This is a genomic window from Sphingobacterium sp. 1.A.4 (assembly GCF_002734245.1).
GTDB lineage: Bacteria > Bacteroidota > Bacteroidia > Sphingobacteriales > Sphingobacteriaceae > Sphingobacterium > Sphingobacterium tenebrionis.
This window is the reverse complement of sequence record NZ_PEAZ01000012.1, coordinates 1-108,867: the sequence shown is the minus strand read 5'-3', so window position 1 is coordinate 108,867 and position 108,867 is coordinate 1. Positions and strand designations below refer to the sequence as shown.

122 protein-coding genes and 2 pseudogenes are annotated in these 108,867 nt (G+C 38.4%); 50 read left to right on the top strand and 74 right to left on the bottom strand.

Annotated features, from left to right (window positions below; genetic code table 11):
• Nucleotides 1-202 precede the first annotated feature (202 nt).
• Complete coding sequence (locus tag CRJ00_RS02075; protein WP_099365255.1) at nt 203-1,033, bottom strand: copper homeostasis protein CutC; 831 nt, start codon at nt 1,031-1,033, stop codon at nt 203-205.
• Between the two features lie 132 nt (nt 1,034-1,165).
• Here CRJ00_RS02075 and CRJ00_RS02070 point away from each other — a divergent pair, with 132 nt between their 5' ends.
• The gene (locus tag CRJ00_RS02070; protein ID WP_099365254.1) at nt 1,166-1,570 is read left to right on the top strand and encodes a hypothetical protein; all 405 of its coding nucleotides are present in this window, start codon (nt 1,166-1,168) and stop codon (nt 1,568-1,570) included.
• A 16-nt stretch (nt 1,571-1,586) separates the two neighbouring features.
• Here CRJ00_RS02070 and CRJ00_RS02065 read toward each other — a convergent pair whose 3' ends face one another.
• Nucleotides 1,587-2,441, bottom strand: a complete 855-nt coding sequence (locus tag CRJ00_RS02065) for a glycerophosphodiester phosphodiesterase (protein ID WP_099365253.1) — start codon at nt 2,439-2,441, stop codon at nt 1,587-1,589.
• Between the two features lie 229 nt (nt 2,442-2,670).
• The gene (locus CRJ00_RS02060; RefSeq protein WP_099365252.1) at nt 2,671-3,741 is read right to left on the bottom strand and encodes a PLP-dependent cysteine synthase family protein; all 1,071 of its coding nucleotides are present in this window, start codon (nt 3,739-3,741) and stop codon (nt 2,671-2,673) included.
• A gap of 145 nt (nt 3,742-3,886) precedes the next feature.
• On the opposite strand from CRJ00_RS02060, the gene CRJ00_RS02055 reads away from it, so the two are divergent.
• Complete coding sequence (locus CRJ00_RS02055; RefSeq protein WP_099365251.1) at nt 3,887-4,381, top strand: Lrp/AsnC family transcriptional regulator; 495 nt, start codon at nt 3,887-3,889, stop codon at nt 4,379-4,381.
• A 7-nt stretch (nt 4,382-4,388) separates the two neighbouring features.
• Here the strand turns inward: CRJ00_RS02055 and CRJ00_RS02050 are convergent, their stop codons facing one another.
• Nucleotides 4,389-5,009 carry a S24 family peptidase gene (locus CRJ00_RS02050; RefSeq protein ID WP_099365250.1) on the bottom strand — a complete coding sequence of 207 codons (621 nt, stop codon included), beginning with the start codon at nt 5,007-5,009 and terminating at the stop codon, nt 4,389-4,391.
• A 578-nt stretch (nt 5,010-5,587) separates the two neighbouring features.
• Here CRJ00_RS02050 and CRJ00_RS02040 point away from each other — a divergent pair.
• The 3 genes from CRJ00_RS02040 to CRJ00_RS18720 all read left to right on the top strand — a co-directional run bounded on the left by CRJ00_RS02040 (nt 5,588) and on the right by CRJ00_RS18720 (nt 9,993).
• On the top strand, nt 5,588-8,401 hold the full coding sequence (locus CRJ00_RS02040; protein WP_144038060.1) for a hypothetical protein: 2,814 nt from the start codon (nt 5,588-5,590) through the stop codon (nt 8,399-8,401).
• Between the two features lie 205 nt (nt 8,402-8,606).
• The gene (locus CRJ00_RS02035) at nt 8,607-9,725 is read left to right on the top strand and encodes a clostripain-related cysteine peptidase (protein ID WP_099365247.1); all 1,119 of its coding nucleotides are present in this window, start codon (nt 8,607-8,609) and stop codon (nt 9,723-9,725) included.
• 97 nt (nt 9,726-9,822) lie between these two features.
• A complete protein-coding gene (locus CRJ00_RS18720; protein ID WP_167554278.1) occupies nt 9,823-9,993 on the top strand; it encodes a hypothetical protein in 171 nt (56 codons plus the stop codon).
• A 50-nt stretch (nt 9,994-10,043) separates the two neighbouring features.
• Here the strand turns inward: CRJ00_RS18720 and CRJ00_RS02030 are convergent, their stop codons facing one another.
• The gene (locus CRJ00_RS02030) at nt 10,044-11,882 is read right to left on the bottom strand and encodes a RagB/SusD family nutrient uptake outer membrane protein (RefSeq protein ID WP_099365246.1); all 1,839 of its coding nucleotides are present in this window, start codon (nt 11,880-11,882) and stop codon (nt 10,044-10,046) included.
• A gap of 9 nt (nt 11,883-11,891) precedes the next feature.
• Nucleotides 11,892-15,053: a SusC/RagA family TonB-linked outer membrane protein gene (locus tag CRJ00_RS02025; RefSeq protein ID WP_099365245.1), complete on the bottom strand. Its 3,162-nt coding sequence runs from the start codon at nt 15,051-15,053 to the stop codon at nt 11,892-11,894.
• Between the two features lie 340 nt (nt 15,054-15,393).
• Here CRJ00_RS02025 and CRJ00_RS02020 point away from each other — a divergent pair, with 340 nt between their 5' ends.
• Nucleotides 15,394-15,888 carry a GNAT family N-acetyltransferase gene (locus CRJ00_RS02020; RefSeq protein ID WP_099365244.1) on the top strand — a complete coding sequence of 165 codons (495 nt, stop codon included), beginning with the start codon at nt 15,394-15,396 and terminating at the stop codon, nt 15,886-15,888.
• Here the strand turns inward: CRJ00_RS02020 and CRJ00_RS02015 are convergent.
• The gene (locus CRJ00_RS02015; protein WP_099365243.1) at nt 15,866-16,141 is read right to left on the bottom strand and encodes an aminoglycoside 6-adenylyltransferase; all 276 of its coding nucleotides are present in this window, start codon (nt 16,139-16,141) and stop codon (nt 15,866-15,868) included. The genes CRJ00_RS02020 and CRJ00_RS02015 overlap by 23 nt on opposite strands.
• 561 nt (nt 16,142-16,702) lie before the next feature.
• Here CRJ00_RS02015 and CRJ00_RS19285 point away from each other — a divergent pair.
• Nucleotides 16,703-16,828 (top strand): tyrosine-type recombinase/integrase, encoded by a 126-nt coding sequence (locus CRJ00_RS19285; protein WP_306473093.1) that lies wholly within the window; start codon nt 16,703-16,705, stop codon nt 16,826-16,828.
• Nucleotides 16,829-17,318: 490 nt separating this feature from the next.
• On the opposite strand, the gene CRJ00_RS02000 is transcribed toward CRJ00_RS19285, so the two are convergent.
• The 24 genes from CRJ00_RS02000 to CRJ00_RS01890 form a co-directional block, all read right to left on the bottom strand.
• A complete protein-coding gene (locus CRJ00_RS02000) occupies nt 17,319-17,849 on the bottom strand; it encodes a hypothetical protein (protein WP_099365241.1) in 531 nt (176 codons plus the stop codon).
• A 6-nt stretch (nt 17,850-17,855) separates the two neighbouring features.
• Nucleotides 17,856-18,209 (bottom strand): YciI family protein, encoded by a 354-nt coding sequence (locus CRJ00_RS01995; RefSeq protein WP_099365240.1) that lies wholly within the window; start codon nt 18,207-18,209, stop codon nt 17,856-17,858.
• A gap of 1 nt (nt 18,210) precedes the next feature.
• Nucleotides 18,211-18,699, bottom strand: a complete 489-nt coding sequence (locus CRJ00_RS01990) for a DUF1761 domain-containing protein (RefSeq protein WP_099365239.1) — start codon at nt 18,697-18,699, stop codon at nt 18,211-18,213.
• Nucleotides 18,700-18,713: 14 nt separating this feature from the next.
• Complete coding sequence (locus CRJ00_RS01985) at nt 18,714-19,280, bottom strand: Crp/Fnr family transcriptional regulator (RefSeq protein ID WP_099365238.1); 567 nt, start codon at nt 19,278-19,280, stop codon at nt 18,714-18,716.
• A 35-nt stretch (nt 19,281-19,315) separates the two neighbouring features.
• Nucleotides 19,316-19,882 (bottom strand): dihydrofolate reductase family protein, encoded by a 567-nt coding sequence (locus CRJ00_RS01980; RefSeq protein WP_099365237.1) that lies wholly within the window; start codon nt 19,880-19,882, stop codon nt 19,316-19,318.
• A gap of 97 nt (nt 19,883-19,979) precedes the next feature.
• Nucleotides 19,980-20,330 carry a DUF4180 domain-containing protein gene (locus CRJ00_RS01975; RefSeq protein WP_099365236.1) on the bottom strand — a complete coding sequence of 117 codons (351 nt, stop codon included), beginning with the start codon at nt 20,328-20,330 and terminating at the stop codon, nt 19,980-19,982.
• 42 nt (nt 20,331-20,372) lie between these two features.
• Entirely contained in the window at nt 20,373-20,750 is a 378-nt protein-coding gene (locus CRJ00_RS01970) for a nuclear transport factor 2 family protein (RefSeq protein ID WP_099365235.1), read from the bottom strand.
• Nucleotides 20,751-20,782: 32 nt separating this feature from the next.
• Nucleotides 20,783-21,277, bottom strand: a complete 495-nt coding sequence (locus tag CRJ00_RS01965; protein ID WP_099365234.1) for a GNAT family N-acetyltransferase — start codon at nt 21,275-21,277, stop codon at nt 20,783-20,785.
• Nucleotides 21,278-21,289: 12 nt separating this feature from the next.
• Nucleotides 21,290-21,649 (bottom strand): MmcQ/YjbR family DNA-binding protein, encoded by a 360-nt coding sequence (locus tag CRJ00_RS01960; RefSeq protein ID WP_099365233.1) that lies wholly within the window; start codon nt 21,647-21,649, stop codon nt 21,290-21,292.
• Nucleotides 21,650-21,655: 6 nt separating this feature from the next.
• Nucleotides 21,656-22,042: a nuclear transport factor 2 family protein gene (locus CRJ00_RS01955; protein WP_218962164.1), complete on the bottom strand. Its 387-nt coding sequence runs from the start codon at nt 22,040-22,042 to the stop codon at nt 21,656-21,658.
• A 73-nt stretch (nt 22,043-22,115) separates the two neighbouring features.
• Entirely contained in the window at nt 22,116-22,547 is a 432-nt protein-coding gene (locus CRJ00_RS01950) for a hypothetical protein (protein ID WP_099365232.1), read from the bottom strand.
• 7 nt (nt 22,548-22,554) lie between these two features.
• Entirely contained in the window at nt 22,555-23,031 is a 477-nt protein-coding gene (locus CRJ00_RS01945) for a VOC family protein (protein WP_099365231.1), read from the bottom strand.
• A 15-nt stretch (nt 23,032-23,046) separates the two neighbouring features.
• Nucleotides 23,047-23,526, bottom strand: a complete 480-nt coding sequence (locus CRJ00_RS01940; protein ID WP_099365230.1) for a VOC family protein — start codon at nt 23,524-23,526, stop codon at nt 23,047-23,049.
• Nucleotides 23,527-23,577: 51 nt separating this feature from the next.
• The gene (locus tag CRJ00_RS18715) at nt 23,578-23,736 is read right to left on the bottom strand and encodes a hypothetical protein (RefSeq protein ID WP_180268396.1); all 159 of its coding nucleotides are present in this window, start codon (nt 23,734-23,736) and stop codon (nt 23,578-23,580) included.
• Nucleotides 23,737-23,787: 51 nt separating this feature from the next.
• Nucleotides 23,788-24,063 (bottom strand): hypothetical protein, encoded by a 276-nt coding sequence (locus CRJ00_RS01935; RefSeq protein ID WP_099365229.1) that lies wholly within the window; start codon nt 24,061-24,063, stop codon nt 23,788-23,790.
• Nucleotides 24,064-24,200: 137 nt separating this feature from the next.
• Nucleotides 24,201-25,043 carry an alpha/beta hydrolase gene (locus CRJ00_RS01930; RefSeq protein ID WP_099365261.1) on the bottom strand — a complete coding sequence of 281 codons (843 nt, stop codon included), beginning with the start codon at nt 25,041-25,043 and terminating at the stop codon, nt 24,201-24,203.
• A 10-nt stretch (nt 25,044-25,053) separates the two neighbouring features.
• A complete protein-coding gene (locus tag CRJ00_RS01925; protein ID WP_099365228.1) occupies nt 25,054-25,476 on the bottom strand; it encodes an SRPBCC family protein in 423 nt (140 codons plus the stop codon).
• Nucleotides 25,477-25,539: 63 nt separating this feature from the next.
• A complete protein-coding gene (locus CRJ00_RS01920; protein ID WP_218962163.1) occupies nt 25,540-25,923 on the bottom strand; it encodes a hypothetical protein in 384 nt (127 codons plus the stop codon).
• A 174-nt stretch (nt 25,924-26,097) separates the two neighbouring features.
• Complete coding sequence (locus tag CRJ00_RS01915; RefSeq protein ID WP_099365226.1) at nt 26,098-26,637, bottom strand: GNAT family N-acetyltransferase; 540 nt, start codon at nt 26,635-26,637, stop codon at nt 26,098-26,100.
• Between the two features lie 34 nt (nt 26,638-26,671).
• On the bottom strand, nt 26,672-27,643 hold the full coding sequence (locus tag CRJ00_RS01910; RefSeq protein WP_099365225.1) for a PD40 domain-containing protein: 972 nt from the start codon (nt 27,641-27,643) through the stop codon (nt 26,672-26,674).
• On the bottom strand, nt 27,644-28,543 hold the full coding sequence (locus CRJ00_RS01905) for an arginase family protein (protein ID WP_099365224.1): 900 nt from the start codon (nt 28,541-28,543) through the stop codon (nt 27,644-27,646). It abuts the gene before it with no gap.
• A gap of 60 nt (nt 28,544-28,603) precedes the next feature.
• Nucleotides 28,604-29,065 (bottom strand): SRPBCC domain-containing protein, encoded by a 462-nt coding sequence (locus CRJ00_RS01900; RefSeq protein WP_099365223.1) that lies wholly within the window; start codon nt 29,063-29,065, stop codon nt 28,604-28,606.
• Nucleotides 29,062-29,574 (bottom strand): DinB family protein, encoded by a 513-nt coding sequence (locus tag CRJ00_RS01895; protein WP_099365222.1) that lies wholly within the window; start codon nt 29,572-29,574, stop codon nt 29,062-29,064. The genes CRJ00_RS01900 and CRJ00_RS01895 overlap by 4 nt, the downstream gene beginning before the upstream one ends.
• A gap of 143 nt (nt 29,575-29,717) precedes the next feature.
• Nucleotides 29,718-30,188, bottom strand: coding sequence for a hypothetical protein (locus CRJ00_RS01890; protein WP_099365221.1), 471 nt, complete (start codon nt 30,186-30,188; stop codon nt 29,718-29,720).
• A gap of 283 nt (nt 30,189-30,471) precedes the next feature.
• On the opposite strand from CRJ00_RS01890, the gene CRJ00_RS01885 reads away from it, so the two are divergent.
• The 7 genes and pseudogenes from CRJ00_RS01885 (at nt 30,472) to CRJ00_RS01855 (ending at nt 37,977) form a co-directional block, all read left to right on the top strand.
• Nucleotides 30,472-31,107: a CGNR zinc finger domain-containing protein gene (locus tag CRJ00_RS01885; protein WP_099365220.1), complete on the top strand. Its 636-nt coding sequence runs from the start codon at nt 30,472-30,474 to the stop codon at nt 31,105-31,107.
• A 567-nt stretch (nt 31,108-31,674) separates the two neighbouring features.
• Nucleotides 31,675-32,520, top strand: a complete 846-nt coding sequence (locus tag CRJ00_RS01880; RefSeq protein WP_099365219.1) for an RteC domain-containing protein — start codon at nt 31,675-31,677, stop codon at nt 32,518-32,520.
• Nucleotides 32,521-32,783: 263 nt separating this feature from the next.
• The gene (locus CRJ00_RS01875) at nt 32,784-33,137 is read left to right on the top strand and encodes a helix-turn-helix domain-containing protein (protein ID WP_099365218.1); all 354 of its coding nucleotides are present in this window, start codon (nt 32,784-32,786) and stop codon (nt 33,135-33,137) included.
• A 16-nt stretch (nt 33,138-33,153) separates the two neighbouring features.
• Entirely contained in the window at nt 33,154-33,447 is a 294-nt protein-coding gene (locus CRJ00_RS01870) for a helix-turn-helix domain-containing protein (protein WP_099365217.1), read from the top strand.
• A gap of 97 nt (nt 33,448-33,544) precedes the next feature.
• Nucleotides 33,545-35,005, top strand: coding sequence for a DUF3945 domain-containing protein (locus CRJ00_RS01865; RefSeq protein WP_099365216.1), 1,461 nt, complete (start codon nt 33,545-33,547; stop codon nt 35,003-35,005).
• Nucleotides 35,006-35,011: 6 nt separating this feature from the next.
• A pseudogene (locus CRJ00_RS01860) lies at nt 35,012-37,096 on the top strand (DNA topoisomerase 3).
• Nucleotides 37,096-37,977 carry an ORF6N domain-containing protein gene (locus CRJ00_RS01855; RefSeq protein WP_099365215.1) on the top strand — a complete coding sequence of 294 codons (882 nt, stop codon included), beginning with the start codon at nt 37,096-37,098 and terminating at the stop codon, nt 37,975-37,977. Before CRJ00_RS01860 ends, CRJ00_RS01855 begins: the two are co-directional and overlap by 1 nt.
• A 92-nt stretch (nt 37,978-38,069) precedes the next feature.
• Here CRJ00_RS01855 and CRJ00_RS01850 read toward each other — a convergent pair whose 3' ends face one another.
• Genes CRJ00_RS01850 through CRJ00_RS01840 form a run of 3 tightly spaced genes read right to left on the bottom strand, consistent with a single transcriptional unit; the run spans nt 38,070 to nt 39,542 of the window.
• Nucleotides 38,070-38,600, bottom strand: coding sequence for a dihydrofolate reductase family protein (locus CRJ00_RS01850; RefSeq protein ID WP_099365214.1), 531 nt, complete (start codon nt 38,598-38,600; stop codon nt 38,070-38,072).
• Nucleotides 38,601-38,624: 24 nt separating this feature from the next.
• Nucleotides 38,625-39,071, bottom strand: coding sequence for an NAD(+)--rifampin ADP-ribosyltransferase (gene arr, locus CRJ00_RS01845; protein ID WP_099365213.1), 447 nt, complete (start codon nt 39,069-39,071; stop codon nt 38,625-38,627).
• A 12-nt stretch (nt 39,072-39,083) separates the two neighbouring features.
• Nucleotides 39,084-39,542 (bottom strand): MarR family winged helix-turn-helix transcriptional regulator, encoded by a 459-nt coding sequence (locus tag CRJ00_RS01840; RefSeq protein WP_099365212.1) that lies wholly within the window; start codon nt 39,540-39,542, stop codon nt 39,084-39,086.
• A gap of 327 nt (nt 39,543-39,869) precedes the next feature.
• Here CRJ00_RS01840 and CRJ00_RS01835 point away from each other — a divergent pair, with 327 nt between their 5' ends.
• From CRJ00_RS01835 to CRJ00_RS19310, 3 genes are all read left to right on the top strand, one after another.
• On the top strand, nt 39,870-40,307 hold the full coding sequence (locus CRJ00_RS01835; protein ID WP_099365211.1) for a DUF1896 domain-containing protein: 438 nt from the start codon (nt 39,870-39,872) through the stop codon (nt 40,305-40,307).
• Complete coding sequence (locus CRJ00_RS19315) at nt 40,294-41,304, top strand: SAM-dependent methyltransferase (RefSeq protein WP_257213663.1); 1,011 nt, start codon at nt 40,294-40,296, stop codon at nt 41,302-41,304. The genes CRJ00_RS01835 and CRJ00_RS19315 overlap by 14 nt, the downstream gene beginning before the upstream one ends.
• A 331-nt stretch (nt 41,305-41,635) precedes the next feature.
• Entirely contained in the window at nt 41,636-43,927 is a 2,292-nt protein-coding gene (locus tag CRJ00_RS19310; protein ID WP_257213662.1) for a helicase-related protein, read from the top strand.
• A 7-nt stretch (nt 43,928-43,934) separates the two neighbouring features.
• Here CRJ00_RS19310 and CRJ00_RS19440 read toward each other — a convergent pair whose 3' ends face one another.
• The 14 genes and pseudogenes from CRJ00_RS19440 to mobC form a co-directional block, all read right to left on the bottom strand.
• Nucleotides 43,935-44,363, bottom strand: coding sequence for an RteC domain-containing protein (locus CRJ00_RS19440; RefSeq protein WP_441347595.1), 429 nt, complete (start codon nt 44,361-44,363; stop codon nt 43,935-43,937).
• Complete coding sequence (locus CRJ00_RS19435) at nt 44,342-44,755, bottom strand: RteC domain-containing protein (protein ID WP_441347594.1); 414 nt, start codon at nt 44,753-44,755, stop codon at nt 44,342-44,344. The genes CRJ00_RS19440 and CRJ00_RS19435 overlap by 22 nt, the downstream gene beginning before the upstream one ends.
• 234 nt (nt 44,756-44,989) lie before the next feature.
• Nucleotides 44,990-47,263 carry a multicopper oxidase family protein gene (locus CRJ00_RS01820; protein ID WP_099365210.1) on the bottom strand — a complete coding sequence of 758 codons (2,274 nt, stop codon included), beginning with the start codon at nt 47,261-47,263 and terminating at the stop codon, nt 44,990-44,992.
• 11 nt (nt 47,264-47,274) lie between these two features.
• Nucleotides 47,275-47,730 (bottom strand): heme-binding domain-containing protein, encoded by a 456-nt coding sequence (locus CRJ00_RS01815; protein ID WP_099365209.1) that lies wholly within the window; start codon nt 47,728-47,730, stop codon nt 47,275-47,277.
• Nucleotides 47,731-47,764: 34 nt separating this feature from the next.
• A complete protein-coding gene (locus CRJ00_RS01810; protein ID WP_099365208.1) occupies nt 47,765-48,190 on the bottom strand; it encodes a hypothetical protein in 426 nt (141 codons plus the stop codon).
• Between the two features lie 24 nt (nt 48,191-48,214).
• Nucleotides 48,215-48,739, bottom strand: coding sequence for a DUF305 domain-containing protein (locus CRJ00_RS01805; RefSeq protein WP_257213661.1), 525 nt, complete (start codon nt 48,737-48,739; stop codon nt 48,215-48,217).
• A 19-nt stretch (nt 48,740-48,758) separates the two neighbouring features.
• Nucleotides 48,759-49,424 carry a DUF3347 domain-containing protein gene (locus CRJ00_RS01800; RefSeq protein WP_002993266.1) on the bottom strand — a complete coding sequence of 222 codons (666 nt, stop codon included), beginning with the start codon at nt 49,422-49,424 and terminating at the stop codon, nt 48,759-48,761.
• Between the two features lie 6 nt (nt 49,425-49,430).
• Nucleotides 49,431-51,551, bottom strand: coding sequence for a heavy metal translocating P-type ATPase (locus CRJ00_RS01795; protein WP_099365206.1), 2,121 nt, complete (start codon nt 51,549-51,551; stop codon nt 49,431-49,433).
• Between the two features lie 17 nt (nt 51,552-51,568).
• Complete coding sequence (locus tag CRJ00_RS01790; protein WP_099365205.1) at nt 51,569-51,874, bottom strand: phosphoribosylpyrophosphate synthetase; 306 nt, start codon at nt 51,872-51,874, stop codon at nt 51,569-51,571.
• A gap of 14 nt (nt 51,875-51,888) precedes the next feature.
• Nucleotides 51,889-52,653 carry a DUF3347 domain-containing protein gene (locus tag CRJ00_RS01785; RefSeq protein WP_257213659.1) on the bottom strand — a complete coding sequence of 255 codons (765 nt, stop codon included), beginning with the start codon at nt 52,651-52,653 and terminating at the stop codon, nt 51,889-51,891.
• Between the two features lie 824 nt (nt 52,654-53,477).
• Complete coding sequence (locus tag CRJ00_RS01775) at nt 53,478-53,699, bottom strand: heavy-metal-associated domain-containing protein (RefSeq protein WP_021188997.1); 222 nt, start codon at nt 53,697-53,699, stop codon at nt 53,478-53,480.
• 99 nt (nt 53,700-53,798) lie between these two features.
• Complete coding sequence (locus CRJ00_RS01770; RefSeq protein WP_099365203.1) at nt 53,799-56,213, bottom strand: heavy metal translocating P-type ATPase; 2,415 nt, start codon at nt 56,211-56,213, stop codon at nt 53,799-53,801.
• Nucleotides 56,214-56,298: 85 nt separating this feature from the next.
• Nucleotides 56,299-56,865 (bottom strand): helix-turn-helix domain-containing protein, encoded by a 567-nt coding sequence (locus CRJ00_RS01765; RefSeq protein ID WP_099365202.1) that lies wholly within the window; start codon nt 56,863-56,865, stop codon nt 56,299-56,301.
• 103 nt (nt 56,866-56,968) lie between these two features.
• A pseudogene (gene mobC, locus CRJ00_RS01760) lies at nt 56,969-58,968 on the bottom strand (conjugal transfer protein MobC).
• Between the two features lie 443 nt (nt 58,969-59,411).
• Here mobC and CRJ00_RS01755 point away from each other — a divergent pair.
• Nucleotides 59,412-60,197, top strand: coding sequence for a phytanoyl-CoA dioxygenase (locus CRJ00_RS01755; RefSeq protein WP_099365201.1), 786 nt, complete (start codon nt 59,412-59,414; stop codon nt 60,195-60,197).
• A 111-nt stretch (nt 60,198-60,308) separates the two neighbouring features.
• On the opposite strand, the gene mobB is transcribed toward CRJ00_RS01755, so the two are convergent.
• Together mobB and mobA are read right to left on the bottom strand one after the other, a co-directional pair.
• Nucleotides 60,309-61,589, bottom strand: a complete 1,281-nt coding sequence (gene mobB / locus CRJ00_RS01750; protein WP_099365200.1) for a conjugal transfer protein MobB — start codon at nt 61,587-61,589, stop codon at nt 60,309-60,311.
• 8 nt (nt 61,590-61,597) lie between these two features.
• Nucleotides 61,598-62,029, bottom strand: coding sequence for a conjugal transfer protein MobA (mobA, locus tag CRJ00_RS01745; protein ID WP_099365199.1), 432 nt, complete (start codon nt 62,027-62,029; stop codon nt 61,598-61,600).
• A 760-nt stretch (nt 62,030-62,789) separates the two neighbouring features.
• On the opposite strand from mobA, the gene CRJ00_RS01740 reads away from it, so the two are divergent.
• The 9 genes from CRJ00_RS01740 (at nt 62,790) to CRJ00_RS01700 (ending at nt 71,138) form a co-directional block, all read left to right on the top strand.
• Nucleotides 62,790-63,557 (top strand): ParA family protein, encoded by a 768-nt coding sequence (locus tag CRJ00_RS01740; RefSeq protein ID WP_099365198.1) that lies wholly within the window; start codon nt 62,790-62,792, stop codon nt 63,555-63,557.
• A gap of 4 nt (nt 63,558-63,561) precedes the next feature.
• A complete protein-coding gene (locus CRJ00_RS01735) occupies nt 63,562-64,011 on the top strand; it encodes a DUF3408 domain-containing protein (protein ID WP_099365197.1) in 450 nt (149 codons plus the stop codon).
• 12 nt (nt 64,012-64,023) lie between these two features.
• Nucleotides 64,024-64,659, top strand: coding sequence for a conjugal transfer protein TraD (locus CRJ00_RS01730; protein ID WP_099365196.1), 636 nt, complete (start codon nt 64,024-64,026; stop codon nt 64,657-64,659).
• Between the two features lie 201 nt (nt 64,660-64,860).
• Entirely contained in the window at nt 64,861-65,952 is a 1,092-nt protein-coding gene (locus tag CRJ00_RS01725; protein WP_026763225.1) for an AAA family ATPase, read from the top strand.
• 4 nt (nt 65,953-65,956) lie between these two features.
• Nucleotides 65,957-68,296, top strand: coding sequence for a S8 family peptidase (locus tag CRJ00_RS01720; protein ID WP_099365195.1), 2,340 nt, complete (start codon nt 65,957-65,959; stop codon nt 68,294-68,296).
• A gap of 42 nt (nt 68,297-68,338) precedes the next feature.
• Nucleotides 68,339-68,584 carry a DUF2188 domain-containing protein gene (locus CRJ00_RS01715; protein WP_037351561.1) on the top strand — a complete coding sequence of 82 codons (246 nt, stop codon included), beginning with the start codon at nt 68,339-68,341 and terminating at the stop codon, nt 68,582-68,584.
• Nucleotides 68,585-68,901: 317 nt separating this feature from the next.
• Nucleotides 68,902-69,603: a multiubiquitin domain-containing protein gene (locus tag CRJ00_RS01710; protein WP_099365194.1), complete on the top strand. Its 702-nt coding sequence runs from the start codon at nt 68,902-68,904 to the stop codon at nt 69,601-69,603.
• Nucleotides 69,578-70,735 (top strand): ThiF family adenylyltransferase, encoded by a 1,158-nt coding sequence (locus CRJ00_RS01705; RefSeq protein WP_026763229.1) that lies wholly within the window; start codon nt 69,578-69,580, stop codon nt 70,733-70,735. Before CRJ00_RS01710 ends, CRJ00_RS01705 begins: the two co-directional genes overlap by 26 nt.
• Nucleotides 70,713-71,138, top strand: a complete 426-nt coding sequence (locus CRJ00_RS01700; protein WP_099365260.1) for a DUF6527 family protein — start codon at nt 70,713-70,715, stop codon at nt 71,136-71,138. The genes CRJ00_RS01705 and CRJ00_RS01700 overlap by 23 nt, the downstream gene beginning before the upstream one ends.
• An 81-nt stretch (nt 71,139-71,219) precedes the next feature.
• On the opposite strand, the gene CRJ00_RS01695 is transcribed toward CRJ00_RS01700, so the two are convergent.
• A complete protein-coding gene (locus tag CRJ00_RS01695) occupies nt 71,220-72,362 on the bottom strand; it encodes a DUF3800 domain-containing protein (protein ID WP_099365193.1) in 1,143 nt (380 codons plus the stop codon).
• Nucleotides 72,363-72,544: 182 nt separating this feature from the next.
• Here CRJ00_RS01695 and CRJ00_RS01690 point away from each other — a divergent pair, with 182 nt between their 5' ends.
• The 19 genes from CRJ00_RS01690 to CRJ00_RS01600 all read left to right on the top strand — a co-directional run bounded on the left by CRJ00_RS01690 (nt 72,545) and on the right by CRJ00_RS01600 (nt 87,287).
• Nucleotides 72,545-72,850, top strand: a complete 306-nt coding sequence (locus CRJ00_RS01690) for a DUF4134 domain-containing protein (protein ID WP_099365192.1) — start codon at nt 72,545-72,547, stop codon at nt 72,848-72,850.
• Between the two features lie 11 nt (nt 72,851-72,861).
• The gene (locus CRJ00_RS01685; protein WP_099365191.1) at nt 72,862-73,191 is read left to right on the top strand and encodes a DUF4133 domain-containing protein; all 330 of its coding nucleotides are present in this window, start codon (nt 72,862-72,864) and stop codon (nt 73,189-73,191) included.
• Nucleotides 73,188-75,692 carry a TraG family conjugative transposon ATPase gene (locus CRJ00_RS01680; RefSeq protein ID WP_099365190.1) on the top strand — a complete coding sequence of 835 codons (2,505 nt, stop codon included), beginning with the start codon at nt 73,188-73,190 and terminating at the stop codon, nt 75,690-75,692. Before CRJ00_RS01685 ends, CRJ00_RS01680 begins: the two co-directional genes overlap by 4 nt.
• 28 nt (nt 75,693-75,720) lie before the next feature.
• Nucleotides 75,721-76,353 (top strand): DUF4141 domain-containing protein, encoded by a 633-nt coding sequence (locus tag CRJ00_RS01675; protein WP_099365189.1) that lies wholly within the window; start codon nt 75,721-75,723, stop codon nt 76,351-76,353.
• Nucleotides 76,354-76,355: 2 nt separating this feature from the next.
• Complete coding sequence (gene traJ / locus CRJ00_RS01670; RefSeq protein ID WP_099365188.1) at nt 76,356-77,351, top strand: conjugative transposon protein TraJ; 996 nt, start codon at nt 76,356-76,358, stop codon at nt 77,349-77,351.
• Between the two features lie 19 nt (nt 77,352-77,370).
• Nucleotides 77,371-77,994, top strand: a complete 624-nt coding sequence (traK, locus tag CRJ00_RS01665; protein WP_099365187.1) for a conjugative transposon protein TraK — start codon at nt 77,371-77,373, stop codon at nt 77,992-77,994.
• Between the two features lie 10 nt (nt 77,995-78,004).
• Nucleotides 78,005-78,433, top strand: a complete 429-nt coding sequence (locus CRJ00_RS01660; protein WP_099365259.1) for a hypothetical protein — start codon at nt 78,005-78,007, stop codon at nt 78,431-78,433.
• Between the two features lie 17 nt (nt 78,434-78,450).
• Nucleotides 78,451-78,735 carry a nitrogen regulatory IIA protein gene (locus CRJ00_RS01655; RefSeq protein ID WP_099365186.1) on the top strand — a complete coding sequence of 95 codons (285 nt, stop codon included), beginning with the start codon at nt 78,451-78,453 and terminating at the stop codon, nt 78,733-78,735.
• A complete protein-coding gene (gene traM, locus CRJ00_RS01650) occupies nt 78,722-80,065 on the top strand; it encodes a conjugative transposon protein TraM (protein ID WP_099365185.1) in 1,344 nt (447 codons plus the stop codon). The genes CRJ00_RS01655 and traM overlap by 14 nt, the downstream gene beginning before the upstream one ends.
• A gap of 24 nt (nt 80,066-80,089) precedes the next feature.
• Nucleotides 80,090-80,983, top strand: coding sequence for a conjugative transposon protein TraN (gene traN, locus CRJ00_RS01645; RefSeq protein ID WP_099365184.1), 894 nt, complete (start codon nt 80,090-80,092; stop codon nt 80,981-80,983).
• 20 nt (nt 80,984-81,003) lie between these two features.
• The gene (locus tag CRJ00_RS01640; RefSeq protein ID WP_099365183.1) at nt 81,004-81,564 is read left to right on the top strand and encodes a conjugal transfer protein TraO; all 561 of its coding nucleotides are present in this window, start codon (nt 81,004-81,006) and stop codon (nt 81,562-81,564) included.
• Between the two features lie 12 nt (nt 81,565-81,576).
• Entirely contained in the window at nt 81,577-82,026 is a 450-nt protein-coding gene (locus CRJ00_RS01635) for a DUF3872 domain-containing protein (RefSeq protein WP_099365182.1), read from the top strand.
• A 109-nt stretch (nt 82,027-82,135) separates the two neighbouring features.
• Nucleotides 82,136-82,423 (top strand): hypothetical protein, encoded by a 288-nt coding sequence (locus CRJ00_RS01630; RefSeq protein WP_002978515.1) that lies wholly within the window; start codon nt 82,136-82,138, stop codon nt 82,421-82,423.
• 74 nt (nt 82,424-82,497) lie between these two features.
• Nucleotides 82,498-82,809 (top strand): hypothetical protein, encoded by a 312-nt coding sequence (locus CRJ00_RS01625; RefSeq protein WP_002978517.1) that lies wholly within the window; start codon nt 82,498-82,500, stop codon nt 82,807-82,809.
• Nucleotides 82,810-82,895: 86 nt separating this feature from the next.
• A complete protein-coding gene (locus tag CRJ00_RS01620) occupies nt 82,896-85,067 on the top strand; it encodes a TonB-dependent receptor (RefSeq protein ID WP_002978519.1) in 2,172 nt (723 codons plus the stop codon).
• A 4-nt stretch (nt 85,068-85,071) separates the two neighbouring features.
• The gene (locus CRJ00_RS01615; protein ID WP_099365181.1) at nt 85,072-85,866 is read left to right on the top strand and encodes a cation transporter; all 795 of its coding nucleotides are present in this window, start codon (nt 85,072-85,074) and stop codon (nt 85,864-85,866) included.
• A gap of 159 nt (nt 85,867-86,025) precedes the next feature.
• Nucleotides 86,026-86,337: a helix-turn-helix domain-containing protein gene (locus CRJ00_RS01610; protein WP_099365180.1), complete on the top strand. Its 312-nt coding sequence runs from the start codon at nt 86,026-86,028 to the stop codon at nt 86,335-86,337.
• Nucleotides 86,318-86,617 carry a helix-turn-helix domain-containing protein gene (locus CRJ00_RS01605; RefSeq protein WP_099365179.1) on the top strand — a complete coding sequence of 100 codons (300 nt, stop codon included), beginning with the start codon at nt 86,318-86,320 and terminating at the stop codon, nt 86,615-86,617. Before CRJ00_RS01610 ends, CRJ00_RS01605 begins: the two co-directional genes overlap by 20 nt.
• Before the next feature lie 271 nt (nt 86,618-86,888).
• A complete protein-coding gene (locus CRJ00_RS01600; RefSeq protein ID WP_099365258.1) occupies nt 86,889-87,287 on the top strand; it encodes a response regulator transcription factor in 399 nt (132 codons plus the stop codon).
• A 60-nt stretch (nt 87,288-87,347) separates the two neighbouring features.
• On the opposite strand, the gene chrA is transcribed toward CRJ00_RS01600, so the two are convergent.
• The 12 genes from chrA to CRJ00_RS01540 form a co-directional block, all read right to left on the bottom strand.
• The gene (gene chrA / locus CRJ00_RS01595; protein WP_099365178.1) at nt 87,348-88,478 is read right to left on the bottom strand and encodes a chromate efflux transporter; all 1,131 of its coding nucleotides are present in this window, start codon (nt 88,476-88,478) and stop codon (nt 87,348-87,350) included.
• 5 nt (nt 88,479-88,483) lie between these two features.
• Nucleotides 88,484-90,358, bottom strand: a complete 1,875-nt coding sequence (locus tag CRJ00_RS01590) for a metallophosphoesterase family protein (protein ID WP_144038059.1) — start codon at nt 90,356-90,358, stop codon at nt 88,484-88,486.
• Nucleotides 90,359-90,409: 51 nt separating this feature from the next.
• Nucleotides 90,410-90,838: a DoxX family protein gene (locus CRJ00_RS01585; RefSeq protein ID WP_099365176.1), complete on the bottom strand. Its 429-nt coding sequence runs from the start codon at nt 90,836-90,838 to the stop codon at nt 90,410-90,412.
• Nucleotides 90,819-91,418: a phosphatase PAP2 family protein gene (locus CRJ00_RS01580; protein WP_099365175.1), complete on the bottom strand. Its 600-nt coding sequence runs from the start codon at nt 91,416-91,418 to the stop codon at nt 90,819-90,821. Before CRJ00_RS01580 ends, CRJ00_RS01585 begins: the two co-directional genes overlap by 20 nt.
• Nucleotides 91,418-91,891 carry a hypothetical protein gene (locus CRJ00_RS01575; protein ID WP_099365174.1) on the bottom strand — a complete coding sequence of 158 codons (474 nt, stop codon included), beginning with the start codon at nt 91,889-91,891 and terminating at the stop codon, nt 91,418-91,420. Before CRJ00_RS01575 ends, CRJ00_RS01580 begins: the two co-directional genes overlap by 1 nt.
• 79 nt (nt 91,892-91,970) lie before the next feature.
• On the bottom strand, nt 91,971-92,771 hold the full coding sequence (locus CRJ00_RS01570) for a helix-turn-helix domain-containing protein (protein ID WP_099365173.1): 801 nt from the start codon (nt 92,769-92,771) through the stop codon (nt 91,971-91,973).
• Between the two features lie 32 nt (nt 92,772-92,803).
• Nucleotides 92,804-93,835 (bottom strand): ACR3 family arsenite efflux transporter, encoded by a 1,032-nt coding sequence (gene arsB, locus CRJ00_RS01565; protein ID WP_049038349.1) that lies wholly within the window; start codon nt 93,833-93,835, stop codon nt 92,804-92,806.
• Between the two features lie 3 nt (nt 93,836-93,838).
• Entirely contained in the window at nt 93,839-94,450 is a 612-nt protein-coding gene (locus tag CRJ00_RS01560; RefSeq protein ID WP_099365172.1) for an arsenate-mycothiol transferase ArsC, read from the bottom strand.
• A gap of 10 nt (nt 94,451-94,460) precedes the next feature.
• Nucleotides 94,461-95,081: a class I SAM-dependent methyltransferase gene (locus CRJ00_RS01555; RefSeq protein ID WP_099365257.1), complete on the bottom strand. Its 621-nt coding sequence runs from the start codon at nt 95,079-95,081 to the stop codon at nt 94,461-94,463.
• 13 nt (nt 95,082-95,094) lie between these two features.
• Nucleotides 95,095-95,568 (bottom strand): DUF6428 family protein, encoded by a 474-nt coding sequence (locus tag CRJ00_RS01550; RefSeq protein WP_099365171.1) that lies wholly within the window; start codon nt 95,566-95,568, stop codon nt 95,095-95,097.
• A 66-nt stretch (nt 95,569-95,634) separates the two neighbouring features.
• The gene (locus CRJ00_RS01545) at nt 95,635-95,964 is read right to left on the bottom strand and encodes an ArsR/SmtB family transcription factor (RefSeq protein ID WP_099365170.1); all 330 of its coding nucleotides are present in this window, start codon (nt 95,962-95,964) and stop codon (nt 95,635-95,637) included.
• A gap of 158 nt (nt 95,965-96,122) precedes the next feature.
• A complete protein-coding gene (locus CRJ00_RS01540) occupies nt 96,123-97,112 on the bottom strand; it encodes a hypothetical protein (protein WP_099365169.1) in 990 nt (329 codons plus the stop codon).
• A 308-nt stretch (nt 97,113-97,420) separates the two neighbouring features.
• Here CRJ00_RS01540 and CRJ00_RS01535 point away from each other — a divergent pair, with 308 nt between their 5' ends.
• Nucleotides 97,421-98,461 (top strand): IS110 family transposase, encoded by a 1,041-nt coding sequence (locus CRJ00_RS01535; protein ID WP_006801252.1) that lies wholly within the window; start codon nt 97,421-97,423, stop codon nt 98,459-98,461.
• Between the two features lie 162 nt (nt 98,462-98,623).
• On the opposite strand, the gene CRJ00_RS19275 is transcribed toward CRJ00_RS01535, so the two are convergent.
• The 11 genes from CRJ00_RS19275 to CRJ00_RS01485 form a co-directional block, all read right to left on the bottom strand.
• Nucleotides 98,624-98,830, bottom strand: a complete 207-nt coding sequence (locus CRJ00_RS19275) for a GDCCVxC domain-containing (seleno)protein (protein ID WP_099365168.1) — start codon at nt 98,828-98,830, stop codon at nt 98,624-98,626.
• The gene (locus CRJ00_RS19430) at nt 98,830-99,144 is read right to left on the bottom strand and encodes a cation transporter (RefSeq protein ID WP_441347593.1); all 315 of its coding nucleotides are present in this window, start codon (nt 99,142-99,144) and stop codon (nt 98,830-98,832) included. The genes CRJ00_RS19275 and CRJ00_RS19430 overlap by 1 nt, the downstream gene beginning before the upstream one ends.
• A gap of 24 nt (nt 99,145-99,168) precedes the next feature.
• Nucleotides 99,169-99,432, bottom strand: a complete 264-nt coding sequence (locus tag CRJ00_RS19425; protein ID WP_441347592.1) for a mercuric transporter MerT family protein — start codon at nt 99,430-99,432, stop codon at nt 99,169-99,171.
• The gene (locus CRJ00_RS01520) at nt 99,429-99,803 is read right to left on the bottom strand and encodes an ArsR/SmtB family transcription factor (protein ID WP_044216709.1); all 375 of its coding nucleotides are present in this window, start codon (nt 99,801-99,803) and stop codon (nt 99,429-99,431) included. The genes CRJ00_RS19425 and CRJ00_RS01520 overlap by 4 nt, the downstream gene beginning before the upstream one ends.
• 321 nt (nt 99,804-100,124) lie before the next feature.
• Nucleotides 100,125-100,319: a 3-isopropylmalate dehydratase gene (locus CRJ00_RS01515; protein WP_099365167.1), complete on the bottom strand. Its 195-nt coding sequence runs from the start codon at nt 100,317-100,319 to the stop codon at nt 100,125-100,127.
• A complete protein-coding gene (locus CRJ00_RS01510; RefSeq protein WP_099365166.1) occupies nt 100,316-100,819 on the bottom strand; it encodes a hypothetical protein in 504 nt (167 codons plus the stop codon). Before CRJ00_RS01510 ends, CRJ00_RS01515 begins: the two co-directional genes overlap by 4 nt.
• Nucleotides 100,820-100,821: 2 nt before the next feature.
• Nucleotides 100,822-101,229, bottom strand: coding sequence for a hypothetical protein (locus CRJ00_RS01505; RefSeq protein WP_099365165.1), 408 nt, complete (start codon nt 101,227-101,229; stop codon nt 100,822-100,824).
• Nucleotides 101,230-101,280: 51 nt separating this feature from the next.
• Nucleotides 101,281-102,354 (bottom strand): DUF932 domain-containing protein, encoded by a 1,074-nt coding sequence (locus CRJ00_RS01500; RefSeq protein WP_099365164.1) that lies wholly within the window; start codon nt 102,352-102,354, stop codon nt 101,281-101,283.
• A 35-nt stretch (nt 102,355-102,389) separates the two neighbouring features.
• Complete coding sequence (locus CRJ00_RS01495; protein WP_099365163.1) at nt 102,390-102,767, bottom strand: single-stranded DNA-binding protein; 378 nt, start codon at nt 102,765-102,767, stop codon at nt 102,390-102,392.
• Between the two features lie 748 nt (nt 102,768-103,515).
• Complete coding sequence (locus tag CRJ00_RS01490; protein WP_099365162.1) at nt 103,516-103,791, bottom strand: helix-turn-helix domain-containing protein; 276 nt, start codon at nt 103,789-103,791, stop codon at nt 103,516-103,518.
• Between the two features lie 171 nt (nt 103,792-103,962).
• Nucleotides 103,963-105,198, bottom strand: a complete 1,236-nt coding sequence (locus CRJ00_RS01485) for a site-specific integrase (protein ID WP_099365256.1) — start codon at nt 105,196-105,198, stop codon at nt 103,963-103,965.
• 486 nt (nt 105,199-105,684) lie between these two features.
• Here CRJ00_RS01485 and CRJ00_RS01480 point away from each other — a divergent pair, with 486 nt between their 5' ends.
• From CRJ00_RS01480 to CRJ00_RS01470, 3 genes are all read left to right on the top strand, one after another.
• Nucleotides 105,685-107,061 carry a site-specific integrase gene (locus CRJ00_RS01480; protein ID WP_099365161.1) on the top strand — a complete coding sequence of 459 codons (1,377 nt, stop codon included), beginning with the start codon at nt 105,685-105,687 and terminating at the stop codon, nt 107,059-107,061.
• Nucleotides 107,062-107,068: 7 nt separating this feature from the next.
• Complete coding sequence (locus CRJ00_RS01475; protein WP_099365160.1) at nt 107,069-108,091, top strand: hypothetical protein; 1,023 nt, start codon at nt 107,069-107,071, stop codon at nt 108,089-108,091.
• 44 nt (nt 108,092-108,135) lie between these two features.
• Nucleotides 108,136-108,867, top strand: a 732-nt coding sequence (locus CRJ00_RS01470) for an IS982 family transposase (RefSeq protein WP_099365159.1), incomplete at its 3' end; no start/stop codon positions are given.

Sequence of the window (108,867 nt, the reverse complement as noted above, 5' to 3'; positions counted from 1 at the left end):
CAACGACCTGCTTGAGTGTTTTCATGTTAATTTTTTGATGTGAAACTGAAAAATCAATAGTGAAACTTCCCTTGGACTTGTCTCCTTATGGATATTCAAGCTGGACTGTAATTCCGCCTTACATTCTGTTCTGTCTTAGGAAGCGAAAAAGAGGAAGGCCATCTCTAAAAATCAGTATGCTAAAAAAGCTACTAAGACAGCCCTAGGCTCTCCCTCTTTTCACTAAATACAGCAAATCTATAAAACAAAAAATGTCTCCTACATTTGCTTGACACAAACATAGGAGACAGCCTCTTTTTATTTGTTCAATTATTTCAGCCACCTTCTTTTCATCACTATAAAAGATGTCTTCATCCATACCCACCAGTGCTGGATTATGGAAAGTCATGGTAGATTTCTGGGTTATTTTTGCAGATGCATGAACACTCTTGGCACCTGTTTTTTCCAGGATAGTTTTAACGTTTGAAAAAGTTACCCCAGCACCTGGCATAATTTCAATCCTTCCAGCCGCTTGCTCCACAAGTTCACGAATAAGCTCAATTCCGTCCTCTGCACTATTCTTTTGACCAGAGGTCAATATTCTATTGCATCCTAACTCAATGATATCTTCTAAGGCTTCCTTTGGATCTCTACATCGATCAAATGCTCGATGGAATACCACCTCCATTGGACGAGCTAAATCTACCAACTCTTGCATCCTTACTTTGTCAACATCTCCCGAAGGTAAAAGGATGCCCAGGACCACACCGTTACAATTTAAGGATTTACAGATCAGAATATCTTCCTTCATCTCTTCAAATTCCTCCTCATTATATACGAAATCTCCTGACCTTGGTCGTATCAACACATGTACAGCAATGTCTAATGTTTCTCTTGTCAATTTTATCAAGCCAAAAGAAGGTGTTGTACCACCATTTTCAAGGTTTTGACATAATTCTATCCGACTTGCTCCAGCGGATTGCGCTTGCTTGGCAGAATAAAAAGAGTTGGCACAAATCTCCAGTTTATAACCATTAATTTCCTTTTCCATCATAAATCAAAGATATTTAATTTGTTGGGCAGAATTAATTTTAATATTTAAGTGACAAACAATCAACCACTTATTAAAAACAAAACAGTACATTTAATTGTTGAATTATTTGCGAGCATCAAAAACCCCCTTGTTATGCCACTTATTTCAAGACAAAAGCAGGTTCAGATTCATCTTTCTACCATGTATGATTCTTTATTGAATAGTGTTGAAAAAATGAAGAAGGACCTTCAATCCCATCGGTACCAATATGAGGAAGCCTGTAGCTTACACATAGATTCTGGTTTCAAACATGAAAAACTTTGGTTATCTGCAGATGAAAAGTACCAGCAAAAATTCGTGGAATTTGAGACACATTGTTTTCTGCTGGATATTTTATCAGAATATCGGAATGAGGAAGGAAATTTCATCCACTTGGAAGAGATCAGTCTAACCTTGGAATCATTGATCCATCAATATGAAAACCAAGAGGCCTATGAAATATGCGCCATCATCAAAAAATGGCTGGATCATATTGCCAATAAATTTCGGACAACCTGAACTGTTTAAACCGACCTTATTTTAGCTCAATCCAAGGCGCATTTTTTTTCACCCAATCCGTTACTGCCAATGGCACGTCAGAGCAAAGGTAATCTGCACCTAAGGATAGCCCTAAAAGGAAATCATCAACAGATCTTCCTGGCCATAAGGTAATGGTCATCCCTTGCTTTTTAGCTGCAGTAACCATATTGCGCGTACTCATTTCCACGCGTGCCCCAATCCTTTTTACCCCCAATTCTTTTGCCTCATCAATTAACTTCTGTGATAAACCTTCTGATTTAATCAGCAGAAGATCCACATCAGGATAAGTCGTATTCAAATATTTCAAGGGTCGCTTATCAGAGGATGTCAATAAGTATTCAGAATCCTTTGGTCTATTGCTGTATACACGGTTATATAGTTCATCACAATATTGATGAAGGACCTTTTCTTCGTAAACCGGCTTATTAGTTTTCATTTCGAATTCGATATAAACCCCAGGTTTATCTGAAAAATACTGTACCACCTCCGCTAAGGTTGGCATCTCATTTCCCTTTTTTGTTCGCAATTTCTTGAATTCAGCCAAGGTAACATCTTCTACCCCACCTTTTATCCCCACAATACGTTCAAAATTATCATCATGAAAGATAACCAATTTGCCATCCTTCGTTCTTCTGATGTCCGTCTCAAAGCCCCTCATCCCCTTTTCATAGGACTCCTTAAATGCCGACATGGTATTCTCGTCCAATTCGTGGGCAGCTGCCCTATGGGCAAATAATTTGACGGCAGCTTGTTGGCCAAACGCTGCGATGGAAAACACCATACAGATACACATCAATAAAAATTGCCTGATAAACGATGGTTGAAGTAAGAAGTGCTGTTGTAATTTCATTATATACAGTTTAGGTTAAAAAGAAAAGCAAAAATAATTCTTGCCTATGGTTATTTAAGGTAATTTAAGAAAATTAATAAAAATATAACATAGCAATCTCATAAAGATTAAGACATTACCCTTAAACAATCAGCGCCTTTAGGAGGGCTCCTAAAGACGCTGAATAGATTATTTAACAGTAAACATCAGACAATATGAAACATCATTGTCCTTAAGGGGTATAAACTACTTAGTGTGAAAAAAGAGGTTTCTCTAACCTAGCGATTGGATGATAGCCTGTAAAATCAAAATCTGTGGAAATGTATCCTTCTTTAACGGGCTGTTCCTTCACCAAATCAGTGGTTAGGTATTTTTTATTATCATCAGATAAAACAGTCACCACAACTGCATTATCCCCCATTTCTTCCTTTAATTTGATAGCACCGATTACATTGGCTCCGGATGAAATACCTACGGCCAATCCTAATTGCTGTGCTAATTTTTGAGCCATGATGATAGAATCACCATCTGACGCGCAGATTACTGAATCCAGATTCTCCAATTTTACGATCGCAGGAATAAATTCATCAGAAATCCCTTGGATACGGTGTGCTCCTACCTTATAACCAGTGGTCAAGGTTGGACTTTCCTGTGGTTCCAATGGATGGATCCTTACAGCTGGATTATAATTTTTCAATTGCTTTCCTACGCCCATTACGGTACCACCCGTACCTACACCAGCTACAAATGCATCTGCTGTAAGGCCGATGGAAGCTAATTGTAGCGCGATCTCTTTTCCTGTAGTCAATTCATGTGCCTCGGCATTGAAAAGGTTCTCAAACTGTCTCGGTAAAAAGACACCACCTTGTGCAGCAAGGTCTTCACTGATTTTGATGCTACCCAAGAAACCACCTTCCTCTTTGCTCACCAATTGGATATCTGCACCCATACTTTTGATGATATCGATACGCTCTTTGGACAACCAATTTGGCATAATGATTTTTACCTGATGGCCCAATGCTTTACCAATAGCAGAAAATGCAATACCTGTATTACCGCTGGTGGCTTCTACAATCATATCTTCCGGACGGATTTGGCAATTTGCGTAAGCTTTATAAAGAATATACAATGCCATACGATCCTTGATACTTCCAGTTAGATTGTAGTTTTCACATTTAACATAGATTTTTCCAGGTTTACCTTTATAAGTATATTGCAATTCCAACATAGGGGTATTTCCTACCAAGCACCAAAGGTGATTGAAACGGCTATCCAACTCTGGAGACAAACATTTGCTAACTGTAGCTTCCTCTGCGATCATATCTGTTTTGTTTGTGATTAAAATAGGTTATAAATATTTTACTCTGCAAAATTGCTAATTAACCAAAATATATTCAATTGGATTACATCATTTCAATAAATTTTATCGAAACATACACCATTTTCCATATATTTTTCAGAATTTAATGTTTAAATTTGGTAACAACGAGAAAATCAACGTTATGGAGCTTGACCCTACAGACATCAAATTATTAAAGATCCTTCAGGAGGATGCCACCTTGAGCAACAAAGAAATTTCCCTAAAACTGCACAAATCTATTGCAGCCGTTCATGAGCGGATAAAAAAACTCAAAAATGCGGGTTATATCAAACGAACGGTTGCCATATTAGATCGGCAAAAGATTGGCATCGGTTTGATTTCCTTTTCACAGGTTTTCCTAAAGGCGCATACTTTTGAGGTGCTAAATGAATTCGAAAAAGAGGTTTCTAAATTCCCAGAGGTTATGGAATGTTATCAAATGGCGGGATCTTACGATTTTATGCTGCGCATCGCAACGAAAGATATGGATGCCTACCACCAATTCCTTAGGAATAAACTGGCGGTTCTACCGCAGGTAAATACGGTACAGACTTATTTTGTACTTTCAGAAACTAAGAGTGAGACGGCTTATTCTTTTTAAAACTGTCCTATAAAGAAACCATCGATAGGACACCCTTAACTTTATATATCGCTTTTACATGGTCAGGATCCAAGAACAATTCATCATAGCCTTCCACATTCTTGGCCAATAAGCGCCATTGTTTATCATTTCCTCCCCGCACGAACCGGACAACATTCATCTTTTCGGAGATGATCAGATAAATATCACCAAATACAACCGCATCCTTATCCACTTCCTTGACAAAAACCACACTGCCATGCTCAATCTCCGGTTGCATCGCCTCTCCTTGGTTCACAAAGGCAAAATCACTACCTGACAAAAGTGGGATTTCAAGCTCATAGGCCACTGGCATATTGGACAGATCCGTATCAAACGCATCCAAACTAATGTTAAACAAAGGTATCTTGGTATTGGTTACAGGTTCCACTTCCTTGCCCATTGTCCCTTCTCCTGTCAGTAACCATGCTTCATTGATATCGGGAAACCTTTCTGTAATGATTCCTGCCAGGTTTTTACTAATGGCATAATTACCTTTTTTTATCTGATATAAACGCTCTGCCCTACTAAGACCTATTTCCTTAGCAAAAGAATTCACATTTAAACCCAAATATTGTATTACCTGTTCCAAGCGATCCCAATTATTCATCTTATGGTTTTATTTCAATTTTTATATACAATGTCTTACTGAATAGATCCTCTAACAGCCATACATTATACACAAAAGTAAGACCAAAACCGTAAAAAAAGAAATTTTTATTTCATCACACAATATTTTATTGGTGAATACAATTTTTTATTGTACGTTTGCAATGTTATTAACCAAGAGCATTAGCTATTGTATAAAAATTACAGACCATTATTATTATCCAGCAACATGAGCAATAGTAACAACAAAGTACTGGAGCAAGCGAACAATGAGAAAGTCAGTGAGATTACAACACTGGATATAATTAATCTTATATCCTTAAAAAATATTAAAATAAAAGATTTAAACTTTGTTAAAGACCATATTACTATTCAAAAATCAAAAACGACGACCACCTATGAAATCAGCGTCCAGGACGTTGACAACAAGACCTACTCCCTCACTTTGGAGCTAAAAACTTACACGTAATAAAAAAATTAAAAAAAATTTGTGAATACAATATTATATTGTAATTTTACTAAACAATTAATTAAGTATTGCAATATTTAAATTCATCGTATCAATTTCAATAAGTAAATATGAAAATTACAACTCTATCCAAATTAGCCCTAGTCATTGCGATCAGTAGCTCAGTGATGCTAGAAGGCTGTAAGAAGTATGATGACGACATCACACGACTTCAACAGGGGATTGATCAGAACAAATCTGACATTGCCTCTTTAAAATCTCAGTTAACTTCATTAGGCTCAACCAACGTTGTTGAATCTGTAACTTCCATTGCAGGTGGTTTCAAAATCACGTTCAAGAAAGCAGACGGAACAACCTTTACCTACGACATCGTCAATGGCGCTAAAGGTGCGGATGGTGCAGCAGGAAAAGACGGTGCAGCAGGAACCATGTGGAAGATTGATCCAACCACGTTTATGTGGCAATCATCCAATGATGGCGGTAAAACTTGGACCAACACAACCATTAAAGCACAAGGTACGAACGGTACTAACGGAACTAATGGTACAGATGGTAAAGATGCCAAATTGGAGATCAAATCAGTTGGTGGCAAATATTTCTGGTTCATCAATGATGTGAACACCAATGTGGCAGCTTCTACAGGTGATGTTACTTTCGTTAAAACTGCTGGTGGTTATAATGTAGCGATTACCGATTCAACGGGTGCTGTAGTTGACAATGTGTTCTTGGCAACCGAAGCGATCGCTGTTTCATCTATGAGCCTGGTTCCAGAATTTACGAACAGTAATTCGGCAGTAGTTTTCTTCCCACGTATCGTAGATAACAACGGGTTGAGAAATACAGTATTACAAGGTTATGCAAAAATCAAATACAATTTGAACCCATTTGGTGTTGCTGTTGCAAACTACGATGCAAATGGTCTATTGGTTTCTACTGCAGATAAGGTTCAATTCCGTTCTTCTGGTGAAACACCAAGTTCAAATTTCGTATCTGGTGGAGCTTCCGTAAAATCATTTGGCGATATCGTAGTTAAATACAAACCAACAAATGCGAACTCGGTATTCCCACATGCTGGTGATAATGAAGATTTGATGATCGCTTTACAGATCAAAAACAATAAAGCGGCATCAAATCAGCAATATGTTGCTTCTGAGTACGAATTAGCGAAAGAAGAAATCGTTGAAAGAGACGAGACAACCATCGAGAAATCCAACAGAAACACTTCTGCAACTGGCGATAAGGTTACCTTATTAAATGGTGTTAACCCTTCATTCAATGGTAGCTCATTCACAGACGCTGGTGCAGGAAGTCAATCATTGGCATTCACAAAAGCTTTGGCAGACGCTAGATCAACTTCTAACTTCAGTCTACACTTCAAAAACGATGCAACTACTAACCTAGACAACAATACTGCCTATGTTGGTGGAACGATTTTGGACGAGAAATTGAATGGTTTCTATGCTCGTACGCAAATCGGCAACAAAGTAGTATCCATGGACGATCATGGTTTGGATGATTACAACTTACGTTATGATCTAGATCATTATGCTCCAACTGCACAAGAAAGAGATTGGATTACATTAGACCCAGTTACAGGTAAGATCTCGGTTAAAATTTCTACTAACAATGGAAATGTGTACAACTCTGCAGCTGTGAACAATTTTGTGGTTATCCGCGTAAGAATGTTCCCTGCACAAAGCACAACGAATGCAATTGCTGAACGTTTCATCAAAGTTAATTTTGTTCAGGATGCAGCGGTTCCAGTAGCGGTTAATGGAGTAGTTTCTCATGATGTTATTGCTACAGGAGTTGTTAAAGCAATTTCTTGGAGTACACCATTGACATTAGATGCAGCATACAACAAAACGCAAAAAACTGCTTCAGACTTCCACCAAGTATATACCTTCACACCTAGCGCAGGTAACCCAGCTGGAATTACATTCGATGCAGCAAGCATGAACAACCCAGTACAAGGTTCTCCTCGTAACTTGAACATTGCGAACACCGTAATGCCAGGTACTTACACCATGAAAGGTACTTACAACTCATCGATCTCTAGCGATCCAGTGGTACAGGTTACAGTTACTGTTACAGTTACAGGTACTAAAATCACGAACATCAGCAAACGTGCTCCATTCTGGGATTCAGGATTGAATTACGGTATCATCAATGGTAAATTAGTTGGAGGAACTTGGAAATTACAAGCAGATCTTTGGGATTACTGGATCGAATCTACTGTAACCGCAGCAGATAAACCAGCGACTACCTACGATTTCACCATCATCGATCCATTAACAGGATTCACTATCGCATCTGGCAGCGAAGTAGTACTTAACGAAGCTCTATTAGCCGCTCGTAACAAAGTGAACAATGGCAATGTAACCTTACGTGTAACTAGAAGAGTAAACGGCGTGGTATACGAAGTTTCTCAACCAACGTTCCCAGTAAGATTCATTAATCCTGTGAAACCAATTGCTACGAAAACTCCTTACAAAGAGTTCAAGGACAAAGAGGTTTCTGGAACCAACACTTCAACAGTTGATGCTAGAAGATTGATCAAGTTAACAGACTTCAACAACGTTACCTTGTTTGATTTCAACAACAACCCTGCAACCAACGTATTCAACGCTCAATTAGCTGGATATTATGGTCTATCAGGTGTAAATGCTGCGTTCGATGTATCTAACATTACATTCATCCAAGCAGAAAATGCATCAGGTACTGTTGTTCCACTTCAATCAGGTGCTAGAGCAGTTGTAAATGGAAACGACCTAGTTTGGGAAAACTTAGGTGCTAACCTACAACAACCAATCTACTTGGTTTACGAAGTGAAAGTAACTAACAAATTCAACATCGGTGATGTAGCACCTACAAAAGGTGAAGTAATCACTAGAGTGAAAATTAAAGTTAATCCGAACTTATAGTAATTAGGTTGAATAAATAGTTTAAAACTCGAAGGGCGGCAGGTTATGCCGCCCTTTTTTAAACCCTCTACATATGGAAAATGATGTCTTTAACACGATAATCTGTTTAAATGTTTGTTTGGTATTATTTGCCATTACTTCTTGTATCTTTATCCTAGCCAAGAAAAGATTATGAACTAGTCCAATCCAATTAAAACCATTAGCTATGAAGTTCCTATCCAATTATCTATTCCTGCTCTTTTTTATTTTTCTAGGTTGTACCGAGAAAAAACCATTAATCGAAGAAGAGAAATTCAGGACTGTAGTGATCTATATTGCTGCAGACAACAATCTCAACCAAGAGGCTTATAAAAACATTGCACAGATGGAAAAAGCTTTTGAGGTAGAGAACAGCAATCTGATCATTTATACCAAACTTCCGAATACTGCTCCTGCATTGTATAGAATCCCGAGCATAAAGGAATCAAAAAATGGAAGGATAAAAATTAAGGAATATCCCAACCACAATTCCTCGGATCCTAACACGTTGAAAACAGTCATGGAGGATGTAAAGGAAAATTTTCCGGCAAAAACCTATGGATTGATTCTTTGGTCACATGCTACCGGATGGATTCCTCCTGGAACCGGAAATATCAAACTAAAATCCTTTGGAGAGGATAATGGATCCCAAATGGATATCAAAGATCTGGATTATGCTTTACCAAATGATCTGGATTTCATCTGCTTTGATGCCTGCTCCATGGCAAGCTTAGAAGTATTGTATGAAATCAAAAACAAAGCAAAGTATTTCATCGCCTCTCCAGGCGAAGTAATTGCCAATGGTATGCCCTATGATAAAACCATCAATTACTTTTTTAGTAAAGACAAAAGTGGCTATGCTACTTTAGCTCAAAAATATTACGAGCATTATAACAGCATGACGGGTAATTACCAATCAGCTACCATTTCTGTTATTGATGCCTCTCTCCTATCAACCATTGCCGAGGAGACCAAATCTATTCTAATAAACCAGAATCCAACCTATAGCGACTTCAATCGGTCAAAGATCCAACGGATGGATTTTGATCGAACCAGCAACCCCTTGGTTGCCTTTGATTTCCTAGACTTTATAAATCAAAATTACAGTAATATTACAACCCTTCAATCCAGCATTGAACGGGCAGTAATCTTTAAAGCCAACACCCCGAAATTCAATGGATTTCCAATTGTTACTAATTCTGGATTGACCTGCTATATACCCATCTCAGACAATGAAGAATTAGTGCATAATTACTACCGAACGTTAAAATGGTATCAAGATTCGGGTTTTAACCGCCTTTTTTAACCATAAAAATTTAAAAAATACCCTAAATGGAGTATTTTTTAACTGCCCTATTGAAATTATATTTGTTGTACAAACTGACCAATTAATTTGATTTCTTATGAAAGGGTTAAAAAGAGGTACGGCAAATCGTAAGTTGATCATGCAAATCATCCGGATCAAGGATGCCATTAAAGAGAATACTTCCGGAAAAAGGACGAAGGAAGAAGGAGATACCCTGTCCTTTACAACCAAAGAGAACATTAAGGTAATATTAAAGTTGTATAGTTAAAATGATAAACGGCAATTCGCTCGAATTGCCGTTATTTTATTATTTACTTATTACCAACCTGGGTTCTGCACTAATTTTTTACTTTTCTGTATTTCATTTAGAGGGATTGGATACAAGTACATTTCACGAGTGAACGCCCTGTTTTCATACGATGTCCGCTTAAAGAACTCACTCTCTGTAGTTGCCCCCATATTCATTCCGTAGAACAGGCCGCCCTGACCTCCTTTTCCAGCATCATTTTCTGCGATCATCCAACGGCGAACATCAAAATAACGTTGCCCCTCAGTGGCTAATTCCACGCGCATTTCTGCCCGGATCGCCTCCCGTTGTAAATCTTTATTACCAATGATCTCAGGTTTGATATCCTTCAATTTTGGAATACCTGCTCGCTCACGGATCTTATCTACATATTCTAAAATTAAAGGATTTCCCGGATTTACTTCGTTCATTGCTTCTGCGTATAAAAGATAGAATTCTGCCAAGCGGAAGATAATAGATGGTCTATAATGACTTTTTGGAAAAGACCCCTGATTATGAACATTCCTTGAAATACGTTTATACAAAAGATACCCTGACCAAGGATGATCTGCTGCAGTATTATCATTTCCATTTCCTCTATTGAATTTAACGACCCTATTGGTTAAGTGCCATTTTCTACCATGATAAAATACCGTTTGATAAAAACGAGGTTCTCGGTTTACCCACATATTATAGGTTCCAACCTCGGTTCTACCCGTAATGTCATCGCCAGCGGTAGAGAACCCTTGTTCTGAATATTTAGGAGATTCTTCAATCGACAATCCATCGTTCATAAAAAAGTCGTCCACTAATTCTTGGGTAACCGCAATACAGGCGAATCCAGCATTCTCCGATCTTGGCGTAGATCGCCGATCAACACCTTCTCCGTTAATGGCACCCCATGACTGGTTTGGATTGGCCCAAATAATCTCTGCGTTATACGACATAAACAACTCATATAGCGATTTATCTGGATCATAAACACCGTTCGTATTCACTTTATACAATTGATATTTACCAGAATTGGCAAAATCAATAAACTCCTTTAACGCTGTCTCAGCTTTATTCCATTTGGAAGGATCAGCCGCTGAAAACAACTTTTTCCCACTAGGATTCGTCAAAGCCAAAGCTTCTTGGTAGCCCCCGTTGAACAATGGGCTTGCCGCATATAGATGAAGTTTAGCTTTTACAGCCAAGGCAACCCCTTTGGTAGGTAAAGCCAGGTAATTTTGATCCGTAATAAATTCATCTAACTCATTGGCTACAGCAGTCAGTTCATTGGAAATAAAATCCACCACTTCATCGATGGAATTTCGTTCAAAATCGATATCACTTCCAGATGGATCTATAGATTTATCGATCACTGGAATCGGACCATATTGTTCGAACAACAAATAATGATAATATGCCCTTAAAAAACGAACTTGAGCTTTCATTTTTGCCAATTCTGTAGCATCTATATAATCCGTATCACCACTACGGGGAATTTCATGGGCATTTTCTAAGAACAGATTTGCCTGACGGATGAGGGTATACAAAGATCCCCATCGATGGAAAGGTGCATTCCCCGAATTAAAGCCACTTGAATTAAGCGTTCTTAACGTCCCTTGGGCCATTTTTAGTTCATCCGACGCCCCTGCCCATGGGTTGGTCAGCGCAGCTGCATCCAAAATCATCCCAGAACTATTTGGTATTCCTGTGAATACATTTCTATGCCAATTCCGGGTATATGCTGTATTGTCAAAAACTTCCTTCATGGTCAATTGACCTGCAAGTTCGTCGGAAACATCCAAAAAACTGGTGCTGCATTGGGTTAGGCTTAAGGAGGCTGTCACTAAAAGTATGCTGTATATTTTTTTGAAATTTTTCATGATAGTCAGTTAAAAGGTAAATTCTAGACCGAAAGTATAGGCAGAAGGTATAGGATAATTTAGACCTTCATTAGCGTTGCCCAATTCTGGGTCCCACATTTTAATATTGTCCCATACATAAATATTATTCCCGTTCAGATAAAGTCTACCTGCCTTGATGCCGTATTTACTTAGGAAGGATTCATTAAATCTATATCCCAGTTCTACATTTTTCAACCGGACAAAGGAAGCATCCCTTAGCCACCAAGTACTTGGTACAGAATTGTTGGCAAAGGTCGCAGAATGAAGACGTGGATAAAACACGTTATCCGAAGGGTTTTCTTCTGTCCATCTATCCAAAGCCTCTACACGGAGGTTGGACTCATCCACTCCCCATTGAAAAGGGAAGAATCCTGATGCCATATTTGCCCCGAAAACCGTAGAAGTATTTCCAGCCCCTTGAAAGAATACATTGGCATACATGCCTTTATATTCTCCTGAAATCCCAAAGCCATAAATTAATTCTGGCACCCCTGGTTTAGCAATATCTCGCGTTTGATCGTATTGATTGATGATGCCATCTCCATTCAAATCCTTATATTTTATATCTCCAGGACGGATGTTAGAACTTAAGGTCGACTCCACTATTCCATCTTTCAGTTCATAAGTTTTTACACCATTCACCTCTGAAATATGGAAATCTTCATGCTTATACAGTCCATCAGCGACGTATAGGTTCCATGACCTTAAGCTTTTCCCTGTTTCGTTCATCCAAGGGTATAATTGAGGTACCTCATCGTATTCCAGGATTTTATTTCTTGCGAAGGTGACATTTCCACGTAGACTCAATACAAATTCATTTCCAATTGGCTGTCTGATGTTCAATCTACCATCAATACCATGGTTGGCTACTTTTCCGAAGTTCTGCCATGGGTTTTGACGAAATCCTGCCACTGCGGAAACGGTTCGACGTTGAAGCAAAATATTGGAACGGATATTATCAAAATAATCCACCTGCATCGTTAATTTGTTATTGAACATCCCGAGTTCCATACCAAAGTTCTTTTTATCTTCGATTTCCCAAGAAAGGTATGGTGCCTCGAATCTCCCTTCGATCAATCCTGGCAAGCCATTCAAAGAACCAGATCCTCCAATACCAAATGGATATCCCGCTGCACCAGTTGAAAAGGTTCCTCGGTAAAGAAATCTTGCACCACCAGTGTTATCATTTCCTGTACGTCCATACGATGCCCTGAATTTTAGGTTATTGACCACCGCCTTCATCTCTTCGGTCATGAACTTTTCATTGCTCACAGTCCAGGAAACTCCAACGGCTGGAAAAAATCCAAAACGGTAATCCTTGGCGAAGGTTTCACTACCTGTAAAACCAAAATTACCTTCAATAGCATACCTGTTATCATAAGAATAGGTCAAACGACCAACATAGCCTTGTTTTCTGAAAGCCAATGCTTCGTTATGCAATTGCGATTCTTTCTGATAGGTCAAGAGCATGGCACCAACATCATGAAGATTCAAGAAATTACGGTTATATCTGAGCGACATTTCCATGTAAACATTCTTACTTCCCGTATTGCTTTCTGCCGGTTCACCAAAATCTGGATTCCCTGCTACTACTTCCTTGTAAATCAAAGAACCATCCGGATTTCTTCCGGTAGCATAGAATTGTTTAGGCGTTTTGGTTCTGTTCATATAGTAGTTCATGACCGCATCATAGCTTACGTTTCCTTGAAAGACCAATCCTTTGGTCAGAAAATCCAATTCTTGTTTTAAGGAAACATTAGATTGTATGCTGGAACGCCATTCTTTGGCATAACCCGATTCCATTAATAAATTGTATGGGTTTATCCGGTTATTACTAGGCCTTGGGTGCCCAGCAATGGTTCCATCGGAATAGACAGCCGGGAATAAGTAAGAAGGAATAGTGGTCATTCGTTGAAAAATAAGTCCTGTACCGACTCCTGGATAGTTGGTCATCAGATATTGTCCGCTTAGATCAACACCAATAGTCGTGGTCTTGGTCACACTCAGATCCACATTGGAACGTAGATTGAATCTCTTCAAACCAATATTATTGTTATATTCTGCCAGATTGTTCTCTTTAAATATCCCACTTTCTGAAAAGTAAGCACCAGAAACAAAGAATCTAGCAATATCACCCCCTCCTCTGAAATTCAAGGTATGTCGCATGTTGTTCGTGGTTTTGTCGAGCATCAGATCCAACCAATCGGTATTTGGATATAGATCTCGATCCTCTCCGCGACGGTAATTTTCAATTAATTCATCAGTGAACATAATTGCAGAGCCTTCATTTCGCAAGGCTTCATTATAGAGCGTCATGAAATCAGCAGAACCTAAGAATTCAGGTAGCCTAGTAGGCTGTAGTACACTATATTCTCCACGGTAATTAATCTGCGTTTTTTGCTGACGACCGCGTTTTGAAGTGATAATAATAACGCCATTAGCTCCTTCGGCGCCATATACTGCTGTAGCAGCAGCATCTTTTAGTAATGTGAAGGTTTCTATCTCATCCGGTTCGATATCCTGCATGGCCCTAGGAACACCATCCACCAATACCAAAGGTGAAGTACCTCCTGAGAAGGAACTGATACCTCGGATCCAAAACTCAGAGTTATCATAGCCTGGTTCACCGGTACGTTGGATAGCGATCAAACCTGGTAATTGACCGGCCAGGTTATTGGTCAGGTTACGGGTTGGAAAGGCTAGGTCAGATCCTTTAACCGTGGCTACAGAACTCACTAAACTTGATTTCTTTTGCGTTCCGAAACCGACGATCACTGTTTCCTCGATGCTCATCACATCGTCGCTCATTTTGACCTCCATGTTATCGGGATCTTCTACCTTTACCTGTAATCTCTTGTAACCCACATAGGTAAATACGAGTTCATCTCCCAACTTACCCTTAATCTCAAAAGAACCATCTTCTTTGGTGGTGACACTTTCATTGGATTGCAGGGAAGTAATGGTTACTCCTGTGAATCCCTTTCCATCCTTATCAAGCACCTTTCCCTTAATGGTTGATTGGATATTTGGCCCGAATTCAAAAGTTGTATGGCTTGAATGATTATTTAGGTTAATTTTTTCATTAGTTGCATGGGCATTATTCCCACATAGTATTACAAATGTTGCAACACATAATTTGGTTATTTTCATTACTTTTGGTTAGTTTATTTGCGATTTAGTGTAATTATGCTAATTCGAATTATTCCATAACGGTGAATGGCGGTTCCTCGTTATTTTTTTAGTATATCTGTTTAGTTTATCCCTCCTTTCTTTTTTAGGTGATTGTTTTATATACCGTAAGCTGTTTGTATTAAAAAATATCTGACTGTATAAAAATTATAAATGGTTATTCCTGTTGAATATTAGTAAATGGTTTGATTTAAACTAATATGTCATACATTATAAAAACAAATATATTCATTAGAATATCATATATTTATAAAGAGAATTATCAAAATAGTAAAGGATTTTACCATCAATCTCTAAAAATATGCTCAAATTACCTTCAAGGGAGTTCCCTATTATTCCAGGCAAAAGGATAACCCTTCGGGAAATTCAGCACACCGATTTATTAGATATTCTAGATATCTCCTATTACGATGGTCAAAAAGCTTCAACCGTTGAACAAGCTGCAGCAATGCAAAACCTTATCCAACAGAATTACCACGAAGGCTCATCGGTACATTGGGGAATAGCATTGAACGATTCAAATAAACTTGCTGGCACGTGTGGATATTATAGAGGATTCGAAAAAGAAGCAGGAGAATTAGGCTGTATACTATTGCCTCAATTTTATGAGAAAGGTTTCATGACAGAGGCAATGAATCTGGCAATCGAATATGGTAAAAATACGCTTAGATTAAAAAGGATCTGGGCAGAGACTTCTAATTCCAATCAGGCTGCCATCAATCTTCTTAATCGATTAGGTTTTAAGAAAACAGCAGATTTAGAAGAGGATGAGGTCATTTATGATTATGTGTATTAAAATATTCCATAGCATATACTGCTTCTAGCTTATTGAATTCAAAACCAAGTTGCTGTGCAACTTCTTCCTGATATTTCCGAAACAATTCCATCATCAATTTCAAGGATTCCCAATTACGTTTAATATCCGCATCGGCATAGGTTTCCAAAATCCTTTTATATTCGTCTTCAGAAAGAAATCGCTTGGCAAATTTTCCTGATTTTCCAAGGTTGATGTTGAAATCATAAGCACAAGCTGTCCGCCATTCTATCATTCTAATTTATCAATAAATTTCAATCGATTAGATGTAGCAAACCTTCTTGATTGAATTGTGCCAATATGGTAAATCAATTTATATAAGCTGAATGATATTGTTTGTGTTGTATTTATTCTATCAATCAAAGTTGTTTGTGGTAAAACGATTGGGTCAATTTCAACAAGAATATTTTTACTTTGAAATAATTTTCTAAAATCAGCTATAAATGACATTTTTGATTACATGGATTGAAAATATTACGCCTAACATATTTTTTAGCGAAGCTAATATATTAAATATTTCGCCAATCCGTCTCTATAGACGCACTTCGCTTTACATATCCAAAGTCGATATAACAAACTATATTTTAATAGGTTGATTCAACATTAAATACTGTAAATTGAAACAATAGTTATGAATAAATCTTTATCCCTATATGGATAACGAAACTATACTGAAAACATTTGAAAAAAAGCTGGCTACGCAAAGATATGCAAACAATACAGTCAAAGCATAAAGATTATGCCCGTTTATTTCTCAAATATGTTTAAGGTACAGTCCATGTGTTAAGACATTCGTATGCTTACACAATTAATTCAGTCCGGTATTAATATACGAATTGTTCAGGAATTACTAGGTCATGAGAATATCAAGACTACCATGATCTACACATATATCACAGAATTGATAAGAAGAAGATTCTAAGCCCACTAGATTTTTTATAATCTCTAAGAAAACACTATATCAGACTACCCTAATCTATACCTACCTTTCTTGTTATTAAGTTGAAAAACAGGTGATTTTTGTCCGAAATATATTCGAAAACAGAAAAAGCCACTGATAATCAGTGGCTTTTGTCGGGGTGGCAGGACGAATCCATTACCCTTCAAATATCTATTAATCAATAAATTGACTTCTTTGTTGAAGAACTACTCACCGTTTTCCTCACATATAATTTGTGATTCGATGGTGCAAATATAGCCAATTTAACCCAATGGGCAATACATTTTAGGGCTTTTTTCAAAAAGATTAATATAACTTCAATTGGATTTTAAAAAATATCTTACATGAATGTAATATATAACTAGTAACCATTTAGTAACATATTTCCTTATAGATCTTTAGTCAATAAAAAAGTATAGTGCTCAATCACTATACATTCAAAGATTTTATATTTGTTAGAGTATTTACAAATTCAATCCACTATTTTTTTAATTCTGATTTTATTATATTGCTGTAAAAAGATTGGAATAAGGTTGTATAAAAAATTTGCTGCTAAAATAGAAAATCCAAAAAGAAAATGTTCATTGAAAAAACCATAAATGGTCGTCAATAGAAAAAAGATCAAACAGATCCAATGGTAACGTTCATACATGGCAAGGGTTTTTAAATATTCCTTCGCTTTAGCTTTATCCTTTATTGACGGGGCTCCGAGCCCGTTTGTTCGGGAATTGACTATATCTCCATTTTGAACAAATTTTCTGATGAATTTTATCCCATATTTTTCATAAACCTTTTTATCTGCACTTAACGTAAACTTACTTAATATCTTCCCTGGAAGAGCCCCAAAAAGTAACGCTACGCCAAGAGATACATAAAAGTAAATATTGTCTATTCCTTCCTGAAACCAAAACCAAAATACAGGAGTAAAACAGACTGTCGTCCAGAAAAAATTTATAATCTGATTTAATATATCTCGTTTATATGGTTTTTTCGTATTTCGCATAAATTTCTATTCGCCGGGTTTTGCTGTTTCCCTGATTTCAACACTTGTGTTTTGACCATTTAGTATTGGGCATTTCCTAGCTATTTTAGTGGCTTCGTCTAAGTTTTCAGCCAGAATAATTATATAGCCCGCTACAGATACATCATCAGCAATATGAGGTTGATGAATAATTCTGTCATTGGGTTTTAGGACTCTTCCATCTTTTGAAAAGTGATTTCCACCATCGGCGAGCATACCTCTCTCTGCGATATCGTTGATCCACACCATCCACTGTTTCATGTAGATTTCCATTTGCTCCTTGGAAGGTTTTGCTTCTGCGCTCTTTATGTCCATTCGGAACAATAAAACAAATTCTTTCATATTATTGATTATTTAATGATATTGATTTCTTATTAAGCCATTTGGTCAACACAATTCCCATAAATGTCATTTTCATTAACCAGTCGCCAGCATGCACAGCGCCTAACTGCCATTGCATGTGATCCCATAAAACTGCTCCCGCCATTCCAACAGCATGAAAGGAAATCCACAATAGAAAAACCAGCTTTAATGTGTCTTTATATTGTGATAAATTCAATAGCAGAATTAATTTCGCCAGCACATATGCAACAATCAATTCTCTTAAGGGAGCAAACGCCATCGTCCATCTGGGTATTTCGGGGTTTGGTGGGTTTCGGTATGTCTCCCATATTTCGCCGAAAACCATCGGGCTGTACCAAATTCCACTGAGAACAAATGCTATCAGTCCCGTTGCGATTATTGTCCAATAATTGTGTTGTGTGAGTTTTTCCATTGCATTGCGTTTTGTAAATGCAAAAATGCTTTGTTTCACACATATTGCTATTGACATAGGTCAAAATCGTTCTATTTTGATTTAAGCCTACTTAAAGTTTCCTCCCGGATATCCAGATAAGACGCCAATATCTTGTTGGATACCTGTTGAACTAAAGCAGGATTTTCATTCAAAATAATTTCATATCGTTGCTTCGCTGTTAGGGTTACCCTTTGCTCAATTTTCCTGTTTTGAAACGAATAAGCCATTTCCAAAATTCGCTGATAAAAATTTCTCCAATTATCCATTTGGCTATTCAGACGATAAAAATCCGCATGACTGATTGCTAAAAGCTCGGTATCTTCAAGAGCTTCTATCATTTCTACGGAGGGCTTTTGAGAAATGAAACTTGTTAAAGCTGTTCCAATATGATTATCGAGCATAATGTATCTTGTCTTTTCATGTCCGTTTTTATCTACAAAAAATATACGGACACAACCGGTTTTCACAAAGTAAAATTCTTTACAAATACTTCCCTCATGCAATAAAACATCATTTTTGCTGACGGATTTTCGCTTAAAAGAACTTAATATTCTAACCAGCTCGTTTTCGTCAAAGTCGGAAAACATTTTGAGCACTGATTGTAACTTCTCTGACATTTCTCTTTGTTATAAGATGGTTAACATGAAGGATGTCATTGGCCATTTGTAGCGCTTTTCGTTGTCGGTTCATAGTAAAGCATTACGGCTCCATTGCCGAATATTCTTGTTTTATTGAGCTTAAAAACAGTTCTGTCTATGTCTTCAAACAACGGCAAACCGCCTCCTGCCACCATAGGGTGTATACAAAGATGGTACTGATCAATCAAATCAAGTTTCATTAGTTGTAAAATTAGGCTTCGGCTACCAATAAGAATGTCTTTCCCCGGTTGCTGTTTAAGTTCTAATATCACTTTTTCTATATTCTGATCCGCCAACCTTGCACTTTTCCAGTCTACGCTTTCGAGGGTTCGGGAAAAAACAATTTTTGGGATATTATCTATAACCACGGCAAAGTCGTCCATCGATTTTTCGCCGGAGGGATTTTCAACCAAATTTCGCCAAAATTCCATAAGCTGATACGTTATCCTGCCAAAAAGAATCGCATCAGCATTGCTTAATAAACCTGCGTAATATTGATGTATTTCCTCATCTGGAATCCCTGCTGAATGGTCGCAAACCGCATCAAGTGTCGTATTGATTGTTGCAATTACTTTTCTCATCGTATTTTATTTACATGTTTTTCATTTATTTTGCTGTGCTTCACTTTCGAAATCAGATTTCTTTTCTTAAAATGGCAAATCCCAAAGAACCGATGAGTTATCGTTTTATTGCTTCCGACAGAGAGCCAACGAAATTGATCTGTCGGCCTTTGTTGCTTTCATAAATGAAGTCCGTTAAACTTTGGGTTTCACATTTTGAAAAATCACCTATAATGGTTAAAGGCATCCGGTACTGAGCAAATTTTTGGAGTATCTCACCTGCAATTTTGGTTTTTAAATCAAAAAAATCGGGCGTAATGTTTTTTTCATGAATAAGAATCTTATCAAATCCCTGATAGTATAGATCGCCCAATAGATCCAATCCGTCTTCGACAGATCTTAAAATAATTTCGTCAGAAATAATTTCAGCTATTTTTAAACTGTTGGTATGGTGTGTTTCAATTGTCATTGTCAGATCAATTTTTTGAATGGTTCGTATCTGTACCGCTTACTAAGCTATATCGATTAACTCAACAATTTGATCCTCAGAAAATTTGAATATGGATCTTCCGCTTAAATCAATTTGCTCGCCTTTTTTTAATCCGTTGGGAAGATCAGAAGCTAAAGTTGCAATGTAATCTATTTCAATTTTGGTGGTATCGCCCTTATGCTGGAAAGATTTTATGGTTTGCAGCCGGCTTTCAAAATAGGATTTTGCCTGGTCAGCTTGTTTTCTAAACGCTTCAATCCCGTTTAACACTATCGTAACCTCATCATTATTGATGTTTTTAAAAATGATAGCTTCGTTAAAATCCCGGACCATCTTGTCAATGTCGAATGCATTATAGCCGTCAACATAATTTTTTATAATTTCTTCACGTTTTGTCATTGTTCGGTATTAAATCAATTCGCCAAAAAACCTCATAAATCTTTTTCTAACAGTACATTGTTTTCCATAGTTCCTGCTATTCTGAAACCTAGTTTTTCGGCAAATTTTAATGCGTTTATATTTTCAGCGGTTGTATTCGCTACGACTTTGTTTATTGCATATTCCCGCTGTGCATAGGGGATCAATAAGAGAAAGGCTGTTGCCATCAAACCTTTTCCCCAATAGTCGGGAAGCAGGGAGCCGCCGATTTCAATTTCGTTCCTCAGTTTGTCCCAATGGTGCAATGCGCAATCTCCAATGATTTTTTCTGGGTTTACGGTGGTGCGTATTGTGAAAATATCATTGCATTGTGAAATGATATTTTCAGTAAACTCGAAAGCTGCTCTGCTGTTCTCCTTTGATTCGACTTTTTCACTTTCCTGCCCGTCTTTTTGGAAATACAAACTGTGAAATGCAATAGCATCTTTTTCAGTTAGCCGTTTTAATAGTAGCTTTTGGTTGCTTATATCAGTAAATTCAATGGCCATGCAAGCGTATATTTAGTTATTTAGTCCATTTTTATCTGATCTAACTAAGGCGCCTAGTTTTTCGGGTGCGACTTCGCAGAACGCCGTTGTCAAAACTTTAACGAAAAGCTCCCTACTTACCATTTCGAGCTCTATTATAGTCCAGCCCTGCTTGCCCCACTTGTTTTTAACCGGATAAATGGCAGATTTATTTGCGGAAGAAAAGACATCCTGATCTATTTCTGATAACTTGACGGTAACTCTTTTTTGCTTATCATCATACGTTGCAAATATTTTTTTCTTCACCCTGAAAGAAGTCTTTTCGAAGTGGGGCTCTTCCGTCGTTTCGGGAAAGGAAAGTGCCAGTTTCAGCAATTTTTCAACTGTTACCATAACTAATTATTTTTTTACCGGGGTCAAATGGGTCAGTACACACAACCATTCGTCACCGTCTTTTTTGTACACATCTGTAATCCATTCATCAGCTTCCATTGGTTCTCCTTGCCAGGTTCCGGTATTTTGCCCCCGGCCAGTTACCAGTGCTACACCTCCGTACATTTTTACCCGCAACACTTCTTTGCTCATCGCCCAATGGGATAGCAACCCTTGTTTCAGAACTTCAAAAAACCGCTCTTGTGGTATAATTCCACCTTGACTGTCTACCAATACCCAATCAGATGTTATACATTTTTTTATTTCTGAGATGTCATTGGTAACAACCGCCCGGTTGAAATTATCTTCAACGTGTTGAAATTCTGAAATTAAATCTGGTTCATTCATTGCCATCTTTTTATTGGATAAGGAAAAGCCCGGTGTTATCAGGACTTTCCCTAACTATTTTTTGATTATATTATTTTTCTCATATTTTCGTTTTCACAAGATTTAGATCAATAAAATCTGTCCATCCTTCGTTTTCTGTATTAATAAACCACTTGCCATTTATTTTGGTATTTTCTTCATTAATCAGGCCGCTAAACTTTAAGTCTGCTCCTTCAATTTTAAATTCATTGTTGATAATAAAACTTATCATGGTACCTTCTTCTCCTTTTGAGTTAAAGTATTGCATTTTGGCTTTGTCTAATGAGCTATACAACTTAATAAGTTCAAAAGTTTCACTCCTCTCATTTCCCATCATAACATCTGCCTTATGCAAAATATAATTTCCGTCAAGTATCAGCTCGTAGCTATCCATGCCAATTAATTTATCAATGCCCCGATTTGATTTGATATTGCCTGTGGTTTTCCAAACACCAATAAGTCTTTTAAAATTGCTATGTTCTATCTTTTTCATTTACAAATCATTTGAGCTCTGAAAGTATCAGCTTTTTTTGTTTGAAAGTGTTTGTTAAGGCTTTCTGTCTCACAATTACGTCTTTGCTGTGTATCAGGTCAAAATATTCGACGGGAACTACTTGCCAAGATAAACCATACTTGTCTTTGCACCAGCCGCACCCCCCTTCTTCTCCTCCGTTAGCGGTAAGGGCATCCCAATAATAATCTACTTCATTCTGGTCTTTACAGTTTATAACAAGCGATAAAGCTTCGTTGAATTTAAACATTGGGCCTGCGGCAAGAATGGAGAACTCTATTCCAGCAAGTTCAATTAATGCAGTATCAAAACGGCCGTCATTGCCGCTACCATCAGCTCCTGGCATGTTTTCGAATAACTGATAATCTTTTAGCTTGCCATCTTTAAATATGGAAAGATAATATTCTGCAACTATTTTGGCATCTTTTTCAACCCAAAGACAGGGAGTGATTTTTTGATTATTCATGATATTTAATTTTAGTTATTGGTGATTTTCTAAAATGTCTTTGGTGGTTTCGGCACCAAGTTGCTGGGCTAATCCAATCAGAAGCCCTTCTGTTCCTCTTATATAACATAGCCGATAGACGTTCTGGTAGTTTACCACTTCTCCAACGAGTTCAGCACCGAGTTTCAAAAGTCTGGATAATAGCTCATCAATATTGTTGACCCTGAACATAATACGGAGATAGCCAAGTGAATTAACTGGTGCTGTCCTGTGGTCTGAAATTGTTGCAGGAGTAAGAAATTTTGAAAGTTCTAGGCGACTGTGGCCATCGGGTGTCACCATCATCGCAATTTCCACAGATTGATTTCCAAGCCCAGTTACACGGCCAGCCCATTCATCTTCAACTATCATACGCCCTTCCAGTGTAAGCCCTATTTCTGTAAAAAAACCAATTGCTTTATCAAGATTTTCTACAACGATACCAACGTTGTTCATTTCTAATAATTTACTCTTCATCCTATTTTTATTTTAAATTTTAAGATTGCTGTTAACAGTATACTATTTTTGTTAATCCACCTCCTGTCTAAATAAGACCGCAATTCTTCCTGTTGTTCCATTCGAAATAGCTTGGTGAATTAATGTTTCATGGTTTTCCTGTGGCAAAAAAATCAATGTGATATTTTCATCCATTTTTTGATATCTTTTGATCAGACTTGGTAAATCCATTTTCAATTTTATTGATTTTTTTGTCTTTTTTCTCCCATTTTTAATCGATTATCAAGGAATTGAAACTGCCACCCGTCTCATGTCAAATTTATTTATAATCACCCCAGGAGCTGTCCAATCAATTGTAGGAGGCATAACAGATTCGGCTTGATCCGCACTTTCAAATAGAACAAATCCAAAACCTTCATCCTTCACCGGATCTACCCAATATCCCGCGATAAAGCCCGGTGAACTTTTAACCTTGGGCAAAATACTGTTCGTGAAAGTGGTTGCTGCTTCTGAAGCAAATTGAGGGTTTATTGTTAGTTGAATTAGAATTGCATACATTGATTTTAGTTTTAAGTTGTTTTATGTTATTATTCAGTAGGCTTATTTATAATCACTAACATTCCTTAGTTTCCGAATAAACATGTTGTTTAAGTAAAAAAAGGCTTCCATTTAGGTCTAATCCTATTTAGTTAAAATCATGGGTAAAAAAGTCTAAATGAATTGAAAACCGCCTGATGCATTATTGTTGCGTGGTTTTCCAGTGGCAAATAATCAAAGTAAACGTTCACGTTCCTGTTTTTCAGGTTTTTGATTTTATCAGCTAGAACATTTGCATCTACTTCCATTACCCGGGGAATTTTAGTGGGAGCCAAACCTTCTTTTCCAACTCCGATATAAATATTTTTGTGTTCAAAACGAGCAAGAGGTTGGTTTAATAACGACCCATTATCCCACCACAAACTGGGGCTGACGATGATATACTTGTTAAAAAGTTCCGGTTTTTTAAACAGGATTTCAGTTGCCAAAAGCCCGCCTAACGATTGCCCGATAATGGTTTTTGAAGAACTGGTCTTATACTTTTCCTGTATATACGGTTGCAGTTCTTTTTCAATGAACGATATAAACCTGTTGGAATGCCCTGAAGTCGGGTTTGCACTTTTATCTTCGGTCACAGTTGTAGGGAATGTGAAATCCCTTCTCCTGTCCACCGTTGCGATTCCAACTACTATTGATTTTGGAACTTGGTTAACCCATTCAAAACTATTGAACTGCACAAGCCCTACGATATGGATAAAATCCTCATCTGCTGAACCGTCAAGTAAATAAATGACAGGGTAACGTATCGTGTCTTTAGGATTATAGCCTTCCGGCAGATAGATATTCAACACCCTTTTTTCATTCAGTTCGTTTGACTGTATTTCATCAATCACACCGAGAACAAAGGGTTTGACAACACCTGTTTTTTCGGGTATTGGCTTCTGTCCAAAAGTTAATGGTGCATAAAAGACTACAAATAAGAAGATTAGTGAAATTTTCATCTGTAACTTTTTATTCAATAAGATTTTTTAATCCGTCTACGACTATCTTCCAATTTTCGGAAGAATGTTTTGCTTTTTCCTCGTCATAGTTTGATTGCGTAATGATTAGCTCTGTTCCGTTTTCAGTTGGGGTTACTTCATAAGAAACCAACAGATAGTTTTCGGGCTTATCGTCCAATCCGCTCCAACTGCTTAAATAACTATACGAAAGTTTCTTGTTTGGCAAATATTCCAAGACCACGCCTTTGTCAACATAGGTTGTTCCGTCATATTCACCTGTCCACAAGACTTTGCTGCCAACATTCCAATCCGTTTCTTGATTTGAACCGAAGAAATATTGCTTTACCATTTCGGGATTGGTTAATGCATCCCATACTTTATCAATTGGTGCTTTGATAATGGTCTGATACTTTGATTGATGATTTGTTTGCATATCAATTTTATTTAGTTGTTATTTATGTCTGTTTTAGTGGCCTGTATGTGCCTTTCCTGCTCATCAGGATTTTAGTTTTATTCTGCTTAAGCCGTCCCTGATTCCGCCTTTTATCATATTTCCGTAACCATCGTCAGGTAATAGATTTGCGTGGTATATAGCATTTTCATAATTTGTTCTTGCGTTCGGAAAATCACCCAAATCCTCGTAACATTTTGCGACGTTTAAATAAAGTGATGGCAATGCCACTTTAATATTATCACTATTTATCTTCAAAGCTAAATTTAAAGCGGCTTCGTCCCACTGTAATTTTTTTTCAGTGTTTTCTTGATGTCGCGCTACGTAATGTGCAGATGTGAATTTTTCGAAATCATTGGTAGCTATGTTCCAAGCCCTTTGAAAAAGTTGAAGTGCTTCATTTTTTTTACCTTGTCCTTCAAGTTCCATACCTTCGGCACAGAGTTTTACTACTTTATTGTTTGAGTCAAATTGCATTTATATTATTGTGTTCAGAGTTAAAATATAAAGTTTCATTTATTGCACATTTGTTTATCTACTTATCGACCAAATCGTTTCCCGATAAGCCATAAAAAACCTAAAATTATAACAACTTTATTTAAGTCAAGTTATCGTATGGCAAGAAATTCTTGCTTCATTATCTGGGAACAATTCTTCCTTTGAAGCTTTGTAGACACCTAGAATACTGTTTTCATGATTAATCGTTTTTTCAAATTTCAGACCGAGTTTTTCAATCAGCTTTATCGATGACTTATTATCCGGCAGGCTGATCGCCAGAATAATTTCAAGCCCATTGCTATTTACCAAAGCCAGCAAAACAGCTTTGGTTGCCTCAAACGCATAGCCCTTATGAAAGAACTGGGGTAGGAAGGCAAAACCTACATCTTTAGATGGTAAATAGTCCCGCTTGATGATGGTCACCAGACCGATTGGCAATCCTTCTTTTTTTAACTTTACTATCCAATAGGTGATATGTGGATTACTATTCACTTTTTGGATGTACTCCCTTGCATCTTTTTCTGAACGAATGTTACGATCACCAATATTCTTGACCCATCCTTCAGTATTTAAAAGCTCAGCAACAAAGGCTGCGTCTTTCTCGGATAATGGCGATAAGGTAAGTCTTTCTGTAGCTATTCGCATTTCAATTATAGATTATTCATTTGTATAATTTTCCTTATTGGAAAGCTTTTGGAAAATCAATCCAAAAAATATTTCCAAGCCCGTTAAAGGGTGAGTTTAACATATCGAGGTATACCTTTGTTGTCATTGGTTCTTTGCTATTATAAGGTTGACCATCCCTAAAAGAAGTAAAGAACAGGTATTTACCATCAGTTGAAACCATAGGACATTGATCCATATGCAAGGAATTGACTTGCTTTCCCATATTCGTTCCGAGTGTCCAATGATCTTCTCTGTTATAGCTTATATATAAGTCTCCGCTTCCATAACTATCTTTATATCCTATCCCTGTATAGATTATATATTTTTCATCAGGATCAACAAATGCATCAAATTCAATATTCGTTGTGTTAAGAGAGCCGCTCAAACTTACACGAGGTAAAAACTTACCGTTTCTATATTTAGATATCATTATATCATATCCGTTTTCTCCATTTTCAGCGGAAAAAAATAAACTCCCTTTTCTTGAAATAGCTGGATAAAGTTCGTCTTTATCCGAATTGATTTCGCTGCCCAAATGTTTTGGTTTGCTGAAATCCCCATTCGCATATTCTACGCACCAAATATCAAAATCCGATTTTGGTATTCCTTGTAAAACTGGTCTGGTTGATATATAGTAGAGCTTTTTCCCATCCGGCGCGAAGAAAGGGTCGGCGTCACTAAATTGTCCCGAGAATTGGGCGATTTGAGGTTTTGTCCATTTACCTTCTTCCTTTTTTGTAATGAAAATTGTGTAGAACCTGTTTGCGGTAGTGTTATTTGCAATGGTAAATAACACCACATTTCCGTCTGGTGAAAAAGTTATATTATATTCATTCAGATGGGTTGAAATAATCCCGTCTGCAAATAATGTTGCTGAATCTTTTGGTGCTTGTTGTGAATTGAAAGGGAGATTTGCACCATATTTTTGACCACATGATAAAAGAATGAATAATAATAGTAAAACAGGAGTTCCGTAAAGTTTCATTCAGTTTTTAATTTTATTAATAATAGGTATCATGTTCATCATAAACGCATTAATATATTCCTTATCAGGATCTAAATCGGGGTCAAAAATTGTAATTTCCATTCCGGAAATCTTATCATGGTTGAATAAGAGGGTTAATATTTCCTTCAATTCTGCATAGGATAATCCGCCACATTGCCTGCTATCAACGGCTGGCATTAATGTATCATCCAATACGTCTACATCGAAATGGATGAAAAAACCATCAAGTTGGTTTTTAGATAATATGGCAAAAAACTGGTTTATTACATTTTGAATGCCGATTTTCCGTAGTTCATTTAGAGGAAAATAATGAATTTCAGAACCTCTAATTGGTTTCTCATATTCATCGTCATACTCCCTGTTTCCGACACAAAAAACGTTTTGAGCTTCAAAATAAGGACTTAGATTATCTATATTTGTTAGATTGGCATGACCATATCCACAAACAATAGCTAAGTCCATTCCGGCAGCACCATGTGTATGTGAGCACTCTGGAATCATGTAATCCGTATGGCCGTCAAGAAAAAATAAACCAAAACGCCCTTTCTTTTTAAATGCAATTGCACTCCCTATCAGTATGCTACAATCACCCCCTAATATCAACAGAAAAGTATCCTCGCTTATTTGTTTTCCAATTACATCTGCTTGAAGAAGTGAATAATTGATTATACTTCGGGCATTTCTAATATTTGTTATTGGATCAATTTCCATTGAGTGTTTGGGCGCTTTAATATGAATTGTCTTGGTAGAGCCTATGGCAGTATAAAATCCCAATTGATTAAGCAGGACAGGAAATTTTTTTACTCCAGGTTCTTTAGCATAAGACATTCTTTTGAGACCTAAATTTGAAGGACATTCAAAAACAACTAGGTTACGCATTTCTAAGTTTATAAAATGTTATTCAAATATTATGACTGACCGTATGAGATGATTAAGATGTTATGTACGGCTGGTTTGCCTAATCTTTCTAACTTTAATCACTTTTTCTATGGAACCTATTTCGTCACTGTCTTTATAAGAATTATACCAAGATTCACCTTCTGGGTCTATTGAAAGGTCACCTAAGAGAAACTTGATCAGCGTTCCGCTTTTCGTTCCCGTTAGATGAAATTCATACGTTACACTGTCCTTCGGAACCTTTTTGTCCCAGCTGATATCGAGTAATGAAATAACCAGTTTTGTATTCGGAACAAATGTTATGACTTCACCTTCAAGGTAAACGATGTCATTATCATTGATCCAATAAATTTTACTTCCTAATCCAATGGCTTTTTCATCTTTGGTTATTGCAGGTACAAGCATCCAATCTTTAAAATATTTAGGAGTTGTGATTACTTCCCAAACTTCAGGTTGTGTTGCATCTATTATCTTTTCTTTGCTGACGATAAGGGGCTTATTCATTTAAGGCTATTTAAAATGTTAAAAATTTTTGTCAATTGTTTAATATGTCTTTGAGTATGCACAACATAAAAATGCAACCATTCAAACCGTGTCATATGTCCCAATGTTGGAAATTCAAAATCCAAGCATAGCACCCTGAGATCGTTTCGGCTGGAGAAGCTAATGATACGGTCACTTACAGTCTGTATATTCAAAACCAAGTTTTCCTTTTCAATATATCCCTCTGACGGATAGATAGCATCCGAATGCTCTGCGATTAGTTTTATATTGAAATTCAAAAAAAGGTCGCTTAGTGTTTTGCAGCTCTCGTCATACGGTCTATCGGCAAACTCTGTCTCGCCTTTGAAGATTTTCCATGAACCATACGATTTTAAAAGATGATCACCGACCTGACCTGCTGTCCAACTGTTTGGAAAAGGAATTTTATTTAGCTGTTCAGTACTAAAAGCTTCTAATATTTCCGTTAATTCCTTGATCGTTTGTTGGAACTTTGTGGTGGTTGCTTCCATTTAATATTAATATTTGAAATGAAGTTTAAGTATCAGGTTTAAAAAGGTTTAGCAGTCTTACAATTCGTCAAGTCAATTTTGTAATACAGAATTAAACCTGACGAATACACTACTACAGTGAATATGACCTAATGGGACAAATTTTACTTGACTGTAATGGATCCATTAGGATTTAGTGATTTATCCTGTTTTTTTGAACCATTAGCTACGTTGAAAATAAAGTCCTTGGCGTCGTACTTTCCAACAACCTTGCTAAGGTCTACGTTGATATCAAATTGTTTTTCTAAGCCACAGTCTTCTTGAGATTTGTTATTGAGCACAAGATTGATCTGCCCGGGGTTGGAAAACATTATAGATCCGTCCCACACGACATGGAAATCGTCTTGATTGCAACCACCTTTAACTTTAATGGTTAGCATGTTACCATTTCTCTTAATGTCTTCAATATTGAAATCTCCATCATTTCTTTTCTCTACCAGTTCCGCATATTTTTCGGCACTCCTCAGCAGATTGTTTTCAAGAACTGTTTCCGGATTGTTGTCGGATTTTTCACATGAAGTAATAGCAAAGCAAAAAAGCAATGCGAAGGCTGCATAAATTAAATTTGTTTTCATTTTTTTTTTAAGTTTTTAAGTGATTAAAATTTTATACTAATACGACCTCCACACTAAAAACGCTACACCAATCTAAAAAATATTTACCAACTATTTTGATTTAGATGGTAAATTTACATATTTTTAAAATACGGACAACACTAACCGTAAAAATTTTATTCAGTCACCATAATTTAGAAATGAATATATCGGTGCTAAAGCTTTTGATAGAGATAAGGTCACATTATTAAACATTTTAAGTTGTATCCTTAGGTTTAAGTAGTAAATAGCATAACTTTGTCTTATGGGGAAATTTCGGAGTATTGAGACATTGAGTATCGACAGCACTGTATTGTGCTGTAATTTCGTCAATACTGTCAGTACCTGGAAAACCGCTAAAAACTATGACTATTTTGCAGTATATGATGATTTCATTGCATGGTGTTATAAATTGGAAATTTCTCCACGAGAACGTCTTGAAAGCTTAAAAGAATTAGCAAATGAACAGCCCGAGCAAGCTTTGATCGCTTTACATCGCATCAAAGAAATACGCAAAGTAATACAAGGGTTGATTTCGGCTGTAGCACAAGATGATAATGATAAAAAATCAGCCTATTTGGCTGCTGCCAATCTTTTGATTGTGGATGCGATATCAAGACAGCGTTTACTTTATGTAGATGGCAAATTCACTATGAGTCAAATAGATTCCGCAAACGACTTACTGTCCCCTGTTTGGAAAGCGGTGCAATCGTTGTCGGAACTTTTAACCGACCATGAGACAAAACGAATCAAAGAGTGCCCTATGTGTGGCTGGGTTTTCTTGGACGAAACCAAAAACGCCAGTAGGAAATGGTGTAGTATCAAAGCATGCGGCACTACCGATAAAATGAACCGCTACAACCAGAAGAAAAGCCTGAAGTTAAAAAAAGACAAAGGGTAATAGCATTCTTTCTGAATTCCAAAACTGCTGTGTTTATATAGGCTTAGGCATTGATGCTGTTTATCAGCAAGCGCCCATGAAGGCATGTATACCATGAATTACTAACGCCCATTCATGTGTATGGGGCAGACAACCCTCTGCAATCTCCGTCCTAATAAATTCTCAAATCAATATCTAGCACTAAATTATATACTATCTATTTTTGTTTAACTGGTAAAATTGTAATATTTTTGAAGGGTTTGACTTGTCATTTTATATTGCGAGTTCACTTAATCCATATTTTTTTTAGATTGTTATGATAAGAAATGTACTAAAGTTTATAAGACTAACATAATTGAGATTTTTCATAAAAAATCGCTTTTGCTCTTATTGTTTATTTGAATTGAAAAGAATAATTGCTATGCACTAAGTTTTATGTTTTGAGCTTTATAGCGATTATAAAGAAACTCTTTTGCAATATTATATGTAAAGGTGTGGTGATAAAAAGTTAAGATAATATTCAGGTGTTTTTCTCAATATCTTATTAAATGAAAATGAATTACCTAAATCCAGTAATAAACAGACGCTATGAAATACTCGTTAGAAAACATCATCTTAGAAATTCACAATAAAGAGGATAAGACTTCATCTGTAAGTAAGCGATTAATTGATGAAGCTTATGAAATGACAGTATATCTTCAGGATCTTTTATTTTCGGTTAAAAAGTACATCATTGAAAATGAATTTAAGAATGATGCCGAAGAGATCCATTTCTTCCGTACCATAAAACCTCAAATACTGGGTAAACTGATTTATTATAATAAAGTCTACCGTATAGAAACTACTTGTCCCGTCAGTAATGGCAATATGCATTACAGTTATTTTTCCAACCATTTAGCTAATCTTAAAAAAGAATATACTGAACATATATGCAATTCTGATTTTTATCGGTATTACCGTTCAGGCCGGACAGACCGTGACCACACCTACTTTAAAAGAGGGAATATTAATTATCACGATGGATTAAACAGCATTGTCTTTGAAATTGACCCTGCCTTCTCAACATTTTTTGATTACAAAGTTGCCCGGATAATTTCTAATGAATTATTGTACACCTACCTCTTGACAAAAATAAATCCAGATGAAAATCCCGATACGGTTTTAAAAAACTCAGAAACCACAAAGGATGTGTTTTGGACCTATAGCAAAAATGCCCTTATAGAACTTATATATGCTCTTCATGCTTCTGGAGTAATTTCGCATGGCAAAATAGGAATTAGAAAAATGGGGCTTATGTTTCAAATACTATTTCGTATTTCTTTAGGTGATTTGCACCATGCATTTCATCGCATGAAAACACGAAGTGGTTCTCGAACCGCTTTTTTAGACCAGCTCAAAATTTCCCTCGAAGAATACATGGATAAAGATCTTTAGCCATTTTATACAGCTTACATTTCAAACAAATTAAAAGCAGTACCAAAAACGTACTGCTTTTTCATTTACCCATATCTGCCAATTGGCAAATGTTAGCAAAACTCCTTTCTGAAACGCCTCTAATGCCTTGAAAGCACTGTAAAACAAGGACTTTTCCTAATTGTGAAAATTTTGAAAAAACAGCCAAACCAATTGGTAAGGCTTGGCAGACAAACCCTGCCACACTTCTCAATTTTGCATAAGTGACATTAAAGAGTTGTACAATGAAAATTATAACAATTGAAGAAGAGGCATGGAAACAGTTGAACAACCGTATCAATGCCATTGCCGATTACCTTAAAAGACAGGAGGAAAACAGCTACGACGACCTATGGTTGAATAACCATGAGGTATGCCAATATCTGCATATCAGCGAGAAAACCCTATGGCGAATGCGCACTAAGGGTGAGATAGCCTATTCAAAGTTTTATGGACAATATTTCTATACCATTGGGGCTATCAAGGATATGCTAAATGCCAATGCTGTACAAACCAGTGACGAGTATGTAAAAGAGCTGATGGCAAGAGGCAAAAGCTATATCGAAAAAGGCAGAAAGTTGAATACTGGCAAGCAATAAGACTACCATTAAATATATGAATATCGACAGAATTGAATTTATAGGGTGGATGGAGCGTATTTTAGAACGTCTTGATCTATTAAAAGAGCATATAGATGAAAGCAAGAGAAGCCGTAACAGTATAGACGGTGAAGAATTATTGGATAATCAGGATTTGCTACAGATGTTGAAAATAAGTAACCGCTCATTACAACGGTATCGCTCCATCGGTAAGCTACCTTACTATACAATTAGCGGCAAGCTCTATTACAAACTATCCGATGTACACCAGTTTATCAGAGAAAGTTTCAATCCTCCCTCAAATAAATAACGCCAAACAGTGACAAATGCTGCCTTTAACTGCCAATTGCCCTAAACCAATGAACGCTTCTTATACATTCGGCAATGAATAATAAATATTTGATAGTATGAGTGAAGAAATAACAACACAAAGAATGCCCGAACAATTTTCAGACATACTGCTAGTATTGGATAAAGAGAAAAAGAAAATTCAGGCTGTAAAGAGTATTGATGATAACGGGAATATGGAAACCGTTGATCCTACGAAAAAAAATCAGAGCCATTTTATGCGGGTGGACAAACATGGAGACTTCTTTTCCAACTTCTTCTCCAATTTTTTTAGCCAGCTAAAGAACCCTAGCAATTTTTCATTCTTCAAGGTACCTGCACCTCTTGCGGTTGAGAAAGCACAGGAAATGCAGCTACAAATAAACAATCCAACTCCCGAGGGAGAAAAAGTGATGAAAGATCAAGAATTAAAACCAGAGTTAAGCCTCGATAAAAAACAAGAAAATCAAGACAATATGGAAACAACACAGACAACACCAGAAACAAGCGAATACCGCTACAAACCGGAACAGATAGATTGGGAGACGATGAACAATCTTGGGTTGAGTAAAGAAAAACTTGAAAAAATGAACCTTCTTGACCCGTTGCTAAAAGGCTACAAGACCAATGAACTGGTTCCTGTGAGCCTGAACCTCGGGACAGCCGTTACCCGTTTGGATGCTCGTTTGTCGCTACAGCCGAATGATGACGGACAAATCGTGGTTGCCATTCACGGTATCCGTAAAGAGCCCAACCTCAACTTTGAATTTTTCGGACATAAATTCAATCAAGATGACAAGGATAACTTGCTAAATACCGGAAATATGGGGCGTGTAGTCAACCTGACCAATCCGAAAACAGGAGAAACCATTCCATCAATCGTTAGTGTGGACAGACTGACAAATGAATTGGTTGCTCTAAAAACCGATTTCATTAAGATACCTGACGAAATAAAAGGAGTAAAACTTGATGAAACCCAAAAGCAAACTTTAATGGAGGGTAAACCACTTCAATTAGAGGGTATGATTTCTAAAAAAGGAACAGAATTTTCGGCAACAGTACAGTTCAATGCAGACAAACGTTATGTAGAGTTCTTGTTTGACAGAGCGGGCAACAATCAGCAGTCGCAAAATAACCAACAAAAAAGTCAACAAAATCAGTCGCAGGAAGCACCAAGGACTTTTAGAGGTAAAGAATTGGATGATGAACAATACAATAAGTTCAAAGCAGGTGAGACTGTTTATGTAGATGGGCTGATAGATAAAAAAGGTCAGAAATATCAAGGGTATATCACACTGAACAAAGAAACTGGTAAAACTGGTTTTTCCTTCCAAAACCCTAATAAGCTCAAAGAACAGGCAAAACCTACGGAAGCCCACAAAACTCAAACCGCTGTCAATTCGGAGGGTAAAACCAATGAAGCGACCAAAAAGATTAAAGAACCTCTACAGAAAGGACAGCAAGCTCCGAAAAATAAAAAGCAACAGGAGAAACAAGAGAAACCCGAAACACCTGCCAAATCAAAAGGCAGAAAAATGTAATAAAGTATGAAGACAATTATTGCAGAAAAACCAAGCGTAGCAAGGGAAATAGCCGGACTTGTAGGTGCATCCGATAAAAAGGATGGCTATCTCACAGGCAACGGCTATTTTGTTACGTGGGCATTCGGACATTTAGTAGGCTTGGCAATGCCGGAAGATTACGGCATTTCGGGATTTGATAAAGCGGTTTTACCTATACTGCCTAACCCTTTTTTATTAACAGTTCGTAAAGTAAAAAAAGACAAAGCTTACACTACTGATGCCGGTGCATTAAAGCAACTGAAAGTAATCAAAGAACTATTCAATAAAAGCGATAGCATTATTGTAGCAACAGATGCAGGCCGTGAGGGCGAATTGATATTTCGCTATATATACGAATACCTCAAATGCAACAAGCCATTTGAACGTCTATGGATCAGCTCGCTTACCGAAAAAGCCATTAAGCAGGGTTTTGATAAATTAAAAGTTAGGTCAGAATTTGACGGACTGTATAAGGCAGCACAAGGAAGAAGTCGTGCCGATTGGCTCGTCGGTATTAATGCTACCCAGGCGTTAAGCATTGCCGCAGGAAATGGCATATATTCGCTTGGGAGAGTTCAAACACCTACGCTGGCTTTGATATGTAAGCGTTATCTCGAAAACAGGGATTTTAAAGTGAAGAAATATTGGCAAATACAATTGCAGCACAACAAAGAATTTATTGATTTCAATAGTCTTTCCAAAACCGAATGGGATGACCAAAAGTTGGCAGGAGATACGTTGAAATCTATTGAAAGAGTTAAGAGCGTTACCGTTACTTCTGTGGAGAGTAAAAGTATTACAGAGCAACCTCCTTTATAGTTCGACCTTACGGGATTACAAAAGGAAGCCAATAAGAAACTCAATCTTTCTGCTGAAGAAACCCTCAATATTGCCCAAGGTTTGTACGAAAAGAAATTCATTACTTATCCACGTACCGGAAGTAAATACATTCCCGAAGATATGTGGGCAGAGATCCCCGGCCTTGTGAGAGCCTTGCAGGACAGGGAAAGCTGTAAACAAGCCACCTCAAAAATGAAATGGGGACGTTTCAATAAGCGTATTGTAAATGACCTTCGGGTTACCGACCACCATGGTTTATTGATTACTGAGAAAATCCCATCAGCTCTGAACGCAAAGGAAAATGCGATTTATGACATGATTGCTTTTCGATTGCTCGAAGCACTTTCAGGGGTCTGTATAAAAGAGATTACCGATATAGGTTTACAGGCATTGCATTATGATTTCACGGCGAAGGGCTGTAAGATAACTGAAGCAGGCTGGCGTTCTATTAAAGGTAGTTTTTTCGATGCCGATACCGAAACTGTACAGGATCTTCCTGAATTAAAAAAAGGCGATGAACTCAAAATAAAAAAAGCCTCCGTTCTCGAAAAGAAAACTAAACCACCTGTACTTTATACCGAAGCTGGGCTTTTGTCGGCTATGGAAAGTGCCGGAAAGGAAATTGAAAATGAAGACGAACGCAAGGCTTTACAAAATATTGGTATCGGTACACCTGCCACAAGAGCAGCGATTATTGAAACTTTATTTACCCGTAATTATATCCAACGGGAAAAGAAGTCTTTAATCCCTACTGAAAAAGGATTGCAGGTGTATGAACTGGTCAAAGACAACAAAATTGCAGACGTAGCCATGACTGCCGAATGGGAACTTGCCTTGCAGAAAATCGAAAATGATGAAGCCAATGCCGGAGAGTTTCAGAAGGAAATGGAAGCCTACGCTTCAACCATTACCAATGAATTATTGCAAACTACCATTGCCATAAAGAACCTGCCTAATTTGATTTGCCCAAAATGTAGAAGCCAACATGTAATTATCCGTGATAAGATTGTCAAATGTCCAGATGAAGCTTGTAATTGGTTGCAGTTCCGTAATGTGTGTGGTGTGCAAATCAGTATTGCTGATATTGAAAGCCTTGTAAGTAAAGGAAAAACTTCACTCCTCAAAGGAATGACTAGTAAAGCTGGAAAGAAGTTCGATGCCTATATCGTATTGAATGAAAAAGCAGAAAGTTCATTCGAATTTGAGAAAAATAAAAGCTACAAAAAATAATGGAAAATAAACCTGTCATTAGTCCAATGGAAATCAAAAACCTGATTTATACTATACGTGGAAAACAAGTGATGCTGGATAGTGACCTTGCTTCCTTATATCAGGTGGAAACCAAGAACCTTAACAAAGCAGTAAAACGAAATATTGAAAGGTTTCCAGTTTCTTTCTGCTTTCAACTGACCGAAGAGGAAGTTCAAAACTTGAGGTTCCAATCTGGAACCTCAAGTGTAAGTTACGGTGGAAGACGTTATTTGTCCTATGTTTTTACAGAACAAGGGATTGCAATGGCTTCTGCAATACTTCGTTCAGATATTGCTGTTAAAGTCAGTGTTGAAATTATGGAAGCCTTTGTAGAGATGCGAAGAATACTTACCAGCAATGCCTCGCTATTTAACCGCCTGGACAAAATAGAGCTTAAACAACTGGAAGCCGACCAGAAATTTGAAGATATTTTTAGGGCACTGGAAAGTGATAAACTCCATAGCGAAAAAGGTATTTTCTATAACGGGCAGATTTTTGATGCTTATACCTTTATTTCTGATATTATCCGAAGTGCCAAAATTTCCATTATACTCATTGATAATTATGTTGACGATACAGTCCTCACATTGCTCGGAAAGCGTGAGCAGTCAGTAACTGCCAAGATTTACACCAAAAATATCAATAACCAATTACAGCTTGATTTGCAACGATACAACAGCCAATATCCAGCTATTGAAATTGAGCTTTTCTCTGATGCTCACGACCGTTTTCTGATTGTTGACAATACAGAACTCTACCATATCGGAGCATCGTTAAAAGACTTGGGCAAAAAATGGTTTGCCTTTTCACGAATGGATATTGAAGTCGGCAGGATGCTCCAAATCCTGAACAAGCCATAAAAAAGCACCTCGAATTATCGGAGGTACTTTGTTACTGATTACGCCAAATCCCACCTTTCAAAACCAAATTGTTTTGCCGCTCGTTGTTTTTATTATTTCCGTTTGTAATTTATTTGAATTAAGCCTGTTTCAAATGCCTTAGCTTTTACAAATTCAAGTACTTGTTCTGGTCTTCCGTCTTTAAAAAGCCTCGTTCCATTACCTAATAAAACTGGTACAACAGAAATTATAAACTCGTCTATTAAATCGCGTTCCAATAATTCATTTATTATTTCTGCACCACCGTCACAATAAATATTTTTACCGTTTTCTGATTTCAGTTGCTGGACTAATTCGGTTAAGTTTCCTGTGTAAAATGTTATCCTGCCAAGATTTGGTCTTTCTGTTCTTGTGATAACATACACATTTCTTTCTCCATTATCGTAGTGAGAAGCACCAATTTCTTTAACAACATAATCGTAGGTTCTCCTGCCAATAATTAACGTATCAATGGTTTCGGTAAACTCTTTATAACCGTAATCTTCGCCCTTTTTTTCTACTAATTTCAGGAAACTAAGATCGTCATTAGGTTTTGCAATGTAGCCGTCTAAACTTGTTGCAATGAATAGTGATAATTTTCGCATTTGTTCTATGTTGGTCTGTATTATTTAATCTAAAATAATATTCTTCCCTTCCTCTTTAAGTTTTTCTAAATTCTCCTTCATTTTTTTTATTTGTTCGGCAGAGTTTCCGTGCCAAACGGCTACTTCCCCTACTATTTTAAACGGATGTTTTGAACGGTAGGACTTTGTCGGATTGCCTGGGAATTTTTTGTCTGTAACGTTTGGGTCATCCTCAATCTCGTCGGTTGCTTCTACCAGATAAATCCGTTCACGTCCTGTGCCTGACGCAAGTTCTGCACCTAATATTGCTGTATTCAGTGTTGCCGAAACATAAATGTGTTTTAATACTCTGTTTTCTTCATAATTGGTATTAAACCCCACCTGAATGTAATCGCCAATTTTCAGGTCGGCTTTTGTTCCGTGAAAATAGGTTTGGGCAAAAAGTGTGGGAGTATGATGTGTTTTTGGGGTTGTTGTTTTGTCTGTGTCCATTGTATTTCTTTATTATTTTTCTTCCACTTTTTTAATTTCTGCATTCATTAGCTCCAATGCCTTTTGAAAATATCTTTCCAAGATGATTAATTCATTGGTGGTAAATGATGAAAACAGGTCATCGGTTTTATCCTGATATTCTTTATAAAATGGTGTAATCAGGTCTGTTATTCTCTTGATGTTTGGTACTATAATTATTTTCCGCCTATCGGTTTTGTCTGGCTGTCTTTTTACCAGTTTTTTGCTTTCAAACCTGTCTATTAACCCAGTTACCGAACCTGTTGTTAAACCAGTAAGCACGGCAAGTTCCCCTGCTGTCATTTGTCCTTTTTGAATTATGAAACCCAAATATTTATGGTCGGTTCCGTTCAGCCCAATTTTCCTGCCGATGCTTTCGTGCATTTGAATAGACGTATAGACATACCGTTGGCTTATTTTTCTTAATTGGGTTGCTTCCTCTTTGTTAGACATAATATCTCGTTTAAAAAGTATCTTGTTTGCAAAGGTAAATATTTTTTAAATATTGCCCCAAATATTATAGTCAAATTAAAAGCCGGATGGTTTTTAATGTGTCTGACAGGGAAATGGGGTTGAAATGCAATTACAGCTTGGTCTTTACATACCTGCCACCACTCTTAAGCAAAGAAGTTTTTTGAAATAATCAATTTTAGTCCTTGGCTATTAAAATGCTATTACGCCAAATACCGCCTTTCAACGCCAAACCCTGCAACATTCCCAGAGACATTTGCTTCCTCTTATAATTTTAGGATTTAAGTAAAATTCTAAACAAGATATAGTATGGACGTACAGCAAAAAGACCTATCGTATTTCAGATTACGACTGCAAGAATTACTGAACAGCAGCTTCCCCGAAAAGGCGCACGACCAAAAATTTATAGACCAACGGTCTTCGTGGGCTGCCAATGCTTATGAGGGTGCTTTCCGTTCGGGAAACGCAATTGAGCAATGCAACGAAATAGCCAACTACATACTGTTTGAGGGCTTACATTTCTCCAAATTTGACACAGTATTCAAAGTGGTATGCAATGAGTTTGATACCATAATGGCAGATGAGGAACTGCGCCCGTTCGCCCTGAAAATGCTTCCTGTTTGCGAACCTGTATTTGCAGAATATGAATTAACCGATGATTTCGCCTATGGGTATGAGTTCGATTTACTCTATACCGAATTGACCGGAACCATCGCAATCTGGATAGAGGAACATGGGCTTCAATAAACGCCAACATCTCCAACTGAATATTGATGCCTTACGAATTGCTTTTAAACTGGAAAAGGAGAAACGACAAGCCACCGTAGGCGAAAGACTGCTAATGATGCAATACAGCGGATTTGGCGGTCTTAAATTCGTGTTGAACCCAATAGTGAATAATACAGACATCAATCATTGGAGAAAAACGGAACACGACCTTTTTCCAATGACACAGGAACTCCATCAACTACTCAAAGAAAATTCCGAAGACGAAAAGCAATACCGCAAATATGTAGATAGTATAAAAAGTTCTGTGCTTACGGCTTTCTATACACCGCCACAGGTCATAGATGCGATTTCCGCAAGCTTACGTGAAAGCGGTCTGAACATCGAAAAATTCCTTGAACCATCCGCAGGTATCGGCTCATTCATACAATCTTTTTCGGAAAATCAATCGGTAAATGTTACCGCTTATGAGAAAGATTTGTTGACAGGCAAGATTTTAAAACAGCTTTATTCTGAAAGTAATATCCGAATAAGTGGTTTTGAAGAAATCCCCGAAACGGAAAAAAACAGCTATGATGTGGTTGCGAGTAACATTCCGTTCGGCGACACATCCGTGTTTGATCTTTCTTACTCCAGAAGTAAAGACACAGCCAAAGTACAAGCTGCACGAAGCATTCACAATTACTTCTTTCTGAAAGGAACTGATATGCTCCGTGAGGGCGGACTATTAATGTACATAACCTCACAAGGCATTCTCAATAGCCAAAAGAACGAACCCATACGCAGGGCGTTGATGCAGGATAATAATCTGATTTCAGTTGTTCGCTTACCCAACAATCTTTTTACAGAATATGCGGGTACAGAAGTCGGAAGCGACCTGATTATCCTCCAAAAGAATACGGCAAAACAAAAACTTACTGAAATTGAAGAACTTTTTTGTCAAAGCAAACCAACGGCCGAATTACGACGGAACTCACCAGAACTTTCCCGGTTTAGACCGCAAAGCACTCGGAATTGAAGATTTGTATTCCAGCCAAAAGGACACGGTTTGGATGATTAAGCTGAACAATGGTGCTATCTGCGACCACGAGGTAGGTGCAGGAAAAACGCTAATAATGTGTACAGCAGCGCAGGAAATGAAGCGGTTGGGCTTAGCCCATAAGCCGATGATTATCGGGCTGAAAGCCAATATACCTGCCATTGCCGAAGACTACCGCAAAGCCTATCCCCACGCTAAAATTCTTTATCCAGGTGTTGATGATTTTACACCCAAAAAACGCCTGCGGATTTTCGGAGATATTAAAAACAACGACTGGGATGCTGTTATCTTGACACACGACCAGTTCGGTATGATACCGCAATCGCCCGAAATACAAAAAGAAATCCTCGAAATAGAATTGGATAGCCTGGAGCGTAACCTTGATGCGCTGAAATCGCAAGGTAAGGAAGTAACAAGAGGGATGCTTGCCGGAGTTATCAAGCGGAAAGAAAATCTTGAAGTAAAGCTGAAAACGTTGCAACACGATATTGAAAACCGCAAAGATGATATAGTGGACTTTAAGATGATGGGCATCGACCATTTGTTTGTGGACGAGAGCCACCAGTTCAAAAACCTGATGTTCAACACCCGTCATACACGGGTTGCCGGACTGGGCAACGTGGACGGGAGCCAAAAGGCACTGAACCTGCTCTTTGCTATCCGCACCATTCAGGAGCGTACCAATGCGGATATGGGGGCAACTTTTCTTTCGGGTACTACCATCAGCAATTCGCTGACAGAATTGTACCTGCTGTTCAAATACCTGCGCCCTCGTGCATTGGAAAAACAGGGCATTCATTCTTTTGATGCGTGGGCAGCTATCTATGCAAGGAAAACCACCGATTATGAATTTTCAGTAGCCAACAATATAGTTGCTAAAGAGCGTTTCCGCTACTTCATCAAAGTGCCGGAACTGGCGCAGTTCTATTCTGAAATTACAGATTACAGAACGGCAAAGGATATTGGTATCGACCGCCCCGAAAAGAAAGAGGTATTGTACAATATACCGCCAACGCCCGACCAAGAAGATTTTATACAAAGCCTGATGCTGTTCGCCAAAACGGGCGATGCGACTTTGCTCGGCAGATTGCCGCTATCCCAAAGGGAAGAAAAAGCAAAGATGCTTATTGCCACGGACTACGCCCGTAAGATGTCGCTTGATATGCGAATGGTAAGCGGGATATATGACGACCATCCCGACAATAAAGCTTCACATTGCGCCGCAAACATTGCCAAATACTACAACCAGTTTAACCCACAAAAAGGAACGCAGTTCGTTTTCTCTGATTTGGGAACTTGCAAGCCGGGCGAATGGAATGTGTACTCCGAAATTAAACGCAAACTCGTAGAAGACCACGGCATACCTGCAAACGAAGTAAGGTTTATTCAGGAGGCGAAAAATGACAAGCAGCGTAAAGACCTTATCAACGGGATGAACGAGGGCAAAATCCGTGTACTGTTCGGTTCTACGAGTATGCTCGGAACTGGCGTAAACGCACAAAAAAGAGCCGTTGCCGTGCATCATTTAGATACCCCGTGGCGACCATCAGACCTTGCGCAAAGGGATGGGCGGGCTATCAGAAAAGGGAACGAGATTGCTAAATTCTTTGCGGATAATAAAGTAGCCGTAATTATCTATGCTGTTGAAAAATCTTTGGATAGCTACAAGTTTAACCTGCTGTATAATAAGCAGCTTTTCATCGACCAGTTGAAAACCAACAACCTGACCAAAAGAACGATTGACGAGGGCAGTATGGACGAAAAATCGGGTATGAATTTCTCGGAATACGTGGCAATCCTGTCAGGAAATACAGACCTATTGGATAAAGCCAAACTGGAAAAACAGATTGCCGGACTGGAAAGCGAAAAGCAGGCGTTCAACCGTTCTAAATTCAGTGCCAAATCTAAGGTGGAGAATTATACGGAAATGTTGCGAAGCACTCAATCCCGTTTGAAACGGATGAGTACGGACTGGGAAAACTTGCAGCAACGCATACAAAAACGTTCGGATGGTACAATCGAAAATCCTGTGCGGCTGGATGGCTTACCGCCAAATGCCAACCCGAAACAAATCGGTGCAAAGCTCAATCAGATTGCGGACAAAGCCCACACCGGAGGACAGTATGATGAAATAGGTACGTTGTATGGTTTTACGCTGTTGGTAAAAACAGAATTGACACAGAAAGACAGTGCAAGCCTTGTCGAAAAAGCCAACCGTTTCTTTATTCAGTGCGAGGGCAATATCAAATACACGTACAACAATGGTGTAATGGCGAAAGACCCCGAAACCGCCGCAATGAACTTTATACGGGCTTTGGATAAGCTGCCGGGATTTATCAAGGAGGAACAGGATAAGGTTACGGAAATCCAAAAAGACCTGCCCGTACTCCAGGAAGTGCTTAACGGTACGTGGGCTAAGGAAAACCGATTGAGTGAACTGAAAACAGAACTGGCTGCCGTTGAAAGAAAAATACAGCTATCTATAACGCCGGAAACTAAATCAGATGCCCCGGAGCAGGCAGAAAGGCAGAAAGAATTACCGCAGGTTCAGGAAAGCATTGTAAAGACAAAAGGTGTTCATATGCCCCGTGGTGTATTGTAATGGTTATTTACTTCTCGTCCTGCTCGTCCATTTTCTTAATCAGGGCTTCACACAAGCTGTCAAGGAATTTTGTCCGGTTTATTTTACGGGCTTTCAGTTCCATAAAAGTGTGGTAAAAGTCGCCTAATTCAATATTAAAGGCATCCTCAAATGTTTTGGCAATCAATTTTATGTCTGTATTCCCATTGTTAAATACACCGTGGGAATACAGTGCATATATCAGCTCGGTTAGTGCTGTCTTGCTTGCTGTCCAGTTAAGGGAGTTATCCGAACCCTTTTTCTGATTGATATTATTTAGCCTGTCCTCCAAATAAACTTGTATCAGGTCATTGGCAATTATCTTAGCTACCTTATAATCGTGTGAAGTAGAAAAACGATGGTCTGCTTCAAAATAAAAGGTATCTAACCATAGCCTTATATCGTGTTTTCCCCGCACAAAAAATTTCTCGTCAACGAAAGAATTATTGGTACGGTAATACTTTTAAAATCGAGGTTGTTGTCAAAGAACCTTTTTAGCTTATTCAGTTCTTTGGTAAAATATTTCCTGATGCGTTTGGCTCCGTAGGGTTTTCTCGTTTCGATTTTATAAATGGCATTATAGTAGACGAGTTTTGAAACAATAACAGGTTTCTGATACTTGAAAAAATGGATTTCTTCTTCCAAGTTTCTAAAGTCGTTTTTCAGTACAAACTTCTTTAAGTCGGTAAGACTATGAATGATAAATTTTATTGCAGTTTCAATCTTCTGTACAGAGAAATTGGTTTCAATCTCTATTTCCTTGATTTCATTTTCCAGCTTATTTAGTGTTTCATTGTAGAATTTATTCATCCGCCTATTTTTAATTACATACTATTAGTAATTACATAAGCTAATACTCTTCATATTAGCTTATATGTAATTACTGCTTATAGAACTTCAATCCCTACCATGTTGACGATGGAACGAGAGGTAGTTGCATCCATTAATTGGGTTGTAATATGATGCAGGTCAATCCTTGCGAAATTATCCCTGCATCATTAATTTCATTTATTTTTTACATTTTAAAACCTTAGTAAATCAATTTTAATAAGTCAATGCCAGTCCCACGCCGAAGCCCATATCACTATCATAGTGGGTGCGAATACCAATATTTTTATTGATGATGTATCTGAGTTCACCCATATATTCTAAATCAGTATTTACCATAAAGCCCCCCCTTAACCTTTTTGAAATAGGAATATCTTCACGCATTAACTGTAATCTGACAATTCCGTCATGGTACACTTCTGCCTGAAAATTGACCAACATAGGTAAGGTGTACATAAACCCTACACTAAAGGCTCTTCGGGTATCTTTCTTGTTGATTTGTCCAAAGATGTTTTTTTCATGCTCATCTTCTCCCATTTTACGGTATCGCCAATCAAACCCTACAAACGGCATGAACCATTGCATCTTACCAATATATCTTCCCAAATGGGTTTCTACTTCATAACCATGCATACTATTATAACCTAAACGCCATTCAGTACCTAATTGATAACGTGCGTTCATCAGCATAGCTTCTCCATCATTACCATTGGTTGCAAAATCATTTTGTGCCATAAAATGAGGCATATTACTTTCTCTTTGCAATTCCTTATAAGCTTTTGCCTTGTCGGGTAAGTAAGGGTTTTTATAGTCTCCAACTTCAAACACCCTGTTCATTCCTGCCATCATATGATAAAGGATATGGCAATGGAAAAACCAATCACCCTCTTCGTTCGCCAAAAACTCAATAGTATCGGTTTCCATTGGCATAATATCTAAAACATTTTTCAATGGAGATTTTTCTCCCTTTCCATTAATAACCCTAAAATCAAATCCGTGAAGATGCATTGGATGTCGCATCATTGAATTATTATATATGGTAATCCGCAGGACTTCGCCTTTTTTTACAGGAATTTTATCTGTTTCCGAAAGTATTTTATTATCCATGCTCCATACATAGCGGTTCATGTTGCCAGTAAGTGTAAATTTCAGCTCCTTTACGGGTGCATCTTTAGGAAGAGTAGTATTGTGTGGCGATTGTAACATTGCATAATTTAATGTTTTGATTTCTCCCAAAGCATTCGCATTATAACGATTAGGGTCGTTATCCATATTCATACCGCCGTGCTGACTATGGTCTATCTTTTTTTCCCCATTTCCTGTAATTTCCGGATACATCACTACATTCATGTCCATTTGGTTCAGGCTCATTTTCATACCCATATCGTCCAAGTCGCCATTCATTTTCATCATATCGTTCATCATCTTCATCCCCTCAAAATACTTTAATCGTGGAAGCGGAGAAATAAGCTGCTTGACCCCGTTACCTATAAAGTAACTTGCTGATTGTGTCCTGTCCTCGGTTGTTGCTAAAAATTCATAAGACAAACCATCTTCGGGTATGGTCACCACAATATCATAAGTTTCAGAAACTGCGATGATTAATCTATCCACTTCCACAGGCTCTACATCATTTCCGTCGTTCGCTACTACCGTAATTTTTCCTCCGGCATATCTTAACCAGAAATACGAAGATGCTCCGCCATTAGAAACACGTAATCTAACTTTGTTGCCTGCTTTTAGTTTTTTACCATCGATTGTTGCTAAATCGGTCATATGGTTACCGTTTATCAATATCTTGTCATAATAAACGTCACTAACATCCATTGCCAGCATTCGCTTCCATTCATTCTTTACTTTCACTCCAAATTTCCCTTCTTTAATCGCTTCAACGTATGATTGTGTAGCCCCTTTTTTGATAGCAGCCCAATCATTGGCATTGTGTAACATGCGGTTAATGTTATTTGGATTAAGATTTGTCCACTCACTTAATATAATAGGAACAGTCGGCAAATCATCAATACCTTTCCTAAAGGTTTTATCATCCTCTCTTTTTTTCATAATAAAGCTACCGTACATTCCAATCTGTTCCTGCAAACCTGAATGGGAATGATACCAGTGCGTACCGTGCTGGATAATTGGGAACCGATACGTATAAGTTGTACCCGGTTCAATTGGTTTTTGGGTAAGCCAAGGCACACCGTCTTCTTTATTAGGCAGAAACACACCGTGCCAGTGCAGTGATGTACTTTCCTTTAATTGATTGTGCACTACAATTTCGGCAGTGTCGCCCTCCGTAAATGTAAGGGTTGGCATGGGTATCTGCCCGTTTACCGCAATCGCTCTTTTTTCTTTGCCTGCATAGTTTACAAGCGTATCTTTTACAAACAACTCGTAGTGTACTATCTTCTGTGCAAATAGCGTTTGTGTGCAAAGAAATATCAATATTGTTTGCAATATTCTTATCGGTATCTGATTATATTTATTCATTATTTTTAAATTTATTTAATGCTATCTTCCATTTTTCCAAACCATTCTAACAACACCTGTCTATCATCATTTGATAAAACTGCATTACGATGAATTAGTGTATATGACGACAATGGCATTTCCCCGTCCTTAACTTGCCCGGCCATAGCCCTGAATTTATTTCGCTGCCTGCGGACAGAATAGTCGCCAAATTCGCTAAAGTTGAGTTCCTCTTTGCCCTTTTTGATATGCTCCGCCATGTACCATGCTCCTGGCTGGATGCGGCTGTACCACGGATAACGCGTATTGTTGCTATGGCAGTCGTAACAGGACTGGACAAGGATAGCCTTTACATTTTGGGGTACGGCGTACACACTTTCGATATGGGTGGCTGGCACTTCGTCCGACTGGTTACGTGATGGCTGATAAAACTGTATGCCAATTAGGATAGCAGCCAATCCTAATATGATTTTCTTTACTATTGACATAAATATTTCATTGTAGCTTGATTTTGAGAGTAAATTACTGTTTTTGCTTTTTTAGATACTTGGTATAGTTATCCTTACTTTCAAAGTAGGACACTTCACCGTTGTTCCCTGTAACGGCAATCACCGCAACAGCTTTGTCCACCTGCTTATTAGAGTAGGGGTCTATTGCCAATCGTACAGTAGCATCCTTTGGAATACGCTCCTTGCACATTTCGCAGCATCCATAGTATGTTTTGCCGTCAAATTTTACGTCAAACTGCTTTTTGCCCATATAGGCATCATTAACCATGCAGATTTCATCCGATGAAACCAATTCGCCTATTTGAGTACCGTGCTGATGGTTTTCCGAAGTAGCCTCGGAATGATGTTGTACGGCTTCATCTTTGTTTGACCCTGCCTGCCCGCAAGCAGTAAATAACAGGGTCAAAAGAGAGATAAAGCCAAATATTGGTTTGCTCATTTTAAAATTATTCTTTGAATTTTATTATTTTTCCTGGTTGTTGTTTTCAAACTCTTTTAGTTTGCGCTTCATCAATGCAATTTCATCCGCTTGGGTTTTAAGTATGTTTTTTTGCAATTCTATCAGTTCAGGGTCGGTTAGATGTGCCTTTTCGGACATCAGTATGGCTGCTGCGTGATGGGGTATCATACCCTTTGCAAACTGCTTGTCCCCGACATTGAGTTGTTCCCTGATACCAAACCATGAAAAAATGCCAACGGCGACTGAAATTATTGCTATCAACCAGTTCATCTTCCTGTTGGGGTACATCATCTTCATGATCAATAATTCGATAAGCAGCATTGCCGAGGTCATCAGCAGGGTCATGTACAGGTTATTGATATTGGGTATCAGGTTCTGCCACTCGTCAATCATGGCGTACATGATAAAATACATCACTGCGAACATGGCGACAGCCATCACCGCAAAGCGTTTGTACATGCCCGAAGCATGTTTTGGATTGTGCGTGCCATGCTCCGAGGCATGACCCGCATTGTGATTGTTTTGCATATTTTCCATAACCCGAAATTTATTTGCTGTTAATTGTTTTTTCCACCTTACCGCAGGTCAGCATTTTAGAACCGTAGTAAGGGTTTTTGATTTCCTTGTTTTCGCTGAACCAAACAGCACCCTTACCGTCATTGAACATCGGGCAATGGTCCTGATACAATGTTTGCGATGTACCGAACAAATCAATCAGGTCTTTCAAATCTTCGCCAAGCGAGGCCAAATGTTCCCGCTGGTGGTGGATGTTGCCGACATTTTCCCCGATATGTTCTGCGTGTTCTTTAGCATCGTCCGCTATGTCCATGTACTTTTTGTGCTTATCGGCAGGAACGGCTTTCATGTCCACTTTATTCAGGGTAGCTAACAGCTTTTTCCCTGAACTGGCGGCAGCTTTGTCATCGTCCGAAACAAGGGCGTTCTTTAAGGACAGATAATCGGTAACTATGGGCGCAATAGAAAAGTTTTTTGCTTCTTCTTTTCCTGTTGCTTTTGCTTCCTGACCGCTCGGAGTTTCACTCACAACGGGCGCAGCTACCGTATCATCCTCTTTTGGTTGGGAAGCTGACTGTTCTTGTGATACAACAGCAGTATCACTTGAAGACTGCTCGTTTTTGTTGGATGCCTGATTGCATGATACTGTTACAAATGCCATGATAACAGCAATGATTGATAATGTTAGATTTTTCATTTTTATTTATTTTTTGATTTTTAAAAAACTTGCGTTAATAGCCACTACAATGGTGCTTACACTCATCAGCACAGCACCCATAGCGGGATTTAAAACAAAATTCGGATAGAGTACGCCTGCCGCAAGCGGTATTGCCACCACGTTGTAGCCAACCGCCCATATCAGGTTCTGTACCATCTTTTTGTAGGTAAGTTTGCCGAAGTCAATCAGTTTGACCACATCCCTCGGGTCGCTGTCTACCAATATGATATCCGCTGTTTCGGCAGCCACGTCCGTACCGGAACCCACGGCAATGCCCACATCTGCCTGTGCTAGTGCCGGGGCATCGTTCACACCGTCACCTGTCATGGCAACTACTTCACCTTTGTCCTGAAACTCCTTTACTTTTTCCTGCTTGTTGTGCGGAAGCACATTAGCCAAATACCCGTCCATACCCAATTTTCCGGCTACGGCAGCAGCAATCCTGTCGTTATCCCCCGTGAGCAGAAAGGACTTTATGCCCATTTTTTTGAGTTCCTCAATCGCCTGTGCCGACCCCTCACGGATGCTGTCTGCCAAAGTAATGAGGCCGATTACCCGGTCATCAATGAGGACAAAGTTGACCGTTTCGGCTTCCTGATTGATTTCGCTTGGTATTTCCGGCAGGGAAAGGTGGTTTTCGGTGAAATAATTCGGGCCGCCAGCTACGACATTTTTCCCGTTCACAACACCTTTAACACCTATGCCCTGCATATAGCTGAAGTTTTCACACTTCCATAAGGCAAGGCTCTTTTCTTTCAATGTAGCCATAATGCCTTTGGCGATATGGTGTTCCGAATTTTGCTGTACTGCGGCGGCATACTGGATAACCTCATCGACATTATATTCGTCTGTTAACGGTATAATCTTTTCTACGGCATGGGAACCTTTGGTGAGCGTTCCGGTCTTATCAAAAATGACAGTGGAAAGTTTTCGGGTGGTTTCAAATGCCGTACGGTTGCGGATGAGCAGTCCATTGGTCGCCGAAAGCGTTGTGGAAATGGCGACCACCAACGGGATAGCCACGCCCAATGCGTGCGGGCAGGCCGTTACCATTACCGTCACCATTCTTTCAAGCGCAAAGGCAATATCTCCACTGCTTGCATACCAATAGGCAAATGTGCCTATGCCCACGGCAATGGCAATAAAGGTGAGCCATTTGGCTACTTTATCTGCAAGGTTCTGTGTATTGGACTTGGTTGCCTGTGCCTCCTGCACGAGATTGATAACCCTGTTCAGGTAGCTATCTTTTCCGACCGCTGTTACCTTTACTTTCAATGCACCATCGCCATTGATAGAACCTGCGATGACCTTACCATCCTTTTCCTTTTTTACCGGAACACTTTCTCCGGTAAGCATACTTTCGTTAATATACGAAAGCCCCTCCAGTACCAAACCATCGGCAGGAATTTTTGCTCCCGGTTTTATGATAGCTGTTTCACCGCTTTGCAGGTCTTCGAGCTTAATCTTTACGGCTTCTCCGTTACGTTCTACGGTAACATCGCTCGGCAACAAAGCCACCAATGACTGTAATGCACGTGAGGCAGCCATTTGGGAACGCATTTCCAGCCAATGCCCTAACAGCATGATGTCAATAAGGGTTGCCAGTTCCCAAAAGAAATCCATACCCTGCAAGCCGAAAATAACGGCAACCGAATAAATATAAGCCACAGATATTGCGATGGCAACAAGTGTCATCATTCCGATGGCTTTGGCTTTCATCTCTCCAATCATTCCTTTTAAGAATGGTAAACCTCCATAGATATAAATCACCGTACCCAACACCAGCAGCACATATTTGTCGCCAGTGAAAGTAATGCTGAAACCTAACCATTGCTGTATCATGTGTGACAGGAGAAGGATAGGTGCCGTAATCACGAGGCTTAACCAAAAACGTGTAAGGAAGTCACCTGTATGATGCCCCTCATGTTTGTTGAAGTTTTCGTGACCATGTTCATGTTGAGAATGACCAGATTTCCCATGTCTGGATGTGTGTTCATGGGAAGCTGATGCTCCGCCAACAGGAACCAATGTCATGCCACAGAGCGGGCATTTGCCCGGTTCATCTTTTAGCACCTGTGGGTGCATGGGACACGTGTATTTTTTCATATCAAAAGGATTTAAAATTATGTTGCATTTAATCTTTTTGCCATCTCATGGGTCATTTCTTCGGCATAAGTACCATAGGCATCAACAAGTACCCCTTTATTCTCACCGTCATTGGATAATATGGCATAAATCACGGCATTGTTATCAGGACTGCTATCGAGGCTTTCAAACCTATGTGTTTCTGCAACCGTAAAGTCTTCCGGTTTTAATTTGAGGCTACTTGTTGCACAATAGAGGCAGTCCGGCAACAGACTGAAATCCATACTGTAACCACGTTGTATTAGGTCTTCAAGAGCCTGCACCATGTCATTGTACTGTACCATAGCTTTGATACCTGTTATTTAATGGTTTCGACCGTACTGCCACAGGTAAGCATCTGCGAGCCGTAATATGGATTTTTAATCGCATTTTCTTTGCTTAGCCAATTTGCTCCCTTACCTCCATTGTACATAGGGCAATGCTGGTAATAAACGGAAGTATCATGCTTGGAAACTTTAGCCAGTGTGTAGATATTTTCCGAAAGTGCCGCAAAAGCACTTCTTTGTTTTGCAACATCTTTAGATTTTGCCATGCTTTCCGCATTAGCTGTCAAATCTTGCATCATCTTCATCCAAACGGTATGCTCCTCTGCCGACAGCTTATTCATATCGACAACTTTAATGGATGCAGCCAGTTCAGTGGCTTTGGCGGACGTGGTGGATGCATCGGTTTTTATCAAAGCGTCTTTCACCGAAAAGTAATTGTCAAATACAACTTTTAACTGTGATTGGTTTTGAGCCGTTCCTTTGTTAGCGGATGCTGTCATTTCGCTATGGTTGTGGTCGCCATGTCCAGCACTCATATTCATTCCCGCATCTTTGTTTTTAGCAACCGTCTTTATAGGTCTATCGTACTGGCAACATTCGGCAAGTTTCGCATATACGTCATCCGGCGCACGGAATTTCTCACTATCATAACCAGCCAAAGCGATACGTTTCAGAATTTCATCTTGATTTGTTTTGTCACTGTCGTAGGTGAGCGTAGCCGTTTTGGTGTCTTTGTTCCATTCCACACTGGCTTCCTTTTTTACGTTACCTGCTTTTTCGATTGTGGTTTTACACATGCCACAATTACCGTAAATCTTTACGGTTTCTGTTTTCGCATTCTTTATTTGTGCGAAAACGTTTATTGAGGACAGTAATACAGCGATTACCATCACTATTTTTGATAATGATTTCATAATGATTACATTTTAAGAAATGGGTTATCAATCCCATTTCTGTTTGAATTTTAAAATAATAATATTAAATAAGGGATTTACAAAAGCCTGAATAGCTTTTGACAAGACACACCTATGGCTATCATGCCATAGTATTAGCTTATTTTAGGTGGTAGCCAAATGGAGAAAAAGCCCGAGGAATAGTAGGCTTCTTTAAAACCGAATTTTTGCTTTATTGTTGCTGTGAAGTGATTTTCTGCCTTTAATTCTATTATGGGAGGAACACTTAGGGATGTGGTTGAAGCCCCACATCTACAAGAGTTATGTGTGCAACCGCCCCCGCAGTTATCATTATTACATTTTTTACAGGATTTGTCCTTACAACCTTTTTTATGTTCTGATTTTTTGGTTTTCTCCTTTGAGCATGAAGATTGCTCGGTTTTCGTTGAATTCTTGGAACAGGCATAGCTCTGACTTGGCATCATAAAGAATACCAGACAGAATAATGTCAAAATGCTTATATGTATGCTAAAATTTTTCAACACAACAAAGTTACAAATAAGATTGGTTTTTTATATCGCTTTACGTTTTTTTTGCTATTTAAACTAAAAGTGTTATCAAGACATTAAACTATCAGTCTTTTTTCAGAAGTGATAAAATGCCCTTTTTCGGCAACCTCACCTAATGGAAATTTTGTAGAAAAAAGGGCATTTCAAACAATTGTTGGCTTAGGCTTCCAAAGGTTCAATTTTAAAGCCTGCTTTTTGTACAGTCGATATTACCTCCTGCTCGGTAATGCCCTCTGACTTCACCGTAAGTACCTTGTCCTTATTGGAGGTGTCAACTTCCCAGTGGCAAATGCCATCGGCATTATCCAAATGAGGTTTCACAGATGCTAAACATCCACCACAATTGATGTTCGTCTTAAATTGAAATTGTTTATTTTCCATTGCTTACAAATTTTAGAGTTATCTGATAATACAAATTTCCGTACTCTTCTGTTGAGTATTGTTGTGTAATTTCTTGTTTGATTTGTGAGATTTACTGTTTTACTTCTTCCATTTCAATCGAAGACTGTTACTTACCACACTAACGCTGCTCAATGCCATTGCTGCACCCGCAATCATTGGATTTAATAAGAAACCGTTGATTGGGTAAAGAATACCTGCGGCAATCGGAATGCCGATAAGGTTGTAAATGAACGCCCAGAACAGGTTTTGTTTGATAGTCGCAACGGTCTGTTTTGACAATCTAATCGCCTGTGGTATTTTGGTAAGGTCTGATGAAATGATAGTCATTTTCGCTACGTCCATTGCAATATCCGACCCTTTACCCATTGCGATACTTACGTCTGCGGTCGCAAGAGCCGTACTGTCGTTGATACCGTCGCCGACCATTGCTACCACTTTGCCTTGTGCTTGCAGTTCTTTCACAAAGTCGGCTTTGTGCTGTGGCAATACTTCTGCTTTATAATGCTTAATACCTGTCTGCGATGCAATCGCTTCGGCTGTCGCTTCGTTATCGCCTGTAAGCATATACAGGTCAATACCCATATCCTGCATTTCTTTGATTGCCTGTACCGACGTTTCTTTGATTTTATCAGAAATAGCTACTACCGCAAGAGCTTGTTTGCTGTTCGCAAACCAAATCACGGTTTTGGACTGTTTGCCCCATTCGTCAGCTTGCTTTTGCAGTTGCTCGGCAATGCGGATCTTGTTCTCTGCTAACAGCTTTTTGTTACCTACATAGTAAGTTTCGTTATTGTGGTCGGCTTTTGCTCCTTTACCAGTGATACTTTGGAAGTTGGTCAAAGTAGTTGTAGAAGCACCTTGCAGGTTTTTCACTACGGCTTCTGCCAAAGGGTGTTCTGATTGCTTTTCTAAGCTCAATAGAATATCCTTTGTTGCATCATCGCTGTTCAGCCATTCAATACCTGTTACCTCCGGTCTTCCCTCTGTAATTGTACCTGTTTTGTCTAACACGATAGCATTAACTTTTTTCGCTAATTCAAGGCTTTCAGCATCTTTAATCAGAATACCGCTTTCTGCACCTTTACCCACACCAACCATAATAGCGGTTGGGGTCGCTAAACCTAAAGCACAAGGACAAGCTATAACCAATACGGTAACTGCGGCTAACAACCCCTGTACCACACCATTATCACCACCCAAAATAAACCAAAGTATAAATGTAAGAACGGCGATACTCATCACAACAGGAACAAAAATACTTGCAATCTTATCGACCAGTTTTTGTACGGGTGCTTTACTGCCCTGTGCGTCCTGCACCATTTTGATGATTTGGGCAAGCATCGTTTCTTTGCCTACCTTAACGGCTTTGAACAGGAAACTCCCTTTTTGGTTAATTGTTCCTGCAAATACTTTTTCGTTTTCTTTTTTCAACACTGGAACAGGTTCACCACTTAACATACTCTCATCAACATACGAATTGCCCGATGTTACCATTCCGTCCACCGCAATTTTTTCGCCCGGCTTAACCATAATAATATCGCCTGCATTTACATCTTCGATGGCTTTTTGTCTTTCCGTTCCGTCCGCTTCTATTACGATAACGGTTTTCGGCTGCAAACCCATCAGTTTTTTAATGGCTGATGAGGTATTGCCTTTGGCTTTTTCTTCCAATAGTTTACCCAATAGAATAAAAGCAACGATTACGGCTGCGGCTTCAAAATACACGTGGGCGTGTAAACCTCTCTGATGCCAAAAGTCCATAAACAGCATATTGAATACACTGAATATATAGGCGATACCTGTACTCAATGCGACAAGTGTGTCCATATTGGCAGAACGGTGTTTCGCTTGTTTCCACGCATTGATGAAAAAATCTTTACCAAACCATAAAACTACTGGAGTGGAGAAAGCCCACATTATTTCATTACCGTAAGGCATATCCATAAAGAACATACCGATAATGACTACCGGAAGCGATAGGATTACCGCCCAAATGGTTTTGTTTTTAAGTTTTCTGAATTTTTCGGCGTGGATAGCTTCCAATGTTTCCTGCTGCTTGTTCTCTTCTTCGAGCAACAGGTCATAACCACCATCCTGTACCGCTTTCCTGATTTGCTCGGAACTGGTTATATTCGGCAGGAACTCAACGTTGAGGTTTCCTGTACCGTAATTCACTTCGGCATTTACTACGCCCGGAGTGTATTTTGCCATACTCTCGGCACTTCCTGCACAAGATGCACAGGTCATTCCCAATACGGGGTAGGTTTTTTTGACGGTGGGAACGCCGTAGCCTAAATCTTTGATTGCCTTTACGGCTTCGCCTACTACCTCGTTATCGCTGACGGTAATAGCAGCCCTGCGATTATTCAATTCTACCTTATGGCTCTCGAGACCTTTAACTTCTGCTAATCCTTTTTCAACAATTAATGCACAGTGTTCGCTCTCTACGTCTTCTAAGGGAATATAAATTATTTCTCTATTATTGTTTGCCATATTCTGCTTGTATTAATTTACAATACAAAGTTGGCAATTATTTAGGTTGGTGTTATTGTGGAATTTTGAAAGAGATTTGTAAGATTTACTTAACCTCATCCAAAGGCTTTCTTTTATCTTCTTTAATCTGTTTGAAATGGCTTGGTGTTAGCCCAGTTACCTTTTTGAATTGGTTGCTTAGATAAGCAACGCTTGAATAATTCAGACGGAAAGCAATTTCACTCAAAGACAATTCATCATACACCAAAAGCTCTTTTACCTTTTCAATCTTCTGGGCAATAAAATATTTTTCGATGGTAGTACCCTCTACTTCTGAAAACAGATTTGAAAGGTAATTATAATCGTGATGCAATTTATTGCTTAATACATCCGAAAGGTTGGTTTTGATGTCGCTATCCCGATTGTGCACAAGCTCGATAATGATGTTTTTTATCCTCTCTATAATCCTGCACTTTTTATCATCAATAACTTCAAAACCTAAAGGATCTAACGCTGCTACCAAAGCATCCTTTTTTTTAGAGGTTAGCTCGTTGATTAGGATAACCTCTCCCAGTTTAATATTTTCAATCTCCAAACCGAGTTTATCCAATTCATTTCGCACAACCAGGATGCAGCGGTTGCAAACCATATTTTTAATAAAGAGTGTCGTCATAACTTTTTGCTGTCCATATTCTATTAATTCATTAGCAAATTTACGATTTAAAATTCTTACTTCGACTTTTGAAGATTTAATAGAATTACAGTGAACTTAATCATCACTCTTGTACCAAATGCTGTAAATCAGGGTCGTTCTTGATACGCTCCATTTCACTTACAACAATATTCAGGATGTCTGCTTTTATCTGCTTGTAATTACTTTCAATTTCCTGCTTCATTTTATCCTCGCCCTGCTCATTTACAAAAGATAAGATTTGCGGTATTTGCTGATAGGCTTTGCTTTCTGCTGCTACCTTTTCATTATCTACTACAATTTCAGCGTGAAATATTTTCTGCTCGATACGTTCATCAAAGTTATCTGATACAGAACCGACAAACATACCCTGTGTAAGCGTTGAAATTTTGGAAGCCGGAATAAGGCTGTCTAACTGTGTGGAAATAGAGGTAGATTTATCGTTGCGGTTAATTGTCATACTTTGGCGTTTTTGTAATACTTTACCGAAACGCTCTGAAAGACTTTTAGCAGTTTCGCCAACTACCTGACCGGAGAAAACGTTACCTACGGTATTTTGTATTACTTTACTCTCCTTGTCGCCGTAATCCCTTGTTAATTGCGAAAAGTCCTGAAAGCCTAAGCAAACTGCAACTTTGTTGCTTCTCGCTGTTGCGATAAGATTGTCCAGTCCCCTAAAATAAATTGTGGGCAGCTCATCTATGATAACAGAACTCTTTAGCTGTCCCTTTTTATTAATCAGCTTGACAATTCTTGAATTGTACAAACCCAAAGCGGCAGAATAAATATTTTGACGGTCGGGATTGTTGCCTACGCATAAAATTTTTTTGGTTCTTTTGGATTGTTGATGTCTAAAGAAAAATCATCGCCAGTCATTACCCAGTACAACTGTGGGCTAATCATTCTTGACAACGGAATTTTTGCCGATGCAATTTGTCCTTGCAATTGGTCTTGTGCGCCACCTTGCCACGCATCCATAAAAGGCGATAAGTAATTTTCCAAATCAGGATATGAAGTTAAAATCGTGAATACGTCCGAATACTTTTTGTTTAGTAATTCAATGGCGTGTGGAAAAGTACAATACTTACCGTCCTCATAGATTTTCAGATACCAAATAATGGCAGCCAATAAAATGATTGGACTTTCTACGAAAAAATCCCCTTGTTTCTGTATCCAGCTTCGATTGAGGTTCAACATTATGGTATAAGCCGCTTCGTAAGCATCTGAAATGTCTGTCATAAAATCGGGATTGAGTGGGTTACAACGGTGGCTCTTGCGTGGGTCGTCGAAATTTATCACATAGAATTTGGGTTGTACTTTGTACTTATCCCGATGCTTTAGTAAGTGGTTGTAGGCTATTGTCGAAAGGTCATCAAACTTGAAATCGTAGATGTACATACTAAAGCCTTTTTCAATCTGCTGCTTGATGTAATTATTTACAATGGCATAAGATTTACCTGAACCTGGAGTACCCAATACGATTGATGCCCTGAATGGATTTACAATATTTATCCAACCGTTGTTCCATTTGCCTTTATAATAAAACTTGGTTGGCAGATTAACCGAGTATTCATTCTCCATCAATTTGGTTTCCTGCTGGAAGCTCTCGTTCTCGTTGTTGAAAACATCGTCCATTAAATTGTTGCGGAGCAATCGGCTCATCCAAACGCCTGCAACCATCAATGCGATATAGCCTATTCCTGTGGTAAGGATATAAAGGAATGTAGCCGTATTTAGCGATAGCTTTAATAGTGGGAGGTTAAGGAAGAACAGGACAAAGCCAATCCCCAAAGCCACATATATTTTGGACCATGTTATCTTTTCATTCTTGACACCTTTTGTTCCCCAACAGCTCAACGCCAGCAATACCACAGCAAAAACTTTAGTATATAAAGTATGCGAAAACAAGCCCGCCGTCCTTTGGAAATTCCCTAATATTTTGTTGATAATTTCTAACTTCCAGCCATGTTCTATAAAGAACCCATAGCAGAACCAATACAAGTGTATCAGTACCAAAAGGATACTCACAGTCCGCATAAAAGCCATTATTTTGGCTAAGCCTCTTAAATCGTCTTCTCCCTGCATTTTAAAAAGTTTTAAATGTTCGGGCGTGAATTTATAGGCTCTAAGGAGTAGCTATAAGAATGTGGAAGTCAATGGCATTGGCTGGCAGTATTTGGCTGATTAATCGCAAGAGAATACATTTTTCTGTAGGAAAACAATGAAAATATTATTTCGATGAATATCTAAGTATGTATTTTTCGAATGAGTTACTCGCTTTTAAAACACACTTAACATGATTAGCATTCCCTTCATATTTATTTTGTCCATTTAGCAATGTTTTTTTATTTTTGTCACATGAGAATGACTGTAATGTTATAATATCCTTTTCCGCTTAGTTCTTTAAGCAATGTGCTTTATTTATATAAAGCCTACTCTTCTATTATTCATTTTTTTATAACCTATACCATATCTACTGGTCAACAAGATTTGTTGCTATCTGTGGATGGTTTTTTAAATAATAAATTATGTCCGAAATACTAAGTAAAAAGGAAATAGAGCAATTTATTCATAACGGTTTTGTTCGCATTGATAATGCATTTTCACAGGATGTTGCAAATGCAGTTTTAGATATTTTATGGAATGACCTGCCTTTTGAAAGGTCAAATCCTTCCACCTGGACGGAACCAGTTATTCGTTTAGGAATGTACACTCAACAACCTTTTGTTGATTCGCTTAACACAGAAAAGCTGTATTCAGCTTTTAACCAGTTAATTGGTGAAGACAAATGGATTCCTTGTCGAAGCGTAGGCACATTCCCTGTCAGGTTTCCGTCTGATCAGAAGCCCAATGATACAGGTAAACACGTAGACGTGAGTTTTCCTGGTAATGATCCTAATAATTATTTTGAATGGCGCGTCAATGTCAAATCAAAAGGTCGAGCCTTATTGATGCTGGCATTGTATTCGGATGTCAGTGAAAATGATGCGCCTACGGTCATTTATGAAGGTTCTCACATTGATATTGTGAAGTTATTGTCTCACGAGGGAGATTCTGGTCTTTCCTTTATGGAAATTGCAGGCAAGTTGGACGAGCTGCCAACAAGAAAAGAAGTGTATGCAACGGGTAAGGCAGGTACAGTATATCTATGTCATCCCTTTTTGGTTCACTCAGCTCAACCTCACAGAGGATTGACTCCTAAATTTATGGCTCAACCTCCGTTGCTTTTGAGAGGTGAATTGACGATTTCCGATTCTGATATAGGCTATACTCCTGTTGAGAAGGCTATTCGTTTAGGAATAGAAGAACAATAAAAATGTTATTTAGAAAGAGGCTGTTTTTAACAGTCTCTTTTTTGTTGCACATAATTCCTTAATTGTATAAGAAAAGCCATAAAATCCGTTGTGTAATATAAAAAAGGCAAATTAGGATTTTTTCCTCCGGCTTTTCCTCTTCATTTTATTAGCAAAATCCTGTTCCTCGTAATCTTCGCCCTGGGCTTCGGGCAATAAACCACCCAATGCTTCAATCAAACCGTCTTCGTGTTTTTCCGTAGTTAAGAAGTCGAACAAATGGTGTGGTTCTTCCGCAGGAAGATCCGCATCATTTGATGTGGATAGTTTGGGTTGTAAAACGACAGGTTCTTTAATATCCGGTTTGATGTTATTGTTCCAATAATCGTTAAAGGTATTGGCAGAAAGTTCAGTTGCTAAACGTGAACCGTTCCAAACCGCTTTGGAATTGTGGTCAATAAATGTGATACCATAAATGCGCCCTGTATCATTCCGGCGCACGACTACATTAATACCCTGTTCCGCTAACTGCTTTTTAAATACCTGTTCATCGCTCGTGGTTTTCAGGGCAATGGTAACGGCAGATTTTAGGGTCTGTTTGGTAGGGCTATCTTTCAAAGCCGTTTTGCATTTCGCAAAATGCAATTCCAAAGCCGGAAGCCCTGCGCTCTTTCCGAAAAGCGAAGCCTTGAACGGATGCCCGGCTCTTTCGCCTTTTTCATTTAGTGGGATATACAATAAGCCCTGCTGTATCTTTCCCTGCAATTCGCCCTCGATTTTCTCGGCGGTAATATTGAACAGGGAAAGCAAAGCATTGTATTCGCCCAAAGTTTGGTACTGGTAGTAGTTCGGCAGGTGGCGAACGACCGAAGCGATTTGGCTTTTTACATCGCCTGCCCGATAATCTACCGGACGGAAAACCTTATCAGTTTGGTTGCGCTCCTTGTCTGTTGCGGGTATCAATCGGTGTTTTCTTTCCAGTTCTCGGCATACATTCATAGACCGCATTTTCTCGAATTTGTCCGAAATCTTTTTGCCCTGCTCGTCCACGCAAACCGATACAATGTGTATATGGCTGCGGTCAATATCCGTGTGTTTGAACACCACAAAAGGCTGTTCGCCGTAACCCATTTCCCGCATATACTGTTCTGCCATTTCCCTAAACTTGTCGTCGTTTACCTTGTCGTTCGGGTCAGGATTGAGCGAAATATGCAACGTATGTTTCTCGGTATTGCGGTTGGCTATCAGGTAAGGGGCAAAAGACTGGGCTAATTGTGCCACGGAATAGTGACCGCTTGCGGTTTCAATCATCTTATTGGCGAACAAAATCTGCCCGTTTTCATTCTCCACTTTAAGCTGATTGTACGCCAATGCACCGTATAAATTTGCACTTCTTCCAATTTTTGCTATCATTTCTACCGCTATTTTTTCAGGTATTTGGCTTCAAATTCTTCGCTTATTTGGATAATTCTCTGACACAACATTGCCATTTCAGCCGTCTGTTTTTCCAGTTTATACAGGAACGCTGCGGCTTTTTTCTCGGAAAAATTCTTGTACAGCAGCTTTACAATTTGGTTATAGTTTACACCTATGGAACGGAACTGGCTGTGAAAGGAGGTCAGCCGCATATAAAAATCAACCGTTCCCTTGTCAATCTGAATGGTTTTTATGGTCTTGTCAAAGATGCAGGACGTTATGAAATGCGCTTTTACCTGCATCCCTGATTTATCAAAAAGGGCAAGAAAGCGGGCGTGTTCCTGCTCGTTAAAGGAAATTGTATAGCGGATGGTCGCCGGGTCTTCTTTGGGGCGGCGTCCGGTCTTTTTCAATTGCTTTTTGTTGTTATCGTTCATCACTAATCCATTTTAAAATCCATACAAAACCCTGACTTCGGAAGGTGTTTTCTGCCCCCTGCAAAGGGCAAGTTGTTTTGAGCATCGGAAATCATTCCGAGATGCTCAAAACACAACTTGCCGTGTTCCGGTGAACACAAAAATCCGCCCTGCGGGACGGATTGGATGTAACAGGGAAAAACGGCTTGTTGCCGTTCCCGTTACCTCCCAATATGTCAAAAGTCATTCGCATAAATCCGTTAATAAAAATCACAATACAAAGTAAAGCCCTGTTCCCGATAGCGTTGCACTATGCCACAGTGCCAAACAGTGCCACACACCGCCAAACAATGCCACAGGCGTACAATCGAATGAAATTGATTGGTTCTTTGCTCTTAAATGATGGCAGGAAGACAGGCAGCCCGTGCTTCAGGAATAGCAGACAGCACGCATTCAGGAACGTAGGCAAACCTGCCTCCCTGATTGCAGGAATGCAAGAAAGCAAGATTGCACGACTGCCCGAAAGCGTGAACACTTGCTATCCAACTATACGGCTCGCCTGAATGATTGGTTGATTGACGGAATGAAAGAATGACGGCAAGCCTGCCTGATAAGCTACCGGAATGATTGCAAGGCTACTGTACTGCAAGGAAGCAGGCAATCAGGTAGGAACGTAGGCAACCCTGATAGCTTTCCTGAATGAAAGTGTGAAATCAGAACGGCTTTCCGGAACGCCTGCAAGCCTGAAAACAGGAATTTGAAAACTTTAAATTTTAAAAATATGGACACAAAAAAGAAACCTCTGTTTATCGCTTTTTCTTCACAAAAAGGCGGTGTTGGCAAAAGCACATTTACCACGCTTGTGGCAAGTACGATGCACTATCGGTTGGGCTACAACGTAGCCGTATTTGATGCGGATTTTCCGCAGCATAGTTTAATGAAAATGAAAACCCGTGATTTGGCAATGGTAATGGAAAATGAGGCTTTGAAAAAACTGGCATATAAGCAATTTACTACCATCAACAAGAAAGCCTATCCCATTACACAGCATAAAGCAGATAGCGTACTGGATGCTGCACACGAATTTGTAACGGCTTCCTCCGTTCCGATCGACGTGGTGTTTTTTGACCTGCCTGGAACTGTGAACACGCCCGGCATTCTGAAAGCACTCGCAGGAATGCACCATATTTTTACGCCTATTACCGCAGACCGTGTGGTAATGGAAAGTACGCTCATCTTTACCCAGCTTTTACAGGATGTGATTATGAAAAAGGGCGAAACTTCCATACAGACCATTAACCTGTTTTGGAACCAGGTGGATGGCAGGGAAAGCACACCTTTATACGACGTGTATAATCAGCTTATCGAGCAACTGGGGTTAAGCCTGATGCAAAGCCAAATCAAGAACAGCACCCGTTTTCGCAAGGAAAGCGAAGCGGATAGCAAATCGGTTTTCCGTTCTACTGTAATGCCGCCTGATGAGCGTTTGATGAAAGCCTGCCAGTTAGACCTGTTCATCAGCGAATTTTTAAACATCATTCAATTATAGCCCTATGGAAAAAGATAATAAACGAAAAGTAACGCCGGACATTAACGAAGAGTTGATGATGAACCTGATGGTGGACGGCGTTAAAAAAGAGGGTTTACAGCTACCGCCCGAACCTGCCGAAGAGCACGTAAAGGAAGCGGAACAAGATGAGGTAAAGCAGGAAGAATTACAACAAAGCAAACCTGCACAACGGGAAAGGAACCGCACCAAGAAAAACCTTGACGGAACTTACGGCGAACACTTTTTGAAAACCCACTCGATGACAAAGCGGGGCGATAAAAGCATTTATATCCGGCAGGAATACCACGAACGGCTATCCCGTATTGTACAGGTAATCGGTAAAGATGCCATACCCCTGTATGCCTATCTCGATAACATACTTGAACATCATTTTGAAATGTTTGAAAAAGCCATTACCGATGATTTCAACGAAAAGTTTAAACCCATTTTTTAAAAGCATCTGATTATGGAAATAGTAATTGTGATATGCCTGCTCATCGTTATTGTCCTGCTTTTGCAGGATAAGATTGTTATTCATAAAAGGTCGGAGCAAAAGCCCACACAGAAAAAAGTTAACCCGAACCTGCCCGATATTATGGGGCAGCCGAAGCCAGTAAAAAGCCATCCCCTGCCAAACACTGCCAATGAAAGCCAAATGACGGAACCGGAGATAAACCCTGATAATTTAGACATTGAATACGACGAAAAGGAAAACGTCAGCATTCAAATTCCGCAGGAAGAACTGGACGAAGTTTTCAGCAATATGCCTGATTTGGAGGAAGAGGAAGAAGAATGGAACAGGTACGGAATATCCGGTGGCGATAACGGTTTTGCCCAAGGGGTTACCTACGACGAACTAAGCTCCGTAGGGGCATTGCTCCAAAAAGAGAATTTGGAACAGGCTCAAAAGGAAACAGCGGTAGCCATAGTTCAGAAATTACAGGGAACCGAATTATTCAGCCTACTGGAAAATTCCATTGAGGGTGCTTCCCGAAAAATTGCCGAGCTTTTGGATAGCACACTTTCATCTGAAAGCGACGACGGTTCTTCCACCTTGCGGAAAAGTGATTTGAGTGATTTTGACATTGGGGAGTTTGTGTGAGCGAACTCCCTTATTTTATTTGAAATTATTTCAAGTTTCAATATGATGTAAAAAGATTATTTCTTGTCTTTTAATAACGATTATAAGTATAAAAATGACATAGTTTGTAATTTTTGAAACGATTTATTTGATTTTTATAACGATTTTATTGCTTTGTATTCTATTTTTGTGTACGTTTGTAGCACGTAAACTATAAAAGAAATGTACACGGAGATAATTAAGATAATTGAAGGGGGTTTAAAAAAAGAGCCGGCTAAAGTAATTCAATACGCTAAAAAGCTTATGGAGAAGCTAACTGAGGAGGGAAATCTTCAATTGGCTAAGGGTATAAAAAACATATTGGAGAATAAAGGAACTACTACATTGGCTATGGAGCAATTGATCACTTCGGCACCTGTTGATTCTGAAACAAGGATGAGCATTGTAGATATATTCAATCCTGCTACGGTAAAATTAGATATTGTTCTCCCTGAAACTATTGATAGAAATGTAGCAGATTTCATAAAAATCATAAATAATAAGGATAAGATCAAATCTCACGGACTGCCATTGCAATGTACTTTATTGCTTTATGGTATTCCGGGTGTAGGAAAGACAACTATTGCTAAATATGTTGCTGCACAAACGGGTTTACCTTTAGTTACAGCCAGACTTGATGCATTAATATCCTCTCTATTGGGAAATACTTCAAAAAATATTAGAAAAGTATTTGAATTTGCTGATAGTAAGCCATGTATATTGTTTTTAGACGAATTTGATGCAATTGCTAAGGCACGTGACGATCAACATGAAATGGGAGAACTAAAAAGGGTTATAAATAGCCTGTTGCAAAACATTGATGAATTTTCGCAGAATAATGTTTTAATAGCAGCGACCAATCATCCTGAATTATTGGATAAAGCCATCTGGAGAAGATTCAATAGCGTGATTGAGGTAACTCAACCAAGTGTTGAAAATATATCCAAAATTATAAGTCTTTATGCTGGAGAATTTGGAAAGGATTTAATCATCGACAAGAAGAAGACTGATAAACTTGTTCAACTTCTTTCACAAAAAACGCCGTCAGATATCAGGACTATTATAAATAATGCTCTCACACATGCAATTGTCCAAGAAAGAACCGCATTAACTTTAGAGGACTTGTTGATAGAGATTTTTCAATTTGAAAAACATGGCAGCTACACAACTGATGAATTAGTAAAATATTTGAATGACAACGGCATTCCTCAAATGCAAATTGCCGAATTATTGAGTGTATCCATTCGTCAGATTAGAAACAATTTAAAAGATTAGTGTTATGGGAAAGAACTTGCCAATAAAGCTATTTAAAAAAAGAGATAATGATAAAGCTTTAAATAATCTTCCAGCCGGTTTTGACAACCAAGGTGCAAAGTTTCGTTTGGAAGGTGATGAACTAACCGAAAGAGTAAACTATTTCAAAGGATATTTTGGACAGTTAAAATCCAAGGTAGCTCAAAAAGCCGCCAGTGATAATTATTTGCCAACTGTAATCAGATTAAAAGTAAATGAAGATGCCCTTGCCAAAACACACAGGAGTTCCATTGGAAAAATTTTCAATAAAGGTAAGAAGGTTAATATTATAGGTATGGTTGGTGATGATGAATTACTAGTTAAAATTGATGGACCTGAAGATATCGTTGATATAGAGAAAAAAATACAGGATGTGGATAAAAACATTGTTGGTATTTCCGCTATAGAAGCGGCTGAAGACTTTGCTCCTACAATTGATCTTGAAGAGTCTGAAGAAAATGATTTAAAGATTAAGCTAATAAACTATGGAGATTATAAGCTTAATGAAATAGCAGAAAGGAGCTTTGAAAATCTTTGTGAAAAACTCAACATTGAGTATCAAAAATTGCAATACTCCAAGGATCTTATACTTTATAGAGTAAGATCAGTTAAGCCGCAATCTTTGATAAATTTTAATGAAAGTGAAAGTATTTTCTCTATTAGCAAGGTGCCTATTATTTCTTTGACCAAAAGCGGCCTTATAGAAGAAGATATAATTGAAGTTAAACTACCAGAAGAGGGCATTGATTATTTTAAAGTAGGAGTTTTTGATGAAGGCATAAGTGATATTGACCATTTAAAACCATGGAAAGAAGGAACCTTTGTTGCTTTTGGATCTGATGAATTTGATAAATCGCATGGTACATTTGTCGCTGGAATAATTAATTATGGAGATATATTAGAAAACAAAGACTGGACAGGTACAAAGCCATTTAAAATTACAGAGGCAGTAATTTTTCCAAACGGTAATTTTGGTTACATAGATGAACCTATGATGGTGGAGTTTATGCGAGAAGCGGTTAAAAAGCATCCTGATGTAAAGGTATGGAATTTCTCAATTGGTAATGAAACTGCAATTGAAGACAATAAATATTCAGACTTTGCGAAGTATTTGGATGATTTACAATCTGAATATAATATTTTGATTGTAAAAGCTGCGGGCAATTGTTCCAATTTTTTAAAAGCGGCTCCTCGTGGGAGAATCACAGAGGCATCTGAGAGTGTAAAAACTTTGGTAGTAGGATCTATTACTCATGATAAAAGAGACCACGATCTTTCCCCCCTCAACCATCCATCTCCTTTTTCAATGGTAGGCCCCGGCTGTTCAGATGTAATAAAACCAGACTTAGTCCATTACGGAGGAAATGTCGGATTCTTAAATGGCAAATTAGATATAAATGGCGTACGTTCTTTCGCAGAGAACGGAAAAGTATGCAAGGCAGTGGGGACAAGCTATAGTGCTCCAAGGGTTAGTGCTCTTGCTGCTGAACTTGCCGGCTCTATAAAAGATGAGTTTAACCCGGATTTTATTAAAGCACTATTGATACACTCCGCAAAGCATCCAGAGGAATTTGATGAAAATTTCTTTGATCGCATCAATCAGATAGGATTTGGGTTGCCATCAAGAGTAAATGATATCCTGTTTAACGATCTAGATGAGTTAACTTTAATTCTAATGGATTCTGTGGACAAGGGGTCTAACATTAAGATAATGGATTTTCCGTTTCCCAAATGTTTAGTTGAAGACGGTCATTTTTATGGACAAGTGAAAATAACTTTGGTAACCTCGCCAGAAATAAATTCATATCATGGGGCAGAATATATTCAAAGTGACGTAGATGCATCTTTTGGTACTTATAATAAAAAGATAGAAGTTATAGATAGTAAAATAAAGAGAAACCCAATTGATATGGACGATGCTCAAAATCTTCTCGTTCCTTCAAGATATAGTAGCCGAAAGCAAAAAGCGGCATCTCCAACTTTTAAAACTGAACGCTTTCTGCATAGTTATAGCGTTGGTCACACAGAATTATTTTTACCAGTGAAAAAGTGGTGTATAGATCTTGAAGAGCTACAAGAAAGCCATAAGCGAACGTGTTTAGATATGGATAGACTTTGGTTTTTGCAACTTAAAGCTTCATATCGAAACAATTACGAATTACGAGTGAAAGATAGTAGAGATATTAGCCAGGAATTTGTCGCCATCATTACTATAAGAGATACAAGAAAAAAGGGAAAAGTATATAACGAAGTAACCCAGCTCCTGAATCAATACAATTTCCTACATGAGAATGTGAAGGTAGATGAACGTATAGTAGTTAGGTAAGTTCAATTACTAGTAAATAAAAACAATATAAAAATTATAATTATGGCAAATTATCATGTAACACAGAAAAAAGGACAAGACGGGTGGAATGTCCAAAAGGAAGGCGGCAAGAAAGCATCAGCAATTGTCAGTACTCAAAAGCAAGCTGAACAACTTGCAAAACAATTTTCATCAAATAATGGCGGAGGAGAAGTTAGAATACATCGCCCGAATGGTGGACCTATTAGAGATAGCGATACTGTTAAACCCGGAAACGATCCGAAATCAATAACAGACACAAAATTTTAATGAAAAAAGGCAGGTAAGAAAATAAAAAACCAGGCGAAAATCACCTGGCTTGATTCCTTAAAGGAAACAAAAGCCCTTGCAAGGCTCTTGGTAGTAATGTTTTTGCACTTCAAAACTACTTCCTTTATTTGTAATAAACAAGCTTTTCGTGATTTTAACCTGCTGTCATTGCAATTCAGGCAGTAGGGCTTGGTATTAATAGTATAAAATTTCAATTGCATCAGGATTAAAACTATCGTAGGGCAAGCCCTTATTTATTGCTGAAATGATAGGCAATAAGCAATTACTTATTAGTTAATATCAAAATTTAATTTACGATGAAGTTAGATAATCATCAAGGGGATTTGCATTCCCATAGCCCAGAAATACCCCTAAAATTTGTAATAGAAGGCAAAGAATATGAGACTTTTGACCAATACAAAACAGGGGCAGAATTAAAACAACTTGCTGGGATACCTTTAGATACCGAGTTATTTTTATCAATTAGTAAACCTTATCAGGATGAGCTTATTGAAAATGAAAAGCAGGTAAATCTGGCTCGGCCAGAAACTGAATATTTCTTTGTAAAGAAAAAACTCCAGTTTTTCATTAACGACAAGCCTTTTACTTGGTATAAGCAATACATCAGAGGGGCTCAAATCAGAGAGCTGGGCAACATACCTGCGGAAGATGATATCTTCCTTGACATCAAGGAAGGCTGGCAAGACGATCAAATATTCGATGATGAAGTTGTTGATTTAGCTCGTCCGGGTAAAGAGAGATTCTTTTCTAAGCCAAGACCAACTGAAGTAACCATCTTTGTGAATGCACGTCCGCACATATGGAAAGAAATAAAAATTTCTTTTGAGCAATTGGTTGTTTTAGCCTTTGGATCATATGATAATAACCCAAACAAAGGTTATACAGTTACTTACAGTAGAGGTTGGGAACCTAAACCAGAAGGCACTATGGTTAAAGGTTCAGTTGTTCGTGTCAAAAATAAAATGATCTTCGATGTCACAGCAACTGATAAATCATAGTCCCGACCTTAAACGTCTAAGAGACGAAGGTTATGAGATCGAGGTACGTGGTGGATATTTACTTATCCACCATATACCCTTTGTTGATCAAAACAAAAATCTACAATACGGTATATTGGTAACTACATTACATGATATTCAAAACCATGTTATTTTTTTTATAGGAGATAATCCCTGTGAAATCGACGGCAACGTTATTACCGCTATTCAACATGGCAACAGTAATTCTGTATTAAACAATCAGATTACCGTAAATAGATCATTTTCTAATAAGCCTACTGGTGGATATCCTAACTATTACGAAAAGGTCAAGAGGTATGCAGATATCATTTCCGCTCCCGCCAAATATTTGTATCCGTTAGTTACGGAAAAGACTTTTAAGCTGATAGCAGACAGCTCTAATGAAACAGTATTCCAATACATTGATACTAATTCAAGCCGTGCTAACATAGAAGCTATTAATTCGAAATTGGAAAATCAGAAAATAGCAATTGTTGGTTTAGGAGGAACTGGAGCATATATTTTGGATATGGTGGCCAAAACACCGGTAAAGGAAATCCATCTTTTTGATGGGGATAGCTTTGACCAACACAATGCATTCCGTTCGCCTGGTGCTGCATCAATGAGTGACCTTGATGAAAATCCGAGAAAGGCTGCATATTATCAAAAGTTGTATTCTAACATGCACAAATACATTTATGTCCATGACTACTATGTGAAGAAAGAGAATCTATTAGAGTTAGATAAAATGGATTATGTATTTATATGTGTTGATAAAAATGCTGTCAGGAAGATGGTAACAGATTATTTGGCTAGCGCAGGTATTCCGTTTTCTGATGTAGGTTTGGGTGTGAATGTCGTTGAGAACAAGCTTACGGGTGCTGTAAGAGTTACTTCTGCCACCCGTGACAAAAATGACCATTTACCTCTTCGTATTTTTTCAGAAGATTCCGATAATAATGAATATGCTACTAATATTCAAATTGCGGAATTGAATGCATTGAATGCAATTTTTGCTATCCTGAAATGGAAGAAGCTATCTGGAATTTATGTTGATTTGGAAAATGAGCATCACAGCTCATATGCTATTAGCACATCTAAAATTTTTAATGAAGATGTCGTTACAGTATAAGTTCGTTGAGTTCATTCCCGAAAAGGTTGAAGAAGGTATTTTATACGTCTCAATCGAATACTGCACTGCAATACATAAATGTGTATGTGGTTGTGGTAACGAAGTGGTAACTCCATTGTCTCCGACAGATTGGAGGTTGACATTTAATGGCAAATCAATTACGCTTTATCCGTCTATAGGGAATTGGAATTTTGAATGTCAGTCTCATTATTGGATAAGGAACAATAACGTTGAGTTTGCTGGTCATTGGACAGAAAAGGAAATCCGTCTAGGTAGAGAAAATGACTTAGAACGTAAGACGGAGTATTTTGACATGCCGGATATTCCAAAAGAAGAACCAGTTATTCAAGAAAGTCAAAAATCTACTATTTGGCAGAAAATCTCCAAACTTTTCCGATTGTAGAACTTTGATTTTTATTTCTATAAAGCCGAAGAATTACCTTCGGCTTTATTTATATATTGTCTTTGGGTTATCTAATACTAATTAAGGTTGTTTTCCTGCAATAATTTTGCATAGCTCCCCAAATTTCTTTACCTCTTCATAACTATCTGTTGCGTGTAGAAAAGCAGGATTTTTATGGTCTGATTTATTAATAATATCAATAAATAACTTCATATTTTCTAATTGTAAGCCTGAGAAAGAGTAGATATCCGCTTTAATTTCTTCCATAGTATGCGTATTCCTGTATTGGGTATATTTACCCATGAAACCAATAAAAATATCAGATAGTTGCGTCAATTGGCTGTCCTGAGAATCAACAAAAGAATAGTTTTTAAACTCTACTCCTTTATCTAGCATTCTATATTCGTTCAAAGCTTCTCGGATAGAATCCTCGTTGTCGAAAATATGAGTTGAATTCTTGAAGGTATAGATAGGTCTGAGATAAAAGTGTGTCAAATCTGCTAACAGTACGTGATCTTTTTCATCCATAACAAAAGCTAGCTCACCTTTCTTTTTAGACTCTTTCAATATCTGCCGTAAAGATTCCAACCCAAAATGAAATTCTTGTAACGGAAGATATTCTTCAAAAAGATTGCTCAATGCTTCTATGAAATCACCAATTTTCTCAGGTTTAACATTAGGATATTCGAAAGCATAAAAAAGTTGAACGACGGCATCTATTTCAAGACGACAGAGTTTGTACAGGTCATTCTTCATTTGATTGTTAAATCCAGGTCCTAATTGCATAGCTGCGTCAGAATTCATTATCGCAGAATCTACAATATCAACTACAGACCAGTACAAAATATTTATACTTGAATAATGGACATAAAGATCGCTTTCTTTTAAAAAGCGAAAGAAGAGGTTTAGCTTCTGGGATTTTAGACAATCAAGAAAATCTCCAAATGCGATATGTTTAAATTTTACTTCCTTGGCTGTCTTCTGTAATTTAAAACTATCTATCAATGGCTGTACATCCAATACTGCTCCTTCATGTAGAACTCCTCCCAAAACAAAATTAGCTGTAAACGTATAATTGAAATCATTTTCTCTTACATAGAATGTTTTGATATTATTGGTTTCATCGTAAAAGAATACGTATGGTGTTGCAAAATCTACCCTTGGGTTTAGCAATTGGGCAAATTGATTAGCAGCTTCAATTTCTGCTATTTCAAAATCAATCATAATGTTAGCGTATTAAAATAAATAGATGCCTAAGTTATAAAAATACCTTTTACAACCGCCACTCACCGCCAAACAATTCCACTGACTGCCACTTTGTTATAACGCCCTGATTTCTGAAACACCTTTGTCCCGAAAGCTCGCAAGGTGCGGGATAAACAGTAACAAATTAATGTGTTTCAATTATGGAAAAACAGAGAAAAAAAGTTTTGCTGACAGCCGTGGCAATGCTGTCAGGAATTGGTGCGTTCGCACAGGGAAACGGCTCGGCAGGTATCAACGAGGCTACCCAAATGGTAACCTCTTATTTCGACCCCGCAACGCAATTAATCTACGCCATCGGTGCTGTCGTCGGGTTAATCGGGGGCGTTAAGGTTTACAACAAATTCAGTTCCGGCGACCCCGACACGAGCAAGACCGCAGCTTCGTGGTTTGGTGCGTGTATCTTCTTAATTGTAGCGGCTACTATCCTGCGTTCATTCTTCCTTTAATCCCTTGCCTTATGAATTACAATATCAATAAAGGCATCGGCAGAACGGTGGAATTTAAAGGGCTAAAAGCACAATACCTGTTCATTTTTGCGGGTGGCTTGCTCGGTACGCTCATTTTCGTGATGATACTGTATATGGCAGGCGTAAACTCTTACATCTGCCTGTTCCTCGGAGCGGGCGGTGCTTCGCTCATTGTATGGCAGACCTTTTCGCTGAACAGGAAGTACGGCGAACACGGGCTGATGAAAATTGCAGCCAATAAACGGCATCCACGCTACATCATCTGCCGCAAGCCTGTACACCGCTATTTAAAATTCACTTCTAAACCAAATGCCCTATGAGAAATGTTGCAAAGACCACCACACTGGAAAACAAGTTTCCTTTGTTGGCAGTAGAGAACAACTGCATCCTTTCCAAAGATGCGGACATTACCGCCTGTTTTGAAGTGCGTTTGCCGGAACTGTTCACGGTAGCTTCTGTAGAGTATGAAGCCATACACTCCGCTTGGCATAAGGCTATCAAAACCCTGCCTGATTTTACAGTCATTCACAAACAGGACTGGTACATCAAAGAGAACTATGCGCCCGATTTGGCAGAGGACAACCAAAGTTTTTTGGCTAAATCCTACCAACGCCATTTTAACGAGCGACCGTTCCTGAACCATTATTGCTACCTGTTTCTAACAAAGACAACAAAGGAAAGAATGCGGATGCAAAGCAACTTCAGTTCGCTTTGCAAAGGTTCGCTGATACCAAAGGAAATCAGGAACAAGGAGACAATACAACGCTTTATGGAAGCGGTGGCACAGTTTGAGCGTATCGTGAATGATAGCGGTTTTGTAACCCTGAAACGTCTGACCGAAGATGAAATCATCGGCACGGACCATACACAGGGATTACTGGAGCAATACCTCACGCTATCAAGAGAAGCAGGAACACCGATGCAAGACATCGCACTCGGAACCGAAGAAGTACGCATAGGCAACAAAAGGTTGAGCCTGCACACCCTTTCAGATACCGATGATTTGCCCGGAACGGTATCGGCAGATACCCGTTTTGAAAAGCTATCCACCGACCGGAGCGACTGCCGTTTGTCGTTCGCCGCACCTGTGGGCTTGTTGTTAAGCTGCAACCACATCTACAACCAATACCTGTTTATAGATAACAGCGAAGACAACCTGCAAAAGTTTGAGAAGTCCGCAAGGAATATGCACTCACTGGCTCGTTACAGCCGTGCCAATCAAATCAACAAAGAGTGGATAGAAAAGTACCTGAACGAAGCGCACAGCTTCGGGCTGTCTTCTATTCGTGCGCACTTCAACATTATGGCGTGGTCGGAAGACCCTACGGAACTCAAACAGCTAAAGAACGACTGCGGTAGTGCGTTGGCACTGATGGAATGTAAGCCACGGCATAATACAACGGATGTAGCCACATTGTACTGGGCGGGAATGCCCGGCAATGCGGGCGACTTTCCCGCAGAAGAAAGTTTTTACACATTCATTGAGCCTGCTTTGTGTTTCTTCACGGAAGAAACCAACTACCACAATTCGCCCTCGCCGTTTGGTATCAAGATGGCTGACAGGCTTACAGGAAAACCTATCCATTTGGATATTTCCGACCTGCCTATGAAGCGTGGTATCATCACGAACCGGAACAAGTTCATACTTGGTCCCTCCGGCAGTGGTAAATCATTCTTCACAAACCATATGGTACGGCAGTATTACGAACAGGGCGCACACGTACTGCTCGTAGATACGGGTAACTCTTATCAGGGCTTATGCGAACTCATCAAAGGAAAGACCAAAGGCGAAGACGGTGTTTACTTCACTTATACCGAAGATAACCCGATTGCCTTTAACCCTTTCTATACCGATGATGGCGTGTTTGATATTGAGAAGCGGGAAAGTATCAAGACTTTGATACTTACGCTTTGGAAACGTGATGATGAGCCGCCCGCCCGTTCGGAAGAAGTGGCTTTATCCAATGCCGTAAGCGGTTATATCGAGCGTATCAAAACGGACGATGTGTACCCGTCATTCAACGGTTTCTATGAGTATGTAAAAGGCGACTACCGCAAGGTACTCGAAGAAAAGCAGGTAAGGGAAAAGGACTTTGACATTGCCAATTTCCTGAATGTTCTCGAACCTTATTACAAAGGCGGCGAGTATGACTATTTGCTGAACTCCAATAAGCAGTTAGACTTGCTTTCCAAACGCTTTATCGTGTTTGAAATTGATGCGATAAAAGACCACAAAATCCTCTTTCCCATTGTCACGATTATCATTATGGAGGTGTTCATCAACAAGATGCGCCGCCTGAAAGGTATTCGCAAGCTCATACTAATTGAAGAGGCTTGGAAAGCGATAGCGAAAGAGGGAATGGCGGAATATATAAAGTACCTCTTTAAGACCGTGAGGAAATTCTTCGGAGAAGCCATTGTCGTAACGCAAGAGGTCGATGATATTATCCAATCGCCCATTGTGAAAGAAAGTATCATCAATAACTCCGACTGCAAAATCCTTTTAGACCAACGCAAGTATATGAACAAGTTTGATGATATACAGGCAATGTTGGGACTTACCGACAAAGAAAAAGGGCAGGTACTTTCCATCAATATGAATAACGATGCAAGCCGCCTGTACAAAGAGGTTTGGATTGGCTTAGGTGGTACGCACTCGGCAGTCTATGCCACCGAAGTTAGTTTGGAGGAATACCTCGCCTACACCACAGAGGAAACCGAAAAAATGGAAGTGATGCAGCTTGCTGCGGAACTCGACGGTAAAGTAGAACTCGCCATTAAGCATATCGCAATGCAAAGGCGGGACAATTCAAATCAATAGTCATTAACAATTTAAAATTTCAAGAACAATGAAAAAAGTATTGTATCTGGTGTGTACGGCACTGATGCTCGCCGTAGCACCATCAGCAAAAGCCCAGTGGGTTGTAACCGACCCTGCTAATTTGGCTTCAGGAATTATCAACTCTGCGAACGAAATCATACAGACTTCTTCGACCGTGAGCAATGTGATAAAGAACTTTAACGAAGTGAAGAAAGTGTACGACCAGGGTAAGGAATATTACGACAAGTTGAAAGCCATTAACAATTTGGTGAAAGATGCCCGTAAAGTGCAACAAACGGTATTGTTGGTAGGCGATGTGTCCGAAATGTACGTGCAGAATTTTGGTAAGATGATGAACGATCCAAATTTTACCCCACAGGAATTGGTCGCTATCGGCAACGGTTATTCGGCACTGCTCAATGAAAGTACCGAACTGCTGAAAGAATTGAAGCAGATTGTAACCTCTACAAGTCTTTCGTTGAACGACAAAGAGCGTATGGACATTATTGACCGCGTGTACAAAGAGGTAAAGGATTACCACAGCCTGGTGCGCTACTATACTAACAAGAACATTTCTGTAAGCTACCTGAGAGCGAAAAAGAAAAACGATGCCAAAAGAGTATTTGACCTCTACGGAACTGCTAACCAAAAATACTGGTAAAAATGGAATGGGATAATCTTCACGAACTCCTGCGGTCGCTTTATGATGATATGATGCCGCTTGCAGGCGACATGGCTGCAGTAGCTAAAGGATTGGCGGGATTGGGAGCGTTGTTCTATGTGGCATTAAAGGTTTGGCAGGCTTTAAGCCGTGCCGAACCTATTGATGTGTTCCCTTTGCTGCGTCCGTTCGCTTTGGGGCTTTGCATAATGTTCTTTCCAACCATCGTATTGGGAACCATCAATGCAGTATTGAGCCCGGTAGTTACGGGAACCCACCAAATACTCGAAGACAAGGTGCTTGATCTTAATCAGCTCCAACAACAGAAAGACCAATTGGAATATGAAGCAATGGTCAGAAATCCCGAAACAGCCTATATGGTATCAGACGAAGAGTTTGATAAGAAGCTGGACGAATTGGGATGGTCGCCATCAGACGTAGGCACAATGGCGGGTATGTATATGGACAGGCAGGCTTACAAGATAGAGAAAGCCATAAAGGATTGGTTTCGCAATCTACTGGAAATACTCTTTCAGGCGGCAGCATTGGTCATTGATACCATACGGACGTTTTTCCTAATAGTCCTTTCCATACTCGGACCAATAGCTTTTGCCATTTCCGTATGGGACGGATTTCAGTCCACGCTTACGCAATGGATTACTAGGTATGTCAGTGTTTACCTGTGGCTTCCTGTTTCAGATCTGTTCAGCTCGATGCTGGCAAGAATACAATCCCTCATTTTGGAAAGGGATATAGCGATGCTTGCCGACCCTACCTACATACCTGATACGAGCAATACTGTGTACATCATTTTTATGATAATCGGCATTATCGGGTACTTCACAATACCAACAGTAACAGGCTGGGTGATCCAAGCCGGAGGTGCTGGAAACTTTACCCGCAACGTAAACCAGGCTGCAATGAAAACAGGCAACATCGCCGGAGCAGGTGCAGGTTCTACAGTTGGCAACATCGGCGGTAAACTGATGAATAAATAAACAATTAATCATTCTAAAAATGGAATTTAAAACGCTAAGAAATATCGAAAACAGCTTTAGGCAGATAAGATTATATGCCATTGTGTTTGCGGTTCTCTGCACTAGTGTGGTAGGATACGCCGTATGGCGTTCCTACCGCTTTGCAGAAGAACAACGCCAAAAAATCTATGTACTGGATAATGGCAAATCACTGATGCTTGCCTTTTCGCAGGATGCGAGTATTAACCGTCCCGTAGAAGCAAGGGAACACGTCAGACGTTTTCACGAGCTTTTTTTTACGCTTGCACCTGATAAGAATGCTATTGAAAGCAATATGAACAGGGCGTTTAACCTTGCCGACAAAAGTGCTTTCGACTATTATAAAGACTTATCGGAAAAGGGCTATTACAGTCGCATCATTTCAGGGAATGTGCAGCAACGCATAGAGGTGGATAGTGTCGTGTGCAATTTCGACGCCTACCCGTATGCAGTGCGTACCTATGCCAAACAGTTCATTATCCGTTCAAGCAACGTAACCAGGCGTAACCTTATTACCTCCTGCTATCTCGTCAACTCCGTACGTTCCGACAATAATCCGCAGGGCTTCAATATCGAAAAATTTGCAGTCGTGGAAAACAAGGACGTTGAAGTTATCGAACGCTAAAAACAATCTTATGGAAGCATTATCAGATTTAAACACGTTCGCAAAAATCCTTACCGACAAAGGTTATAACGGGTATTTCCATACGCAGGGTGCGTATGCCGGAAAGCTGAAAGACAGTATCAGCGAATACCTCGAAAGCTGCCAAAAGGGTACAGACAATTTGCCTAAGCAAGACTTCCTGCTGACAGGCTACCTAAAATGGTCGGGTGATGACAAGCCCCGTGTAGAATGCAGTATGTGGGTAAAATACCTGAATGGCAAATTTTCGCTTAGCCGTATGGAAATAGCCAAGAAAGACGGCTTCGGGCAGTTGCTTAAAAAATCAGAACTGGCAAACCTGTCCGTCATATCTGCACCCAAATTAACGGAAGCGGTCGCACTGGTCAACGATGAGCCAAAGCAACAGGCGGGTAAAAGCCCTAAGCGTTTCAAGCTGTAACAACAAATAGTAAGGCTATGAAAAAATTAAGAGCAAATATGGACAGGTACTTTGACCAGCTCGATGAACGTTGGCGGGCGTTGCCTTTGCGCAAACAGCGCCAATATACGCTGTACTTCTTTGTGGTTTACCTACTGCTCACCGTAGTGGTCATTGGCAAAGTGATGTACGACACCTCAAAGTCAGGTAACAATATCGTCATTAAACATATTGAGAACCCTGTCCTTAAAAATGGAAATCCTGCAAAGTTGCAGGACAGTGTATCAACAATTTTAAAAAATCAGATTTATGAAAGAAAATGAGAACAAAAAATCGGTTGTTCGGGTAACCGAGGGAAGCCCGAAAGACACCGCTGATGTGCTGCAAGACGGCACACAGAAAAAAGCCGACAAGCTCAAAAAGCCACTCATATTCCTTTTAATGGGTGTGGTATTTCTCGGCTGTATGTACCTGATATTTAAACCGTCCAAAGATAAAAAGACGGTCGAAAGTATTGGGCTAAACGATGCTGTACCAGAGGCTACCGGAGCAGGATTGCCTGCCAATAAAAGCAAGGCCTATGAGCAGGAAATGCTCGAACGCAAAGAGCAGGAAAAACGCAATGCACTTGTAACGCTTTCCGACTACTGGAATGCAGAAGATAAAGAAGAACCTACCGACGAGCAGTTTCCTGAAGATGAAGAAAGCAACAGCTTGGGAGGATGTAGCAGAAATTCAGGAAGAAACGGTAATCATGGATTGAACAGCTATAGAAATATGCAAAGCACATTGGGTTCATTCTATCAGGATAATAATTCTGAAACAATGGAACTCCGCAGGCAACTGGACGAAATGAAAGAAAAACTGGCCGAGAAAGATGTGCCACCTGTGGCCACCGTTGATGACCAACTTAAACTAATGGAGAAATCCTATGAAATGGCAGCAAAGTATCTTCCGCAAAATGCCAATACCGGAAACGCTTCTCCTGCCAATATTGCAACTCCAAATGTTGCTATGGGTGCTAGCCAAAAAGAACATTTCGTATCGTTCACGCCCACAAGAAAGAATATTGTAACAGCCTTGTACCGTGAGCCATCGGACAGTGCTTTTGCAGCCGATTGGAGCCAAACAAAAAACCGTGGGTTTTACACCGCAGGTGCTACCCAACAGGCAATACAACTTAAAAACAGTATCAAAGCCTGTGTACACGAAGCCCAAACGGTAGTAGGCGAAACGGGGGTTCGTTTGCGACTTTTAGAGCCTGCCCAAACGCCACAACGTACCATCCCTAAAGGAACGATTGTAACAGCTAATGCCAAATTTCAGAATGGCAGGCTGCAATTAAAAGTTACCTCCGTAGAACTGGAGGGCAACATCATACCGGTAGATATTACCATTTACGATTTGGATGGGCAGCAAGGCTTGTACGTTCCGTATTCGCCCGAAATGAATGCCCTTACTGAAATGGCGGGCAATATGAGCCAAACTGGTGGAACGAGCGTTATGCTCACACAGAATGCCGGACAGCAGGTTGCCGCAGACCTCAGCCGTGGCGTGGTACAGGGAATTTCGGGCTACTTCGCCAAAAAGGTAAGAACCCCAAAAGTTATGCTGAAAGCAGGACATCAGGTCTTCCTTGTATCTAAACAATAATGTTGAATTCAAACAAATAAAACAATGAAAAATAATTTAAAAACCTTTTGGGCTATTGCCCTGATACTCGGCTTTGCCGTACAATCTTATGCACAGAACAGCATCAGAACACCGCTTGCATTGGGCAAGATACAACCGTATAGAATGGAAGTTACCTATGATAAGACTTCACACCTGATTTTCCCGACCGCCATTCGTTACGTGGATTTGGGCAGCGAATACCTGATTGCAGGTAAGGCTGAAGATGCGGAAAACGTATTGCGTGTAAAAGCATCGGTAAGGAACTTTGAGCCGGAAACTAATTTTTCAGTTATCACGAATGACGGGCGTTTTTACAGCTTCAACGTGTATTACAGTTCTTACCCGGAGGCATTGAGCTACGACCTGCTCACGATGCAAAAAGCGGTGGATAAAGCCAACGGTAACGATGTGCTTTTTGAGGAACTGGGCAACAATTCGCCCTCACTGGCAGGCTTGTTACTGAAAACCATTTACAAGAAAGACAAGCGCATTGTAAAGCATATCGGGGCTAAGAGCTTCGGCATTCAGTTTATCCTGAGAGGGATTTACATACACAACGGCAAATACTATTTCCATACCGAATTGAGAAACCGTACCAATGTGCCTTTCGAGATTGATTTTATCAATTTCAAAGTAGTGGATAAAAAGGTAGCCAAACGCACCGTAGTCCAGGAACGTTCCTTAACGCCTTTGAGAATGTACAAGCCATTGGACGGCATTGCCGGAAAATCGACCGAACAAAACGTGTTCCTGTTAGACCAGTTTACTATTGCCGATGACAAGGTGCTGCTGATTGAGATTTTCGAGAAGAACGGCGGCAGGCATCAAACGCTTCAGGTAGAAAATTCGGATTTAATCAAAGCCCGTTTGATTGACGATATGCACCTGAAATTTTAATAACCCTTTAAAGCAATAATATGAAAAAGTATATCTATACCGTGATGCTTGTTTTAATGGGTATTACAACGACACAGGCGCAAAGGATGCTGCCGAAGCAGAAAGGATTGGAAATAAGTGCGGGTGTACTATCCAATGATAAAATCGGTAATAATTATTACATCAGTGCAGCAATGACCGTAAACGGAAGGAATGGCAATTACCAGCTTTGGGCGTTGGAATACACGCACCAATACCACGACTACAAAGACCTCCACATATCGCAGGAAACCTATTTCGCAGAGGGTGGTTACAGTTTCTTCTTGTTGGGGGATGCCCGAAAAAACATCACGCTGAATTTTGCTATAACCGGCGTGGTCGGTTATGAAACCATTAACCGTGGCGAAACGATGTTATATGATGGAGCGAAGATATTGAGTGAGGATAATTTCATCTACGGAGCAGGCGGCCGCCTCACTTTTGAAACGTACCTGTCCGACCGCTTTGTGTTAGTCCTGCAAGGGCGTACAAAAATGCTTTGGGGTACAGATTTACAGCAGTTCCGACCGTCGGCAGGTGTGGGATTAAGGTTTAACTTTTAAAACGTAAAAACAATGGCAGCAATATTCAATAAATTCAGAATAGGATTACTACCCATATATGTACTCTTGGCAATCCTCATAGCTTCGGTTACGTTGGTGTCTTGCAGTAAAGATGATGAACTCGAAATACAGAACGATTTTCCTTTTGATGTAAACGTGATGCCTGTTCCAAAAGATGTATCTAACGGGCAGACCGTAGAGATACGCATTACCATACAGCGTTCAGGCAATTACAGCAATACGCAGTATTTTCTCCGCTACTTCCAATTTGACGGACAGGGAACACTTAGATATTACGATGAACCGCCTTACCTGCCGAACGATTTGTATTCGTTACCAACTGAACAATTCAGGTTGTATTACACTTCCACGTCCACCGTATCACAGTCCTTTGAGGTTTGGATTTCGGATAGCTTCGGGAACGAAAAGCAATTGAGCTTTCAGTTTAATAGTAGCGATTAAGTGCAACATAAGCGAAGATAAAAACCGACTTTACAGGTCGGTTTTTTGCTTTTCGACTTTCGGCATAGGATGTTTTTGTTTAATTTTACTTGATATAATTATAATCAATATGGATGCGGTTACTGCTCAATTAGTGCTTGGTATTATTCCGCTTGTTATCGGGATAGGGCTTATCTATTGGATAAGCCGCAGGAAATTTTACAGACGTAATGCTGTAGGTGCGGAGGGTTTTTCGAGCTTTGAAGCATCTGTATTTATCCGTTTTATAGAACGTGTTGGCAAATGGATTGCCTACGCTTTGATTATTATCGGTATTCTTTTCATTTGGTCGTATTCGCAAATGAAAAAAGATAGAGAGAAAAAACAACAGGAAGTAAAAACGGAACAACAACGATAACTAAGCCTATTAGCTTTAAAAACCAAAATAAAGTTTGCGAGGCAGCACAATCAATTTTTATCTAACTTTGCAGAATGAAATTTATATCTTTAATATTAGCCGTCTATGTATTGCTGTTATCAGCCGTACCGACTTTTATTGAGGATAAATGTATGCAGGAACATACCACCGAGCAAGGACAAAACGAACAGGACGACCAAGATTGCAATAAGGGATGTTGTTCGCCATTTTTTAGCTGTAATACCTGTACAGGATTTGTTTTAACTACTTTTCATTTCTCTATCACACATTCAGTAAAAGAACCGCAAAGAAAATTAGGCACAATGCCAACACCACCTATTTCTGATTTTCCCTTTTCCGTTTGGCATCCCCCACAACTTGCTTAATGTATAGTGCTTTCGGCACAAACTAATTGCAAGTGGTGTATCGCACCACTATCATTTATTTATTCACATTAAGTATCATTTTTACAATGAAAAAAATACTCATTGTGTCATTTTTTATGGCACTCAACCTTTGTGTATATGCACAAAATACATTCAAAGCTGTAATAAAAGACAGCGAGAAAAAAGAGCCTTTAATGGGTGTAACTGCACAGATTACAGGCACAACAATCGGAACAACTTCCGATGAAAACGGACAAATCATATTAACAGGTATTCCAAACGGTTTACAGGAAATTCAATTTAGTTATATTGGTTTTGCCCAACGTACCGACAGCTTTAATTTTCCGTTAGCAGATACAACCCCGATTGAGATTTTACTTTATGAAAGTTCAACGGAGTTAGACGGTATTGTTATTTCATCAACAAGAAGTACAAGAACTATACAAAATATCCCTACACGCATTGAGTTTATAGGAAGTGAGGAGTTAGACGAAAAAGGCAATATGAAAGCAGGGGATATTCGTATGCTTTTGAGTGAGAGTACAGGTATTCACGTACAAACCACATCGCCCACAAGTGCCAACGCAAGTATTCGTATTCAAGGGCTTGACGGACGATATACGCAAATTTTAAAAGACGGTTTTCCTATTTATTCGGGTGCTTCAAGTGGGTTAGGCTTGTTGCAAATTCCACCGCTTGACTTAAAGCAGGTTGAAGTTATTAAGGGTTCAACATCTACGCTGTACGGTGGTGGAGCAATAGCAGGTTTGGTAAACCTGATTTCCAAGACACCAACGGAAGAAAGGGATTTGCGTTTTCATTTAAACGGAACATCGGGCAGAGGTTTAGACATCAACGGTTTTTACGGACAGAAGTTTAAGAAAATCGGAACAACAATATTTGCTTCGCATAATCGTAATGGAGCTTACGACCCTGCACAAATCGGGCTTTCTGCCATTCCTAAATTTGAAAGGTATGTACTGAACCCTAAATTATTTGTTTACTTCAATGATAAAACAAAAATGAACTTTGGTATTAACACCACCATTGAAAACCGTTTGGGTGGCGATATGCTTTACATCAAAGGCAAAGGCGATAACACACACCAATATTTTGAAGAAAACAAAACACAACGCTATTCTACCCAATTTGTTTTTGACCATACTGTAAACGAAAACAGTTTTGTACAGATAAAGAACAGCGTAAGTTATTTTAACCGCAATACAGCTATTCCCAATTACGAGTTTGAGGGAACACAAACAGCCACTTTTACGGAAGCAAGCTATACCCACAGCAAAGAAAAATCAGAATGGGTAACAGGCGTTAATGTTTGGACGGACAATTTTAAAGAAAAGCAGATTACCGCATTTCCTTTGAGAGATTACAACCAAACCACATTCGGGGCTTTCGTTCAAAATTCTTTTAAGGCTACGGATTGGCTTCAATTAGAGACAGGTTTAAGAACAGATTACGTGATAGATTATGGAGCTGTTTTTTTGCCAAGAGTATCGGCATTGTTTAAGATTGCAAACGGTTTGACTTCACGTATCGGGGGCGGATTTGGCTACAAAACACCAACCATTTTTACCGAAGAAAGCGAACGCATACAATATCAAAACGTAATGCCTATTGATGATAATACCAATAAATTAGAAAAGAGCTACGGAGCAAATGCTGACATAAATTACCGTACTAATATTGGCGATGATTGGACATTTAGCATAAATCATTTATTCTTTTACACCTATTTGGATAACCCTTTGTTGCTTCAAAATATAACTGCAAATACTTATCAGTTCATCAATTCATCGGGCTACATTCATACCAAAGGAACAGAAACAAATATCAAAATCGGTTATGATGATTTTAAATTGTTTTTGGGCTACACTTTTACCGATACCCGATTGATTGAAAACGGAACAAATACCGAAAATCCACTAACACCAAAACACCGCATTAACTCTGTACTTATGTATGAAATAGAGGATAAATGGAAAATCGGTTTGGAAGCCTATTATTTTAGTCCGCAAAAGCTCAATGACGGAACAACAGGAAAAGACTATGTTATATGTGGCTTTATGGCTGAAAAAATTTGGGAACGGTTTTCTTTGTACATCAACTTTGAAAATTTCTTTGATACAAGACAGACACGTTTCGACAACATTTATACAGGTACAATAACCAACCCTGTTTTTAAAGACATCTATGCACCATTAGACGGATTTGTAATTAACGGAGGAATAAAATTTAGACTTTAAGAAGATGAATAAAACCATATTTAATATAACAAAAATGGATTGCCCAAGTGAGGAGCAATTAATCCGTATGAAACTGCAAAACTTTGATACGGTAAAGTCATTGGAATTTGATATTCCCAATAGAAAACTAAATGTTTACCATAGTGGAAACCCAGAGCCGATTTTTTCAGCTTTGGAAACCTTGAACCTAAATACAACGCTGATTTCAACCGAAGAAACTAACGCAGTTGTTGAAACAGATACAAGCAATAGCCAACGGAAACTACTATGGACGGTATTGATTATCAATTTCGTTTTCTTTGGATTGGAAATGTTGTTCGGTATTTTTTCCAACTCAATGGGATTGGTAGCGGATAGCTTGGATATGCTTGCCGATAGCATCGTTTACGCATTGGCTTTGTTTGCTGTTGGGGGTACGATTGCAAGAAAAAACAATATCGCCAAATTTGCAGGTTACTTTCAAATCCTGTTAGCCGTTATCGGTTTTGTTGAAGTTATCAGACGTTTTATCGGAATAGAAGCGATGCCCGATTTCAAAACAATGATTATTGTTTCTGTTTTGGCATTGATAGCCAACGTACTTTGTCTTTACCTGTTGCAAAAGAACAAAAGCAAAGAAGCACATATGCAGGCTTCGATGATTTTCACGTCAAACGATGTTATAATCAATTCGGGAGTTATCGTTGCAGGTTTTTTGGTTCATTGGCTTAATTCAAACTATCCCGATTTGATTATCGGAGCTATTGTATTTGTGGTTGTGGCAAGGGGAGCGTATAGAATATTGAAATTGGCGAAGTAGAACCGCAATAAATCACAGCCTCGGTTTTTTCGGGGCTTTTTTATACCAATCCCTACTATACAATGCCAAACACTGCCTATCAAAGCCAAACCCTGCAACATTCCCCAACGCAGCAATAAGCCTTTATAAATTCGACTTCCACGCAAAATTGAGCACACAATGGAAGTTATCGCAATACAAAAGTCCGTACTGGAGGGAATGAAAAACGAGTTGAAAGCACTTTTGGAACTGACCGAAAATGCCACGAAAAAGTACACGCCGATTTTCAAAAAGGAGAAATGGCTCGATAACCAGGAAGTGTGTTTGATGATGAACATTACCAAGCGGACTTTACAGACCTACAAAAGCAAAGGACTTTTACCATATTCAAAACTGAACCGCAAAAATTATTATAAACGCTCGGACGTGCAGGCTTTGCTCGAAGCCGGACAACCGGATAATACAACTGAAAATGGATTTATTCACGAATGATAGTGACGAAATCATCGCCCACAGGGAAATGATTACACAGCTACGAAATCGTATCGAACAGATATTAAAAAACTACCGTCCTGTAATGAACGGTGAAATATATCTTTCGGGCGAAGACGTATGCAAGCTATTACATATCAGCAAGCGGACTTTACAGCAATACCGTGATGACCAAATACTCCCATACATCCAGATAGGCGGCAAAATCATTTTTAAGCAAACCGACCTTTTACGGATACTTGAACAAAACTATGTCTGCAATGGACAAAAGAACAAGTAACGGATTTAAAGCAATCATATTTCTATATCGAAACGAGTTTAGTATCTTTGCTATGTAAATATAGAAATACTTAAAGTGTTTTTGCTTTAAGTCCCACATTGAAAACTGGTAATTTTTAGACAACGGGACGATAAGGAAGAACGCTCATGCCATAGGCGTGGGCGCTCGCTTATTCGTTGTCGGGTATACCAGTACCTCAATGTGCGGTAAGTGTGGTTGCCTGCGCTTTCTTTTTGTGCAGGAACTTCATCTAACTCAAAAAGGTAACGATATGAAAACTGGTACTGTACAAGAAATAATCTCCCTGTCTTTTATCAATGACAAAAGCCCTGTAACCGATAACATCTGCAAAGATCTCGCTGCATCTGGAATGGAAATACTATCTCGGTCAGAAAGCATTGAAAATGGGCTAACACAGTTGTCTTCATTGAATGAACTCCCCAAATTCTGTATTGTTGACTTGGATTTCTACAACCAAAATGTGCTTAAACAGCTTCAGGAATTAAGGATTGAATATCCTTTAATAAAACTGATTGCCCATAGTGATATCGATGATGAGAAAGTTGGGAAATCCCTTTTAGACATTGGATTTTCAAGTTATCTGCTACTTGGTAGCGATGTGGATGATTTTAAAAGAGTAATAGAAACTGTTATCGGTATGGACAGTTAGTCTGAGAAAGTTACGAATTTGTACAGTTTCTCCTTATGAAGATAATAATCTAAATTTTTATCAAATTTGAAATAACACATATCCTAATAAGGAACCGCCCAAAACTACAACAGCACTATTTAATTTTTTGTATCCAAAAGTTATTGCAATGCTCAAAACTGCAATTAAAATCGTTCGCCAATCAGTAATGGTTTCTTTACCCATTTCATAGCACACTGCTATGATTATGGCTACCGATGCTACATTCACGGCATCTAAAAAGGCAGATAACCCTTTAGAATTTCGTAGCTTTTTCATTAACGGATTAAGCAGTGCCACAAAAACAAATGATGGCAGGAAAATGGCAATAGTTGAGATAATGGCTCCTGAAAGCCCATTGATTTGAAAGCCAATAAACGTTACCGATGAAAAAACGGGACCAGGTGTGAACTGTCCTACCGCAATGGCATCCATTAGTTGCTGTCTTGTGAGCAGACCTGTTGCAACCAATTCTGTATCTAAAAAAGCAAACAGCACATATCCGCTCCCATAAAGTATGGAGCCAATTTTAAGAAATGTCCAAAACAGTTTAGCATTTGTCGCTGTCCAAAAAGTTGTCTGTGTAACCTGAAGAAAGGTAAACGGAACGATACTTTGCAAAGTATTATTTTGTCTGTTCTGAACCGTGTGCAATCCAAACGCTAACAGACCTGCACCAAACATTAAATAAATTTCATTAACTCCAAACACCGCCGCTAATAAAACAGTAATACCAATAAGACCTAAATTTATGGATTTGACAGATTGTTTTGCCAATGGATAAATTGCAGCCAGAATAATGGCTATTATAGCAGGTTTGATACCATAGATAAAAGGTTGTACTTCGGGTAGCTGTCTGTAAAGGCTATACAAATACGCTAAAATTCCTGTTATTAAAACGGCAGGCAGAATAAAGCATAAACCGGCTGTCAATAAGCCTTTCCAACCACCTTTATCATAGCCAATATGAATAGCCATTTCCGTGCTGTTAGGTCCCGGAATAAGGTTGGTAGCACCTAGTAAATCCAAAAAGTGCTGTTCACTCATCCATTTTCGTTTAACCACCACTTCATCCCGCATCATGGCAATATGTGCTGCTGGACCTCCAAACCCTATAATCCCCAACTTACCGAAAACTTTTGCGATTTCTTTTACGTTTACATTCTCTTGCATTTTAATTATCTTAATTCGACTTCATCTATTTGATTTAAAGTGTCCGGATTGAATACTTTCATTGTTATTTTTTTTCCCTCCACATAAAACAGGCAAAGTGCATTTTCCACGCTAAAGGACTGGGTATGCTTACTCCATGGCAATACTTCCTGACCATAATAAGGAGCTCCTGCTGCACCATTATTGATTTGATAGATTGGTCGCGATACATTAAGTTTTTGATGCGGATAATTCTCGGGGTAAATTGGCATATCAGCCGTCAGTTTTAACCAGTTATAGTTATGTTCATCGCCTGTAAGCATCCCCACCACTTTCTTACTTTGATTAATCAAAATATCTAAATATTCATCTCTGCGTTCTATAATTCCTTTATCAACGGGCTTTCCTCCAATGTAGGGTCTTTTTTCGTTGTTACCGCTGTACCACATCACATCTTTACTGTGTCCTCCATTAGGAAATGCAGGAGTATGTTGTGTAAGAAAAATATGGTCAATATTCTTGTCTCTTTCCAATTTTGAGATCGTTTCACGAAGCCATTGAAGTTGGTTATCCATTAAATACCCATGCAACCCTCCGCTGGAAGCCGTTTGATTAGCAATGGAAGGTGCATACCAGTAATTGCTATTAAGGACAATCATCGCCACGTTTCCGTAGGTATAATAAAACACATTTTCCTTGTAGGAAGGGAAGTCTATATTTTTAGGGTCAGGGTCATACTTGTTATCATCCTCGCTATCTGGACCATTTTCAGGATTTACAAATTCCTCTGCAAAAAGTGCTTCTGCTGATTGGGTCTCATAAGGAAAAGCATCAATAAATGCCTGTTGCTTGCCGTTTTCATCTTTAAAAATAAGACCTAATGCTTCATGATTACCCATACCTATATAAAAGGGCATGTAGTGCCAAAATGGTTCAATGGATTTTTTCCAGTTAGAATATTCCAGTCTCTGCTGTTCTTTACTGCTCAAATAGCCGTTAATCATATCACCGGTGAATTGCATAAAGCGCACGTCCTTCATGTGAGCAAGTGCAGCCATTTTTTTCATTATGTAGGCGTTGGCTCCAAGGATTTTCCGTTCACCTCCACCTGTAGCATGGCGGCTGTCGCTTGCATAACCAAATACGAACGCTTCTCTGCTGCCTTTAGATGGTGCAGTTTTAAGATGATACGATTGCGATTGTATCCCATATTTTACCTTATAGTTGTGCTTTGTATTTGGGGTAAGTCCTGCTATATTCCAGCGATGCAGCGTTGTTTCGTGCTCATCTTTATAAACTTTGCCATTGATTTCAATTTCGGCCTTTACGGGATGTGTGGTTTTGCACCAGATTACAGCAGAGTTATCAGTAAGCATATTTACAAAAGGTCCTTCATAAATTGCCGGTATGACTTCAAATGGTCCTTCACCTTTTAAAGCAATTATGCCATCAAACAAAAGCATACCTTGCTCATCAGCAATTCGGTAGCCAAGGTTCAGGTACCCATTTTTCTTCCAGTCTACAAAATCATACGGATACTTGAAATCCTCTTTTATATTGAGCTCTATTTTACCGTCTTCAATTTTGGCGGTTTTTCGATATACGGGAAGGGGATGCGGAACTTTTCCGTAAGGGATTAAGCCATAAGTTACCGTTCCTTTTAAAGTCCCAAAATCCATCTGAACTCCATTTTCAGTACCTTTCGGTTTACCAAGAAGTTGTTCGGTCGTTAGCGGATTTTTAAATTCTTCAGCAAAGTATTTTTCATCCTTATTTTCAAAATATAACCTTCCATTAGTATCATAGCCAAGGTTACTGTATACCGCAGGAATTTTAGGAAGTTGCGCCATTGCTGTTGTAGCAAACACTAACGCAATAGCAGAAAATAGTATCTTATTCATATAAATTGTCTAAAATGATATGTTATATTTAAGTGATTGAAATTGTCCTAGTTATTTAGGAGTATTTGTCAAACTATCTATCGACCAACGACCTCCACCTTTTATCAATAGAAAGATACTCCCCAAAAGCATCGCCCAGTCTGTACGACTTCCATGCATCATTTCCCAAAATCCTTTTTCTGCTAAAACTTCTGATTTGGTTGTTGCAATAGCAACGAACATAATAATGATAAGAGGAATGCTCGCCAATCTTGTCAGAAGTCCAATAAGAATTAAAAAACCACAAATAATTTCAAAGCTGCCAACGAAACTGCCCAAAAAATCAGGATTATGCAGACCTATTTTTGCAAAACGTCCTGCACCTAAGGTGTCTGCAAATAAAAACTTCTGTATTCCTTCCGAAAGAAATACGGCACCTACCATCAGTCGAATAAGTATGGTAGTTTTTGATTGGTCTGTCTTAGTTATTTTTTGAAACATAATGATTAAATAGTTTTATGAATTTTGGATTGAATGTTTTATATAGATGGGCTACCACCCCCGCAAAAAGCATACTTAAAATAGCTGGAACTAAAATGTCAGTTGGATAGTGTACGCCTAAATAAACCCTGCTCAAACTGACAAAAATTGCCCATGGGATAAGAATGATTGGGAGCCATTTTAGATTTTGTTTAGTTAATATGGTTAAATAAAATGCTAAGGCAAAGACATTGGCGGCATGAGAAGAAATAAAACCGAACTTGCCGCCTCGATAATTGTTTACTATATGCAGCTCTCCTTCCAATGCTGCATTATGACTTGGACGCAGCCTTTCAAATAGAGGTTTAAATATGCCGGAAGCCAGCTGATCACTCATTGTGATGAGCAAGGCGATTAGTAAGATCATCAGGATAGCATCCTTTTTATACTTCCAGACAAGCAAAATTATCAGTGCAAAATAAAAAGGAAGCCAAGTGTATTTGCCGCTGGCAAACCACATTACTTCGTCCAAAAATTCGTTGTGGCTTCCATTTAGCCATAATAGAATATTTGTATCTATCTGTTTGATATCTTCAAGCATTATTTTCTGATGGGTGATTGTCTTTCTACAGGAGTTTTTACAGTAAAAAAAGGTACTTTTTCCATTGCATGACAGCTAACGCAGCTATTGGTAAGCATTTGGAAGTTCTTATTAAAAACAACTGTATCTCTTTTTTTTAGAGCCTCATTCATTTGAGGGAGTGTAACGGTTAAAAAATGTTGTGCGGAAGCTGTCCGTTTTGGTCTTCTTTCCAATCCATTTTCTATCGCCTTTTGGATTTTTTCCAATTGATAATCAGCATACTCCCAGTTTTCGTCTTGTCCTGCCCAATATAATTCCTGATAACGATATCCGGTTTCAACCATTACCATGTCAAATCCACGAAATTGATTTTCTATCGTTTCAAGTTTCTCCTGCTCGTTTCCTTTTATCCACTGTCCTTCAACAGCTTCTTGTTTTTGATTACAAGCTGAAAAAAAAGAAAGTATAAATAAAAATGTCAAATATTTCATAACCTGTATTTTACGCCATACAAATTTCGTACAATACAAACTATCACATACGGTATATTTGAAAATAAAACGGTATGATTTAGGTATTCCGGAAGGTTTGTGGCGTAAGACCTGTGTACCGTTTGAAATATTTTACAAAATGGGAAGTGTCATTAAAATTTAAACTATAGGCAATTTCAGAAACACGACTTTCTGTATACATTAATTGCCTCTTTGCCTCACTGATGATATGTTCAGCAATTACCTCTGCAGCTGATTGGTCTAGTGTTTTACGACAAATAGCATTGAGATTTTGTGGTGTCGTATGGAGCTTTTCTGCATAGTGAGCAACATTGTTTCGAAGGTCGTTTGGTTGGTTGAGCAATTCCCTGAAAACTGTAATTACATCATCGGTTTTACTCGTTTTATTAGTCAAAGGTTTTGCTGAAATCAATATTTTAGCAAATAGTGCCTTCAATAATCCTTCGGTAACGGTAAAGTCTTTCTCTGTAGTGAGCAGTTGAAATATAGTATCTATACTTTCTGTTTCTTTCAGATAGATGCAACTTAATTCGCTGAGTTTGGATAAAAGACTTTTCAGCTCACTGTCCATCGATTGGTCGAGAAATCCCTTCTTTAAAAGCAGAACAAAGCCGTCAGGTGTATCTGTCATATCCCAATGATGTACCTGTTCTTTACGAACAAAAAATACGGTGGGTGGCTTAATTGAAAATGAAGTATGGTCGATGGTGTGGAAACCGCTTCCTTCTCTTAAATAAATAATTTCAAAATAGCTGTTGTGTTTGTGCGGTTCGGTCTTGCGAATTTCTTTCCGGAACGGTGCAGCTTTTAATAATGCTGCCGCTTCAATTTTGGTTTTTATGAAAATAGAATTTTTCAATTTGCTGGAACTTCAATATTGTCTTTATAAAATTAACTATAATACCTCTTTTTTAACCACAAACTTGCCCTAACCAAAAGTATCAGAACAGGAACCTCAACCAGTGGGCCGATAACGCCAACAAATGCCTGTGGCGAATGAATACCGAAAACCGCTATAGATACGGCGATTGCCAATTCAAAATTATTACCTGTAGCAGTAAAAGCGATTGATGCGTTCTTGTCGTAAGGAAGTTTCAACAATTTATTGATAAAGAAGCTCACGAAAAACATCAATACAAAATAGATAATTAAGGGTATGGCTACTTTTATCACATCCATTGGTAACTCTACTATTTTGTCGCCTTTCAAGCTAAACATCAATACGATAGTAAAGAGTAAAGCATACAAAGTAATAGGCGATATTTTGGGTATGAATGTTCTGTTATACCATTCAATTCCTTGGGTTTTGACTAAAAAATAACGACTTAAAAAACCTGTCAAAAACGGAATTCCTAAGTATATCAATACGCTTTCTGTTACGTCTTTCATAGATACACTTACGTTGAAATTGGCTAAACCTAATTTTGCTGGTAATACATTGATGAACAGCCAAACCAAAAAACTGTAACTCAATATCTGAAAGATACTATTTAAAGCAACCAACATAGCTGTATATTCTCTGTTGGCTTTTGCCAAATCACTCCATACAATAACCATGGCGATACACCTTGCTAAGCCTATCAGTATTAAGCCTGTCATATAATCGGGCTCGTTGCGTAAAAACAAAACAGCTAATCCGAACATTAATACTGTACCGATTACCCAATTCAACAATAAGGATATGCCGATTACTTTTTTATCCTTAAACGCGTTAGGTAGCAAGGAATAATCCACTTTTGCCAATGGTGGGTACATCATCAGTATTAATCCTATTGCTAAGGGAATATTGGTAGTACCTACTGACAAGCTGTTTGTAACATTGGAAATTGTGGGAAAGAAATAACCCAATCCTACACCTAATGCCATGGCAAGGAATATCCATAAGGTCAGGTAACGGTCAAGGAATTTTAGTTTTGGTTGCATAGGTTATCGGCTGATTTTTGAAAAGACATAAAACATTTCGCCTGCTATCTGTAAACTCCTTTCTGCATATACCATTAATTGCTCCGGTGTATTATCTGAAATTTTAGGGTCTTCAAAAGTGATGGGAATTCTTTTTTCTGCTCCTGCTATAAAAGGGCAACCACCGTCTGCCTGCGAACAGGTCATAATAGCTGCGAACGCTGAAACCGGATTAAAAGGGCTATCGTATTTTTTGGAAAAACCGATTATTGGTAAAGCATTTTCACTGTACTTTATAGCATATACAGGATTATGAGTGTCTGCAATTTTGAAGATATTAAAACCCTGATTAGTCAATGTTTCTGCCACTTTCGGAAATAGTGCTGTTTCTTCCGTTCCGCCGGAAAAGCAATGTACATTTGCAATATTGAAGTACGCACTGGCTACTTGTGCCCAAACCTGGGACAAATGGCTTCTGCGGGAATTATGGGTGCAAATGAAGTTGATATTTATTTCCCGCTTATGAGCTGTTTTTTGCTGTACAAAATCGATCAGTGGCTGTAATATAGTTTTACGTTCTTCGCTAATGTTTTGCTTTTGTACTTGTTCGATTGTTTTTGATAATACTGAATACATAATGGGGGATTTAATTTTTATGGAAACTACAGAACACGAAATTCTGATCGGTATCAAATGGTGTCGTATGATTAACGGTTATACAATTGATTTTCTCAAAGGAGTTTTCAAATAATTTCGACAAGCTACTATCCGAATATTGCTTGATATCTATGCCACTACATTTTGTGGGACCTTGTTCAGAAAAGGTTCCCATTACTAAAATGCCATCCGGGGCAATTGCTTTGGTCGTAGTCTGTATATAATTTTCTATTTCGTGGTTCTCCGTCAGGAAATGAAACGCTGCCCTGTCGTGCCAAAAGTCGTATTGTTGAGTGGGTACAAAATCTGAAATATCTGAAATAATCCAGTGTACCTTGTTGGCTTTACTGCCTAATCTTTCCTTTGCCCGTTGGATAGCGGCATTGGAAATATCCAATACGGTAATATCGACATAACCTAAATCAAGTAGGTAGGCAACCAAAAAGCTGTCTCCTCCGCCAATATCAATAATTTTTGCACTCTTCGGTAAGTTGAATTGATGAACAAAATTTAATGAAGTTTCTGGATTAGGCTGATACCAACTCACTGTTTCTAAAGATTTGCTCTCGTAAATATTTTCCCAATGGGATTTTCGATTGAAATGTTCCATATTTATTTTGGGATTAACAACATCCGCCACCTGGTGTGCAAGTATTGGTTTGATTTACGTTCAATTCTATTAAATTTTTCTTTTGCTTTTCTGATGGAATACCGCAAGCATCTTCTGCCAAACAAGCTGTAGTTTTGTTTTTCAGCACAAATGTTTTTCCGATGAACTCTAAATCATATTTTCCAATGGTATTGCTTTGGTATTCCACTTCAATTTCGGCATCTTCCATACCTAACTTTTCTTCCGAAAGCTTAATGATGTTTAAAAGTTTGGTGGGTTTTAAGCGATGTTCAAAATCGTTAGCATCCCATAATTGAAAATTGATAACTTTTTCGGTGCGAACTACGCCACCGCAGTCAATAAAATTTTTAGTTATTTGCCCCACTTCGGTTACATGAAAATGTTCGGGTACAAAAGTTCCGTTTTCTAATTGGAATTCAACATTATCCAATGTCGGAAGGATTTCTTTGATCTCTGATAGTTTCATATTGTTGAAATTATAGTTAATTATATATTGCAATGTAGCGATAAATAAAGGCTTTAAAAAAATGCCTTAACAGCATTTTTCTATAGTTATATCATCTACAAAGAAAGTATTGAGTTCCTTTTTAACTTGTTGCCAAACTATCTCATTAATACAATAGCAAACACTTGTTCCCTCAATATTACCTTTAATGATGCCAATGTTCTTTAATTCTTTCAAATGCTGTGAAATGGTGGCCTGTGCCAATCCCAATTCTTCAACCAAATCATTACAGATACAGGCATTCTGCTTGATGATATATTGTAAAATGGCAATTCTTGCAGGATGCGCCAGTGCTTTCAAAGTAATAGCTAAATGATTTTGCTCTTCTGTAAATATTTCAGTCTTCGTGACACCCATTTGTTTTTTTATTTATATCGCAATATTACGATAATATATCAAAAACTGCAATAGCTTTATAAAAAATATTGTTGAAATGCATTGATAAGACAAGAAGGTCTCTCTGTAGAGATAGTTTGGTAACTCGTCTTATTGAAAAATAGGGTTACATTATTTCTTTAAATTTGATAATAAACCTTAATTATCTTATCATTTTCTATTACAAATTGGATCTGTTCATATTTTTGAAATGGTCGATCTTCTGAGTTTGATGATTTGGGGAAATACTTAACACCAATAGTTACATTTGGTAAGTTGAAATTCCAAGATGATCGAATTTTAAAATCCTTGCCACACAATTGTTGTTCGGATGATTTCAAATATTCTCTGAATTTCGAAAGACCTTCGGTTTCAAATATAGTTTTCCAGTTTTTGCGTTCTTCAAAAGTGATATTCTCGTCAAGATTTTTCAGGATACTACTTTCGTCGGAACTGTTGCAAGCCTTTATAAAATCCCTGATGATTTTTCGCGGTATCTTTTGAATTTCTCTGATTTTTTTCTTTTCATTTTCAAGGTAAAAAGCAAAATCATTATCTACCAACTTACGCATCTTATCGCATCCAAAATGAAATGCCTCTATCTTAGATTTATAAAGTCGATCTTTGAAAAAATCAGTATCATCATTCACATTATTTTTAAACTCATTCAGTAATAGGAAGCCTTTTTCATTCGTTGCTTCATTAATACCATCTATAATGTTTACTTGATAAAACTGTTCTTTGTCTCCAAATAAAACTTTTACCTTGGGGTTAAAATTCGGAGTTTTCTGAACCGATTTTTTTATCAGATATTTTGTCTCATCTAAAGGATTTTCAATTCTTCTTCCCCAGCCATCAGTAGATAGTTCAGATTGATATCTTGAAATTTGTAACCTTATTTCCTTCCTGCCTTTCTCAAGGTCAGTGGTAAATTCATACTCTGGAAAACTGTTTAATATTAAAGTATCCAACTCCCATTCCTCATAATCACTTGTAGTTTTTATTTGAAAACCTTCTTCAAATTCCAAGACATAAACAGGAAATCTAAAATTATTCTCGATAATTTTTTGTTGTATTAAATCAATATCTGTTTTTCGATTGACTATTATGCTGATTTCGGTTTCTATCATTGATATATTGGTATTATTTAGGAGTTCCAAATTTAATCAATTTAGACTGCTCTCCAGATATAACCTGCGGCGTTCTTTTGCTTCTCCTATGTTTGTATAATATAATCTAAGTGAAGAAGGGCGAGAGCAGATTTTGCTTTAAATAGCCTTATGGTATATTCAAGAAAAGAGACTGCCTCCTCTTCTTTAACCTTTTAGAATCTGAACAGAATGTAAGGAACTCAATCATAATTATGGGTTGCGTAGCCAGTATATCTAGTCAGGAGAAAAGATGAAAAAAAGGTTATCACTTACCTAAACCAGATAAGATGAAGGTATTATTAAAGCAGACAGTAGGAATTGATGTTGCTCAAAAAGAATTAGTTGTATCGCTTGGTCGAATGGATGAGCAGATCAGCATAGAAGTTTATGCCTACAAAGTATTTCCCAATACTAAAAAAGGTTTTTTAAGCCTTGTATCATGGGTAAATAAGCAGACGTCAACTGCGACAGAAGTGCGGTACATAATGGAAGCAACTGGAGTTTATCATGAATCCTTAGCCTATTATCTATGCAGTACTCAAAAACAAATTAGTATCGTTTTACCTAACAAGATCAGTAATTATGCGAGAACACTTGACATAAAGACTATTACTGACAAGAGCGCTTCACAAGCCATTGCGAGATTTGGATTGGAAAGGCAGTTGGAAATATGGCAGCCTCCTTCAAAAATATTCAATGATTTAAGACAGCTTTGCCGAGAACGTGAGCAGCTAGTGCAGGAACGCACAATGTTGAAGAATCAACTTCATGCAGAACGTACTTCTGCAACAACAAGTGAAAAATCAGTAAAACGAACTAATAAAAGAATAGCTTTGATTAATGCACAGGAAAAGGAGATACAGAAGGAAATTACTAAGCTTATCAATGGAGATAGAGTTTTAGTAGAAAAGATGAAGATAATATCTTCTATACCGGGAATTGGAAATCTAACGGCTGTAACCATTATCGCGGAAACCAATGGATTTGAGTTAATAACGAATAAAAAACAACTGGTCAGTTATGCCGGATTAGATGTAAAAGAAAAGACATCTGGAACCTCAGTGAAATCCAAACCAAGAATATCCAAGCGGGGCAATCGGAATTTAAGGAAGGTAATGCACTTTCCTGCATTGGCTGCAATAAGAACTGATGAAAGGTTCAGATATATTTTCTTAAGATTAGTTTCAAGGCATGGTATTAAAATGAAGGCTATTGTTGCCATCCAAAGAAAATTACTGGAATTGACTTTTATCTTATGGAAGAATAATTCTTATTATAATCCAGGACACGAATATCAAATTATTCCGTTCCAGGAAGCAGCGGTATAAAAAAAGGGAAACTATAAGTCATTTCCCTTTGTAATCAATTTAAGAGGTTTAGTTTCTGGCTATGCCCTCTAACTCTTTATTTCTATTATTTAATTGATAGTAATTCTTTTTAAAGCATAAAAAAACCGTTTAAATTGCCATAAAAAATGCCTGTTTTGGTACTCAACAGCATTTTTTATTTTCTTGAATTGGCGGGCACTTTACACAACCGAAACTACAATAGACACAACAGTCACCTTCCAGAGGTTTTAACATTGTTTTGCACTTTTCGCATTCGTAAAAATATTGACAAGCATTTGTTGGCATTGTCTCCTCTTTTTTGTGACCACAGTTTGGACAAGTTATTATTGATTGTAACTTTATTTCCATTATGATATAGTTTTACTTTTTAGTGATTTATAGCCTGTCGAATTGATAGCTTTTTCGATTTCTTCTATACTTGTTTGTTTGATGTCAAACCTTACAATAGCGTTTCCTTTCTCATAAGAAACTACAACTTCGACAATTCCTTTTAGTTTGCTAATCTCTGTTTTAACGTGATGTTCGCAGCCTGAACAAGTCATTCCTTTAATTGTAAACTCAACTTTCTGAATTTTGGAAGTTTGGGTAATAATTGCTTTACTTTCAGTCTTTGGAAAAAAGATGTGTGCATAAATTGGAAATGATAAAAGTAAAACCGCCATGACGGTAATAATTCCTAAAAATGATTATGTCTGCATAAAATTTGGTTTTTCAGTTATTTCACAATTACAGTCAATTCTCTTTTGTGGTTTCAACTTTTGATACCATGCAAAACCAAGCACTAAAATTGTTAAACCGATAAAATATGGCCGGAAAGGTTCGAGCCAGGAAAAAGCTGAAGCAAGTCCGCTTGTTCCTGCGATGATAGCCAAAACGGGTGTAATGCAGCACAATGAAGCTGCAATTGCTGTCAAAAGTCCGGTCCCGATTAGTTTCTTATCCGTTTTCATATTGCTTCTACAATTTTGTTATCGTCGAGTATTTTAAAAAATGGGTTCAGCATATTTTCATACTCTTTTGTCAATGAGTAAAAAATGGTTTGTGCCTCTCTTTCGGTTACAATGAGCTTTCGGTCTTTAAGTTTTCGCAAGTGCTGGGAAACTGCTGAAATTGTCATACCAAGAATATCACTTAAATCACAAACACAAAGTCGTTTTTCTTCATAAAGTAGAAACAAAATTCTCAGCCTTACATTATTCCCTGCCAATTCAAGTCCATTCGATAAATAGTCAAAGGAGTCATGGAGTTCTGAAACTCGATTTTTACAGCGATTGATTTGTTTAATGTCAGCCTGTTGTCTTATACACGAAATATTATCCATAGTGCAAATATAGCTAACTTTATTATTTAAGCAAATTCTAAAATACAAATTAAAATATTTTTTTATAATTTTTTGGATTGTAACACAGAATCTTTTCTTTGGTCGCCAATGTGGCAAGAAAAGAAGTTCCTTAAAACAACGAAAGGGATAATGAATATCCCTCAAATAATGTCGCAACCTGTTTGGTAAAATGTGCCGGAATGGATGGTGGGTAGGTATCCCATTTTACCAAGAGGTTGCACCGATTTATGCAAAAAGACTGTCCCGACCATCGGGAGGGACAGTCTTTTTGCCGCCCGACTTTTCGGGTCAGACGGTGTTTTAATTTTTCGGCTTATTTAACTGTTCTTTCAAAGCTATTAATTTCTCGTGCATATCTGCCCAATATACATGCCTTTCCTTGTCGCTTTCCACTGGTGGGTTATGCTGATATTCTTTATACCACCCAGTTTGCCGAATAGCTTTTTCAAGGTCGGTAACTTCAATCCAATTCCCGTTTTTAACTCTGATTTTCATTGCTCTTGGTTTTGGAGGCTGTTAAATTGATTTTCGATTTTACGTTCTAACAGGGTGTCGAGTATTTCCCACTCGCTGTCATACTCCTTGCCCTCAAAATGGTAGGTGTCCTTTTCCTCGTCTAATTCGTAGCGGTCAAAGTCCTGGCTATCTAAGCAGGTTTCTGTTAATGTGCCGTTTTCAAATGTCACCTTACCATACACTAAGCAGCCCAATTCCTCGTACTCGTGTGTAAAGTTCACTTTGAAATGTTCGGCTATCTGCTTAACGCCTTCCGTATTTGGCGACCATTTTGTTTCATACTGGAATACGCCCGCACTTTCATTGTCCTGACTGATATTATAGAAATAATCCCCGTGCGTGTCCTGTACGAAATGGGGTAAATGCCCGCAGTTGTCTTTCTGTTCCTGTTCAGCCATTGATTTGAATAGCTGTGTTATCTGTTCTAATGCTTCGGCTGTTCCCTCAAAAACAACCCAGTTGTTGCACCAATTAGCCATAATTATTTATCGTTTAAGGTTATCTGTAAAAATTTGTCTCTCCCGAAAAGCAGGTGTATTGCCTGTTTTAGTTGTGGGTCGCACTGCATATCGTCTGTGTATTCAATCAGGCTGTGAATGGCAAAAATTGAATGGTGTCCGTCAAAAAAATGGTCTGTAAACCAGTGCGGGCGTTTCCACAGCGGTTCATTTTTGTCTATCCCTTTTTGTGCATTCTGCACAAGCCTGTACCAAAATTCAGCCGTGAAAAATCCGTTTTGATACCAACCCTCACGGAATGTGGTTTCATTTTGCAGGAAGTAGTCGCATTGCGTTTTTATAGCATTTTGCAGGTTCTCCAGTTCTTCGGGAAACAGTTTACATAACAAGCCTGCTTTATCGAGGTTATCCATTTTATTTAATGCTTTCATATCTTTTGTTTTTAGTAGGCGACCACCTTTGCAGGCAGTCGCCTTTGATGATTAATTGAAGTTGAAAATCTCTGCTCCTGAATAGGCAAAGTCGGTACACAGTTCAAAGGCTTTTTGGGTCTTTAGCTGTGCTGTACCGCCCATTACAATAGATTGTAGTTTGGCTTCGCCATCCCTGTAATTGCGTACATTCTGAAAGTAGCCTGTAACCGCATTGTAAGCCCCGAATAATGTGCCTTTGGTAGTCGCCATTTGTTGGGTGTCGCTTATCATAGCGTATTCAAAGGCATCATCTACGGTGTTTTTGAACACAGTAGAAACTTCATCCTCCGCACCTTTTTTAAGAAGGTTAAGCGTTTCTTTGTTCGGGCAAAGTGCCAACTGGATTAGCTTTCTTACTTCTCGGTCTGTTACCCTTACTTTAGCCCAGTCGTTAAAAATGCTCTCTAACTGTGTGCTTAGGGTGTTGGCAAGCCCCATAACCTTGTGAGCGTTTTCAAGGCGTTGTTTTGCTCCTGACGTATGTTTGATACGCACTACGTTGGTCATACTCCGCAATGAAGCGTTAAGGGTGTTTTGGCATACGATACGGATAGGGGTAAACGCTGCGGTAATACTCCCGCTACCGTCGTGGCTTGTGGTTAAGAAGATGTACTTTTCTGTTACGTCGTCGCCGTTACCTACACGGATATAGTCGGGCAGCTTGGCAGTGATAAAAATGCGCTCCCCGTTGCCCAATGCTCCTGCGGTTTCGTACAATATACCATCGCCCCCGCCTACAATAGCATCAAAGAAATTGAACGCCTCACGGTTCTGTACGATATGGTAGTCTTTGCCTACTACGCCCAACGGTGTATTGGTATCGGTGCGGAGTGTGGCGAAACTGTTAGGTACTAAGATGTCATTGGCTTCAATCAGTTCTCCGCTGTCGCCTATACCCATTGTTCTGCCCTGTGTAAACAATGGGGATTTGATAACCTCGTAGTCTAAACCTGCGTGTACTATTGCTTCCTCGCTTGTTGGGTACTGCTCCACGATTTGCCCCAAACCGTGCCACGCTTTTTGTTGAACGCTGAAAAATGAATGACGTCCTGTTTGCTCGTTGAAATTGATATTATGTGCCATGATAAAATGATTTTAAATGTTTGAAATATTCGTTGCTAAAATGGGAGGTCGTCCTCTGACTTGTTGTTGCTTGTTCCTGTGGTAGTTTGTGCGGTTTCTGATTTCTTGCCCCCTCCGTGCAGTTTGATGTTTGAGGTATGGAAATTTAATCCTGCGTGTGCTTCTCCGTCATTACCTGTCCACGCCCTTGCACTTACCCTGCCAGTCAGCTCTACCAATGTGCCTTTAGTGAGTATCTTCGCTACATTTGGGCTTATCCAGTATGAGCAATCGAAATAGGTAGTTTGCTCTATGCGTTCGCCCTGTTTGTTACGGTAGCTGTCGTTGGTTGCTATCGAAAAGTTTACTACTTGTTTTTCTTGTGACGTTGTGCGTACTTCCGCATCCCTTGTCAATCGTCCAATGATGTTCATATCGTTCCTGTATTAAAAGTTTTACATTTTGTTACGTTCGCTTTTCTATTTTCTTACTTGCTTTTGTTGTAGCTCGCCTCGCTTCGCATAATTTTTTCCAAAAGAAAAACCGGAAAAAAGAAAGCAGGCTATTAAGGCGGTCAAATTGAAAAGCCAAAAGGAAACGGAATAATTGGAGGGCACCTTCAGGGAGGAAACCGCTTATGCCGTAGTCTTTTGGCTGGATATGAGCGAGGGGTGACCGCCGTACATTGGCTGCCTTTTTACCGGTTGATTGTGGAAATATTCTATTCTAATTTTTATTGCATAATGCTAGGCTGTAGAAGCCTAAAAGAGAAGTTTGAAAAATGGAAGTGATTAGAAAATAGATCGGAGGTACATTTTCAAATTTCTGTTTCATAAATAGCCAAAAGCTCTTTTACAACGCCAGAAAAAGTGCATGGTGTGTAAATGTGCTTTGGTTATAAAAAATATAGTTGTAAAAAAAGGCAGGAACTCTAAATCCTGCTTAGTAAATCTTTCTGAAGTATATCGGTTAAAGAACCGATAAGAAAGGGTTTTGAAGAAAATATTGAATTGGGTACCGGGAAGTGTTTTCTTCAATATTCTTTATCTAAAAGTCCAATCAAAGCTCTTTTATGCGCCTTGGATTTGCAGTAAAAAAAAACAAATGTGCTTTGAGGATAAAAAATAAGGGCATAAAAAAAGCAGGAATGGTAAATCCTGCTTAATTCATCTCTCTAATATTCTAACTTCCATCAACTCCATCCATTAATTTCCTAATATCTTCATAGCGATAATACATTAATCCACCTATTTTAGTATAGGGCAATGTTTCATTTAATCGAAGGTTTTGAAGTGTACCTGCCGAAATCCCCAGTAATTTACGCACCTCATAGCTTTTCAACCATTCCTTTGGTTCTTGTCCTGGTTTTCTAGGGTGCGGCGTACTTCTTCTAATTTCTTGCAAAAGTTCTTTTTTAAAGTTCTCCAAATCTTCCCGTGTAATAAGCTCAACTTTCATGTGTTCTCTTTTTTTTATTAAAATCCAGTTCTATCACGAAGGCAAAAGACAAGCACTTAATACTAAATCATGCCATAATGAATCCAAATGAACAAAACTTTTAAACTGAACATCATAATATGGCACCTATTGGTAGCCTTTGGCTCTAAAAGGCAGCTTAACATCTGCAAATCAATTTTTAGCAACCATCCTTTTCCGTAAATTTTGCATATCCTCGCTAAGTTTATGTTCCACTACCTTTGCATAAATCTGAGTGGTACGAATAGAAGTATGTCCGAGCATTTTGCTTACTGATTCTATCGGTACACCATTACTCAAAGTCACAGTTGTAGCAAAAGTATGTCTTGCAAGGTGAAAGGTAAAATTTTTATCTATCCCACAGATTTCAGCAATCTCCTTTAAGTAGCCATTCATTCGTTGATTAGAAATAACTGGGAAAAGGGTACCTTTTCCAACCGCTACAGGATGGTCATTATATTTCTTAATCAAGTTTACTGCCTCTGGCAAAAGAGGAATCCTAACTATTATATTCGTTTTTTGTCGATTAGTTTTAACCCAATCTCTACTATCTATCCCTTTAATTATGTTCTCTTTGGTTAGATTGAATATATCTATATAAGCGAGCCCTGTATAACAACTAAACAGGAACATATCAAGTACAGCTTGTAATCGTTCGATTTTAAACTTTTTTTCACTCAATACCTTTAATTCCTCTTTAGTGAGGTGACCTCGTTCTACTTTGTCGAAATGGAGCTTATACTTGGAGAATGGATCCTTAACTAACCAATCCATCATAACAGCCATATTTACCATTTTCCGTAAACGTTCCATATGTTTCATCACCCCATTGTTATTAAGGGATTTGTGATGATCGGTCGACTCATAATTAATGAGGAAATTTTCGAAATCGAGAATGAACTTATAATTGAGTTCTTCCAGCATTATATCGTTTTTACGATATTGATGCTTAATAAACTTTTTGAGATAATTTTCGGTAGTATAATAATTCTTCATGGTACCCGGTGCAAGTTTTGTAGCAGCAACTTGCCTATGATATTCAACAATCTTTAATAAAGTCATCGTTTCTTCTATACCTTCACCAAGGTACTTGGCTTTAACGGCATCCACGGAAACTGATTTATTCTGCTGTATCAATTCTTGGTACCCATCAAAAATCAACGAGCGCACTTGTTCCATGTGGCTGTTCAATTTTATGATTTCTTCTCGCTTTCCCTTTGCTCTTCCTTTAGCTTCATCCCAATTGTTTGGATCAATTTTACTTTTTAAGGAAATTTCTGCTCTACGACCATTTACTGTAATTCTAGCATAAACAACAGCCATCTCTTCTTTCTTGTTCTTGGGTAACCGCAACACGAATTGAATCCCAAAGGTGTTTTTACTTTTCATATCCATTTATTTTATGTACAACTCATACACTTTGGAGCAATTCTCACATTCCGATCGATAGAAGGAATGAAGTGAAGAAGTCAAACAATTATAAATAGCATCAAAATAAATGTGTTAAATAAATGATTTACAGTTATTTATAAGCTATTAGGTGAGTAAATTTAAAACTTAAAATGACTCACCGTTTAACTCACATTTACCTTGATAATCTTTGGGGTTTCTTGATATGATATAAAAGAAAAAACCCTCAAATTCATAGAATTTGAGGGTTTTTGACCTTACTTAGTGTAAGTGTGGTCGGGGTGGCAGTTCTTGAACCTTTGGTTTTCACATTTAGTGAAATTAATGAAAAATCGCCTTTAATTGCTTTAATAGGATATTTATTTAAAATCTAACAAAAAGCAACTTAACCTGAATCTCACAAAAACTGCTACCTAAATTGCTACCTATTTTGTATGTTTGTCTTAGACTTTTGAAATACGTATTATGGCAAAGAAAAAAATCACTACCGGAACGGTACGTTTCAACCTGCGTACTGACAAAACCAAAAAGGTCGGCAAAGCCCCTATTGAATTAATCTATTCCTTACATGGTCAACGGAAGTATGTTAATGCAGGGATTGATGTCTATCCATTTTTATGGGATAGCGAAGCAGAATCTGCATATTACATGAGCAAGTCAGACGCGAAAAGAGCGTATCCCCTCTATAATTACAATTTGTTCCCATCTATGGCCGAGGTAGCCGAATTGAACGACACGATAAGTGGTTTACTTCAAGAGGTAAAAAAGGTTGAAGACGTGTTAGAAGCAAAGGGAGTAAAATACACATCTCATGAGGTTGTCAACGAGTTGAAAAACCGAAAAGAAAGAAACAAGCCAACAAGAAAAGAGGATTCCAAGAACTACTTGATTGACTTTATAGACCAATACGTCCATAATGTAAAAGCAAGCCGTAACCCCGGCACCATTAAAGTATATATCACAACACGTAATCATATAGCCGATTACGAAAAACTAAAACGCACACGAATAACGTTAACAGATGCAGGCTATGGCTTTCTACAAGCGTTCTACAGTTACCTTATCGACGTTAAACAGCAAATAAACGTGACCGCAGCAAAGCAAATTACTACCGTAAAAACGTTTCTATCATTTGCTCGCAAATACGGCTATAAAACAAATGACACTTACCATGACTACACCATTAAAAGGGAAACATTGGAAGTCATTGCATTGACTAATGATGAGTTTGAAACCCTTTACCATCTTGACTTATCAGGAGATGATAAAGTAACCATCGAAACCGAGCCAAAACCGAGATTTATATCTTATAAGGCATTAGCCAAAGTAAGAGACGTATTCTGTTTTTCATGTGTTACTGGACTGCGGTATTCAGACCTTTCGCAATTACGGAAAGAACACATAAAAAAGGATGCTATAAGCCTTACCGTCACGAAGACCAAAGAACCGATAGAAGTTCCCCTGACCCCGTACGCAATGGAGATTTTGAGCCGTTACCCTCACCAGATCAAGAGCCTCCCGGTCATAAGCAGTCAAAAATTTAACGAGTACCTAAAAGCCCTGTGCAAGTACGCAGGAATAAGCGAACAGATTGAAATTGTCCGCTATAAGGGCGCAAAACGAGAGGCTGTCATCTATCCTAAGTATGAATTAATATCAGCCCATACAGGCCGTAAGACATTTGCTACATTATCATTGGAAAAGGGCATGAATGCAGAAGAAGTAATGGCTATAACAGGACACAGGAGCTACGCCAGTTTTAAGCGATATGTAAAAATCACGCAGGAACGTAGGAAAAAGGTAATGCTGGATGCGTGGGGAGATTTAAACAAAGCACAATAAAAAAGACATGTATAACACGGAATATCTTAGAAAAACATACAAAATATATGAATATTATTACGGCAATGAATACCCTGAAGTTTATTTAAAACTTTGGGATATTCTCTGCAAAGACAATACAAACCATATAGATCACAACTTATTCTTTAATCTGTTTAACAGACACTTAAAAGAACTAATAGATTTTTCAGACGAAGTCTTTGGGATGACTTGGCGAGAAGGAATGTTTCATAAGAAAGAAACATTCGATGCATTTAAGAAGGAATTAATTGAAGATCAAATCAGAGAATTGGAATATCTTGACAATGATCGTGTTGATGAATTTTTATTTAATAGTATTCTCGGCAGAGAAACCACAGACTATGAACAGCTTCTCCGTGACGTTCAAAACTACCGCTTTAATATAGGGATTAAATATTATTTTAAAGAATATAGCGACATGATAGCAAGTGCGACAAATCTTAAGGTTTTAAACGAATTCGAAAGACAGACAAATGAAAAAGAGCCCACTTGGATTTTTGACAAGAATATATCAAAATTAGCACAGACTCGTGAACATGTAGATGAAATAGACAGATATTTCGAAAGATTAAGCAAACAAATTATTGTAAAAAAGCATGAGCTGTCTAATATCCGCCGCAAAAAAGCAGAAACTTCTATAGATCCCGTTACATTTGAAGATCTATTTGAACCTGAATACAAACCACATATCAGTAAATTCATAGAGATACTACGTGAAGTCACCCCCGAGTTGATAAATACAAATGATGGCTGGATCGGACACAAAAATGCTGCGAGAATATATTTTGATAATTTAAAAAAATGTGGTGTCATAAAACCTACTAGTATTGAAAAGGCTGCTCATTCGGCGTTAGGGTCGAAATTCGCAGGCTTAGGTAATTCATTCATGAGAAAACCCGGAAAACCAACAAAGGCCGAGGCCTTATACCCAGATATGAAAGAACGCATAGAAATAGTAAAGAATACTATAAGAAAACCCGTAGTGCATTATAAAAAAGGTTACTCATAATACGAGAATTTCGTATATTGTATTGACTACCAATCTAATACATTATGAATAACCTAGATGCAATTTACGATTTTATTTTAAAGGAATTAAGAAAATTAACCATCAAAGAAAATTTTTATTTCAAACCAATTAAACCAAAATTATCTGATTTAGAACTCATTGCAATAAATATTTCTGCGGAATATTTATCGATAGATTCAGAATATCAGTTGTTTAGATACCTCTCTAATTCAAAACTAAAGGGAATGATTGAGAGAAGTGTGTTTAATCGCAGAAAAAGAAAGCTTTTCTTACACTTGGAAAATATTAGAAAACTTATGGTTGCTAAATTTAATGAGATGGAAACCACTTTTATTGTAGATTCGATGCCTTTAGAAATCTGCAAAAACGCAAGAGCGAACCGCTCTAAAATTTGTAAGGAAAATGAATTTTCGTTTCCCAGCAAAGGTTATTGCGCTTCTCAATCGAGTTATTATCATGGTTACAAATTACATGCAGTTTGTTCTGTTTCCGGAGTTTTCCAAAGTTTTGATATTTCTACAGCAAGCATTCATGATATTCATTTTTTGCAAGATATCAAGCATCAAATGAACAATTGTACGTTGATTGGAGACAGGGGTTATTTATCCACCCAAGTGCAAACAGATTTTTTCAATTATGCGAATATAAAGCTGGATACACCCATGAGAAACAACCAAAAAAATTATCAAAAACAAAAATATATTTTCAGAAAATCCAGAAAAAGAATTGAGACTTTATTCTCTCAACTTTGCGAC

Excerpts from the sequence above, each read along its gene's own strand:
- CRJ00_RS02075 (WP_099365255.1), bottom strand. The coding sequence starts at position 1,033 with ATGATGGAAAAGGAAATTAATGGTTATAAACTGGAGATTTGTGCCAAC.
- CRJ00_RS02070 (WP_099365254.1), top strand. The coding sequence starts at position 1,166 with ATGCCACTTATTTCAAGACAAAAGCAGGTTCAGATTCATCTTTCTACC.
- CRJ00_RS02065 (WP_099365253.1), bottom strand. The coding sequence starts at position 2,441 with ATGAAATTACAACAGCACTTCTTACTTCAACCATCGTTTATCAGGCAA.
- CRJ00_RS02060 (WP_099365252.1), bottom strand. The coding sequence starts at position 3,741 with ATGATCGCAGAGGAAGCTACAGTTAGCAAATGTTTGTCTCCAGAGTTG.
- CRJ00_RS02055 (WP_099365251.1), top strand. The coding sequence starts at position 3,887 with ATGTTTAAATTTGGTAACAACGAGAAAATCAACGTTATGGAGCTTGAC.
- CRJ00_RS02050 (WP_099365250.1), bottom strand. The coding sequence starts at position 5,009 with ATGAATAATTGGGATCGCTTGGAACAGGTAATACAATATTTGGGTTTA.
- CRJ00_RS02040 (WP_144038060.1), top strand. The coding sequence starts at position 5,588 with ATGAAAATTACAACTCTATCCAAATTAGCCCTAGTCATTGCGATCAGT.
- CRJ00_RS02035 (WP_099365247.1), top strand. The coding sequence starts at position 8,607 with ATGAAGTTCCTATCCAATTATCTATTCCTGCTCTTTTTTATTTTTCTA.
- CRJ00_RS18720 (WP_167554278.1), top strand. The coding sequence starts at position 9,823 with ATGAAAGGGTTAAAAAGAGGTACGGCAAATCGTAAGTTGATCATGCAA.
- CRJ00_RS02030 (WP_099365246.1), bottom strand. The coding sequence starts at position 11,882 with ATGAAAAATTTCAAAAAAATATACAGCATACTTTTAGTGACAGCCTCC.
- CRJ00_RS02025 (WP_099365245.1), bottom strand. The coding sequence starts at position 15,053 with ATGAAAATAACCAAATTATGTGTTGCAACATTTGTAATACTATGTGGG.
- CRJ00_RS02020 (WP_099365244.1), top strand. The coding sequence starts at position 15,394 with ATGCTCAAATTACCTTCAAGGGAGTTCCCTATTATTCCAGGCAAAAGG.
- CRJ00_RS02015 (WP_099365243.1), bottom strand. The coding sequence starts at position 16,141 with ATGATAGAATGGCGGACAGCTTGTGCTTATGATTTCAACATCAACCTT.
- CRJ00_RS19285 (WP_306473093.1), top strand. The coding sequence starts at position 16,703 with ATGCTTACACAATTAATTCAGTCCGGTATTAATATACGAATTGTTCAG.
- CRJ00_RS02000 (WP_099365241.1), bottom strand. The coding sequence starts at position 17,849 with ATGCGAAATACGAAAAAACCATATAAACGAGATATATTAAATCAGATT.
- CRJ00_RS01995 (WP_099365240.1), bottom strand. The coding sequence starts at position 18,209 with ATGAAAGAATTTGTTTTATTGTTCCGAATGGACATAAAGAGCGCAGAA.
- CRJ00_RS01990 (WP_099365239.1), bottom strand. The coding sequence starts at position 18,699 with ATGTCAATAGCAATATGTGTGAAACAAAGCATTTTTGCATTTACAAAA.
- CRJ00_RS01985 (WP_099365238.1), bottom strand. The coding sequence starts at position 19,280 with ATGTCAGAGAAGTTACAATCAGTGCTCAAAATGTTTTCCGACTTTGAC.
- CRJ00_RS01980 (WP_099365237.1), bottom strand. The coding sequence starts at position 19,882 with ATGAGAAAAGTAATTGCAACAATCAATACGACACTTGATGCGGTTTGC.
- CRJ00_RS01975 (WP_099365236.1), bottom strand. The coding sequence starts at position 20,330 with ATGACAATTGAAACACACCATACCAACAGTTTAAAAATAGCTGAAATT.
- CRJ00_RS01970 (WP_099365235.1), bottom strand. The coding sequence starts at position 20,750 with ATGACAAAACGTGAAGAAATTATAAAAAATTATGTTGACGGCTATAAT.
- CRJ00_RS01965 (WP_099365234.1), bottom strand. The coding sequence starts at position 21,277 with ATGGCCATTGAATTTACTGATATAAGCAACCAAAAGCTACTATTAAAA.
- CRJ00_RS01960 (WP_099365233.1), bottom strand. The coding sequence starts at position 21,649 with ATGGTAACAGTTGAAAAATTGCTGAAACTGGCACTTTCCTTTCCCGAA.
- CRJ00_RS01955 (WP_218962164.1), bottom strand. The coding sequence starts at position 22,042 with ATGGCAATGAATGAACCAGATTTAATTTCAGAATTTCAACACGTTGAA.
- CRJ00_RS01950 (WP_099365232.1), bottom strand. The coding sequence starts at position 22,547 with ATGAAAAAGATAGAACATAGCAATTTTAAAAGACTTATTGGTGTTTGG.
- CRJ00_RS01945 (WP_099365231.1), bottom strand. The coding sequence starts at position 23,031 with ATGAATAATCAAAAAATCACTCCCTGTCTTTGGGTTGAAAAAGATGCC.
- CRJ00_RS01940 (WP_099365230.1), bottom strand. The coding sequence starts at position 23,526 with ATGAAGAGTAAATTATTAGAAATGAACAACGTTGGTATCGTTGTAGAA.
- CRJ00_RS18715 (WP_180268396.1), bottom strand. The coding sequence starts at position 23,736 with ATGGATTTACCAAGTCTGATCAAAAGATATCAAAAAATGGATGAAAAT.
- CRJ00_RS01935 (WP_099365229.1), bottom strand. The coding sequence starts at position 24,063 with ATGTATGCAATTCTAATTCAACTAACAATAAACCCTCAATTTGCTTCA.
- CRJ00_RS01930 (WP_099365261.1), bottom strand. The coding sequence starts at position 25,043 with ATGAAAATTTCACTAATCTTCTTATTTGTAGTCTTTTATGCACCATTA.
- CRJ00_RS01925 (WP_099365228.1), bottom strand. The coding sequence starts at position 25,476 with ATGCAAACAAATCATCAATCAAAGTATCAGACCATTATCAAAGCACCA.
- CRJ00_RS01920 (WP_218962163.1), bottom strand. The coding sequence starts at position 25,923 with ATGGAACTTGAAGGACAAGGTAAAAAAAATGAAGCACTTCAACTTTTT.
- CRJ00_RS01915 (WP_099365226.1), bottom strand. The coding sequence starts at position 26,637 with ATGCGAATAGCTACAGAAAGACTTACCTTATCGCCATTATCCGAGAAA.
- CRJ00_RS01910 (WP_099365225.1), bottom strand. The coding sequence starts at position 27,643 with ATGAAACTTTACGGAACTCCTGTTTTACTATTATTATTCATTCTTTTA.
- CRJ00_RS01905 (WP_099365224.1), bottom strand. The coding sequence starts at position 28,543 with ATGCGTAACCTAGTTGTTTTTGAATGTCCTTCAAATTTAGGTCTCAAA.
- CRJ00_RS01900 (WP_099365223.1), bottom strand. The coding sequence starts at position 29,065 with ATGAATAAGCCCCTTATCGTCAGCAAAGAAAAGATAATAGATGCAACA.
- CRJ00_RS01895 (WP_099365222.1), bottom strand. The coding sequence starts at position 29,574 with ATGGAAGCAACCACCACAAAGTTCCAACAAACGATCAAGGAATTAACG.
- CRJ00_RS01890 (WP_099365221.1), bottom strand. The coding sequence starts at position 30,188 with ATGAAAACAAATTTAATTTATGCAGCCTTCGCATTGCTTTTTTGCTTT.
- CRJ00_RS01885 (WP_099365220.1), top strand. The coding sequence starts at position 30,472 with ATGGGGAAATTTCGGAGTATTGAGACATTGAGTATCGACAGCACTGTA.
- CRJ00_RS01880 (WP_099365219.1), top strand. The coding sequence starts at position 31,675 with ATGAAATACTCGTTAGAAAACATCATCTTAGAAATTCACAATAAAGAG.
- CRJ00_RS01875 (WP_099365218.1), top strand. The coding sequence starts at position 32,784 with ATGAAAATTATAACAATTGAAGAAGAGGCATGGAAACAGTTGAACAAC.
- CRJ00_RS01870 (WP_099365217.1), top strand. The coding sequence starts at position 33,154 with ATGAATATCGACAGAATTGAATTTATAGGGTGGATGGAGCGTATTTTA.
- CRJ00_RS01865 (WP_099365216.1), top strand. The coding sequence starts at position 33,545 with ATGAGTGAAGAAATAACAACACAAAGAATGCCCGAACAATTTTCAGAC.
- CRJ00_RS01855 (WP_099365215.1), top strand. The coding sequence starts at position 37,096 with ATGGAAAATAAACCTGTCATTAGTCCAATGGAAATCAAAAACCTGATT.
- CRJ00_RS01850 (WP_099365214.1), bottom strand. The coding sequence starts at position 38,600 with ATGCGAAAATTATCACTATTCATTGCAACAAGTTTAGACGGCTACATT.
- arr (WP_099365213.1), bottom strand. The coding sequence starts at position 39,071 with ATGGACACAGACAAAACAACAACCCCAAAAACACATCATACTCCCACA.
- CRJ00_RS01840 (WP_099365212.1), bottom strand. The coding sequence starts at position 39,542 with ATGTCTAACAAAGAGGAAGCAACCCAATTAAGAAAAATAAGCCAACGG.
- CRJ00_RS01835 (WP_099365211.1), top strand. The coding sequence starts at position 39,870 with ATGGACGTACAGCAAAAAGACCTATCGTATTTCAGATTACGACTGCAA.
- CRJ00_RS19315 (WP_257213663.1), top strand. The coding sequence starts at position 40,294 with ATGGGCTTCAATAAACGCCAACATCTCCAACTGAATATTGATGCCTTA.
- CRJ00_RS19310 (WP_257213662.1), top strand. The coding sequence starts at position 41,636 with ATGATACCGCAATCGCCCGAAATACAAAAAGAAATCCTCGAAATAGAA.
- CRJ00_RS19435 (WP_441347594.1), bottom strand. The coding sequence starts at position 44,755 with ATGAATAAATTCTACAATGAAACACTAAATAAGCTGGAAAATGAAATC.
- CRJ00_RS01820 (WP_099365210.1), bottom strand. The coding sequence starts at position 47,263 with ATGAATAAATATAATCAGATACCGATAAGAATATTGCAAACAATATTG.
- CRJ00_RS01815 (WP_099365209.1), bottom strand. The coding sequence starts at position 47,730 with ATGTCAATAGTAAAGAAAATCATATTAGGATTGGCTGCTATCCTAATT.
- CRJ00_RS01810 (WP_099365208.1), bottom strand. The coding sequence starts at position 48,190 with ATGAGCAAACCAATATTTGGCTTTATCTCTCTTTTGACCCTGTTATTT.
- CRJ00_RS01805 (WP_257213661.1), bottom strand. The coding sequence starts at position 48,739 with ATGCAAAACAATCACAATGCGGGTCATGCCTCGGAGCATGGCACGCAC.
- CRJ00_RS01800 (WP_002993266.1), bottom strand. The coding sequence starts at position 49,424 with ATGAAAAATCTAACATTATCAATCATTGCTGTTATCATGGCATTTGTA.
- CRJ00_RS01795 (WP_099365206.1), bottom strand. The coding sequence starts at position 51,551 with ATGAAAAAATACACGTGTCCCATGCACCCACAGGTGCTAAAAGATGAA.
- CRJ00_RS01790 (WP_099365205.1), bottom strand. The coding sequence starts at position 51,874 with ATGGTACAGTACAATGACATGGTGCAGGCTCTTGAAGACCTAATACAA.
- CRJ00_RS01785 (WP_257213659.1), bottom strand. The coding sequence starts at position 52,653 with ATGTGTAAAACCACAATCGAAAAAGCAGGTAACGTAAAAAAGGAAGCC.
- CRJ00_RS01775 (WP_021188997.1), bottom strand. The coding sequence starts at position 53,699 with ATGGAAAATAAACAATTTCAATTTAAGACGAACATCAATTGTGGTGGA.
- CRJ00_RS01770 (WP_099365203.1), bottom strand. The coding sequence starts at position 56,213 with ATGGCAAACAATAATAGAGAAATAATTTATATTCCCTTAGAAGACGTA.
- CRJ00_RS01765 (WP_099365202.1), bottom strand. The coding sequence starts at position 56,865 with ATGACGACACTCTTTATTAAAAATATGGTTTGCAACCGCTGCATCCTG.
- CRJ00_RS01755 (WP_099365201.1), top strand. The coding sequence starts at position 59,412 with ATGTCCGAAATACTAAGTAAAAAGGAAATAGAGCAATTTATTCATAAC.
- mobB (WP_099365200.1), bottom strand. The coding sequence starts at position 61,589 with ATGATAGCAAAAATTGGAAGAAGTGCAAATTTATACGGTGCATTGGCG.
- mobA (WP_099365199.1), bottom strand. The coding sequence starts at position 62,029 with ATGAACGATAACAACAAAAAGCAATTGAAAAAGACCGGACGCCGCCCC.
- CRJ00_RS01740 (WP_099365198.1), top strand. The coding sequence starts at position 62,790 with ATGGACACAAAAAAGAAACCTCTGTTTATCGCTTTTTCTTCACAAAAA.
- CRJ00_RS01735 (WP_099365197.1), top strand. The coding sequence starts at position 63,562 with ATGGAAAAAGATAATAAACGAAAAGTAACGCCGGACATTAACGAAGAG.
- CRJ00_RS01730 (WP_099365196.1), top strand. The coding sequence starts at position 64,024 with ATGGAAATAGTAATTGTGATATGCCTGCTCATCGTTATTGTCCTGCTT.
- CRJ00_RS01725 (WP_026763225.1), top strand. The coding sequence starts at position 64,861 with ATGTACACGGAGATAATTAAGATAATTGAAGGGGGTTTAAAAAAAGAG.
- CRJ00_RS01720 (WP_099365195.1), top strand. The coding sequence starts at position 65,957 with ATGGGAAAGAACTTGCCAATAAAGCTATTTAAAAAAAGAGATAATGAT.
- CRJ00_RS01715 (WP_037351561.1), top strand. The coding sequence starts at position 68,339 with ATGGCAAATTATCATGTAACACAGAAAAAAGGACAAGACGGGTGGAAT.
- CRJ00_RS01710 (WP_099365194.1), top strand. The coding sequence starts at position 68,902 with ATGAAGTTAGATAATCATCAAGGGGATTTGCATTCCCATAGCCCAGAA.
- CRJ00_RS01705 (WP_026763229.1), top strand. The coding sequence starts at position 69,578 with ATGTCACAGCAACTGATAAATCATAGTCCCGACCTTAAACGTCTAAGA.
- CRJ00_RS01700 (WP_099365260.1), top strand. The coding sequence starts at position 70,713 with ATGAAGATGTCGTTACAGTATAAGTTCGTTGAGTTCATTCCCGAAAAG.
- CRJ00_RS01695 (WP_099365193.1), bottom strand. The coding sequence starts at position 72,362 with ATGATTGATTTTGAAATAGCAGAAATTGAAGCTGCTAATCAATTTGCC.
- CRJ00_RS01690 (WP_099365192.1), top strand. The coding sequence starts at position 72,545 with ATGGAAAAACAGAGAAAAAAAGTTTTGCTGACAGCCGTGGCAATGCTG.
- CRJ00_RS01685 (WP_099365191.1), top strand. The coding sequence starts at position 72,862 with ATGAATTACAATATCAATAAAGGCATCGGCAGAACGGTGGAATTTAAA.
- CRJ00_RS01680 (WP_099365190.1), top strand. The coding sequence starts at position 73,188 with ATGAGAAATGTTGCAAAGACCACCACACTGGAAAACAAGTTTCCTTTG.
- CRJ00_RS01675 (WP_099365189.1), top strand. The coding sequence starts at position 75,721 with ATGAAAAAAGTATTGTATCTGGTGTGTACGGCACTGATGCTCGCCGTA.
- traJ (WP_099365188.1), top strand. The coding sequence starts at position 76,356 with ATGGAATGGGATAATCTTCACGAACTCCTGCGGTCGCTTTATGATGAT.
- traK (WP_099365187.1), top strand. The coding sequence starts at position 77,371 with ATGGAATTTAAAACGCTAAGAAATATCGAAAACAGCTTTAGGCAGATA.
- CRJ00_RS01660 (WP_099365259.1), top strand. The coding sequence starts at position 78,005 with ATGGAAGCATTATCAGATTTAAACACGTTCGCAAAAATCCTTACCGAC.
- CRJ00_RS01655 (WP_099365186.1), top strand. The coding sequence starts at position 78,451 with ATGAAAAAATTAAGAGCAAATATGGACAGGTACTTTGACCAGCTCGAT.
- traM (WP_099365185.1), top strand. The coding sequence starts at position 78,722 with ATGAAAGAAAATGAGAACAAAAAATCGGTTGTTCGGGTAACCGAGGGA.
- traN (WP_099365184.1), top strand. The coding sequence starts at position 80,090 with ATGAAAAATAATTTAAAAACCTTTTGGGCTATTGCCCTGATACTCGGC.
- CRJ00_RS01640 (WP_099365183.1), top strand. The coding sequence starts at position 81,004 with ATGAAAAAGTATATCTATACCGTGATGCTTGTTTTAATGGGTATTACA.
- CRJ00_RS01635 (WP_099365182.1), top strand. The coding sequence starts at position 81,577 with ATGGCAGCAATATTCAATAAATTCAGAATAGGATTACTACCCATATAT.
- CRJ00_RS01630 (WP_002978515.1), top strand. The coding sequence starts at position 82,136 with ATGGATGCGGTTACTGCTCAATTAGTGCTTGGTATTATTCCGCTTGTT.
- CRJ00_RS01625 (WP_002978517.1), top strand. The coding sequence starts at position 82,498 with ATGAAATTTATATCTTTAATATTAGCCGTCTATGTATTGCTGTTATCA.
- CRJ00_RS01620 (WP_002978519.1), top strand. The coding sequence starts at position 82,896 with ATGAAAAAAATACTCATTGTGTCATTTTTTATGGCACTCAACCTTTGT.
- CRJ00_RS01615 (WP_099365181.1), top strand. The coding sequence starts at position 85,072 with ATGAATAAAACCATATTTAATATAACAAAAATGGATTGCCCAAGTGAG.
- CRJ00_RS01610 (WP_099365180.1), top strand. The coding sequence starts at position 86,026 with ATGGAAGTTATCGCAATACAAAAGTCCGTACTGGAGGGAATGAAAAAC.
- CRJ00_RS01605 (WP_099365179.1), top strand. The coding sequence starts at position 86,318 with ATGGATTTATTCACGAATGATAGTGACGAAATCATCGCCCACAGGGAA.
- CRJ00_RS01600 (WP_099365258.1), top strand. The coding sequence starts at position 86,889 with ATGAAAACTGGTACTGTACAAGAAATAATCTCCCTGTCTTTTATCAAT.
- chrA (WP_099365178.1), bottom strand. The coding sequence starts at position 88,478 with ATGCAAGAGAATGTAAACGTAAAAGAAATCGCAAAAGTTTTCGGTAAG.
- CRJ00_RS01590 (WP_144038059.1), bottom strand. The coding sequence starts at position 90,358 with ATGAATAAGATACTATTTTCTGCTATTGCGTTAGTGTTTGCTACAACA.
- CRJ00_RS01585 (WP_099365176.1), bottom strand. The coding sequence starts at position 90,838 with ATGTTTCAAAAAATAACTAAGACAGACCAATCAAAAACTACCATACTT.
- CRJ00_RS01580 (WP_099365175.1), bottom strand. The coding sequence starts at position 91,418 with ATGCTTGAAGATATCAAACAGATAGATACAAATATTCTATTATGGCTA.
- CRJ00_RS01575 (WP_099365174.1), bottom strand. The coding sequence starts at position 91,891 with ATGAAATATTTGACATTTTTATTTATACTTTCTTTTTTTTCAGCTTGT.
- arsB (WP_049038349.1), bottom strand. The coding sequence starts at position 93,835 with ATGCAACCAAAACTAAAATTCCTTGACCGTTACCTGACCTTATGGATA.
- CRJ00_RS01560 (WP_099365172.1), bottom strand. The coding sequence starts at position 94,450 with ATGTATTCAGTATTATCAAAAACAATCGAACAAGTACAAAAGCAAAAC.
- CRJ00_RS01555 (WP_099365257.1), bottom strand. The coding sequence starts at position 95,081 with ATGGAACATTTCAATCGAAAATCCCATTGGGAAAATATTTACGAGAGC.
- CRJ00_RS01550 (WP_099365171.1), bottom strand. The coding sequence starts at position 95,568 with ATGAAACTATCAGAGATCAAAGAAATCCTTCCGACATTGGATAATGTT.
- CRJ00_RS01545 (WP_099365170.1), bottom strand. The coding sequence starts at position 95,964 with ATGGGTGTCACGAAGACTGAAATATTTACAGAAGAGCAAAATCATTTA.
- CRJ00_RS01540 (WP_099365169.1), bottom strand. The coding sequence starts at position 97,112 with ATGATAGAAACCGAAATCAGCATAATAGTCAATCGAAAAACAGATATT.
- CRJ00_RS01535 (WP_006801252.1), top strand. The coding sequence starts at position 97,421 with ATGAAGGTATTATTAAAGCAGACAGTAGGAATTGATGTTGCTCAAAAA.
- CRJ00_RS19275 (WP_099365168.1), bottom strand. The coding sequence starts at position 98,830 with ATGGAAATAAAGTTACAATCAATAATAACTTGTCCAAACTGTGGTCAC.
- CRJ00_RS19430 (WP_441347593.1), bottom strand. The coding sequence starts at position 99,144 with ATGGCGGTTTTACTTTTATCATTTCCAATTTATGCACACATCTTTTTT.
- CRJ00_RS19425 (WP_441347592.1), bottom strand. The coding sequence starts at position 99,432 with ATGAAAACGGATAAGAAACTAATCGGGACCGGACTTTTGACAGCAATT.
- CRJ00_RS01520 (WP_044216709.1), bottom strand. The coding sequence starts at position 99,803 with ATGGATAATATTTCGTGTATAAGACAACAGGCTGACATTAAACAAATC.
- CRJ00_RS01515 (WP_099365167.1), bottom strand. The coding sequence starts at position 100,319 with ATGAAAATCAGAGTTAAAAACGGGAATTGGATTGAAGTTACCGACCTT.
- CRJ00_RS01510 (WP_099365166.1), bottom strand. The coding sequence starts at position 100,819 with ATGGCTAATTGGTGCAACAACTGGGTTGTTTTTGAGGGAACAGCCGAA.
- CRJ00_RS01505 (WP_099365165.1), bottom strand. The coding sequence starts at position 101,229 with ATGAAAGCATTAAATAAAATGGATAACCTCGATAAAGCAGGCTTGTTA.
- CRJ00_RS01500 (WP_099365164.1), bottom strand. The coding sequence starts at position 102,354 with ATGGCACATAATATCAATTTCAACGAGCAAACAGGACGTCATTCATTT.
- CRJ00_RS01495 (WP_099365163.1), bottom strand. The coding sequence starts at position 102,767 with ATGAACATCATTGGACGATTGACAAGGGATGCGGAAGTACGCACAACG.
- CRJ00_RS01490 (WP_099365162.1), bottom strand. The coding sequence starts at position 103,791 with ATGAAAGTTGAGCTTATTACACGGGAAGATTTGGAGAACTTTAAAAAA.
- CRJ00_RS01485 (WP_099365256.1), bottom strand. The coding sequence starts at position 105,198 with ATGAAAAGTAAAAACACCTTTGGGATTCAATTCGTGTTGCGGTTACCC.
- CRJ00_RS01480 (WP_099365161.1), top strand. The coding sequence starts at position 105,685 with ATGGCAAAGAAAAAAATCACTACCGGAACGGTACGTTTCAACCTGCGT.
- CRJ00_RS01475 (WP_099365160.1), top strand. The coding sequence starts at position 107,069 with ATGTATAACACGGAATATCTTAGAAAAACATACAAAATATATGAATAT.